This window comes from Rhodothermus profundi (genome assembly GCF_900142415.1).
Lineage (GTDB): Bacteria > Bacteroidota > Rhodothermia > Rhodothermales > Rhodothermaceae > Rhodothermus > Rhodothermus profundi.
In genome coordinates, this window is record NZ_FRAU01000002.1 from 1 (window position 1) to 114250 (window position 114250).

95 protein-coding genes, 3 tRNA genes and 1 pseudogene (1 of these 99 cut by a window edge) are annotated in these 114250 nt (G+C 59.5%); 46 read left to right on the forward strand and 53 right to left on the reverse strand.

All coding sequences use genetic code 11. The features are described 5' to 3' along the window. Positions 1–420 (forward strand): hypothetical protein (locus tag BUA15_RS13785; protein WP_218587560.1); only part of this gene is annotated, 420 nt, incomplete at its 5' end. 472 nt (positions 421–892) lie between these two features. Then, positions 893–1345 (forward strand): LTA synthase family protein, encoded by a 453-nt coding sequence (locus BUA15_RS03500; protein WP_143149560.1) that lies wholly within the window; start codon positions 893–895, stop codon positions 1343–1345. Positions 1346–1397: 52 nt separating this feature from the next. On the opposite strand, the gene coaBC is transcribed toward BUA15_RS03500, so the two are convergent. The 10 genes from coaBC to rplM form a co-directional block, all read right to left on the reverse strand. Then, positions 1398–2654, reverse strand: coding sequence for a bifunctional phosphopantothenoylcysteine decarboxylase/phosphopantothenate--cysteine ligase CoaBC (gene coaBC / locus BUA15_RS03505; RefSeq protein WP_072714606.1), 1257 nt, complete (start codon positions 2652–2654; stop codon positions 1398–1400). Between the two features lie 12 nt (positions 2655–2666). After that, entirely contained in the window at positions 2667–3236 is a 570-nt protein-coding gene (gmk, locus tag BUA15_RS03510; protein WP_072714607.1) for a guanylate kinase, read from the reverse strand. 3 nt (positions 3237–3239) lie between these two features. Continuing rightward, entirely contained in the window at positions 3240–4226 is a 987-nt protein-coding gene (locus tag BUA15_RS03515; protein ID WP_245771904.1) for a YicC/YloC family endoribonuclease, read from the reverse strand. Then, positions 4199–4289 (reverse strand) — tRNA-Ser (locus BUA15_RS03520). Before BUA15_RS03520 ends, BUA15_RS03515 begins: the two co-directional genes overlap by 28 nt. A 51-nt stretch (positions 4290–4340) precedes the next feature. Further along, positions 4341–4910, reverse strand: a complete 570-nt coding sequence (gene frr, locus BUA15_RS03525) for a ribosome recycling factor (RefSeq protein ID WP_178139382.1) — start codon at positions 4908–4910, stop codon at positions 4341–4343. Between the two features lie 37 nt (positions 4911–4947). After that, positions 4948–5733: a UMP kinase gene (gene pyrH, locus BUA15_RS03530; protein WP_072714609.1), complete on the reverse strand. Its 786-nt coding sequence runs from the start codon at positions 5731–5733 to the stop codon at positions 4948–4950. 132 nt (positions 5734–5865) lie between these two features. After that, positions 5866–6696, reverse strand: coding sequence for a translation elongation factor Ts (gene tsf / locus BUA15_RS03535; RefSeq protein ID WP_072714610.1), 831 nt, complete (start codon positions 6694–6696; stop codon positions 5866–5868). Positions 6697–6725: 29 nt separating this feature from the next. Then, positions 6726–7625 (reverse strand): 30S ribosomal protein S2, encoded by a 900-nt coding sequence (gene rpsB, locus BUA15_RS03540; RefSeq protein WP_072714611.1) that lies wholly within the window; start codon positions 7623–7625, stop codon positions 6726–6728. A 114-nt stretch (positions 7626–7739) separates the two neighbouring features. Then, on the reverse strand, positions 7740–8141 hold the full coding sequence (gene rpsI / locus BUA15_RS03545) for a 30S ribosomal protein S9 (RefSeq protein WP_072714889.1): 402 nt from the start codon (positions 8139–8141) through the stop codon (positions 7740–7742). Positions 8142–8161: 20 nt separating this feature from the next. Further along, on the reverse strand, positions 8162–8605 hold the full coding sequence (rplM, locus tag BUA15_RS03550) for a 50S ribosomal protein L13 (RefSeq protein ID WP_072714612.1): 444 nt from the start codon (positions 8603–8605) through the stop codon (positions 8162–8164). Between the two features lie 235 nt (positions 8606–8840). Between rplM and BUA15_RS03555 the strand changes: the two genes are divergently transcribed. Beyond that, positions 8841–9473, forward strand: coding sequence for an RNA polymerase sigma factor (locus BUA15_RS03555; protein WP_072714613.1), 633 nt, complete (start codon positions 8841–8843; stop codon positions 9471–9473). A 74-nt stretch (positions 9474–9547) separates the two neighbouring features. Further along, on the forward strand, positions 9548–10546 hold the full coding sequence (locus tag BUA15_RS03560; protein ID WP_072714614.1) for a tetratricopeptide repeat protein: 999 nt from the start codon (positions 9548–9550) through the stop codon (positions 10544–10546). Between the two features lie 2 nt (positions 10547–10548). Here the strand turns inward: BUA15_RS03560 and dnaN are convergent, their stop codons facing one another. Together dnaN and dnaA are read right to left on the reverse strand one after the other, a co-directional pair. Next, positions 10549–11688, reverse strand: a complete 1140-nt coding sequence (gene dnaN / locus BUA15_RS03565) for a DNA polymerase III subunit beta (protein WP_072714615.1) — start codon at positions 11686–11688, stop codon at positions 10549–10551. A gap of 59 nt (positions 11689–11747) precedes the next feature. After that, positions 11748–13250 (reverse strand): chromosomal replication initiator protein DnaA, encoded by a 1503-nt coding sequence (dnaA, locus tag BUA15_RS03570; protein WP_072714616.1) that lies wholly within the window; start codon positions 13248–13250, stop codon positions 11748–11750. Between the two features lie 513 nt (positions 13251–13763). Between dnaA and BUA15_RS13580 the strand changes: the two genes are divergently transcribed. The 10 genes from BUA15_RS13580 (at position 13764) to BUA15_RS03620 (ending at position 22009) form a co-directional block, all read left to right on the forward strand. Continuing rightward, the gene (locus BUA15_RS13580; protein WP_072714617.1) at positions 13764–13940 is read left to right on the forward strand and encodes a zinc ribbon domain-containing protein; all 177 of its coding nucleotides are present in this window, start codon (positions 13764–13766) and stop codon (positions 13938–13940) included. A gap of 81 nt (positions 13941–14021) precedes the next feature. After that, positions 14022–14510, forward strand: a complete 489-nt coding sequence (locus BUA15_RS03580; RefSeq protein WP_072714890.1) for a YceD family protein — start codon at positions 14022–14024, stop codon at positions 14508–14510. A gap of 24 nt (positions 14511–14534) precedes the next feature. Further along, positions 14535–14732: a 50S ribosomal protein L32 gene (rpmF, locus tag BUA15_RS03585; protein ID WP_072714618.1), complete on the forward strand. Its 198-nt coding sequence runs from the start codon at positions 14535–14537 to the stop codon at positions 14730–14732. A 106-nt stretch (positions 14733–14838) separates the two neighbouring features. Further along, positions 14839–15846 (forward strand): phosphate acyltransferase PlsX, encoded by a 1008-nt coding sequence (gene plsX / locus BUA15_RS03590; RefSeq protein WP_072714619.1) that lies wholly within the window; start codon positions 14839–14841, stop codon positions 15844–15846. A gap of 24 nt (positions 15847–15870) precedes the next feature. Continuing rightward, the gene (locus BUA15_RS03595; protein ID WP_072714620.1) at positions 15871–16911 is read left to right on the forward strand and encodes a beta-ketoacyl-ACP synthase III; all 1041 of its coding nucleotides are present in this window, start codon (positions 15871–15873) and stop codon (positions 16909–16911) included. A gap of 5 nt (positions 16912–16916) precedes the next feature. Further along, positions 16917–17876, forward strand: a complete 960-nt coding sequence (fabD, locus tag BUA15_RS03600) for an ACP S-malonyltransferase (protein WP_072714621.1) — start codon at positions 16917–16919, stop codon at positions 17874–17876. A gap of 3 nt (positions 17877–17879) precedes the next feature. Further along, complete coding sequence (gene fabG, locus BUA15_RS03605; protein ID WP_072714622.1) at positions 17880–18629, forward strand: 3-oxoacyl-[acyl-carrier-protein] reductase; 750 nt, start codon at positions 17880–17882, stop codon at positions 18627–18629. Positions 18630–18722: 93 nt separating this feature from the next. Continuing rightward, a complete protein-coding gene (locus tag BUA15_RS03610; protein WP_072714623.1) occupies positions 18723–20237 on the forward strand; it encodes a DEAD/DEAH box helicase in 1515 nt (504 codons plus the stop codon). Beyond that, positions 20234–21136 carry a ChaN family lipoprotein gene (locus BUA15_RS03615; RefSeq protein ID WP_072714624.1) on the forward strand — a complete coding sequence of 301 codons (903 nt, stop codon included), beginning with the start codon at positions 20234–20236 and terminating at the stop codon, positions 21134–21136. Before BUA15_RS03610 ends, BUA15_RS03615 begins: the two co-directional genes overlap by 4 nt. Before the next feature lie 162 nt (positions 21137–21298). Next, positions 21299–22009: a type 1 glutamine amidotransferase gene (locus BUA15_RS03620; protein WP_072714625.1), complete on the forward strand. Its 711-nt coding sequence runs from the start codon at positions 21299–21301 to the stop codon at positions 22007–22009. Here the strand turns inward: BUA15_RS03620 and BUA15_RS03625 are convergent. The 3 genes from BUA15_RS03625 to BUA15_RS03635 all read right to left on the reverse strand — a co-directional run bounded on the left by BUA15_RS03625 (position 22003) and on the right by BUA15_RS03635 (position 29488). Beyond that, positions 22003–24588, reverse strand: coding sequence for a family 20 glycosylhydrolase (locus tag BUA15_RS03625; RefSeq protein WP_072714891.1), 2586 nt, complete (start codon positions 24586–24588; stop codon positions 22003–22005). The two genes, BUA15_RS03620 and BUA15_RS03625, sit on opposite strands and share 7 nt — an antisense overlap. Positions 24589–24721: 133 nt before the next feature. Then, on the reverse strand, positions 24722–26347 hold the full coding sequence (locus BUA15_RS03630; protein ID WP_072714626.1) for a SusD/RagB family nutrient-binding outer membrane lipoprotein: 1626 nt from the start codon (positions 26345–26347) through the stop codon (positions 24722–24724). A 24-nt stretch (positions 26348–26371) separates the two neighbouring features. Further along, positions 26372–29488, reverse strand: coding sequence for a SusC/RagA family TonB-linked outer membrane protein (locus tag BUA15_RS03635; protein ID WP_072714627.1), 3117 nt, complete (start codon positions 29486–29488; stop codon positions 26372–26374). 305 nt (positions 29489–29793) lie between these two features. Here BUA15_RS03635 and BUA15_RS03640 point away from each other — a divergent pair, with 305 nt between their 5' ends. Beyond that, entirely contained in the window at positions 29794–30747 is a 954-nt protein-coding gene (locus BUA15_RS03640; protein WP_072714628.1) for an N-acetylglucosamine kinase, read from the forward strand. Here the strand turns inward: BUA15_RS03640 and BUA15_RS03645 are convergent. Genes BUA15_RS03645 through nagB form a run of 3 tightly spaced genes read right to left on the reverse strand, consistent with a single transcriptional unit; the run spans position 30744 to position 34865 of the window. Continuing rightward, a complete protein-coding gene (locus BUA15_RS03645; protein ID WP_072714629.1) occupies positions 30744–31817 on the reverse strand; it encodes a glycoside hydrolase family protein in 1074 nt (357 codons plus the stop codon). The genes BUA15_RS03640 and BUA15_RS03645 overlap by 4 nt on opposite strands. Next, entirely contained in the window at positions 31814–32953 is a 1140-nt protein-coding gene (locus BUA15_RS03650) for a carbohydrate-binding family 9-like protein (protein ID WP_072714630.1), read from the reverse strand. Before BUA15_RS03650 ends, BUA15_RS03645 begins: the two co-directional genes overlap by 4 nt. Then, positions 32940–34865: a glucosamine-6-phosphate deaminase gene (nagB, locus tag BUA15_RS03655; protein ID WP_072714631.1), complete on the reverse strand. Its 1926-nt coding sequence runs from the start codon at positions 34863–34865 to the stop codon at positions 32940–32942. The genes BUA15_RS03650 and nagB overlap by 14 nt, the downstream gene beginning before the upstream one ends. A gap of 189 nt (positions 34866–35054) precedes the next feature. On the opposite strand from nagB, the gene BUA15_RS03660 reads away from it, so the two are divergent. From BUA15_RS03660 to BUA15_RS03675, 4 genes are all read left to right on the forward strand, one after another. Then, positions 35055–36791, forward strand: a complete 1737-nt coding sequence (locus BUA15_RS03660) for a GMC family oxidoreductase (RefSeq protein ID WP_072714892.1) — start codon at positions 35055–35057, stop codon at positions 36789–36791. Then, complete coding sequence (locus tag BUA15_RS03665) at positions 36788–37396, forward strand: gluconate 2-dehydrogenase subunit 3 family protein (protein WP_072714632.1); 609 nt, start codon at positions 36788–36790, stop codon at positions 37394–37396. Before BUA15_RS03660 ends, BUA15_RS03665 begins: the two co-directional genes overlap by 4 nt. A gap of 29 nt (positions 37397–37425) precedes the next feature. After that, complete coding sequence (locus BUA15_RS03670; protein ID WP_072714633.1) at positions 37426–38445, forward strand: LacI family DNA-binding transcriptional regulator; 1020 nt, start codon at positions 37426–37428, stop codon at positions 38443–38445. Positions 38446–38522: 77 nt separating this feature from the next. After that, positions 38523–39419: a tetratricopeptide repeat protein gene (locus BUA15_RS03675; protein ID WP_245771906.1), complete on the forward strand. Its 897-nt coding sequence runs from the start codon at positions 38523–38525 to the stop codon at positions 39417–39419. Here the strand turns inward: BUA15_RS03675 and mgtE are convergent. Further along, positions 39416–40801, reverse strand: a complete 1386-nt coding sequence (gene mgtE / locus BUA15_RS03680; protein ID WP_178139376.1) for a magnesium transporter — start codon at positions 40799–40801, stop codon at positions 39416–39418. The two genes, BUA15_RS03675 and mgtE, sit on opposite strands and share 4 nt — an antisense overlap. Positions 40802–41211: 410 nt before the next feature. Between mgtE and BUA15_RS03685 the strand changes: the two genes are divergently transcribed. Next, positions 41212–42102 carry a manganese catalase family protein gene (locus BUA15_RS03685; RefSeq protein WP_072714635.1) on the forward strand — a complete coding sequence of 297 codons (891 nt, stop codon included), beginning with the start codon at positions 41212–41214 and terminating at the stop codon, positions 42100–42102. Positions 42103–42171: 69 nt separating this feature from the next. Here BUA15_RS03685 and BUA15_RS03690 read toward each other — a convergent pair whose 3' ends face one another. The 3 genes from BUA15_RS03690 to BUA15_RS03700 form a co-directional block, all read right to left on the reverse strand. After that, entirely contained in the window at positions 42172–43986 is a 1815-nt protein-coding gene (locus tag BUA15_RS03690; protein ID WP_072714636.1) for a methyl-accepting chemotaxis protein, read from the reverse strand. 13 nt (positions 43987–43999) lie between these two features. Further along, the gene (locus BUA15_RS03695; protein WP_084660509.1) at positions 44000–44614 is read right to left on the reverse strand and encodes a hypothetical protein; all 615 of its coding nucleotides are present in this window, start codon (positions 44612–44614) and stop codon (positions 44000–44002) included. Positions 44615–44696: 82 nt separating this feature from the next. Then, complete coding sequence (locus BUA15_RS03700; RefSeq protein WP_072714637.1) at positions 44697–45635, reverse strand: hydrogen peroxide-inducible genes activator; 939 nt, start codon at positions 45633–45635, stop codon at positions 44697–44699. 333 nt (positions 45636–45968) lie between these two features. On the opposite strand from BUA15_RS03700, the gene BUA15_RS03705 reads away from it, so the two are divergent. After that, a complete protein-coding gene (locus BUA15_RS03705) occupies positions 45969–46190 on the forward strand; it encodes a hypothetical protein (RefSeq protein ID WP_072714638.1) in 222 nt (73 codons plus the stop codon). Here BUA15_RS03705 and BUA15_RS03710 read toward each other — a convergent pair. The 5 genes from BUA15_RS03710 to BUA15_RS03730 are packed head-to-tail and all read right to left on the reverse strand — an operon-like array spanning position 46149 to position 54726. Continuing rightward, positions 46149–49661, reverse strand: a complete 3513-nt coding sequence (locus tag BUA15_RS03710) for a nitrate reductase (protein ID WP_072714639.1) — start codon at positions 49659–49661, stop codon at positions 46149–46151. The two genes, BUA15_RS03705 and BUA15_RS03710, sit on opposite strands and share 42 nt — an antisense overlap. Positions 49662–49667: 6 nt before the next feature. Then, a complete protein-coding gene (locus BUA15_RS03715) occupies positions 49668–50966 on the reverse strand; it encodes a sulfite reductase subunit alpha (protein WP_178139377.1) in 1299 nt (432 codons plus the stop codon). Positions 50967–50973: 7 nt separating this feature from the next. Next, a complete protein-coding gene (locus BUA15_RS03720) occupies positions 50974–51594 on the reverse strand; it encodes a flavodoxin domain-containing protein (RefSeq protein WP_084660510.1) in 621 nt (206 codons plus the stop codon). Beyond that, positions 51591–53393: a NirA family protein gene (locus BUA15_RS03725; protein ID WP_072714895.1), complete on the reverse strand. Its 1803-nt coding sequence runs from the start codon at positions 53391–53393 to the stop codon at positions 51591–51593. The genes BUA15_RS03720 and BUA15_RS03725 overlap by 4 nt, the downstream gene beginning before the upstream one ends. A gap of 22 nt (positions 53394–53415) precedes the next feature. Beyond that, positions 53416–54726, reverse strand: a complete 1311-nt coding sequence (locus BUA15_RS03730) for an MFS transporter (RefSeq protein ID WP_072714642.1) — start codon at positions 54724–54726, stop codon at positions 53416–53418. A 273-nt stretch (positions 54727–54999) separates the two neighbouring features. Between BUA15_RS03730 and BUA15_RS03735 the strand changes: the two genes are divergently transcribed. Further along, entirely contained in the window at positions 55000–56187 is a 1188-nt protein-coding gene (locus tag BUA15_RS03735) for an XdhC family protein (RefSeq protein WP_072714643.1), read from the forward strand. On the opposite strand, the gene BUA15_RS03740 is transcribed toward BUA15_RS03735, so the two are convergent. The 10 genes and pseudogenes from BUA15_RS03740 to BUA15_RS03785 all read right to left on the reverse strand — a co-directional run bounded on the left by BUA15_RS03740 (position 56171) and on the right by BUA15_RS03785 (position 64685). Further along, positions 56171–56785, reverse strand: coding sequence for a nucleotidyltransferase family protein (locus tag BUA15_RS03740; RefSeq protein WP_072714644.1), 615 nt, complete (start codon positions 56783–56785; stop codon positions 56171–56173). The two genes, BUA15_RS03735 and BUA15_RS03740, sit on opposite strands and share 17 nt — an antisense overlap. Beyond that, positions 56782–57819 carry an XdhC family protein gene (locus tag BUA15_RS03745; protein ID WP_072714645.1) on the reverse strand — a complete coding sequence of 346 codons (1038 nt, stop codon included), beginning with the start codon at positions 57817–57819 and terminating at the stop codon, positions 56782–56784. The genes BUA15_RS03740 and BUA15_RS03745 overlap by 4 nt, the downstream gene beginning before the upstream one ends. Next, on the reverse strand, positions 57812–58975 hold the full coding sequence (locus BUA15_RS03750) for a vWA domain-containing protein (protein ID WP_072714646.1): 1164 nt from the start codon (positions 58973–58975) through the stop codon (positions 57812–57814). The genes BUA15_RS03745 and BUA15_RS03750 overlap by 8 nt, the downstream gene beginning before the upstream one ends. A 3-nt stretch (positions 58976–58978) precedes the next feature. Continuing rightward, positions 58979–59872 (reverse strand): AAA family ATPase, encoded by an 894-nt coding sequence (locus BUA15_RS03755; RefSeq protein ID WP_072714647.1) that lies wholly within the window; start codon positions 59870–59872, stop codon positions 58979–58981. Beyond that, positions 59869–60426: an SRPBCC family protein gene (locus BUA15_RS03760; RefSeq protein ID WP_072714648.1), complete on the reverse strand. Its 558-nt coding sequence runs from the start codon at positions 60424–60426 to the stop codon at positions 59869–59871. The genes BUA15_RS03755 and BUA15_RS03760 overlap by 4 nt, the downstream gene beginning before the upstream one ends. A 63-nt stretch (positions 60427–60489) precedes the next feature. Continuing rightward, the gene (locus BUA15_RS03765; protein WP_072714649.1) at positions 60490–62856 is read right to left on the reverse strand and encodes an aerobic carbon-monoxide dehydrogenase large subunit; all 2367 of its coding nucleotides are present in this window, start codon (positions 62854–62856) and stop codon (positions 60490–60492) included. 34 nt (positions 62857–62890) lie between these two features. Continuing rightward, positions 62891–63394, reverse strand: coding sequence for a (2Fe-2S)-binding protein (locus BUA15_RS03770; RefSeq protein ID WP_072714650.1), 504 nt, complete (start codon positions 63392–63394; stop codon positions 62891–62893). A 3-nt stretch (positions 63395–63397) separates the two neighbouring features. Further along, positions 63398–64272: pseudogene (locus tag BUA15_RS03775) on the reverse strand (FAD binding domain-containing protein). 205 nt (positions 64273–64477) lie between these two features. Further along, positions 64478–64552, reverse strand: a tRNA-Val gene (locus tag BUA15_RS03780). A gap of 60 nt (positions 64553–64612) precedes the next feature. Continuing rightward, a tRNA-Gly gene (locus BUA15_RS03785) sits at positions 64613–64685 on the reverse strand. A gap of 224 nt (positions 64686–64909) precedes the next feature. On the opposite strand from BUA15_RS03785, the gene rpmH reads away from it, so the two are divergent. The 4 genes from rpmH (at position 64910) to mnmE (ending at position 68849) form a co-directional block, all read left to right on the forward strand. Further along, positions 64910–65068, forward strand: a complete 159-nt coding sequence (gene rpmH, locus BUA15_RS03790) for a 50S ribosomal protein L34 (protein ID WP_012845243.1) — start codon at positions 64910–64912, stop codon at positions 65066–65068. Positions 65069–65081: 13 nt separating this feature from the next. Beyond that, complete coding sequence (locus tag BUA15_RS03795) at positions 65082–65543, forward strand: ribonuclease P protein component (RefSeq protein WP_084660511.1); 462 nt, start codon at positions 65082–65084, stop codon at positions 65541–65543. A 75-nt stretch (positions 65544–65618) separates the two neighbouring features. Continuing rightward, positions 65619–67442: a membrane protein insertase YidC gene (gene yidC / locus BUA15_RS03800; RefSeq protein WP_072714651.1), complete on the forward strand. Its 1824-nt coding sequence runs from the start codon at positions 65619–65621 to the stop codon at positions 67440–67442. Positions 67443–67463: 21 nt separating this feature from the next. Then, a complete protein-coding gene (gene mnmE, locus BUA15_RS03805) occupies positions 67464–68849 on the forward strand; it encodes a tRNA uridine-5-carboxymethylaminomethyl(34) synthesis GTPase MnmE (protein ID WP_178139383.1) in 1386 nt (461 codons plus the stop codon). A gap of 4 nt (positions 68850–68853) precedes the next feature. Here mnmE and BUA15_RS03810 read toward each other — a convergent pair whose 3' ends face one another. After that, the gene (locus BUA15_RS03810) at positions 68854–71193 is read right to left on the reverse strand and encodes a PAS domain S-box protein (RefSeq protein ID WP_072714653.1); all 2340 of its coding nucleotides are present in this window, start codon (positions 71191–71193) and stop codon (positions 68854–68856) included. After that, a complete protein-coding gene (locus BUA15_RS03815) occupies positions 71190–73757 on the reverse strand; it encodes a PAS domain S-box protein (protein ID WP_072714654.1) in 2568 nt (855 codons plus the stop codon). Before BUA15_RS03815 ends, BUA15_RS03810 begins: the two co-directional genes overlap by 4 nt. Before the next feature lie 165 nt (positions 73758–73922). Between BUA15_RS03815 and mnmG the strand changes: the two genes are divergently transcribed. The 3 genes from mnmG to BUA15_RS03830 are packed head-to-tail and all read left to right on the forward strand — an operon-like array spanning position 73923 to position 77590. Beyond that, a complete protein-coding gene (mnmG, locus tag BUA15_RS03820; RefSeq protein ID WP_072714655.1) occupies positions 73923–75824 on the forward strand; it encodes a tRNA uridine-5-carboxymethylaminomethyl(34) synthesis enzyme MnmG in 1902 nt (633 codons plus the stop codon). A 31-nt stretch (positions 75825–75855) separates the two neighbouring features. Next, positions 75856–76542: a 16S rRNA (guanine(527)-N(7))-methyltransferase RsmG gene (locus BUA15_RS03825; protein ID WP_072714656.1), complete on the forward strand. Its 687-nt coding sequence runs from the start codon at positions 75856–75858 to the stop codon at positions 76540–76542. A 34-nt stretch (positions 76543–76576) separates the two neighbouring features. After that, positions 76577–77590: a helix-turn-helix transcriptional regulator gene (locus BUA15_RS03830; RefSeq protein WP_072714657.1), complete on the forward strand. Its 1014-nt coding sequence runs from the start codon at positions 76577–76579 to the stop codon at positions 77588–77590. On the opposite strand, the gene mfd is transcribed toward BUA15_RS03830, so the two are convergent. From mfd to BUA15_RS03845, 3 genes are all read right to left on the reverse strand, one after another. Then, positions 77560–80901 carry a transcription-repair coupling factor gene (mfd, locus tag BUA15_RS03835; protein WP_072714658.1) on the reverse strand — a complete coding sequence of 1114 codons (3342 nt, stop codon included), beginning with the start codon at positions 80899–80901 and terminating at the stop codon, positions 77560–77562. The two genes, BUA15_RS03830 and mfd, sit on opposite strands and share 31 nt — an antisense overlap. A gap of 190 nt (positions 80902–81091) precedes the next feature. Then, positions 81092–82024, reverse strand: coding sequence for an N-acetylmuramic acid 6-phosphate etherase (gene murQ / locus BUA15_RS03840; RefSeq protein ID WP_072714659.1), 933 nt, complete (start codon positions 82022–82024; stop codon positions 81092–81094). Then, positions 82002–84692: a CHAT domain-containing protein gene (locus BUA15_RS03845; RefSeq protein WP_072714660.1), complete on the reverse strand. Its 2691-nt coding sequence runs from the start codon at positions 84690–84692 to the stop codon at positions 82002–82004. The genes murQ and BUA15_RS03845 overlap by 23 nt, the downstream gene beginning before the upstream one ends. 113 nt (positions 84693–84805) lie before the next feature. Between BUA15_RS03845 and BUA15_RS13920 the strand changes: the two genes are divergently transcribed. The 3 genes from BUA15_RS13920 (at position 84806) to BUA15_RS03860 (ending at position 87667) form a co-directional block, all read left to right on the forward strand. Further along, on the forward strand, positions 84806–84937 hold the full coding sequence (locus tag BUA15_RS13920) for a hypothetical protein (protein ID WP_262501652.1): 132 nt from the start codon (positions 84806–84808) through the stop codon (positions 84935–84937). A gap of 61 nt (positions 84938–84998) precedes the next feature. Further along, on the forward strand, positions 84999–86156 hold the full coding sequence (recF, locus tag BUA15_RS03855) for a DNA replication/repair protein RecF (RefSeq protein ID WP_072714662.1): 1158 nt from the start codon (positions 84999–85001) through the stop codon (positions 86154–86156). Positions 86157–86185: 29 nt separating this feature from the next. After that, a complete protein-coding gene (locus BUA15_RS03860) occupies positions 86186–87667 on the forward strand; it encodes a M48 family metalloprotease (RefSeq protein ID WP_084660513.1) in 1482 nt (493 codons plus the stop codon). Positions 87668–87678: 11 nt separating this feature from the next. Here the strand turns inward: BUA15_RS03860 and BUA15_RS03865 are convergent, their stop codons facing one another. Then, positions 87679–88101: a MaoC family dehydratase gene (locus tag BUA15_RS03865; protein ID WP_072714663.1), complete on the reverse strand. Its 423-nt coding sequence runs from the start codon at positions 88099–88101 to the stop codon at positions 87679–87681. A 147-nt stretch (positions 88102–88248) separates the two neighbouring features. Between BUA15_RS03865 and BUA15_RS03870 the strand changes: the two genes are divergently transcribed. Beyond that, positions 88249–89082, forward strand: coding sequence for a glycosyltransferase family A protein (locus tag BUA15_RS03870; RefSeq protein ID WP_072714664.1), 834 nt, complete (start codon positions 88249–88251; stop codon positions 89080–89082). Here BUA15_RS03870 and BUA15_RS03875 read toward each other — a convergent pair. The 4 genes from BUA15_RS03875 to BUA15_RS03890 are packed head-to-tail and all read right to left on the reverse strand — an operon-like array spanning position 89064 to position 93113. Next, entirely contained in the window at positions 89064–89969 is a 906-nt protein-coding gene (locus BUA15_RS03875) for a hypothetical protein (protein ID WP_072714665.1), read from the reverse strand. The genes BUA15_RS03870 and BUA15_RS03875 overlap by 19 nt on opposite strands. Then, entirely contained in the window at positions 89966–91528 is a 1563-nt protein-coding gene (locus BUA15_RS03880) for an HTTM domain-containing protein (RefSeq protein WP_072714666.1), read from the reverse strand. Before BUA15_RS03880 ends, BUA15_RS03875 begins: the two co-directional genes overlap by 4 nt. Continuing rightward, a complete protein-coding gene (locus tag BUA15_RS03885; protein WP_072714667.1) occupies positions 91525–92013 on the reverse strand; it encodes a hypothetical protein in 489 nt (162 codons plus the stop codon). The genes BUA15_RS03880 and BUA15_RS03885 overlap by 4 nt, the downstream gene beginning before the upstream one ends. Beyond that, positions 92010–93113, reverse strand: a complete 1104-nt coding sequence (locus BUA15_RS03890) for a glycosyltransferase (protein ID WP_072714668.1) — start codon at positions 93111–93113, stop codon at positions 92010–92012. The genes BUA15_RS03885 and BUA15_RS03890 overlap by 4 nt, the downstream gene beginning before the upstream one ends. A gap of 50 nt (positions 93114–93163) precedes the next feature. Between BUA15_RS03890 and BUA15_RS03895 the strand changes: the two genes are divergently transcribed. The 4 genes from BUA15_RS03895 to BUA15_RS03910 are packed head-to-tail and all read left to right on the forward strand — an operon-like array spanning position 93164 to position 98009. After that, positions 93164–93730, forward strand: coding sequence for a hypothetical protein (locus tag BUA15_RS03895; protein ID WP_245771909.1), 567 nt, complete (start codon positions 93164–93166; stop codon positions 93728–93730). Positions 93731–93763: 33 nt separating this feature from the next. Beyond that, positions 93764–94750, forward strand: a complete 987-nt coding sequence (locus tag BUA15_RS03900; protein ID WP_245771910.1) for a hypothetical protein — start codon at positions 93764–93766, stop codon at positions 94748–94750. Position 94751: 1 nt separating this feature from the next. Then, entirely contained in the window at positions 94752–95474 is a 723-nt protein-coding gene (locus tag BUA15_RS03905) for a DUF3047 domain-containing protein (protein ID WP_072714670.1), read from the forward strand. A 3-nt stretch (positions 95475–95477) separates the two neighbouring features. Beyond that, positions 95478–98009: an efflux RND transporter permease subunit gene (locus BUA15_RS03910; RefSeq protein WP_245771911.1), complete on the forward strand. Its 2532-nt coding sequence runs from the start codon at positions 95478–95480 to the stop codon at positions 98007–98009. Here the strand turns inward: BUA15_RS03910 and BUA15_RS03915 are convergent. From BUA15_RS03915 to msrA, 3 genes are all read right to left on the reverse strand, one after another. Further along, a complete protein-coding gene (locus BUA15_RS03915) occupies positions 97933–99138 on the reverse strand; it encodes a glycosyltransferase family 4 protein (RefSeq protein WP_072714671.1) in 1206 nt (401 codons plus the stop codon). The two genes, BUA15_RS03910 and BUA15_RS03915, sit on opposite strands and share 77 nt — an antisense overlap. 10 nt (positions 99139–99148) lie before the next feature. Continuing rightward, positions 99149–100399, reverse strand: a complete 1251-nt coding sequence (locus BUA15_RS03920; protein WP_072714672.1) for a glycosyltransferase family 4 protein — start codon at positions 100397–100399, stop codon at positions 99149–99151. Between the two features lie 207 nt (positions 100400–100606). Then, a complete protein-coding gene (gene msrA, locus BUA15_RS03925) occupies positions 100607–101158 on the reverse strand; it encodes a peptide-methionine (S)-S-oxide reductase MsrA (RefSeq protein WP_072714673.1) in 552 nt (183 codons plus the stop codon). Positions 101159–101213: 55 nt separating this feature from the next. Here msrA and BUA15_RS03930 point away from each other — a divergent pair, with 55 nt between their 5' ends. After that, complete coding sequence (locus BUA15_RS03930; protein WP_072714674.1) at positions 101214–101795, forward strand: thioredoxin family protein; 582 nt, start codon at positions 101214–101216, stop codon at positions 101793–101795. 38 nt (positions 101796–101833) lie between these two features. Then, positions 101834–102352 (forward strand): LA_3696 family protein, encoded by a 519-nt coding sequence (locus BUA15_RS03935; protein WP_072714675.1) that lies wholly within the window; start codon positions 101834–101836, stop codon positions 102350–102352. Between the two features lie 26 nt (positions 102353–102378). Here BUA15_RS03935 and uvrA read toward each other — a convergent pair whose 3' ends face one another. Both uvrA and BUA15_RS03945 read right to left on the reverse strand, forming a co-directional pair. Next, positions 102379–105264 (reverse strand): excinuclease ABC subunit UvrA, encoded by a 2886-nt coding sequence (uvrA, locus tag BUA15_RS03940; protein ID WP_072714676.1) that lies wholly within the window; start codon positions 105262–105264, stop codon positions 102379–102381. Between the two features lie 183 nt (positions 105265–105447). Beyond that, on the reverse strand, positions 105448–105831 hold the full coding sequence (locus BUA15_RS03945; RefSeq protein WP_072714677.1) for a DoxX family membrane protein: 384 nt from the start codon (positions 105829–105831) through the stop codon (positions 105448–105450). 75 nt (positions 105832–105906) lie between these two features. Between BUA15_RS03945 and BUA15_RS03950 the strand changes: the two genes are divergently transcribed. After that, the gene (locus tag BUA15_RS03950) at positions 105907–106323 is read left to right on the forward strand and encodes a hypothetical protein (protein WP_245771912.1); all 417 of its coding nucleotides are present in this window, start codon (positions 105907–105909) and stop codon (positions 106321–106323) included. On the opposite strand, the gene BUA15_RS03955 is transcribed toward BUA15_RS03950, so the two are convergent. Then, positions 106294–107160 carry an endonuclease/exonuclease/phosphatase family protein gene (locus BUA15_RS03955; RefSeq protein WP_218587561.1) on the reverse strand — a complete coding sequence of 289 codons (867 nt, stop codon included), beginning with the start codon at positions 107158–107160 and terminating at the stop codon, positions 106294–106296. The genes BUA15_RS03950 and BUA15_RS03955 overlap by 30 nt on opposite strands. Before the next feature lie 427 nt (positions 107161–107587). Here BUA15_RS03955 and BUA15_RS03960 point away from each other — a divergent pair, with 427 nt between their 5' ends. From BUA15_RS03960 to BUA15_RS03985, 6 genes are all read left to right on the forward strand, one after another. Beyond that, positions 107588–108481 carry an HDOD domain-containing protein gene (locus tag BUA15_RS03960; protein ID WP_072714678.1) on the forward strand — a complete coding sequence of 298 codons (894 nt, stop codon included), beginning with the start codon at positions 107588–107590 and terminating at the stop codon, positions 108479–108481. A gap of 51 nt (positions 108482–108532) precedes the next feature. Next, the gene (locus BUA15_RS03965) at positions 108533–109336 is read left to right on the forward strand and encodes a methyltransferase domain-containing protein (RefSeq protein ID WP_072714679.1); all 804 of its coding nucleotides are present in this window, start codon (positions 108533–108535) and stop codon (positions 109334–109336) included. Between the two features lie 63 nt (positions 109337–109399). Next, the gene (locus tag BUA15_RS03970) at positions 109400–111532 is read left to right on the forward strand and encodes a BatA domain-containing protein (protein WP_072714680.1); all 2133 of its coding nucleotides are present in this window, start codon (positions 109400–109402) and stop codon (positions 111530–111532) included. 39 nt (positions 111533–111571) lie between these two features. Continuing rightward, on the forward strand, positions 111572–112141 hold the full coding sequence (locus tag BUA15_RS03975) for a hypothetical protein (protein WP_072714681.1): 570 nt from the start codon (positions 111572–111574) through the stop codon (positions 112139–112141). Positions 112142–112222: 81 nt separating this feature from the next. Then, on the forward strand, positions 112223–113551 hold the full coding sequence (gene hflX / locus BUA15_RS03980) for a GTPase HflX (protein WP_072714682.1): 1329 nt from the start codon (positions 112223–112225) through the stop codon (positions 113549–113551). A 206-nt stretch (positions 113552–113757) separates the two neighbouring features. After that, positions 113758–114250, forward strand: partial view of a CBS domain-containing protein gene (locus BUA15_RS03985; protein WP_072714683.1) — the 5' portion only. It continues 170 nt past the right edge of the window; 493 of the gene's 663 nt are visible here — the first part of the coding sequence; the start codon lies at positions 113758–113760; its stop codon lies beyond the right edge, outside the window.

The window sequence follows — 114250 nt, forward strand, 5'->3', positions numbered from 1 at the left end:
GTTTTCTCCAATAGATATGTGCTTCGCATTACTCTGGTATTTATTCTCATTGCAGGAATCTATGGAATGCTTAATGGTTTATTGTATGAGGATAGAAGAGATATTATGCATATTCTAATCCGTCCATTATACACAGCAAGAATCGTTTCTTTCTTTATATCATTTGAATTATTAATTATAGCTGCACTTACAAAAAAGATTGATTTAGCTTTAAATTCAAACAAAGATGTTTTATTCTGGTCTACCATAACCACTTATTATTTTTGGAGTATTTTGTTTTTTATTATTCGAATCACACATATATTGTCTGCAGATTATACAATTATATCAATTACACTTTTTGCCATAATATTTATTATGTTTTTCTTGGCATTTTGTCTTGTTTATCGAATACAAAAACGGATGGAATCAGCACATTAAAAGAGCCTGAGGTGCAGTGCATGGGTAGAGGCGTTTGGGTCGGTGGTTCGGGCGTTATTGAACGAGGCGGGTTGTAGCGGGGGCATGGCGTGTTGGGGTATGCTGGGTGGAAGCGGTTGGCTTCGGCTGGCGCAGCAGAATGCGACGTGTGAGCTCAACAGCATGCCGCAGATTGGAGATGATCGGACCGTGGAAGGGGCGCTCGAGAGCATGCTTGAGGGAGCTGTAGAGGGTTGCGGTATTGGAGCGGCACTTTTGAGTGGACTTACAGGTCCTGTTGCGGGCTGTCTCATTGGTATTGCGCCGGGAATGTCACTGGGCGTTGTGCTCTGGCTTTTAGATACTGCAAACGAGTACCGGGTAGACTTTAGCCGTTGGTGTCGCGAAAATTATACTAATTGTAGGGGAAATGAATATTACGCTCGTGCCTGCCAGGATTTGATAGAGATCCAATAAAATGGAGAAACAAGCTATGATCAGAGTAAAACAGAACATTGTTGAGGTACCACCTTCTTGGTTTATTTCTGCATGGATTAAGATGATTTTGATTTTGACTTTGATAAGAACAATGTTTTCCTACCTGTCGGAAGGGATAGATCTATCTGAGATTATCAGAGTAATTTTTTCTTCCATAGAAACATCAACTTTTCTGCTCATTGGCTTTTTAGCGGTAAAGGCTTATTTAGAAGCACTTTGGAAAGAGATAAAAAGAGAAAGAGCGGTCTATGTATACCCTCATCTTTTATTTATTACATTTATGATTCTAATTGCGTTATTTTATCTAATATTTGGAGATCTGGAGAACATCGCTGAAGTAGTTAAGATTGGAGAAGATCTTATTCTTTTGACAATCGCTTTCGCTATATTGTCAGGGTCATCTTATATGATTGTTTATCTTTTATGGAAGGGGGTAAGCAAGGAGTAACATAATTTCCTGTTTCGACGGGGCTGGTGCAAAAGATGTGAGCTGGTGTGCGTCAGACAGATTGGGTGGCGGCTTTTTCGGCATTCGAGTCGGCATACCGGGTCAGCACGCGGTCCAGCAGGACTTCGGCGGCTTCGTCTTTGGGCAAGAGCGGCAGTTCTTCCTGGTGGCCGCTTCGATGGAGTAGCGTCAGACGATTGGTGCCGGTGCCAAAGCCGGCGCCGGGCTCATTCAGGCGATTCAGGGCGATCCAGTCCAGGTTTTTGTGGCGGAGTTTGTTGCGGGCATTGGCCAGGGCATTGTCGGTTTCCAGAGCGAAGCCCACGAGCACCTGATCGGGGCGGCGGCGACGGCCCAGCTCCGCCAGAATGTCGGGCGTGCGGCGCAGCCGCAGCACCAGTTCGTCGTCGGTTTTTTTAAGCTTGGATGGGGCGGTTTCCACCGGCGTATAGTCGGCCACGGCGGCAGCCATAAAGATAAAGTCGGCCGTCGGGGCGTGCTGGAGCGTGGCCTCATACATTTCCTGCGCCGAGGTAACGTCGATGCGCGTGACGCCGGGGGGGGTGGGGAGCCATGTAGGGCCACTGATGAGCGTCACCTGGGCTCCCCGTCGAGCAGCCGCCCGAGCCAGCGCAAAGCCCATCGTACCGGTGGCGGGATTCGTCAGGCAGCGCACGGGATCGATCATCTCCCGGGTGGGACCGGCCGTGACCAGCACATGCTTGCCTGTCAGGGAAGCCTGTCGTCGAAGCAGGGCCGCGATGTGGGCGACGATGCGCTCGGGATCGGGCAGGCGGCCGTCGCCTACCAGGCCGCTGGCCAGCGCTCCAAATTCGGGCGGCAGAATCTCGTAGCCATAGCGGCGCAGTTGCTCCAGATTTTGCTGAGTAGCGGGGTGGTGGTACATGTCATGGTCCATAGCCGGGCAGAGCAGCACCGGGCACCGCGCCGAAAGCAACGTGGCGCTCAGCATTGTGTCACAGAATCCGTGGGCCAGCCGGGCCAGAGTCTGGGCTGTAGCCGGAGCGACGATGGCCAGGTCGGCCCAGCGGCCCAGGTGCACGTGTTTGGTCCAGGAGCCGGGTTCGTTTTCTGGAAAAAGATCGATGAGCACTTCGCGTTCGGAGAGGGTGCCGAGCGTCAGCGGCGTGATGAACCGGGTAGCATCGGGGGTCATGATAATCTGCACTTCGGCACCGGCTTTTTTGAGGAGCCGGACCAGCTCGGCCGCTTTATAGGCCGCAATGCTTCCGGTCACGCCCAGTAGCAGGTGGCGGCTTTCGAGCGAAACGTGGGTCTCCAGGGCCATGGGAATGGGGGGTTAGGGCCGTTCGAGAAACGAGCGCACCAGATGGAGGGTTTCGGTTGCGGCGCGTTCCAGGTCGTCATTGACGACCACGGCGTCGAAGCGGTCGGCCAGCGCAAGCTCCATGCGGGCGCGTTCCAGCCGCTGGCGCAGCGTGGTTTCGTCTTCGGTGCCTCGGTTGCGCAGGCGTTCGGCCAGCGTTTCCAGGGAAGGAGGCCGCACGAAGATGGCGAAGGCTTCGTCGCCAAACTGCTGCTTGACGCGCAGCGCCCCTTTGACGTCAATGTCGAGCAGCACCGGATGGGTGCGGCTGGCCGTCTCGATTTCTCGGCGGAGGGTGCCGTAAAAACGGCCAGGATATACTTCTTCGTACTCGATCAGCGCATCCTGTTCGATCAGCTTGCGGAAAGCCTCCTCAGACAGAAAGTAGTAATCGATGCCATGTCGCTCGCCGGGTCGGGGCGGGCGGGTCGTAGCCGACACGGAGAAGCGAAGCTGGGGCAGCGCTTCCTGCAGGCGACGGGCCAGCGTGGTTTTGCCGGCCCCGCTGGGTGCGGTCAGGATGACGATTCGGGGTTCCGGCATGGGCTACTCAATGTTCTGAATCTGCTCGCGGATTTTTTCGACTTCTTCTTTGATCTGGACAGCCAGCAGCGCGATGGTGGCGTCGTTGGCTTTAGCGCTGATGGTGTTGGCCTCCCGGTGCAGCTCCTGGGTCAGAAAGTTCAGACGCCGGCCGCTGGGTTCCTGGGCCTGAAGGGCTTCGCGGAAATGTTGCAGGTGAGCCCGTAGACGGACACATTCTTCGGTGATGTCGAGTCGGTCGGCCAGCAGCACGATTTCGAGTTCGAGCCGATCCGGGTCGATCTGGTCATCCCGAAGCAGCTCCTGCACGCGGGCGCGCAGTTTTTCGCGGGCTTCGACCAGACGTTGGGGAGCGCGGGCTTCGATGGCTTCCAGGTGGCGGGCGATGGTTTCCAGGCGGGCTTCCAGATCGGCCTGGAGCAAAGCTCCTTCCTGGCGACGCGTAGCCTGCAGGGCTTCAATAGCTTGCTGAAGCGCTGTCATGAGTACCTGGCGAATGCGGTCGTCCTCTTCGGGCAGGTCTGGCTTTTCAAACAGATCGGGTAGCGCCAGCAGGTGTTCGAGACGAATGGGATCGTGCAGGCCGGTTTCTGCGCGCAACGCCTCCAATTGGGTCAGATACTGCCGGGCGACCTGGAGGTTCAGGCGGGGAAGCAGGCCTGCTTCCGGAGGCAATCTCAGATCGACCTGTGCCGTGATGCGGCCGCGGCTGAAGGCCTGGCGAATAGCGGCCAGAACGTCGGGTTCGTAGAGCGTGGCAAGACGCGGGAGACGTACTGAGACGTCCAGATAGCGGTTGTTGACCGAGCGTAGCTCGACGGTGGCGCTGAAGCCATCCTGTTCCGCCTGGCCGCGCCCGAAGCCCGTCATACTGGTGATCATAGCAGCAAAGGTCGATTGCGTTTCATGCGTTTCAAAGAAAAAAGCCGGATTGCCTTGCGTGATGGGCAACCCGGCCTGCGTGGCGGAGAGGGTGGGATTCGAACCCACGGTACCGGTGAACGGTACACACGCTCTCCAGGCGTGCCCCTTCGACCGCTCGGGCACCTCTCCGCAAGCGTTTTACTTTATGGCCTCGGTCGGCCGGGAGTTCCGGGCCAACCGTCAGACTTCCATGATTTCGGCTTCCTTACGCTCCAGCAGTTGATTGACTTTTCCAATGTAGGTATCGGTTAGCTTTTGCAGTTCTTCTTCCGCCGTGTGGCACAGGTCTTCGGGCAGGTGCTCTTCTTCTTTGGCTTTCTTGATGTGATCTTTGGCGTGGCGTCGGATATTTCGAATGGCCACCCGGGCTTCTTCAGCTCGAATTCGGGCAGCACGGACCAGTTCTTTGCGCCGCTCTTCAGAGAGGGGGGGAATGGGAATGCGGATGATGTTGCCGTCGTTCGAGGGGTTCAGGCCCAGGTTTGCATTGATAATAGCTCGTTCGATAGCACCCAGTGCCGAGCGATCCCAGGGTTGCACAATGAGCAAGTCAGGCTGGGGGGCCGTAATGCTGGCCAGTTGCAGTAGCGGCGTCATTGTGCCGTAGTACTCGACGCGTACGTCTTCGAGCATGGCCGGCGAGGCGCGTCCGGCCCGGAGAGCGGCCAGCTCCGTGCGCAGATGCGCGAGCGATTTTTCCATATGCTCGCGCGCGTCGTCCAGAATCAGTTGCAGGTGTTCGTTTGGTATGGCCACCATGGTACCGCTCTCGGGTTGGTTGTCGCGATTAAGTGGGAGCTGTTTCGGTCAGCGAAGGCGGGGTTTCAGTCCAGTAGACCAGCGTACCGACCGGCTCGCCGCAGACCACGCGTAGCAGGTTGCCAGGTTTGTTCATGTTAAACACGATAATGGGGAGCCCTGCTTCCCGGCATAGCGTGAAAGCCGTCATATCCATCACGCGGAGATCCCGCTGGATTACTTCCCGTCCATGGATGGAAGTAAACAGGCGGGCGTTGGGGTCGCGTTCCGGGTCTGCCGAATAGACGCCATCGACCCGGGTGCCCTTGAGCAGCACATCCGCCTCGATTTCCAGCGCGCGGAGGGCGGCCGCCGTATCGGTGGTGAAGTACGGGTTGCCTGTGCCGGCTCCAAAGATAACCACCCGGCCTTTTTCCAGGTGCCGGATAGCCCGGCGGCGGATAAACGGCTCTGCGATTTGCTCCATCTTGATGCTGGATTGCAGGCGCGTGTCGAGGCCGGCCTGTTCCAGGGCATCCTGCAGCGCCATGGCATTGATCATGGTGGCCAGCATGCCCATGTAGTCGGCATGGGCGCGTTTCATTCCACGCGAGGCGTTCTGCACCCCCCGAAAGATATTGCCACCACCGATCACAATGCCTACGGAGACGCCCAGGGCAACTACCTGGCGGATTTCCTGCGCGTAGGTTTCCAACACGTGCCAGTCGATGCCGTAGGGTTTCTGGCCCATCAGGGCCTCGCCGCTCAATTTGAGCAGAATGCGCCGGTAGCGGGGGCGCCGTCCATTATTCGATGTGTCCGATTCGCCTGCCATGATTCGGAGGGTCTTGCTTGTGAAAAGTAGGCCCTTTCAGGCAGGGTTTCAACGCCCTAATGGAAGAAAAGGAGCCGTCCGGTTACAAAAAAGCCCGAACCGTAAGGCTCGGGCTTGCCGTGCTGCTACGTATTATTCGCCCAGGGCATACCGAATGAAGCACCGCACGTCAATGCCGGCCTGCTGGAGACGTTCCTGCACCGTGATAGCCGCATCCTTGATGAAGGCCTGCTCCAGCAGCACATGATCTTTATAGAAGCGCTCCAGCTTGCCCTGGGCAATGCGGTCGATAATATGATCCGGTTTCCCCTCACTGCGGGCGGCCTCACGGGCGATTTCCAGCTCTTTCTGGCGCACTTCCTCGGGCACTTCTTCGCGGCGCACCGCAATGGGGTTCATGGCCGCCACCTGCATGGCCACGTCCCGGCCGGCTGTTTCGAGCTGACCATCCCCGACAACTTCGACCAGCACAGCCAGCCGGGAGCCCGGGTGAACGTAGGAAATGATCTGGCCGCTGTCGGTCGTCAGCACCTCAAAACGTCGGATGACAATTTTTTCGCCAATTTTGCCGGTCAGGTCAATAAGGGCTTCTTCGACGGTGCGCCCGTCGGGTAGCTTCAGCTTCAGCAGCGTTTCCAGATCTGCCGGTTGGACGTCCAGAATCAATTGGGCTACCTGCTTCGCAAACGAGGCAAATTCCTCGTTGCGAGCTACGAAATCGGTTTCGCAGTTGACCTCCACGATGGCCCCAGCGCGGCCGTCTTCCCGGACGGCGGTAATAACAAGACCTTCTTTGGCTTCGCGGTGTGCGCGTTTGGCGGCAACTTTCTGCCCTTTTTTGCGCAGGATTTCAATCGCGGCCTCGAAGTCGCCGCCCGCTTCTTCCAGCGCCCGTTTACAGTCCATCATCCCGACTCCGGTCATTTCCCGGAGTCGTTTTACATCCTGAGCAGAGATGGCCATGGTTTATGTCGATCTTTTATGTTCAGTAATCAGGAGCCCTTTTTGCGACGTCTGCTGCGTGTTTCCTTGGTTTCTGCATCGGCCGTCCGCTTTTCTCGCGCGGCCTTACGGGCCGCCTCTTCCTGTTCACGCTGTTTGATGCCTTCCGTGATGGCGTTGGCGATCACCGAGGTGATCAGCTCAATAGAGCGGACGGCGTCGTCGTTGGCCGGGATCGGGTAGTCGATCAGTTCTGGGTCGGCGTTGGTATCGACGATTGCAATAATAGGAATGCCCAGCTTGCGCGCTTCACTGACGGCGATATGCTCGCGCACCACATCGACAATGAACAGCGCGCCTGGGAGCTTTGCCATCTGCGCAATACCGCCGAGCGTTCGCTCCAGCTTTTCTCGCTCGCGGCGTTTCATCAGCCGCTCTTTTTTCTTGAGCTGGTCCAGAATGCCCTCTTCTTCCATTCGGGCCAGCTCCTCCATGCGGCGAATGCTCAGGCGGATGGTCTGGAAATTGGTCAGCGTCCCGCCCAGCCAGCGTTCGACGACGTAGGGTTGCCCGCAGGCCTCCGCGTATTTGCGGACGATGTCGCGCGCCTGCTTCTTAGTGCCGACAAACAGGATCTTTTTGCCCTGCCGGGCAAAGCGGGAAGCTGCAGCAGCCGCGCGGTCGAGGAGCTGCTGCGTCTGCACCAGGTCAATGATGTGGATTCCGTTGCGCTCCATGAAAATAAAGGGGCGCATCTTAGGGTTCCACCGACTGGTCAGGTGGCCAAAATGGGCCCCTGCCTTGAGCAGCTCCTCGATAGAGACGCGGTGTGCGGGTTGGGTTTCGGTGGAGGCCGGCGTTTCGGCCGGGACTTCGGAGGCTTCAGCGGTTGTTTCGCTGGCCGTCGATGCTTCGGTTTCAGAAACCGGCTGCGTTTCGTGTTCACTCATGGCTGGATTCGGGTTAGGCCGCTACCTCCGTCTTCTGTCCGGCTTAGCCGCCTTGCGGCGACCACCCGACCGGACATCGGGAGGTATGGGTGATGGAACGTATAATGAAACGTATTACCGCTTCGAGAACTGGAACCGTTTGCGGGCTTTCGGCTGGCCGTACTTCTTGCGCTCGACCATCCGCGGGTCCCGCGTCAGGTAGCCAGCATCACGCAGCGGCTTGCGAAATTCTGGATTATAGGCAACAAGCGCCCGGGCAATGCCGTGGCGGATCGCCTCCGCCTGTCCGGTCAGGCCGCCGCCCTTCACGTTAACGAGCACGTCAAATTGTCCCATCGTTCCCGTCACTTCAAAGGGCGCCAGGATCACTTTGCGGCGCCACTCCAGCGGGAAGTATTCTTCAAAGGGGCGGCGGTTCACGGTGATCTGACCGCTGCCTGGACGCAAGTAAACCCGCGCAACGGCCGTCTTTCGGCGACCAACCGCAATCCACTGGGTTAAGGTTGCTGTAGCCATCATGCGCGCACAGGCCTCAATTACAACGTGAGTTCAATAGGTTTCTGGGCTCCATGGGGGTGGGAAGGACCGGCGTACACCTTCAGTTTGCGCAGCATGCGCCGCCCGAGCGGTCCTTTGGGGAGCATGCCCTTGACCGCATGCTCAATCAGAAATTCCGGGCGACGCTTGCGCATGTCGGCCGGCGTGCGCAAACGCACGCCACCGGGATACCCAGAGTGGTGGAAGTACTGTTTCTGCAATTCCTTTTTACCGGTCAGGCGCACCTTCTCGGCATTAATGACAATCACGAAGTCCCCCATGTCCACGTGCGGCGTGTATGTGGGCTTATGCTTGCCTCGCAGGATGGTAGCAATCCGCGAAGCCAACCGGCCCAGCACCTGACCTTCGGCATCAATTATGTACCAGGTGCGCCTGACTTCTCCAGGCTTGGCGCTGTACGTTTTGTAGCTGTTGACATCCATGGCGCTTTCGGGCAAAAGCCAATAAAAACGTCCGGTTTTTCCCGGACGTCTATGCTCAAGAAACGTAGCCGCCAAATTTAGGGTTTCAGAGCGCGTGTGTCAAGTAGCGTGCTTGTGCCTCAAGGCACGGCCTCTCACGCCTATGGAGCCAAATGGTTTTGGGGGGTAATGATTCTTCCTTTATTCTTGACGGAACAATGCTTAGCTTTTACATAGAGCAGGCAGCAAGGTTAAGATGGCCGTCTATTCTGACTTAGGGGGGCTGGATGCGCTGGCGGCACGGTTGCCCTTTCATATAGACGATCAAGCCGCAGTGCTGGCCCTGTATGAGCGCTGGCGGGCGTTTCGTCAGGCGGCGGATTATGCGCAGTTAGAGCTGTGGCTTTACTGTTTTGTAGGGCGATACTTTTTTATCCGAGCGATCCGGGAGCCTCATCTATCGGAGGTAGAGCTGGAGCAGCTTATTGGTGACACGTTTTTGCGGCTTCGCAGCCAGCTCGACTCGGTGCGTGAGCCGGAGCGTTTTGTGAGTTGGGTAGGGACGTCGTGCCGCAACGCTTTTTTGAATTACCTGCGGAGCGTGCGGCGACGGCCCCAGCCTATGCCAGACGATTCGCCTTTTGAGGAACCGGAAGTAGAAGCGCATCTGGAACGCCACGATCTGGCGCGGCTGCTCCCGCTGGTTGCAGCCGCTATTGAGCGCCTTCCCGAATTTTTGCGTGAGGTGGCCCGTCTGGCTTTGCTGCAAGGGCTTTCTTACACCGAGATCAGCCAGCGACTCAACAGATCGCCAGGTACGGTGCGGGTGTATCTGAGCCGGGCTTTTCGACGCCTGCGAGAAGATCCGAGGTTACAAGAGTTTCTTTAGAATTGCAGAGGTAACAAAACACTCCTTTTGGGTTCTTAATAATAAAAAGCAGAGAACCAGCATCATTTAGGGGAATGAACCAGACCTTAGGGGATAAAATTTTGCGTTTTCCGTGGCTTTCTGCGGAGGAGCAGCAACAGGTGCTCGAGGAAGCGCGTCGCGCTCCCGAATGGAGGGAGTTGCTAGACGCTGTGCAATCCATTGCACCGCTTCTGCAATCGGTGCGTGTTACGCCGGAGGATCCCATGTCAAAAGAATTATTGGCGTTCTATCTGATTACCCGTCGACTGTCTCCGCACCCGCTTCCTTCAGCGCTGGCCACCTTTTTTGCGCAGCTAGAGGCGCAACTTGAGGCCGACGCCGCCCTTCGCCAGCGCTGTGAGGAAGTCGCCCAACAGGTAGAAGCGCTTGCCCGCACGTTCGATGCCCGGGTGCACTTTGAACAGCTTACCGGACGTACGTTGTCAGAAGAAGCCTCAGTGGAGGCGGTTGAGGAGGCCACCGGCGCACGCGTTTTGCGCCCGCCAGCGTCAAGGTGCACCGGAGCAGGAGACCGGTCAGCTCGGCCATTGCGGCGCCAGACTATCTGGCGCTGGGTGGAGCGCGGCGCCTTTGTCGTCGTGGTGCTCTCGGTGATCTATGGAGGGCTGTTCTGGTGGAGCCGGGTCTCTCGCTCTGAGCTGGAGCAGCTAGGGTTTATCGCGCCGGCACACCTTGCCGTGGAGCACTACCGGGGCGAGGCGCTTTCGGCCCAGACAGAAACCTATCAGGAGGCACTTCAGCAGATCCGGGCAGCCTACTCTTCTTTTCTGGGACTGTTTCCCCGCTACGACGCAGCACGGTTAGCCCGCGCTGAGTCGTTGCTGGTAGCCGTTGTGGAAGCTGAGCCGCCCTCTTCACCCCTTCGCCAGGAAGCACACTTTCTGTTGGCCAAGGTTCGCATGCTCCAGCATAACGTAGAGGGGGCACGCGAAGTGCTGCAAAAGATAGCTGCCGCTGAAGGACCGTATACCGAAGAGGCTCAGCGTCTGCTGACGCGTCTTCAGTGTCTGGAGACGCCGGCTCGTTGCTAGAATCAGGCATAGGTGTTCAACATCACCGGCATAATCAGCATAAGCAGGTCTTCTCCTTCTGCCTGTTCGTGCGGCATGACTACACCGGCGCGATTGGGCGAGCTGAACTCCAGCACTACCTCGTCGGAGTCCACATTGCCCAATACCTCTGTCAGATAGCCTGCGTTGAAGCCGATCACCATCGGTTCCCCATCGTAAGCGCAGGGCACGCGCTCATACGCCTCACTGGCCCGTTCGATATCTTCCGCGGCAATTTCCACATGATCCGGCTCCAGCGTCAGCCGCACCTGGTTGGTGGTGCTGGAGGCATAAAGGCCTACGCGTTTAACAGCCGACAGAAAGGCGTCACGGTCTACTACCAGACGTCGGTCATTTTCAACCGGAATGACGGCTTCGTAATTGGGATACACTTCGTCGATCAATCGGCTAATGATGCGGGCAGGACCCATCTCAAAGGCGACGTGGCGCTCGTCCACGCGAATTGTGCAGGTGCCATCGAGCTGCGCAGCCAGCTTGGCTACCAGTGCCGTAGCCTTTTCCGGAACGATGAACTCCAGAGGCGTTTCGCTGACAAGCTCGCGCAACCGAAGCCGGACCAGCCGGTGGCCGTCGGTGGCAACAACCCGTCCTTCTTCGGGCAGCACCTGGAAGAAGATGCCCATCATAGCCGGGCGCAAGGTATCCTTGCTGACGGCAAAGGCTGTCTTCTGAATGGCGCGGCGCAGCAGCGCCGCATCGACAGGCAGGCTGTGGGCCTCTGCCAGTTCTGGGAGCGCAGGATAGTCGGCCCCATCAAAGCCAACCATCTTGTAGTGCCCCTGGTCGGTAGTCAGCGTTACGTTGAACGATTCGTCGGCGCTGAACTGGACCGGCAAATCAGGCAGCGCCCGAAGCGTCTCCAGCAGACGCCGGGCCGGAACGGCCACACGACGCGCCCCCTCCTTTCCGTTTTGAAGCTCTAGCTGGATCGGAAGGCGCTCGACAATGGAGATCTCCAGGTCGGTTGCGCTCAGGCGCAGCGCCTGGTCTTCCGCCTCAAATAAGATGCACTCCAAGATAGGCATGGTGGCCTTGGAAGGGACAACGCCCGCAACGGCCGTAAGAGCTTTCAGCAGGTCCGTGCTCGATACGGTAAAACGCATGGCTTCCTTTCAACCGGATTGTCAGGGGAGTGCTGGAATATAGGAAAGATAGCGATGCTTCAGCGACTGTAAAGCGAAATTTTGTGCCGGAGCTCTTCTATTATTTCCCGAAACTTTGGATCGGTTTCCATCAGGTTCTCCACGCTCTGGCAGGCATGAATGACTGTGGAATGGTCGCGCCCGCCAAAGTGCAGTCCGATAGACTTCAGGGAGTGCTGCGTGAACTGCTTGCAGAAGTACATCGCTACCTGGCGCGCCTGGACGATTTCACGCTTCCGGGTTTTGGAACGGACCAGATCAGGGTCCACGTCGAAGTATTCGCAGACGATTTGCTGAATCTGTTCGATGGTCAGCGTTACCCGATTTTCTTTGATCAAGTCGCGCAGCGCTTCGCGCGCAAGCGCCAGATCAATTTCTCGGCGATGGTAGGCTGCATGGGCTACCAGTCGGAGCAGGGCGCCTTCCAGTTCCCGGAAGTTGCTTTTAACGTGATGGGCAATGAACTCAATGACATCGTCGCTCAGGGCAATACCTTCATCTTCAGCTTTGCGACGTAGAATAGCTATGCGCGTTTCCAGATCTGGTGGTTGAACGTCCGCCATCAATCCCCACTGAAAGCGAGACAGCAGCCGCTCTTCGATCCCCGGAATATCTCGGGGCGGACGGTCGGCGGAGAGGACAATCTGCTTGCCGCCCTGATGCAGCGCATTGAAAATGTGAAAGAATTCTTCCTGCGTTTTTTCTTTGCCGCCGAAGAACTGAATATCGTCGACAATCAGCAGATCAATGTGTCGGTAAAAAAGCGAGAACTCATTGATGCGGTTGTGCTGGATGGCCTGCACAAACTCGTTGGTAAACTGCTCGCTGGAGACGTACCGGATGGTTTCAGCCGTGTGGTGCTGGCGGGCGTAGTTGCCAATGGCCTGAATCAGGTGCGTTTTCCCCAGCCCGACGCCTCCATAGACCAGAAATGGATTGAAGCTCGTGGCACCTGGCTGTTGGGCAATGGCCAGCGCCGCGCTACGGGCCAGACGGTTGCAGTCTCCTTCGATGAAGCGTTCGAAGGTATACTTTGGATCTAACTGGCTGTCAACCTGGATTTTGCGAATAATCCCGGGAATGGCAAACGGATTGGCCGGTACCGGCGGTTCCTGTTCGGTGTTTTCTACAGAAGACTCGGAAGCCGGAGGAGGGGTGGCCGTCGGGCGCGGGCGCGGAGGCGGGGGGGGCGCTGTCTCCGGAGGATGTGCGGGCATCTTAACGGAGAGGCCTTCAAAGCCACTCTGCGGATCTTCTTTCTCAATAACAATCTTATAGAAAAGCCGACCCTTCGGGCCCAGGACTTTTGTGATGGTTTTCCGCAGCAGGCTATAGTAGTGCTCTTCCAGCCACTCGTAGTAGAAGCGGCTTGGCAGTTCAACGGTCAACTTGACCTGATCCTCTTCTTCGGTCAGGCTGACCGGCTTGATCGGCTCAAACCAGGTTTTATAACTCTGTCGATTGACGTTGTCCCGGATGATCTCAAGACAGGCCTGCCAGACCGCCTCCGGTGTTCGTTCCATAATGGGTTGTCGGCGTTTCGGTGGCCGGGTTGGTGCAGGCGGGTTGGGGATACGTCCGCCGAAATTATGCACAGGTTATGCACAACCCGTGCATTCCACGTCGATTAAACAGCAGGGTTCAGGTCAGACACCTCGCTGTTTTCCACAGGTTATCCACAAAGCGCTTTTTGTGTAAAGCTATAATTTTCAATTGTTTGTTGTTTTATCTTTTGGTTAAAATGCACAGAGTGCACCCCTGTCGGTGCATTTTGGTGCGCGAAGCAAGGCGTCGGGGAGCCAGGGTGAAGGTTTTCCACAGGTTATCCACACTTCCGGTGGGTATCAGGGCTCGCCCGTTACCACAACGAAAACTCCGCTCAAATGCTACGGCATGTTGCGCTGAACTTCAAGATGTCCGGGACATTTTCACGATGCTGAACCTTTCTGTCTAGGGTCTGAAAATCTTGAACCCTGTCCTCGCTTTCGAGTTGGTGGACAAAAACGAAGATCGCCTAAAACCGAACGCGAGCAGCCATGCGGGAGTGTCCTGCCTGTGCGTTGCCGGTAGCAGACGAAAAGGCCTCGGTCTGCCCCTATTGTGGCTATGAGTTCCCGACAGCTGCTCCCGGACAGCGGGTCGTGGCCTGGCTTATGATCTTGCTGCTGCTGAGCTCCGGGCTCTATGCGCTACTGGCCTGGCTCCTTCGGTGAGAAGCGGCAAAGCCGGAACTCCCTCGGGCTCGTCTCGTTGATTTGCGGCTGTTGCCAGGACGAATGGGAGCCGAACGGAGCATGGTGCGGATTGAACTAGCCGCCCTGCGCGAAGGATTTCAGCGGCTGGAGCTGACGCCCTCGGCGGAGGCGCTGGACCTGGACCCTCAAGTGTTTGAGGATATTCGCGTAGAGCTACAGCTTACCTACGAAGACGGTCGGCTGCTGGTGCAGCTCTGGGCAGGGGCTACAGCCACGCTGGAGTGCGACCGCACCCTGGAGCTGTTCAAGCAGTCCATTGAAGGCGCTTACTCACTATTCTATGCGCCTCCCGGGGCAACGGTGCGGCGAGATGATGTGGAGGAATTTCGCGAGCTGCGCGCCTCGGATCGGTTCGTGGATCTGACCGACGTGGTGCGGGATACGCTGCTGCTGGCGATTCCCATGCGTAAGGTAAAACCAGGCGCTGAATCCATACCGATTCCTACCCAGTTTGGCGCGCCGGCAGCGCCCGAAGATGCTCCCGTAGATCCTCGCTGGGAAGCTCTGAGAAAACTCCGAAATCTTTGAAAACCCAAACCATTCGTTTGCGTCATGGCTAACCCGAAACGGAGACATTCAAAGTCGCGCACGCGGAAACGTCGGGCTGTCTATTATCGGCGGTTGGTGGAGGCGCCCTTGCCGCTCATGGAGTGCCCCAACTGTGGCAACATGAAATTGCGGCACCACGCCTGCCCTTCGTGTGGCTACTACCGGGGGCGCAAAGTGGTCGATGTGGAGGAGTTTGCCTGAACCAGAAGGGCCGCCCGGGGAGATTTTCGGGCGGCCGCTTGTTTTTTTCCTTTCTCAAGACGTAGACTTCCTGTAGTGCCTTAAAGAAAGCCGGCAATTAGCGCTCATGGCCCTACGCGTTGCCGTCGATGCGATGGGAGGCGACGCCGCGCCTGCGGTGGTCGTGGAAGGGGCGCTGCAAGCGCTTGATGCAGCGCCCGAGCGTCTGGAAGTGCAACTCTACGGTCCCCGGGCTATCGTGGAGGCCGAACTGGAAAAGCGCCGGGCACTGGGACGGGAAGGCTTGCTGCTCAGCGATGCGCCGGATGTTATTGGCATGGCCGAGTCGCCTGCGACGGCTGTTAAAACCAAATTGCGCTCTTCGATTCATTTAGGATTACAGGCAGTTGCCCGGGGCGAGGCAGATGCCTTCGCCAGCGCCGGAAACACTGGGGCCGTTATGGCGGCTGCGCTTTTCATTCTCGGACGACTGCCTGAAGTAGCCCGCCCCTCGGTGGTCGGCTTTTTCCCTACGACACGCGGGCGCTGTCTGGTGCTCGACATCGGGACAAACGTTGACTGCAAGCCAGAGCATCTGTTGCAATTTGCCCGAATGGGCGTAGTATTCGTCGAGCGAGTCTGGCAGGTCGAGCGGCCAGTTGTCGGACTGTTGAACGTTGGCGAGGAGCCAGGCAAGGGCAACGCGCTTACCAAGGCAGCCTATGAACTGCTGCAGGCGGCGCCCGATCTGAACTTTCGGGGTAATGTAGAAGGCCGGGACCTGATGCACCACGCGGCCGATGTGGTTGTGTGTGACGGCTTTGTGGGCAATGTGATGTTGAAGGTGGGTGAAAGTATGGTAACGGCTTTTGTAGAAATGCTGCGCCAGGAAATGCAGGCGCGGGGCATAGATGCCGTCCAGCAGCGACAGGTCCTGGGATTACTTCGGGGCGTGCTGCGCCGATTTGATTACGAAGAGTACGGTGGAGCGCCTCTGCTGGGAGTCAATGGGGCGGTCGTGATCGGGCATGGCAGTTCTTCGGCCCGGGCGATAGCCCGCATGATTCTGGCTGCGGCCGAACTGGTTGAGCAGGACGTTGTACGCTCCATTGCCGAGGCCTTTCATCCCGCCTGAAATCAGAAGCAACGTGTAATAACGATGCCGTATGCAGCCATTACCGCTGTTGGCCATTTCCTGCCGGAAGATCGGCTGACCAATGCCGACTTGGAGCAAATGGTTGACACAAGCGACGAATGGATCCGCGCGCGTACCGGAATCCGGGAACGGCGTATCCTGCGGGATCCCACAAAGGCCACTTCCTACATGGCAACAGCGGCAGCCCGCGAGTGCCTGCAAAAGCGGGGGATGGATCCAGAAGAGGTTGAGTTGATCATCGTGGCGACCGTCACGCCCGACATGTTCTTCCCGGCAACGGCCTGTCTGGTGCAGGCCAACCTGGGCGCACGAAACGCCTGGGGGTTCGATTTTTCGGCCGCGTGTAGTGGGTTTCTGTTCGCCCTGTCGACAGCCGCTCGTTTTATCGAAAGTGGAAAGCATGAGCGGGTATTGGTGATCGGGGCCGACAAGATGAGTACAATCACCGATTATACGGACCGCAACAACTGTATTCTGTTTGGCGATGCTGCTGCTGCAGTGCTGCTGGAGCCTGACCCCGAGTGTGGCCTGATCGATTCGGTCGAATATTGCGACGGCCGAAACTGGGAATTGCTCTGCATGCTGGGAGGCGGTAGCTTAAATCCGCCTACTCATGAGACGGTGGACCGAAAGATGCATTATCTCCATCAGGAGGGACGGTCGGTCTTCAAGCTGGCCGTCGAAGGCATGGCGCAGGTGGCCGTCGAAATTATGCAGCGCAATAACCTGACGGCCGACGACGTCCGCTATCTGGTGCCCCACCAGGCTAACTTCCGCATCATTGATGCAACAGCCCGCCGCATGGGCCTTTCGGCCGATAAGGTTATGGTCAACATCGACCGCTATGGCAACACGACCGCAGCTACTATTCCGCTCTGCTTGTATGACTGGGAGCGGCAATTGCGGCGCGGCGACAATCTGATCCTGGCTGCTTTCGGCGGCGGCTTTACCTGGGGCGCCATCTATTTGAAATGGGCCTATGACGGGGATCAGGTGGCAGTAGCCGCTGAGACCACCACGGAAACATCTGTCGTAAACGCTTGAGCGCAATGGCACAGGCCTGGCTGTTCCCCGGACAGGGATCCCAGCGGGTGGGGATGGCGCAAGACCTGCTGGAGCGGTTCCCAGAAGCACGGGCACGTCTGGAAGCGGCCGATCGGTTGCTGGGGTTTTCGTTGACGGCGTACATGTTTGGCGCGCGCGCAGAGGATCCCCAGGCGGCTACAGCAGCGCTGGCGCAGACAGATATCACGCAGCCCGCGCTTTTTGTGCATAGCCTGGCTGCTGTGGCCGTCCTTGAGGCGGCCGGTCAGCGTCCCGAGGCAGTAGCCGGCCACAGCCTGGGCGAGTACAGCGCTCTGGCAGCGGCTGGCGTCCTGTCGTTTGAAGACGGATTGCGACTGGTGCGCTTGCGGGGACAGCTCATGGCTGAAGCGGGCCGAAAGCAGCCCGGCACCATGGCGGCCATTCTGGGACTGGACGATGAGGAGGTCGAAGCCGTGTGCCGTGATGTAGAGGCCGAAGGAGGCGGCCTGGTGCAGCCGGCTAACTACAATGCGCCGGGCCAGGTAGTTATCTCAGGCGAGGTGGCGGCGGTCGAACGCGCAGCCGAGAAGGCGCGGGCGCGAGGGGCTCGGCGGGTCGTGATGCTGCCGGTCAGCGGGGCCTTTCACTCTCCACTCATGGAGGAGGCCAGCCGACGGCTGGCCGAGGCGATTGCTAAAGTGCCAATGCAGGCGCCGCGTTGTCCTGTCTACTTGAACGTAACGGCAGCAGCTACTACCGATCCCGAAGAGATTCGCGCCCGGCTTGCTGAGCAAATGCTGGCACCGGTACGGTTTACGCAAATCCTGCATCGCATGCAGGCGGACGGCATCACGGCATTTCTGGAGGTCGGGCCCGGCAATGTGCTGACAGGCCTGGTGCGACGCACACTGGGACGCAACGTGCAGGTAGGCACTGCGGGAACGGCCGAGGAACTGGAAACCCTGCTGCAGCAAACATCTTGAGCTATGACATTTGACTTTTCCGGGCAATCCGTGCTGGTTACGGGCGGCACGCGCGGCATTGGCCGTGCTATCGTGGAGGCTTTTGCGCAGGCAGGAGCGCGCGTTGCTTTCACCTATCGCAGCGCCGGGCACGTAGCGGAGGCGCTTAGAGCACAGCTTGCGCAAAACGGTACCGACGTGCTGGATTTCCAGGCCGACGCTGCCGACTTTGAGGCCGCTGGACGCGTGGTGGCCGCTGTGCTGGAGGCATGGGGCCGAATTGATGTGCTTGTAAACAACGCAGGCATCACGCGCGACAACCTCCTGCTCCGCATGAGTGAGGCCGATTGGGATGCGGTGCTGGCAGCTAACCTGAAAAGCGTGTTCAACTTCTGCAAGCAGGTCTACCGCCCCATGATGCGCCAGCGTAGCGGCCGCATCATCAACATCTCATCCGTAGTCGGCGTTGTCGGTAATCCTGGCCAGACGAACTATGCAGCTTCTAAAGCGGGCATTATAGGCTTTTCGAAAAGTCTGGCGCGGGAGCTCGGGAGTCGGGGCATTACGGTGAACGTGGTGGCGCCCGGCTATATTGAGACCGATATGACGGCTGCTCTGCCCGAGCAGGCCCGGGAGGCTATGCTGCGCAGTATTCCACTGGGGCGGCCGGGCACACCTGAAGATGTGGCGCAGGCCGTGCTGTTTCTGGCCTCGCCAGCCGCCCGCTACATTACGGGACAGGTGCTGCACGTGGACGGCGGAATGGCCATGTAAACGGTACCGGATCGAACCGGCACCCTTCGGCGTTGGGAACACAACGGCGGCCTCGGGCCGCCGCATCTGTTTTGTTCATTATGGACCAGGAAAATGGCCGAAGAACCGGTTCGCTCGTCTTACACCACGGTTATCGACTTAACCCGACGCGCCCAGCAGAAAAAGCAAGAAGCTGCTGCGCGGGCAAGGGAGGAACCACTACCCGAAGTCTCGCTGGCGGAATTGCCGGAGCGGATGCAGCAGGCTGCTCGGGCGATGGGGTGGACCGAACTGATGCCGGTGCAGCGCCGAACGCTTCCCTTTCTGCTGGCGGGACGCGATGTGATTGTTCAGTCACAGACCGGTTCCGGCAAGACAGGCGCTTTTCTACTGCCCTTATTTGAACGGCTGGATGTTGCTCTGGCGCAGGTGCAGGCGCTGATCCTGACGCCGACGCGCGAACTGGCCAGGCAGATTTTTGAAACCTTCGAGCGGATGAAGGCGGGCGTGCAGGAGGCCCAATCGCTTCGTGCCGTGCCTGTCTATGGGGGCGTGCGGTATGGGCCTCAGCTTAAAGCGCTGGCGCAGGGGGCCCAGGTGGTGGTCGGCACGCCCGGACGCGTGCTGGATCTCATCGAGCAGGGAGCGATCCGACTAGCGGCTTTGAAGGTGCTTGTCTTCGATGAAGCTGATGAAATGCTTTCGATGGGATTTTATCCGGCTATGCGTCAGCTCAAGCGGTACCTGCCGCCCACGCGCAGCACCTCAATGTTCAGCGCCACCATCCCCCCGCGCGTACAGGCGCTGGCGCGCGAGTTTCTAAAAGAGCCTGCTTTTGTCTCGCTCAGCGCAGACCAGATCACGGCCGAGACCATCGAACATCGCTATTTTATTGTGCCGCCCATGGCAAAGGACCGGGCACTTGTGCAACTTATTGAACTGGAAAATCCAGAATCGGCGATCATTTTTGCCAATACGAAGCGGGACGTCGAGTATCTGGGGCAGTTTCTCAAGAACTACGGCTACAACGCAGATGCCATTACAGGCGATCTGCCCCAGAAACAGCGAGAGCGCATCATGGATCAGCTCCGGAAAGGAAAGCTTCGGCTCCTGATAGCCACGGACGTGGCGGCACGCGGCATTGATATTTCGGATCTGAGTCATGTATTCATGTACGACGTCCCGCAGGACCCGGAGTATTACGTGCACCGGTCGGGCCGCACAGGGCGAGTAGGAAAGACAGGCATCACGATTGTGCTGGTAACGCCGCTGGAAGAAGCACGGCTTCAGGCCATTGCGCGCCAGTACGACATTCCACTCGAAAGGAGAACGTTGCCGACTCCTGAGACTGTGGCAGAACGGGTGGCCGAACGCGCCGTTGCCCTGTTAGAAGATCGCTACCGGGAAAGAACCAGTCTGGACCGAGAACGGCTGGCGCGTTTTGTCCCGCTCGTTACTCAGTTGGCCCAGGAAGAACCTGAGCTGTTGGCTATGCTGGTTGATGAGTTATATGTGCAGGAGGGGTACCGTGCAGGCGTTCGCCCTCAGCCGGAACTCATGCAGGCTGCGAGGGAAAAAGACACCACGTTTCAGAAAAAGCGCCGGCGTTCCCGGCGAAAAAAGTCATGAAGCGTTGTATTCTTTTCATCACGGGTTTCCTGTTCGTCGCAGGAATAGCAGCGGCGCAGACGCAAGAGGCTGAGCCCGGACTGTTTACCGCCGATGGTCAACCGGTTTCATGGGATCGGTTGCTGGAAGCGGCTGGCGCTGTCGAGGTAGTTTTCCTGGGCGAACAGCATGACGATACGGTGGCGCATCGGCGGCAACTGCGCGTGCTTGAGGCGCTTCAAGAACGCTATGGCCAGCAGCGGCCGCTAGTGCTTTCCCTGGAGATGTTTGAGCGCGACGTGCAGCTCGTGCTGGACGAATACCGACAAGGGCTGATCCCGGAGACGCAGTTTTTAAATGCAGCCCGACCCTGGCCAAACTATAAGCGGGACTATCGGCCGCTGGTGGAGTTTGCCCGAGCGCACGGATGGGTAATCCTGGCAGCCAATGCGCCCCGCCGCTACGTGAACCGCGTGCGCCGTCTGGGACGTGAGGCGCTGGAAGCTCTCTCGCCGCAGGCACGGGGCTATCTGCCACCGCTGCCTTATCCTGAGCCGTCGGATTTGTATCGGCGCCGCTTTGTGGCCTTGATGCGGGGCGTTTCGCATGGCAGCATGCAGGTTGACGTAGAACACTTGCTCCAGGCTCAGGCGCTCTGGGATGCTACGATGGCCTATTCGCTGGCCGAGCATCTCATGCGACAGCCCGAGGCACTTATCGTGCACGTAACAGGAGCCTTTCATGTCGAAGGGCGAATGGGTACGCCCGAAATGTTGCAGCGCTACCGACCGGGTACGCGGATGCTGGTGGTCGTGCTTCGGCCCGCTGCCGATCCCTTGCGCTTTGATCCGGCCCAACATATGGGGCTGGGTGACTTTATCTGGCTGACGCCGGCTCCAAAGAGCTCGGCTCGCCCGTAACTTGGCAGGTAGCAGGGATCCTGACGCTGCGTACTATCCCTCATGGCGTGCAGCGCAGGATGCAGAGGGCAGTTAAAGCAAGCAGGTCTGCGGCGCAGAGAACTACTGCAGCCAAATGAACTACTGCAGCCAAATGTTTGACTGTAAAAGGAGGCTTAAGGGATGCATCTGCACGTACTGCAACACGTTCCCTTTGAAGGACCTGCGCACATTGCCCATTGGGCGCAGCAGCGGGGGCATCGCCTGTCGTTTACGCGCTTCTACGCAGATGAAACGCTGCCTGCCCCAGAGGCGGTCGAAGGCGTAGTGGTGATGGGAGGACCGATGGGCGTGTATGAGGAGGATCGGTATCCGTGGCTTCGTGATGAAAAGGCATTTTTGCAGGCTGTACTTCAGGCCGGCCGACCGGTGGTAGGGGTATGCCTGGGAGCGCAACTGCTAGCTGAAGTGCTGGGCGGGCGCGTCTATCCCGGACCGCAACCTGAGATCGGGTGGTTTCCGGTGCGGCTTACGCCGCAGGGGCGCCGCCATCGGCTGATGAGAGAGGTGCCTGATGAGCTTATCGTGTTTCACTGGCACGGCGATACGTTCGAGCTACCACCGGGTGCCGTGCACCTTATGGAAAGCGCGGCCTGTGCGCACCAGGCCTTTGTCTGGAACGACCAGGCGCTCGGGCTCCAGTTTCATCTGGAAATGACGCCAGCAAGCGTGCGTGCGCTCGTGCAGGCCGGGCAGGCAGAGCTCGAAGCGGCCCGGAGTCGCTCGGCTTTTGTGCAAACGCCGGAGGAGCTCCTGCAGCACCCGGCCGAAGCGTACCGACCACTGCACGAAGTGCTGGAACGGCTGCTCGACCGGGTGCTGGGAGCTCAGTAGACGAGGCGTGTCGTGCGGCTTCCGCGGCCGGTTGTGTCGAAAGTGCGCAGGCGAACTTCGCCGTGGCCTTTAAGGAGTACCGGTCCGGTATATAGCGGAGAAGTTGCTGTGGGATCACTTCCGTCCAGCGTGTAGCGAATCGTCAGGCCTGGAAGCGCAGCGTTGGCCTTTAGATATCCATTTTCAATCACGGCCCCCGGAGGAGGCAGGCGGTAAGGCACAGTGCCCTGATATAGCGCATCCAGGCGAGGCAGCTCGCGCTGCCCCAGTCGGTTCGCAAATTCATTCCAGGCGTTCTGCAACGCTCGCTGTCGGGGTTCTGGATCGGCTATCTGACTCCAGGCCGGACGTTTGGCCCAAGCGCGTTCGGCCAGCGCGAGCATTCGGGGCACAGCCATGTAGAAGACGCGGGCTGGTGTGCGGAGCGTCTCGCCCCAGAGTTGCCCCTGCAGGCCTACAATGTGGGATTGGCCCTGGAGCGTCAGACGTTCGTGACGGGCAAACGCTTCAGGGGGTAAGGGGCGGCCGAGCCAGTGTTGGATTGGCCCCTGAAACAGGTGGAAAGGCTCCATCCGATAGGGGGCGTCTGTGCTCACGAACCCGGCCCAGTAGAGACCGCCTTCTTCAGGATGCTTGGAATAAGCCAGATCAAAATAGAGGTTGGAGGCCAGCGAAAGCACCACATCATAGCCCGCGTTGGCGAGTCGGTAAGCGTGATCTTCGGCCCCACTGCCCCAGATGTTGTTCCAGGCATAGATCAGAAAACCTCGATCGCGAAAGCGCGGATGGGGGCGGTGCACGCGCCGACCGTTTTCGTCGACGGCCGTTAGCCCGACTTCTTCCCAGCCGGCCAGACGCAATCCTTTGCGGGTGAGCATCTGGTGGAGACGTTCCAGAAAGTAGTCCTGCAGTGCGGCTGGATCTTCGATGTTTTCGGCCTGCATCAGAGCCTGGCAGGCAGGGGAGCCGGTCCAGACGCCGCGGGGCACCTCGTCGCCGCCTGTATGCACCACGCGGAGCGGAGCGCCTGCCTCCTGGTAGAGCTGTTGTAGCTCGCTGATTACCTTTTCTAGGAAACGGTAGGTAGACGGCAGGCAGACATTGATTACGTTATCGTTCCACCCCTGCACAGAGCGATAAGTAGAAGTGTCGGCCGGGTCGACCAGTCGGTAGGCAGCTGCTTCGGATTCAGGGCGGCCTGCTTCCTTTAGCCGCGCGTAGCGTGCTTCCATGGCTTTAATGGCTGCGCGGGCGTGGCCGGGCACGTCGATTTCCGGGATGACTTCGATATGCCGGCTGGTGGCGTAGCGCAAGATTTCGAGGAAGTCTTCTCGGCTATAGAAGCCGCTTCCCGGGGGCTGGCCGGCAACAGGTCCAGAGCCGTGCGAGGGTACCAGGCAATCCTGTTCCGTTTCAGTATGGCCGCGGCAGCCACCTATTTCGGTTAGCTCTGGCAGGCCCCTGATTTCCAGGCGCCAGCCCTCATCGTCGGTCAGATGGAAGTGAAAACGATTCAGCTTGTAGAGCGCCATCAGATCGAGAAGCCGAAGCACCACCTCTTTAGGTTGAAAGTTACGGGCCACATCAAGATGCAGACCGCGGTAGCTAAACCGAGGGGCGTCGCGGATTTCCAGAGCAGGAATTGGGATGGTATCAGCAGATTGTCTGTAGAAGACCGGATCGATGAGCTGGCGCAGCGTCTGGATGCCGTAGAAGACGCCGGCCGCATCGGCACCGGTAATCGTGATGCCGGTGTTGGGGTCTACTTTCAAATGGTAGGCCTCAGCATGGGTGGACCCCTCCGGTAGTAGCACGGCGCCAAGGCGTAGACGGATCGTAGCGGTTGAGAAGCCGCCTTCCTCTAAACGAAGTCGCGTGCCCAGCAGCGGTGCTAGTGCATCGGCCAGGAAGGTGGCTTCTTGGATCAGTGTCGGCTCGTAGGCAATGGTTGCTGAGCGATCGAGCGTCCAGTGTCCTGGCTGGTGCACCAGAAGGCGGGGGGTAGGGACGACGGGAATCAGGCTGTCTGGGGGCAGCAGGTGAAGTGAAGCGTTCTGGTAATAGCGCCAGGCCGGTGTGGGTACGGGAACGCGGTCCGCAGGATGTCGCCGCGTTTGAAACTCTGACGCAAAGGGAAGCGCGCGCACGTCTCGGACCGATACAGGCGGCAGCGGGGTTCCCGCGGAGTCCCGAAAGACAAAGTAGAAGCCAGAGGGAGCGTCCATCACTTTAATCAGCGGTCCTCGCGATGCAAACGACAGCGTGCGACGCGCGCCTGGCAGCAGTGGCGTGAACGCCTCGGTGGGGTCGAGACGGTAGAAGTCTCCGTTGAGGTGCGTAAGCTGCACGGAAGGGGGCGCGCTTTCGGGGAGAATTGGACGCATAAAATTGAAGTAGAGCGTCCAACCTGAAGCGGGGAGCGCTACGGTGTCTTGGTTGACCAGCGTTAGTTCCCACAGGGCCTGGCCATTGTCTTGATTGGTCAGCACGCTCCAGTAGATGGTAAAGCGTGAGGGATGCTGAGCGAGCACCAGCGCGGGCAGTAGGCCAGTCAGCAGCAGACTCCGAAGGATATCCATGGGGCCCATTCATGCGTTATGGGTTACAGAAAGAAACATCGTCTAACAGAAAAAAGCTGCGGGCTATTGGATGGAAGCGTAAAAAGGCCCGCCGCTCAGCGCGTGCGGGCCTTTGGGGCCGGCCGGGGGAGGGTTACGGTCGATCCCACCAGACGGGCACAGCCATGTCGCTAGGGTCGCCCCGGAGTCCCTGGCGACTGAGGGCCTCCTGATAGTTAGCAGCATTCAGGACGCCTTCGACGACGGGGTACGTCAGTCGCCGGGGAATCTGCCCATTGGTTACGTTGCCCGGATACGGGTTGGGATCATCAACAGGGGCCGGCTCCAGTACCGGATAGCCGCTGCGGCGCCAGTTGGCCCAGGCCTCGATGCCGTCGAGAAACGTAGCGGCCCAGTATTGTTCATTGATCTGCTGCAGCGCCTCGTTGGGATCACTGCTGAGCGGGTTGGCTGCCAGGTAGGCATCGATGGCGGCGTCGCTGATGTCGGCGGCGCCCCCTGCATCATAGAGCGACAGTTGTTTCATGGCAGCTCGGACGCCTTCGGCATACAATGCTGCGGCATTTTCGCTGGTCCAGCCGCGGACCGCCGCCTCAGCCCGCAGCAGGGCTGTCTGCGCATAAGTCACAAAGAAGATAGGGTCGTCCAGGTCAGTCAGCAGGGGATTGACCCGCGAATAGTCCTCCAGCTTGCCGGTCCAGCTCGGATGGTTCTGGATTGTGTTGGCGTCGTAGCCGCTGGGCATTCCTTTCTGGACGGCCGGATCGGTAATGACCTGGCCATCTTTGATCACTGCCCCGATAATGGGGAGCCGCGGGTCGTTATGGGCCTTCATCCAGTCGACGAACGTCTGGGCCAGCTTGGCATTGTCGACAGAGAGCACCTCGCTGTTGGCGTTTGTGTTGAGCCCTGCCGGACCACCCCAGGGACCGGTCTGATGCTGGATGTAAGCGATGTCGTCATTGCTTTCCATCACGCCCCCGTTAAGGGCCTTGAGTGCCCATTGCTGGGCAGTGGAGGGATCGACCTTCACCAGCCGCATGGCCAGCCGCAGCATAAGCGAGTGGGCGAGCTTCTTCCATTTGGTAATGTCGCCGCCGTAGAACAGGTCAGCGCTTCCGTAGGTGGGCTGGTTGGGATCGAACTGGGCAACAGCTTCTTCCAGTTCTTTCAGCATGTCCATGTAGATTTCCTGCTGTGGGTCGTAACGGGGCGTGTAGTTTCCTTCTAAGAAGCCTTTGCCCGCTTCGAAGTAAGGTGTGTCGCCGTAGGTGTCGGTGACGCGATGGTAAATGTAGACCCGCAGAATACGGGTGGCTGCAATCTTGTTGTCTACCGGTTCACCTTCTTCTTTCATTTGGCGGAGGCGGGCCAGCAGATCTTCGAGGTTTTTAACGTCGGCGCGCCAGGTTACGCCCAGGGCGCCGCCGTAGGTTTTGCGCCAGAAGGAGGTGGCCCAGTCTTCATTGAAGGTGTATTTGTCGCCGGCCCACCAGGTCTGAGTCAGATGTTGGACGATCCCGGAGGCGTAAATCAGGTTAACCCGCCAGGTTTCGTAGCGCGTTCCGGCAGCGGATAACTGGAGGGTTGTGAACTGCATGCCGGGGTCGATGGTGGAAGCCTGCGTGGGATCGACGTTCATGTTGCCGAAGTCGCTCAGCGCATCGCACGAGGCAACGAGCGCGGCAACGAGCAGGAAAAGCAGGCTTTCCTGCCATCTCAGCAGGCGCGTGCGGTTCATGGCTTTATTGCGATACATGGTTTGCTCTACCGGTTGGTGAACTTAGAAGCGGACGTTGATGCTGAGACCCAGGCTGCGCGTTTGCGGCACGCCAGCCAGTTCCAGTCCCTGGGCATTGCCGTTGTTGTAGCTGGATTCCGGGTCCACGTTGGGAACCGTGTTGTAGAGGTAGGCCAGGTTGCGGCCTACAAGGGCAATGGTTACGGCGCGCATGGGCGTGCGCACCAGCCAGCGGTCAGGGAGGCGGTACGCGACGCGGAGTTCGCGCAGTTTGATGAAGTTGGCGTCGTAGACGAACTCCTCAGCGATCTGACTGCCGATGCGGCCGTAGTAGGCTTCGGGCAATACCTTTACATTGTTAGGCTGGCCGCTCTGGTTAACGCCTTTTCCGACCATGCAGCCGGTTACCGGGTAGCCGGCTGCATCGCATTCGGCCCGCCCCTTCAGCGTGTTTTTATGCAGGCCATAGATGTAAGCGTAGGCGTTGGTCCCTGAGAAGAGTTGGCCTCCCCATTTTGCGTCGAGGAGGATGCTGACGGTCAGGTTCTTATAGCCCACCTCGGAGGAGAGCGCTGCGGTCCAGTCGGGCGTGCCCCGGCCCAGCACGACCCGTTCGGGGTCACGCATGGGCAGTCCGCTGTCGTCGTGCACGATGCGTCCCTGGTCGTCGCGCAGGTAGCGGTAGCCCCAGATCGTGCCGTAGGGTTTGCCCACTTCGGCTGTAATCCAGGCGGTCTGCAACCGGCTCTGGTCCAGCACCAGTACGGTTTGATCGCCGGCCAGGGAGAGCACCTTGCTGAGATTCCGGGCGTAGTTGAAGCTTACGTTCCAGAAGAGCTGGGGCGTGCGAATGGGCGAGCCCGTAATCAGCAGTTCAATGCCCTGGTTTTGCAGGGCTCCGGCGTTGATGACGCGTTCGCCAAAGCCTGACGCCTCAGAGATGGTGGTAGAAAGGATCTGATCCGTGGTCTTGCGGCGATACCAGGTCAGATCCAGTCCTAGCCGGCGATCCAGAAACTCCAGATTGATGCCCAGTTCTGTTTCCGTAGTTGTGGTCGGCTTCAGGTTAGAAAGCGGAATGGAGTTTTGCGCAATAAAGCCCAGCGGTTGTCCCTGGTGGGTTGCGTCGGCGATTCGATAGGTCAGGTTAAGCATATACGGGTCGGTGTCACTTCCCACCTGGGCCCAGGCTGCGCGCAGTTTTCCGAAGCTCAGCCAGGCGGGCACGGGCAGCACATCGCTGAAGACGAAACTGGCGCTCACCGAAGGATAAAAGTACCCGTTTCTGTCGGGGGGTAGTGTAGAGGACCAGTCGTTGCGGGCGGTCAGGTTCAGAAACAGATAGTCCTTGTAGGAGAATTCAGCCGCTGCGTAGAGCGAGTTGATTTGCTTTTCCTCGAAGTCGTATCGCGGTGCCAGGTCTTTCGTGTTGGCAATTGTGACCAGACCGGGTAGCTTAAACCGAGCGCCATAGACGCCCACCTGTTCTACCTGGCGCCAGCGGACGCTTCCGCCTGCGTAGGCATTTACGCTCAGGGATGGCGTAAGCGGATACTGAGCTTTCAGCAGCAGGTCCGTATTGCTTTCCAGCACGCGCCATTCATTTTCCGACATGTCGCCGTCTGGTCGGTAGGCCGTTCCCCACGGCGTGACGGTGCGACGACGGAGCGTGTACCAGTCCAGGCCGGTGCGGCCTTGCAGGGTCAGCCAGTCGGTAAGGCGAAATTGCAGGTCGATGGTACCGATCAGGCGGTCTTTGTCGTCGTCGGCCTGGAATCGATTGACAACCCACCAGGGGTTGGTTGTATAGACGTCGCTGACGAGTTGTAATTCGCGTCCTTCGTCTGTGTAGCCGGGCTTAAGCGTTCGAGGATCAACGTTAGGGGGCAGGAAGGCAATGGAGAAGTTGGGATTGCCCGGACGGTCGGAGAGGTTCGTGCGGTCGTCAGCCAACTCATTGATGTAATTGGCCTTTACGTCGGCGGTCAGGCGGCCGAACGTAGCGGTGCCGCGCAAGGTCAGCGACGTGCGCTGCAGTCCCGAGCCCGGCACAATGCTCTGGGCATTGAACTGCGTGACCGAGAAGTAGACGGACGCGTTTTCGCTTCCGCCATAAAGCGTCAGCGTGTTGCGGGCCGAGAGGCCGGTGCGGTAGAAGTCTTCCAGCCGCCGATTGACGGCTTTGTAGGGCCGTGCTACGCCGTCGAACTGAATAACGGGCGAACCATCCAGTTTGGCCCCCCAGCTCGACAGGCCGGTCTGGAGCGCTTCTTCCTGCGTGGCGGGCTTTTGACCTCGCTGCCCCTGACCGTACACGTTCTGGTAGTCGGCAAAGCCTACCAGGGCTTCTTCGGCCGTAAACGTGGAGCTGAACTCAACATTCAGGCCGCGTCGCCCTTTGCCCGAGCGCGTGTTGATCAGGATGACCCCGTTGCGGGCGCGTGTGCCGTAAAGCGCGGCAGCCGCTGCCCCCTTAAGTACCGAGATGCTTTCGATGTCTTCGGGATTCAGGCTGGAGATGCCATCACCGCCGTCGAAGCCACCCCACATGCCGGCCGATCCGATGGTTGAGTTATCGATGGGCACGCCGTCAACGACAATCAAGGGCTGGTTGTCGCCGGTGAGTGAAGAGACGCCGCGAATCACAATCCGCGTTGACGATCCGGGGCCTCCGGCTGTTGGACTGATCTGGAGGCCAGCCACCTTGCCCTGAAGCAGGTTTCCGAAATTGGTTTCGGTGCCCACTACCAGGTCCTGGGCATTTACCTGGCTGACGGCATAGCCTACGGCTCGCGCTTCGCGCTCGATGCCCAGGGCAGTTACCACGACTTCGCCCAGTTGGGCCACTGTCGGCTGGAGCAGCACTTCAAGGTACGAGCGCCCGTTCAGAGGGATATCTACAGTTTCATAGCCCACAAACGAGAATCGGAGTGTGGCCTGGGGGCTACCGACCACCAGCACGAAGTTGCCATCGGCGTCGGTAGTGGTCCCGTTCATGGTGCCCACCTCCAGAATGTTGACTCCTGGCAGGGGGCTGTTGTCGTCGGCTGAGCGCACGACGCCGCGCACCTCAAACTGGGCGTGGGCTGCTGAAGCGCTCAGCAGCAGCACGCTCAGCAGCAACAGACGTCTGCGGAATCCGTGGTAGTGGTTCTTCATGGCTTCTGACAGATGGTTTAGAAAAAGCCCGGCATGTTTGCGTGCGTCTTGATGCAGTTTTCATGATAGAGCGGGGCCTGTCGGTCGGCAAGGCAGCCCTTCATTTTGGGATCGGTCCCAGAGCAGAGGGGCCTCATTTTGGGACCGATCCCACATTGCGCCAAAAGGGAGTCCACGTGTTACTTGGCCTGGCAAGCTTTTCAATCTTCCTTTTTGATGAATTCGTTAATTGTCGGGTGCCGGCCTGGAAGCGAGGAGAGGGGTTTGGAGGTAAAAGGCGCCGGCTGATGCTAAGCGCTTAAAACATGGACCATTCCGTGCAGTCTTTGCTGATTGGTCTGGATGTGGGTGGCTCGTCAACCGAGCTGCTTGCGGTGGAGCACCATCCTCAGCGTTCACCTGTTCGGCTGGTGGGGCCAGGGGCTAATCTGCAGCGGGTTGGTTTTGAGCAGACCGTGGCCGTTTTGCAGGAAGTAATTGAGCGGGCCCTGCGTCATTTCCCCGAAGCGTCGGTGCTTTCGGTGTGTGCCGGGATTGCAGGCTGCGGCCGTCCGAAAGACCAGGAATTGCTGGCCCGCCGGTTGCAGCAGGTGCTTGGCGATGGGGGACGGTCTGTTCAGGTGCGGGTGGTGCATGATGCTGAGATTGCGCTGGAAGCCGCTTTCAAGGGCGACAGTGGGGTCGTGGTCGTGGCGGGCACGGGATCGGTCATTCTGGCCCGTACGCGTCAGGGACAGATTGAAGTGGTCGGAGGCTGGGGATACCTGCTGGGGGATGAGGGAAGCGGCTTTGCGATTGCTCGGGCAGGGCTGCAAGCAGTAACCCATGCGATGGATGGAGGGCCGCCCACGCGCCTGCGTGAGCTGCTGGCTGAGCGGTTTTTGCTCAGCGAGCGCGACGCACTTATTCACCGCGTCTATCAGGAGCACTGGCCTTTGCAGGAGTTTGCGCCGGTCGTGCTGGAAGCTGCGCGCGACGGCGATCCGATTGCGCAGCAGATTGTGGAAGATCAAGTGGCGCGCCTGGTAGAACAGGTAAGCTGGCTGCTGGGCCGGTTGAAGGGCGAAGTGGCTCCCCGTATGGCACTGGCCGGAGGGTTGATGAACGAACCGTTTTATGTGAGCTGTTTGCGCGAGCAGTTGGTTCGGCGGTGGCCTGGCTGGTCTATTGAAGTGCAGCAGCAGCGACCCGTCGAAGGCGCCCTGCGCCTGGCGCGACGCCTGCTGAAGGCCAATGTTGGATCAGAGTGCGACGATTAAGTCCGCAGGCGCGCTTTCAATACCTTCCAGTGGGCGTCCGTCAGCGATTCGACATTGAACAGCGAGACGCCTGCGGCGCCTCCTGCCAGGGCATAATCGATGGCTTGATCCAGTTCTGCAGGCGTGAGGGCCGGTATAAAAAGCCCGCTGTAGAGTGGTATGCGACCATCCAGCGCTTTGACGCCCTCTCGGGTGGCCGTTTCAATCCAGGCGACCGGTTTGTCGTAGAAGTTGTGGTAAATCATGGGCATAACTGCATCGAGAGGCCAGCGAGGCCAATCCTGACGGACCAGCGTGCGGGCGATCTCCGGGGTAGGGAAGACTGCGGCTGTGAGGGGTTTACCGCGCGCATGAACGCGCGCTGCAATCTGCCGCACAACTGTGGTGATCTGGTCATACCGAAACTGTCGCCATGCCGCATGGGTCGAAGGATCTTCTAGTTGGAGCGGATCCAGGCCGGTCTGCGCCTTAAACTGTGATCGGCATTCGGGGTGGTAGCCATAGTCGAAGGGAGGATATTCCCGATCCTGCACCAGGCCGTATTTCGGCTGGAGCGTGATGGGCAGGATGACGTCAGGGAAGCGGATGTAGTCCAGATGCAGGCCGGCCAGTCCCTCAATCTGCGCCATGCGGTCGTAATAGTTGGCCAGATAAGTGCGCACGCCTGGGACGCAGGGCGAAAGAAACCGGTAGTAGTCCACGTAGGGCGGTTGCTGCGCAGTCGAGACACCTTCGCGGTTGACCGCATACCAGTCCGGGTGGTCTTCGAGCAGTTCGGCCCGCATCATGGTAGGGATCCAGGCGTGTAGCTCAAGTCCTTCCGCCTGAGCGAGGGGGATCAGACGTTCATAGAAGGCAGGCCCTTCTGCGCGGTTTTCATGCAGCAGCAGGGCGTCGATGCCGCTGGCTCTCAGACGGGCAAAGGTGCGGCGGGCCGCTTCCTCGCTGCCCACGTTGGCGCCCATCCAGGCCCAGTGTTTGCGGCGCGAAGCGGAGGGGCTCGGGCGGCATCCGGTCACAAAAGCCGCCAGTCCGAGCCCTGTCAGCCGGAGAAATTCCTTGCGCGTCATGGGTTATCGGGGAAGGTTTTCCAGATGCGTCCATCTTCGCGAATATGCAGGCGCGTGCCGTCGGGGAGGCGGGCCGTAATCTCGTAAAGGCTTTCTGTGGTCTGGAGGGTAAGGTGGTAGCGGCGGCGCCAGTTGGCCGGGACGTTCAGCTCATCAAACGTCCGGGCGTAACGACCATGCTGCTCCCGGAATAGACGCTGGCGGTAGTAGAGCTGGCGGAGTTGCCAGCGCAGTGGCTCCTCAGGGGCCGGTTGGAAGGGTTCCGTGCCCTCTCCCGCTACTATGGCCGAGAACTGCACATAGCCCCAGCGTTCGGGCAGGTGCATATTGATGACGCCCTGCGGCGACCAGACCCAGTTTGACTCGGGCAAAAGACGGCCGGTCGCCGGGTCGCGGCGCTTCCGGTAGCGGCCTTCGATTACCTCCAGTGGCCACTGGACGCGCGAGAAGTTCATGCGCCACTGTTCGCCTGGACGGGGAGGACGTCCTTCTGGGGCAGCTTCTGCAAGAACCGTCCAGGGTAAGGCCAGCTCGACGGTCCAGCCACGGTCGATGTCGGACGGATCATTCAGCGTTCCGTCGAGGGCCACAGCCGCCTTGAGATCTCGGATGTCCCAGGCGTTCAGCGCCGGGCCTCCATCTCGATACGGTTTGAGCAGAAGCAGGTCCCATACGGTTCCCAGCGCATTAATTTCCAGCTCGTAATAGGTGTGCGTGTCGCTGTCGGGGTCAATAAATACTTCAAAGTCATTGTCATAAAAGATGATGGTATCACGCCGGGTGAGCGTGGCCCACAGGTGCGGTTCTTCCAGTTCGGCGCCGATATACAGGTAGGTGTCGTCCCACAGGAGTTTGATGCGGGTATGGTAGGGGGGAGGTGGCCGGTGCGGGCCTTCGATGTCAACAAACGGCTCGCTCCAGGGGGCGGCCTGCCAGGCGGGTTCGTCGAGGCGACCGTCGATGCGGAGCGGGTGGTCGCTGCGGTAGCAGACGTAGGTGCGAGGAGCGAATGGAAGCAGAGAATCCGGAGCCATGACCGGCTGCCCGACCGCCAAAGCAGCATCCAGAAGCAGCCGGAGGAAGCCCAGACAGACGGTCAGCCAGCCGGTCTGGCTCCAGAACTCAGGGCATTTCATAGCAGGTCACGAAGGCTTCGGCCGCGTAGAATTCAGGCAGGCCGAGGCGGTTTAGCGTTTCGGCAGTACCCCGGTTACGGTCACGGGCGCGTTGCCAGAATTCCCGGTCGTCGTAGGCGCCCGGAAACATAGCTCGATCTTTCTGGCTTTCGTGTTTGAAGATGGCCTCGATCTTGCGATCAAGGTCTGCTTTGGACATCGGGAGAAACACATCGGCCTGATGGACTTCCCATTCTTGCCAGGCGCCCCGGTAGAGCCATACCAGGGGCCACTCGTCGCGTGGGTGGGCTCGGTGGTATCGCTGGAGGGCTTGCTGAATGGCCGTATAGCACATGCGGTGCGTGCCGTGTGGGTCCGACAGGTCGCCGGCCACAAAGATATGCTGCGGCCGAATTTCTTCGAGCAATTCCTGGACAATGCGGATGTCGGCTTCGCTGATGGGGTCCTTTCGGACAGTGCCCGTCTTGTAGAAGGGCATGTCCAGGAAGCGGGCATGCTCGGCTGATAAGCCCACCACTTCAATAGCAGCTACGGCTTCGGCATACCGGATGTGGGCTTTGAGCTTCTGAATCACCTCCAGGTCCACTTCACCCGGCTGTTTACGTGCAAAGAAGTCCAGGATTTCCTGCTGGCGCTGGCGAAAACGTTGGAGGGCGTTATCTTCCAATCCCAAGATGTCGTGGCTCAATTCGACAAAGCGCAGGTAGCGCCGCACGTCAGCGTCGAAGACGGCTACTGAGCCGTTAGTCATATAGGCGACGGTAATTTCGTTCTGGTTGGCTACCAGTTTGTCCAGCATGCCGCCCATGGAAATTACGTCGTCGTCCGGGTGAGGGCTAAAGACAATGACGCGCTGGTGTTTGAAGAGCTGGTGGGGGTAAACAATCCGCTGGCGCAGGTCTTCAAAAATTTCCAGGCAGAGTGCGTCAACGTCAGGGTAGGCGTGAATGAGACTGTGCAGATGATTCCGATAAAAGTCAGCGGCTTCCAGCTTCAGAATGGCCTTGCCGAGTTTTTCGGAAAGCCAGATGATGGCCCGGCGCGCCATGGGTTTGTCCCAGACGACTTCCCGTACGAGCCAGGGGGTTTTTTCGCGCGTCAACTCACTGGCAGCGGCACGGTCGAGGTAGAAGGTAGCATTGGGATGCGTTTGCAGAAAGCTGGCGGGCACCTGCCGGTCGGGGGGCTCCTCGACAGCTCGCCGCACAATGGGCGCTTTGTGCTCGCCGGTAGCCATCAGGATGATTTCACGGGCTTCCAGAATGGTCCCTATGCCCATGGTAATGGCATGGCGCGGCACGTTTTCTTCCCCGAAGAAATCGCTGGCGGCATCTTTTCGGGTGATTTCGTCCAGCACCACCAGCCGCGTGCGCGTTTCGGGGCCAGAGCCGGGCTCGTTGAAGCCGATGTGGCCGCTGCGTCCGATGCCCAGCAGCACCAGGTCCAGGCCACCGGCCCTGCGGATTTCTGCTTCATAGGCCTGACAATGAGCTTCGATTTCTTCTGGCGGCAGATCTCCGCGTGGGATGTGAATATTTTCAGCCGGGATGTTGATATGATCAAACAGGTTTTCCCGCATGAACCGGTGATAGCTCTGCAGGCTATCCGGTTGCATGGGATAGTATTCATCAAGGTTGAAGGTAATCACATTGGAAAAATCTAGCCCTTCCTGTCGGTGCAGGCGCACCAGCTCCTGGTAGACGCCGATAGGGGTGGAGCCAGTAGGCAGCCCCAGCACCACTGGGCGCCCTTCAGCCTGGCGTTTGCGAATTAAGGTGGCAATGCGTCGGGCTACTTCGCGAGCAAGCTGGGCCGGATTATCAAAAATGCGCACGGGAACTCGTTCGCGTTGGGTCCCTTCGCTCGGGCTGGAGACGATGACAGACGGTTGCATCGTTGCGTTCACCGACATCGTTCTGACGGCTCATTTGGTTGCCCTTTCAATGATCCGGCGCTAAAGCCGCCGTGCGCAAGGGGTTTTGCATTTGGGGACCGGTTCCAAAATGCAGGGAGGCAGGATGCGGCCTTGAGTCTGAAAGCGCTCTCGCCTATACTTCACAGAGCGTTAACTGTTTGGCCGAAACGTAGCCGGAGGATGCCCATGCTTCAGGTGCTTAAGCGGGCTCCGGAGTATGACGTGTGCATTGTGGGTTCAGGAGCGGGCGGGGGCATGGCAGCCTATGTGCTGACCCGGGCCGGTGCCAACGTAGTAATGCTGGAAGCGGGGCCCATGTGGGACGTGGCCCGGGATGGAGCCATGTTCACGTGGAATTATGAATCGCCGCGGCGCGGGGCATCGACTGTCGAACGGCCGTTCGGAGAATTTGACGCGTGCTACGGAGGCTGGGAAATCCCGGGCGAGCCCTACCTGAGAGCAGAAGGAACCGACTGGATGTGGTTTCGAGCCCGCATGCTGGGCGGGCGTACTAACCACTGGGGGCGCATCTCCCTGCGCTTCGGGCCCGACGACTTCAAAGGGAAAAGCCGTGATGGCTACGGCGATGATTGGCCGATCTCGTACGAGGACCTCGCCCCCTACTATGACAAAGTCGATCGTCTGATTGGCGTTTTTGGCTCGAGAGACAATTTTTACAACGAACCAGATGGCATTTTTCTGCCGCCTCCTAAGCCGCGATGCTACGAGTTGCTGGTAGCAAGAGCCTGTGAGAAACTGGGAATCCCCGTACTGGCCTCTCGCCTGTCTATTTTAACGCGACCACTCAACGGACGACCGGCTTGCCATTACTGCTCGCAGTGTAACCGAGGATGCACGGTGCGGGCAAACTTCGCTTCAAGCTACGTGCTACTCCCTCCAGCTCTGGAGACAGGGCGCCTCACGATCATCCCCAACGCCATGGCCCGAGAGATTCTGGTGGACGAGCACTTGCGCGCTCGCGGGGTCTCCTACGTTGACAAAGAAACCATGCAGGAGCGGCAGGTGCGGGCCCGCATTGTCGTGCTCGGGGCCAGTGCTTGTGAAACCGCCCGGCTGCTTCTTAACTCGCGCGGCCCTCGTTATGAGAATGGACTGGCAAATTCAAGCGGGTTGGTGGGCCGCTACCTGATGGACTCGACAGGTACCAGCGTGGCCGGCTTCATCCCTGCACTGGTCAAAAATCTGCCGCACAATGAGGATGGCGTGGGCGGCATGCATATCTACATTCCCTGGTGGGCCTACAATCAGAAGCTGGACTTTCCGCGCGGGTATCATCTGGAGGTCTGGGGTGGGCGTCGCATGCCAGGCTATGGTTTTGGCGCGGGTATTCACCGGCTCAATGGGCGCTTGCCCGGGCCTGATGGCCGGCCGCGCCCCAGAGGAGGGGGAGGGTATGGCCTGCAGCTCAAGGAAGACTATCGCCAGCTCTATGGTGCCATCGTAGGTTTCTCAGGACGGGGAGAAATGATTGCCCGCTATGAGAACTATTGCACGGTGGATCCAAACGTAGTGGACCGCTACGGCATTCCGGTTCTTCGGTTTCACGTGAAGTGGAGCGAGGAGGAGATTCGCCAGGTGCGGCATATGCAAGAAACAGCGCGAGAGATCATTCGGGCCATGGGCGGGGAACCCCTTGATGAGATGCCCGGACCAGAGCGCGGCTATGGCATTACAAAACCCGGAGAAATTATTCATGAGGCTGGCACGACGCGCATGGGCCACGACCCCAGGACCTCAGTGCTTAATCCGTTCTGCCAGGCGCACGACGTACCGAACCTGTTCGTGGTCGATGCCGGACCGTTCGTGTCGATGCCTCATAAAAATCCCACCTGGACGATTCTGGCCCTGGCCTGGCGCACGTCGGAATACATCACTGAACAACGCAAACAGGGCAACCTATGAGCGACGTTACCCGACGCGATGCGCTCAAGCTGTTGGCACTGATCGCAGCGGCACCGACGTTCAGTTTCGGATGCCGCCCGGAAGAAATGCGGCAGGCGCAGCAGCGACAGGGCCAGACGCAACCGGGCCCTGACTACCGGCCGCAGTTTTTCACCGAGCACGAGTATCAGACGGTTACAGTACTGGCCGACTGGGTCATTCCAGCCGACGAGCGTTCTGGCAGTGCGAGTGATGCGGGCGTGCCGGCCTTTATCGACTTTATTATGAGCGACCCGCTTATTCCGGGATTGGGACAACGGCAGACGGCTATCCGAGGCGGTCTGGCCTGGCTTGATTACCAGTGTCTGCAACGCTACGGCAGGCCGTTCATTGCGTGCAGTCAAGAGCAGCAGCAGGAATTGCTTGATTTGATTGCCTATCCTGAGGTAGCGCCCCCTGAAATGGCCCCGGGCGTAGCCTTTTTCAACAGTTTCCGGGATCTGGTGGCTTCGGGTTTCTGGTCGAGCAAAATGGGGATGGAAGATCTGCAATACATGGGCAACACTGCAGTAGCTGAATGGAAAGGTTGCCCGGACGAGGTGCTTGAACATCTGGGGTTGAAATAATCCCGGGAGACGTCCCGGAGGAGGGGATTATGGAGAAGCTGACGATTGACCAGGTCGCAAGCCTGGCTTGCGTATCCCGTTCGGTAGTGTCGCGCGTGCTCAATAATCATCCGAACGTGAGCGAAGAGGCGCGGCGGCGCGTGCTGGAAGTTATTAAAAAGTATAACTATCGTCCCAGTTCGGTCGCGCGGAGCCTGGCAACCCGACGCACCTACGAAATCTGCATTCTGACGCCGCGTCGGGGGAATGAAGCGCTGGCAAACGGCTTCTGGACATTGCTGCACCTGGGCATTTTTGAGCAGTGCATCCAGCGCGGCTACTTTGTGTCGCTTTCCATGCTATCGGGGGATGCCGAAGCAGAGCTGGAAGATCGCCTGCTGCACGAGCACAGCTTTGACGGCTTTGTGCTGCTTACTTCAGAGGTAGCCGAACGCGTCATTGAGTCGTTGCGGGAGCGAGACATTCCCGCGGTGCTGGTCGGGCATGACCGGGCCTATCCAGATATTAGCTCGGTCGATGTGGACAACTTTGGTGGAGCGTATCGGGCAGTTCGACATCTGTGTCGGCTGGGACACCGGCGGGTGGCCGCTATTCTGGGCAATCTAGAGCTGCAAGAGACGCGCGACCGCCAGGCAGGTTATCTGCAGGCGCTGCGAGATGCCCACGCTGAAATGCAGGAGCTGTTAATTGAAATTGGGGACTACTCGCAGCGTTCAGGCTATGAGATTATGCGCCGCTGGCTGGAGCGGGGGCCAGACTTTTCGGCCGTTTTCTGCGCCAGCGATACGATGGCTATCGGAGCGCTGCTGGCGCTTTACGAAGCCGGTGTGCGGGTGCCGGAGCAGATGGCGGTAGTAGGCTTTGACGATCTGCCTGTGTCTCAATACACCTGTCCGCCGTTGACCACTGTACGTCAGCCGATTTACGAGAAAGGTCGGTGGGCTGCCAACATTCTTATCGATCAGATCGAAGGCCGCAAACGGCTGGCCGTGCATGCCAATTTGCAGGCCGAGCTTGTGGTGCGGCGCAGTTGTGGGGCGGTGGCTTAGCGCTGCTTCTGCTGCTGGCAGGCTGTCGGGCAGAGCTGCCGACGCCTGACGCGTCGGCGACAGCGCTTCTGAGACAGTTGCAGCAGGCCTACCAGGCAGGCGAGCGGGCGGCAGCGCTGGCGCTGGCCGATAGCGTGATCCAACAGGCGCCAAGGTGGCCGGAAGGCTATGTATGGAAAGGGGTATTGCTCCGCGATCTGGGGCAGCTCCGGGCGGCCGAGACTGTGCTGCGCCAGGCGTTGCAGCTGCGTGCCGACCATGTGGAAGCCCGGCTTCTGCTGGCACGGGTGATGCAGCAGCAGGGCCAGTTGCACGAGGCGCTCCGGCAGTACCGCCAGGCGCTGCACCAGGCCAGTGGGGTGCTTCGCGCGGCTGCCTGGGTGCAGCTTGGCCACGTCTATCGCGAACTGGGACAGCTCGACCAGGCCGCGCTCAGCTTTCAGGAAGCCCTGCAACTCGACAGTACGCTGGCTGAAGCGTGGGATGGTCTGCGGCATGTGCATGAACTGAAAGGGCAGCTTCCAGAGGCCCTGGCGGCTGCCCGTAAAGCGCAGCAACAGGCCCCCTACCATCCGGACTATCAGCTTGCCCTCGGAGCCCTGTTGATGCGGATGGGCCAGCCGAGCGCGGCTGCTCGGTGGCTGAAGAACGTGCTTGCCGCGCGTCCCTGGCAGCCAATTGCCCACTACCATCTGGGCCGCGCGCTGCTTGCTCTGGGCGACACAGTTGCCGGCCAGCAGCACCTGAGGCGGGCGGATCAGCTCCGCCGGCTAGAGCCGCTTTTGACGCAGGCCGAAGTAGCCGTGGCACAACACGCCGATGCGCTGGCGCTGCTCAAGCTGGCGCGGCGATTATTGCAGGAAGGCTTCGCCACGCAGACCCGCCAGGCAGTCGAAGCTGCCCATGCCTTACAACCCCGGCATCCAGCGTTGGAGCAACTCCTCCAGGAAATGACACGTCTGGAAGCACCCTAAAGCAACGTGCCAGTCAGCAGGAGCCGTGCCGTGCCGAAGTAGATCAACAAGCCTGTCACGTCTACCAACGTGGCCACGAACGGCGCCGAAGAGACTGCCGGATCCAGTCCCAGGCGGCGCAGCAGGAACGGCAGCATAGAGCCCACCAGCGTGCCCCAGAGCACCACCCCTACCAGGGCTAAACCTACCGTAAGGGCAATCGGTAGCCAGTACTCTCCGTACGATCCACTGAGGTGCTGTCCCAGTGCCACCCGCAATACGCCAATAACACCCAGCAGGCCTCCCAGCGCCAGTCCGGAAAGAAATTCGCGACGAATCACGTGCCACCAGTCGCGCAGCGTGATTTCTCCCACCGCCATGGCACGAATGATCAAGGTGGCCGCCTGAGAACCGCTGTTGCCGCCGCTGGAGATAATCAATGGGACAAACAGAGCCAGCACTACGGCCCGGGCGATTTCTTCTTCGAAGTGTCCCATGGCCGTGGTTGTGAACATTTCCCCCAGAAATAGCACCGTCAGCCACCGCGCGCGCTTTTTGACGAGCGTGCCCAGTGAAGCCGTAATGTACGGCTCTTCGAGCGCTTCCATACCACCGATTTTCTGAATGTCCTCGGTGGCTTCCTCTTCGGCCACATCGAGCACGTCGTCGATAGTGACAATGCCCAGCAGCACGCCTTCGGAATCCGTTACAGGCAGCGCCACCCGGTCGTAGTCGCGAAAGACCTGCACCGCCGTTTCTTGATCGTCCGTGGCTTTGAGCGCCACGAAGCGGCCGTCCATGAGCTCTTCGATCTTTGTGTCTGGATCGGCCAGGAGCAGCTCGCGAATGCGCAGGTCGTCGAGCAACCGCCAGTTATCATCAACGACGTAGATAACGTTGAGCGTTTCGCTGTCTTTGCCAAAACGACGGATATGCTCAAGGGCCTGCTGGACGGTCCAGTGGGGCCGGACAGCCACGTATTCGGTGGTCATCAGCCGCCCGACACTGTCTTCGGGATAACCCAGCAGTTTGATGGCTACCTCGCGCTCTTCGGGCGCGAGCATGTTCAGCAGCCGCTGGGCAACCGGTCCGGGCAGCTCCTCCAGCAGAGCAGTGCGGTCGTCATCAGAAAGTTCATTGAGTAGCTGGGCCAGCCACTCTTTCTCGCGGGCCAGCGCTTCGATAAGCTCTTCCTGTTTTTCGGTGCGCAGGTACTCGAAGACTTCCGTGGCCAGATCACGCGGCAGCAGTCGAAAGACGGCTACGTCGTCCGGCGAAGGAAGCTGATCAATGAGTCCGGCAATTTCGGGCGGCTCCCACTCGACCAGCACGTCGCGCAACGCGCGCAGGTTGCGCGTGCGAATAAGTTCCTGCACCTCAGGTTGAAGCAACTGGGCCAGCATGCGAACCCGCCATTACAATGAGTCGAAGACAAACCCCAAAGTACGGGTACGCAACAGAAGTTTCCACGGGGGCTTTGTAAAAAGGAAAGACGGGTAGCAAGGCAACCCTGCTTCCATAGCCTCGAGCCCCTCGACACTATCCATGAGGCGCCACCAGCGTTGCGGTGCTGCTTAAATGCCAAGGCCGCTCCCTTCCAGCAGTATGCTGGATTCCGTAGCTGTGCAGATCGGGTAAGGAGAGATCGGCTTTGATTCTGCAGGTGCCCGACCAAAGAGGAGCCGACCGGCGTCGTGGCTTCACATTGGCAGCCTCTATTTTATAGATAGAAATTATTGATTAGACAACATGATAGCCAAAATATATATTGGCAATCGGTCGTATCCGGTAACCTGAATCTGAGGAGGGCGTCATGATTCTCAGAATTGACAAATTGCAGATTGAACTGCCTATGCCTGAGGAGCCGGATCCCGATTCGGCTGCTGTAGTGCAGGAACTGTTAGGGGGGCGTTTCGGGGAGATGTCTACGCTGATGAATTACACGTTTCAGTCTTTCAATTTTCGAGGCAAAAAAGAGCTAAAGCCGTTTTATGACCTGATTGCGAACATCGGGGCTGAGGAGTACGGTCATGTAGAACTGGTAGCTGCTACGGTCAACGCGCTGCTTAATGGGGCTTCGCGCAAGGAGGATCCGAGTCAGACCCCGTTGGCGTCAGGGTTGAAGGGGCGCAACCCCCATCACTTCATTGTGACGGGCCAGGGCGCTCTGGTGGCCAACTCCATGAACGCTCCCTGGCAGGGCGACTACGTGTTCAACAGCGGGGATCTGGTGCTGGATTTGCTCCACAATTTCTTCCTGGAGTGTGGTGCGCGGCTGCACAAGATTCGCGTTTATGAGATGACCAGCAATCCGGTAGCTCGTGAGATGATTGGCTACCTGCTGGTGCGTGGCGGTGTGCATGCGACAGCCTACGCCAGAGCTCTTGAATTGCTGACCGGGGTCGATGTGACCCGAATGCTGCCTATTCCGAAGATTGAGAATCGTCGTTTTCCGGAGGCGCGGAAATACGAGGAGGCCGGGCAGCACCGCAAGCTATATCGTTTCAGTCTGGAGGACTACAGAGATATTGCTAAGATCTGGAAAGGAGTGCATCCGCAGGATGGGCAGCCGTTAGAGGTGGTGGATGGGCCGCCGCCAGGAGGTCCTCAGCTTGATCTGGACGAAGCCCCGGAGGCATCGATTCCGGGATTTGCTCCGGAGGAACTGCATGAAGTGGCGCAGCGGTTGTTAAAAGAGCTGTAATCGGAAATATAGAAAGCAAAAAAGCGGCCGGCTGCCTACCGGCCGCTTTTTGTTCGGGTTAGGTGTGGCTTATGGGAAGGTGGGGGAAGGTGGATGGCCGTTGGCGCTGGCCTGGAGCGTTTCTGCTGCTTCACCGGTGCGGAATTGCTCCATGAGCCCTTGCAGGCGCTGGGTCAGGTGGGCCAGCTCTTCGGTCGTCCGGGCAATGGTAGCCACGTTGCGGGCCGCTTCAGCCGCCAGCGACGAGATAGTTTCCACGTTTCGAGAGATTTCTTCGCTGGTGGTTGACTGTTCTTCGGTGGCTGCGGCAATCTGCGTTACGGTGTCGATAGCCTGATCGACGCCTTCAACGATTCGTTCGAGTGCCTGGCCTGCCTGGTCAGCCAGTCGAATACTTTCTTCAACTTCTTGCGTACCCCGTTCCATGGCCGCGACGGCCGCCCGCGTATCCGATTGGATCGTTGTGATCATGTCGGCGATCTGGCGCGTAGCCTGCGAGGTTCGTTCGGCCAGCTTCCGCACCTCGTCGGCGACCACCGCAAAGCCCCGTCCCTGTTCGCCTGCGCGGGCTGCTTCGATGGCCGCGTTCAGCGCCAGCAGGTTCGTCTGGTCGGCAATTTCGTTAATGACCGAGACGATTTCTCCAATTTCTTCGCTGGAGGCGCCCAGCTTCTGAATCGTCTGGCTAGAGCTTTGGACAACGTCGGCCAGTTCACGAATTTTGTGGACAGTCTGTTCGACGATGGTGCGACCGTCTTGCGCCAGCCGTCCGGCCGTTTCCGCCACTTCGGCGGTTTTGGAAGCATGGCGGGCGCTTTCGATGATGGTGCGCGTCATTTCTTCAATAGCGGCGGCTACATCGTGCGTCTGCGTCGACTGTTGTTGCGAGCCGGCGGCCAGTTCATCGGTCGCGTTGCTGATCTGCGCGGAGAGCGCAGCGGTTTGCGAGGCAATCTCGCGGGCTTCCTGGATCATCTGCTGCACGCGGCCCAGTGCCTGGTTGAAGCCCCGGAATAGCCGTCCCAGGTCTCCCTCGTGGTCCTCGGGCAGCCGCACGCGCAGATCGCCGGCTGCGAAGCGGTCCATGGCTTCCAGCATCGCTTCTACGCCGCTGCGCAGCGCGGTGCGCTCCGCTTCCAGGGCGGCCATGGTCTGTTCCAGCTCGTTCTGCTGTTTATTCAGGAGGGCTTCCTGCTCTTGCGACTGTTCTAGCAGCGCCTGGTTCGAGGCGTTAATCGCTTCAATTTCCGCCTGCTGCTGCGCCATGCGCTTGACCTCCGCGATGGTGTTCGCGTAGTTCTTCAGCAGGAAGGCGACCATGAACACCACCCACCAGGCGTGCTCAGCCACGCGCCAGAGGTCAGCGGTCAGGATGCCAAAGACCGACTGCGGATAATAGATGCCCCGGAACAGATGGTCGACGGCGACGACCACCGTTGCGATCAGAAAGACCTTCCAGTCGCGATAGCCGGCCAGGATGCCCAGGGAGGCAAACACGTGGAAGTGCGTTTCGATGCGGCCGCCTGTCAGGTGAATGAGCAGCGCAGAGGTGAGCATCTGGCCGACCGCAATAGCATAGCGCGTTGCAGCGCGGCCTGGTCGCCGAAAGGCAAGATAAGCGGGCACAAGCATCACCAGGGCGCCCAGGATAACCGCTGCGTACACGTGGAGATGCACCTTACCGGTGTCTCCGATCCATGTGCGAGGAGAGACGATCAGCGCCAGCGCAATGCCGGCAATGTACTGGGCTATCAGCAACCAACCGAAAAGTCGGTCGGTCTGCACATAGGTCTGGTGCTGAAACTGCTGATACAGCTCGCGCGGTCGTTCCGAGAGTTCTTCGGCGCGGTCCAGTTTGCCCCATTGAAACAGCGTGCGCAGCATGGCTTCCAGAAGGCTAAGGGGTTGTGGTTTGGGTTTCCTGAATCAGACAGCCCCAGACGGCCGTGTGCGCGGCGGTACCGACGCCCTCACGCACCAGATGCAGCACCTGACGGCGGCCGGGATTAGGGCCTTCGTGGCCGCGTCCGGCCGTAATGCCCCCGTAGAACACGCGGCGACCGTCGGGGCGAAAGAGCACAACCTGTCCGGAGGCCAGTGCACCGAAGCGTTCCGCCAGCCGTCCGTCCAGGTCGCGGTGTACCGTAGTAAAGGGAATGGTCTGCGCGTAATGCCAGAGATCCGTTTCGATCCAGGCAGCCGGTTTATGAGCGGGTTGGTAGAAGAAAATGTGGGCCGTCAGATTGCGCCGGGCGCGTGCCATGATATAAGCCAATTCGCGAAGACTGGCGCGGCTGCAGGAGCAGCGCGGATGCACAAACATGACCAGGGTCATGCGCGTTGAGTCGGGCCCGAACGGCACATCGACCGGCCACACTTCGGGTACATCCCCCACCGGCGCCGGCCGACTACTGTAGTCGGTAACGATGACCCAGCCTGCGCCGATTAATCCCAGCCAGAGCGCTCCGCCCAGCCACGGAAGCCAGCGACGAAAATGGATACAAGGGAGCACGGCGCAGTTCGATCGTTGGTTGATCCGAAGCGCCTGTTGTATCGGCTGGCCTGGAGGGTAGTTAAGTACGTGGTCTCACGTATTACGTGAGCAGACGTTGGCCGGTGTAGGTGGGCGGAGGCAGAATTGCGCGGATGCTTTGCTGCAGCACGCTCACGTAGGCGTCCAACAGCCTGCGCTTCAGATGGGTCCGGACATAAATCAAGTAAATTGTGCGGTGGGGGACCGGTTCGCGAAAATATCGCACGCGCGCGCGAGCTTCCGGGGACAGATAGTGCGTGGCCAGTAGGGGAAGCAGGGTGACACCTCCCAGTTGGTCTACCAGCAGCCGAAGTGTTTCCAGATTGCCGCTTTCGAAGCGAAGCTGGGGAACGGGACCGGCCTCTTCGCGCCGGCTGCATACCTGGAGCACCTGATCCCGAAAGCAATGCCCTTCTTTAAGTAGCCAGATGTCTTCCAGGCGGAGCTGAGCCGGATCAAGTTGTGAGTTGGCCAGGAGGGGGTGTCCTGCTCCCAGGTACGCGACAAATGGCTCGCGAAAGAGGGCCTTTCGCCGCAGCCCTGGACGATCTTCTTCGGTGGCAATCAGACCGGCGTCAATTCGATCGGTAATCAGGGCCTCTAGAATCTGTTCTGTGGTCAATTCGTCAACCTGAACGGTAAGCTCCGGATACTGATCTTGCAGCAGAGGGGTTACCAGCGGCATGAGGTAAGGAGACAGCGTAGGAATCACGCCCAACTTCAGCGTGCCCTGGACGGTCTCCTGGTTTTCGCGCACCAGTTCGTACAGCCGCTCGCATTCCCGTAGAATCACCCGGGCCTGGGCCAGGACGCGCTCTCCGATGGGAGTGGGCAGGATAGGCTTGCGGCTGCGGTCAAAGAGCTGCACGCCCAGCTCTTCTTCCAGCTTTTGAAGCTGCATGCTCAGCGTTGGCTGGGAGACGTGGCAGTGCTCGGCCGCCCGGCCAAAGTGCCGGTACGTGTCAACGGCTACCGCGTAAGCCAACTGAGTAAGCGTCATGACTGAATACCTTTGGTGAAACCATAGAATATAGCTTGAAACCATAGAATATAGCTTGATTGATCCGACTGGGAATACGTTGGCAGCTCACCGAGCCGTTGCTGAAAGAGCTGGCCCGGCACTTGTACAACCGACTCCGCCTGTCAGGCTTTCAGGGCTCCGTGCTGCACGGAAGCAGAGAGCCGTTACATGGGCGGCATGGACTGCTTGGCGGGAGGGCGAACATGGATTTTAGCAGGAGTCTCTGGTGTTTCCGTAAGGTGGAGGAGCTTCGGGTTTTCTTTAATGATGAATTTTTCTTATACTTTGTCCGAAGCAAACCCTGCAGGCCCGATGCTTTGGATCTACGGACCGGCATTGCTGCTGGTAGTAGGCGGTTTTGGGGTAGTCGTCTGGCTTATTCGATATGCCAACCGGCAGGCCAACGCCGGGGGCCGAGGATTTCGGCGGCCGGGCGTGCATGGGTCAACAGGACCGCGTAAAGGAGGACGTCGGGCTCGGCCGCGTCGACCTTCAAGCCGCGACCGGCGTCCTGTGCCGCCTCGCTTCCAGTAGCATTTGCAATTCTGGACGGCAGCTTCCGCAGCCTGTGCCCGCGCGCGTGCGGCGGCACAGGTCATCCAGCTCGGTGCATCCTTCGGCTATGGCGCGCTCCAGGTTGCCCCGTCCCACGTTATAACAACTGCAAACGATCGGTCCTTCGGGAGGCTCGGCTGTTTCGGAGCCCTGCAGGAGGCGGTGGGGAGGAGCGTCTAGCTCCAGGCCTTCGGCAATCAGCCGTTGAAACTGCGCGAAGGCGCTTCGGTCGCCCAGCAGAATAGCGCCCACAAGTCGGTTATGACGTACCACGACTTTCTGGTAAATGCGGCGCTTGCGGTCGAGCAGAACGACTTCTTCGTAGGCTGGTGCGTCTGGAGGGACTACCGATTGACCCAGGGCGCACAGGTCAAAATCTGGGATTTTTAGAATGTTAAAGGGCACCGAACCGGAGTAGCGAGCCCAGACATCGCCTGCAATATGGGCGGCTGCCACGCGCGCTTGCTCTTCGGCTGCGGGGGTGGTACCGTAAAGCTGGCCGCGGTGTTCGGCTACTTCGCCAATCGCATAGATTGCGGGATCGCTGGTTTGCAGGTGATCGTTGACGCAGACGCCTCGGTGAACGTTGAGCCCGATTCGGGTGGCCAGCCGCGTTTCCGGGCGCGTTCCTACAGCCACAAGCAGTAGGTCGGCGGTCAGCGTGCGGCCGGTGCGCGTGCGGACGCCTTCGAAGCAGTCGGTGCCCAGGAAAGTTTCGGGCGCGTCGTTGCAGTAAATGCGAATGCCTCGGGCTTCCAGCTCCTCTCGCAGCAGCGCAGCGGCTGTCTCGTCAAGCTGGCGGGCCATGAGCCGGTCTGCCAGTTCCAGAATTGTGCAGGTATAGCCAGCTTCATGCAGCGCCGCAGCCACTTCCAGGCCCAGCAGGCCACCTCCGAGAATCAGCACGCGCTGGCTGCCAGCGAGCCTGGTGCGGATAGCGTCGGCATCGGCCAGCGTGCGCAGGGTAAACACGTTGGGCCAGGTAATCGGAATGCCGGGGGGAATGAAGGGGCGACTTCCCGTTGCCAGCACCAGTCGGTCGTAGGGCAGGCTGACGCCATTGCTTCCGTGCACAACGCGGGCCGTGCGATCTACGTTGATGACTTCGACTCCCCGGAAGAAGTGAACCCGCAGCGCGTTTAGCTGCGCGTCGGCCAGCGTGCGCAGTTGGGCAACGGTGCGTTGTCCCGAGAGGTATTCGGGCAGTTGGACCCGGTTGTAGAATCCGTGGGGTTCGCGGCCAAACAGATACAGTTCGTCGGTGTCGTTGTGCTTTCGGTAGGCTTCCAGAAAAGCGCGTGCTGCAGCGCCTGCTCCGATGATCACGATACGCTGGCGCTGACGTCGGAGCGGGGCCACTTGTACCCGGGCAAACTTGAGGGCAGGTTGACGCGAAATTGGATCGATGCGACAGGGAATAAGCACATTGACCCGTCCGTCGGCTGTTTCGGCTTCCTGGCCCCAGTGCATGGGCAGGAAGACGACGCCCCGTTTGATAGTGGGAGTCAGGTGCACGCGCACCGTCAGTTTTCCGGTGCGGCCGGTAACTTCAGCCAGCGCGCCTTCCGACAGACCACAGGCGGCTGCATCGTCTGGATGCATTTCAAGGAAAGGCTCGGGGGCATGCTGGTTAAGGCGGGCTACTTTGCCCGTTTTGGTGCGCGTGTGCCACTGGTCGCGGACGCGGCCGGTGGTCAGGATGAAGGGAAACTCCGGCGAGGGCGGCTCAGGCGGTGCAGGCTCGGGTACTGGATGCAGGCGCGCGCGTCCCGAGGGTGTGAGGAATCGGTGGTTGGTAAAAAGGCGCGGTGTACCGGGGTGATCGGGGGCCGGGCAGGGCCATTGGATGGACCGCTCGCGTTGGAGTCGTTCGTAACTGACGCCTGAGATGTCTATCGGGGTACCCCGCGTCAGACGGGCATATTCGTTGAAGATTTCTGATTCGTCCTGATAGCTAAACGCGTGTCCCCAACCCATGCGGCGTGCAAAGTCGCAGAGGATCCAGACGTCTGGTCGGGCTTCGCCGGGAGGGTCTAGGAGCCGGGGCAGGTAGGTAATGCGGCGTTCCGAATTGGTCATAGTCCCCTGCTTTTCCAGCCAGGAGGCGGCTGGCAGCACGACATCAGCCCATTGCAGCGTAGCGGCCCGTGTGGAAATTTCCTGCACCACCACGAGTTCGGCTCGGGCGAAGGCTCGTTCAAGTCGGGCGAGTTCCGGTTGGCTGAGTGCCGGGTTGGTGCCGATAATCCAGATGGCCTTCAGGCGTCCCTTTTCGAGGGCATCAATCATTTCCGTGGCGGTCAGGCCGGGTCGGTCCGAAAGGGACGGAACACCCCAGAACGCGGCGACTTCGGCCCGGTGGTCAGGATTGTTCAGGTCTCGATGGGCAGGGAGCAGGTTGGCCATAGCGCCTACTTCTCGACCGCCCATCGCGTTGGGCTGGCCGGTTAGCGAGAATGGCCCCATGCCGGGTCGACCGATCTGGCCCTTGAGCAGCGACAGATTGATCAGGGCCAGGTTGTTAGCTACGCCTGCTGTGCTCTGGTTCAGGCCCATGGCCCAGAGCGTTAGCAGAGCTGGACTCTGGCCGATCCATTCGGCCGCCTGCTGAAGATCCTCCAGGGGAACGTCGCAGAGGCGGGCAGCTCGTTCCAGGGAGGCGTTTTTCAGGTGGTTGCAGAGCGCTTCGAATCCTTCGGTGTGGTTAGTGATGAAATCAAAGTCGACGTACCCGTGGTGAATGAGGTAAGCGGCCAGTGCATTGTAGAGCACGATGTCGGTGCCTGGTCGAATTTGAAGATGCAGATCGGCGACGGCGGCGCTTTGCGTGCGTCGGGGGTCGACCACAATGAGCCGCACGTCGGGGTTAGCTGCGCGGTGTGCTTCGATGCGACGAAACAGAATGGGGTGGCACCAGGCCGGGTTGGCGCCCGCAATAAGAATGCACTGGCTGTGTTCAATGTCGTCGTAGCAGATGGGTGGTGCGTCGTCGCCCAGCGTTAGCTTATATCCCGCTACGGCCGAGCTCATGCACAGCCGGGAGTTTGAGTCAATGTTGTGCGTGCCGAGGAAGCCTTTGACCAGCTTGGTGGCCACATAGTATTCCTCGGTCAGGAGCTGTCCCGACACGTAGAAGCCGATCGCATCGGGCCCATGGCGCTCGATGATTCGGCGAAATGTGGCAGCTATGTGGTCGAGCGCCGCGTCCCAGTTGGTGCGGGTCAGGGGAGCGTTGCGATGAGGGCGTACCATCGGGTATAGCAGGCGGTCGTCGTGGTCCAGGGCCACCTGCAGCAGGTAGCGTCCTTTGCTGCAGAGCTGACCGCGGTTGGCGGGATGATCGGGGTCGCCGCTGAGCGTCAGGTGCCCTTGCCGATCGCGCCGAATTTCAATGCCGCAACCAACGCCGCAGTAGCAGCAGGTGGTTTTGATAGAAGCAGGGGTTGCCATAGCTCGTCAGTACACGTCGCGCTGATAACGACGGGATTTTTTGAGGTCGGCCAGATAAGCGCGGGCGGCCTCTTCCGAATGGCCGCCTTCCTGTTGGATGATGGTTAGCAGAGCCGCTTCGACGTCGCGCGCCATGCGCGTTGCGTCGCCACAGACGTACACGCAGGCGCCCTCTTCAAGCCAGGCGTAGAACGTTCGCGCCTGCGCCAGCATGCGGTGTTGGACATAGCATTTTTGCGCCTGGTCGCGCGAGAAGGCGGTATCGAGCCGCGTGAGCACACCTCGCTTGCACCATCGTTCCAATTCATCGCGATAGAGAAAGTCCGTGGCCCGGTTGCGTTCACCAAAGAAGAGCCAGTTGGGCCCGCGTGCGCCGGTGACTTCTCGCTCCTCTAAGAAAGCGCGAAACGGCGCGATGCCAGTGCCGGCGCCGATCATGATGATCGGCGTATCGGGATCGTCGGGCAGGCGGAAGTTTGGGTTGGAGTGAATAAAGACGGGCACTGGCTGGTCCAGCGCTGCACGTTCGGCCAGAAACGTCGAGCAGACGCCTTTGCGCAGGCGGCCATGCGCGTTGTAGCGTACAACTCCCACCGTCAGGTGCACGGCTTCGGGATGTACGCGGGGGCTGGACGAGATAGAGTACAGGCGGGGAGCCAGGGGCCGTAGCAGCTTGATCAGCGTGGTTGGATCCGGGCGAAAGGCTGGGGCTTCATGCAGCAGGTCAAGCAGGTCGCGCCCGGCGAGGTAGTCCTGCAGGGCGGCTGAGTCGTCCAGCAGTCTGGGCAGGAGTTCGTGGCTGGGGGCGGCAGCTTCAAGCAGGGGACGGGGCAACGTGCCTAGCTCATAGTGACGAAGCAGGGCTTCGCGGATGGGCAGTTCGGATCCACTGGAAAGCTGCACCGGCTCCTCGCCTGTGTAGCCAAGCGTTGTGAGCAGGGCTGCCACAAGCTCCGGATCGTTCTCCGGATATACGCCCAGCGCATCGCCCACCTCATATGAGAGACCGGATCCTTCCAGCGAAAAGATGACGTGACGGATGTCTTTGGTCGAGCCTTCGCCGGTGAGTCGTTTGCTCTGGAGCAGGTGAGCAGGAAACGGATGTTTGCGGTCGTAACGCGGCGGTGCAGATGGTTCAGTGCTCGCCTGGTCATCACCGCCTGGCAGGGATGGCTGGGCCTCCGCCGTTAGCGAGTCAGAGACCCGTTCCAGCGAACGAAGGGCAAGCTGCAGGAAAAAGTCGTTGAGCCAGGCCCGTTGTTCGGGGGTGAACGGCGCAGTTTCGGGAAGGTACGGCACCTGCATGGCCATTTCAGGCAGTTTGTTGCAGGGAAGATTCGGCGGCCGTGGCTGTTTTGAGGGCTTTTAAGATACCCTCGAACCACTGCTCGAAGGGGGCTTCCACGTCCACGTCGCAATCGATGCGGGGATGCAGGCGATGGGCCCCCAGGGCGTCAAGACGGGCATCGAACGCCTTACCGGCAGCGCAGAAGTTGGGATAGCTGGAGTCGCCCAGCGCCAGCACGCTAAATTGTACGTGGCTAAGCGATGGAGCTTGGTCGCTGGACAGAAAATCCCAGAACGTCTGGGCATTGTCGGGCATATCGCCGTCCCCGTACGTGCTGGTGATAACGAGCAGGAAGCGTTCCTCGGCCAGTCGGGCGGGATCGTAGGCATCCATGCCGACCACCGTGGCTGAGAAGCCCTGCTGGTTTAGCCGACGGCCAGCTTCCTGGGCTAGCCCTTCGGCAGTCCCGGTCTGAGATCCAAACAGAATGGTTACGGCAGGGCGGGAGGAAGAGGTTGCCGAGGTGGCTGTCGCTTGCTGGACAGGTCGTGAGGAGAACAGCCCTGCCAGAAACCCGTTGAGCCAGGCCCGTTGGCTGGGCGTAAACGGTGCATTTTCTGGGATGTATGGGACCGTGTCCATCATGGCGTCTGGCTTGGTTTGCTATCCGTGATCAAGGCTTCCAGTGCAGCGGGATCCAGCCGGCGGGTGAAAGCTGCAAACGATTCGTTTTCCTGACGCTGTTGGAGATACGTGTGGAGCAGATGAGCCAGAAGCGGCGGCACCTCTTCAAAGGGCACGCCGCGAGCCACGACGCGTGCCAGTCCCTGGTCTGCCTCCAGGCCTCCGCCCAAGACAATGTCGTAGCCCTCTACGGTTTCACCCGCGCTGGTTTTCACTTTGACGCCCAGCAGACCGATATCTCCGCAGTAGTGCTGGGCGCATGAGTGCGGACAGCCGGTCAGGTGAATGTTGAGCGGTTGATCTATATCTATGCCGGCTTCTTCTTCCAGATAGCGCACCAGCGCCAGGGCATGGGCTTTCGTGTTGGTGCGTGCGTAGGGGCAGCCAGCGTTTCCGGTGCAGGCTACCAGTCCCTGGCGCAGGGACGTGCTTTCGGGCGAGAGCCCGAGCTGGCGCAGGGCGGCGCACAGCGGCTCCAGGTTTTCTTCGGCTACTCCGGGAATCAGCAAATTCTGAAAGACCGTTAGCCGCAGCTCGCCGGTGCCGTAGCGTTCGGCCAGGTCGGCCAGTGCGTGGAGTTGGCTGGCCTGAAGGCGGCCTACCGGTACGTCAATGCCCACGTAGTAATGCCCTTCCGGGCGCTGGGGGTGAATGCCGATATGGGCGCCCGGTATCCGGGGTGGACGTGGGGCGCAGGATGCTCGTGGAAAGCGGATGAGAGGAAAGGCCAGACGTTCTTGGACGGCTTCCATGAAACGCTCGACGCCCCAGCGCTCCAGCAGGTACTTTAGCCGCGCCTTTTTGCGGTTTGTGCGGTCACCGTGCTCCAGGTAGACGCGAATAATGGCTGCGGCGGTAGCAATGCAGGCTTCGGGCGGGACCATGAAGCCCGTATCCTGGGCAAAAGAACCGTGGCCGGTAATGCCTCCCAGTTCGATGCGAAAATAGACGCCAGGGGGAACGTCATGTCCTTCCTCGACGCGCACGGCCACAAAGGCCAGATCGTTTGTGTCGGCGGCCGCTGTAATGACCCCGCCGCTGTCGAAGGCTACGTTGAACTTGCGAGGCAGATTGTACAGGTCGCGGCTGTGCAGGATGTAGTAGTAGAGCGAGCGAACGAGCGGCCGCACGTCATAGAGTTCCTGCAGATCGAAGCCGGTGGTCGGCGTAGCGGTGATGTTGCGGATATTGTCAGCTCCGGCGCCGCGCGAGGTCAGGCCCAGGTCAGCCAGCGCCATCAGCACATTGGCCGCATCCCGAGCGCCGATTTCCCGGATCTGGATGTTAGCGCGGGTGGTGAGGTCCAGGTAGCCGGCGCCGTAGCGTTCGGCCAGGTCGGCCAGGCCGTGTGCCTGGCGACTGGAGAGGAAGCCGCCCGCAATCCGACAGCGCAGCATGAAGGCATTCTGGGCAGGGGCGACGTAGAAGAGCCCTAGCGCTTTGTAGCGGAAAACGTCGTCTCCTTCTGGGAATCGACCAGCTGCCGCGTTTTCCAGCACCCGATCCCAGATGTCGAGCGGGTGCTGCGCCAGCTTGATGCGCTCCTGTTTGCACAGACGGTCAACAGGCGTGCCGTAGAGCGTTTCGGCAGGCGGTGGAGTTGCCAGGTCGCGCACCGCCTGCTCTGGTTCGTGCGTAAGACGGCCGTCGGCGGTCTGCCCTACGAAGGTCAGTCCGCCGCGTTGCAGCACGCCGGCCATGAAACCTTGCAGGTACTGCTTCTGCTCTTCGCTGAAGGGTAAGTCAGGCATGTGCGGCATGGCTTGCATACAGGCTGAAAGGTTACCGTACCGATGTAGGGGCCAGCAAACGAGCCATTTCTGCCTCCACGGCGCGTTCGTCAGCTTCCGAAAAGCGCACCGCAAAGGCCAGGAAGGCCATGGCGACGATAAGGAGTCCCAGGAGCAAGAGCGCCTGATTCCAGGGCAGAGCGCCCTTGAAGAGAAAGCCCGCCATGATAGCCCCCGCATTGCCACCTGCTCCAATGATGCCCGTTACAGAGCCCAGCGCTTTTCGGTTGATAAAGGGCACCACGGCATAGGTGGCTCCTTCTGCCATCTGAACGAACAGGCTAAACAACACCAGCGTAACGACAGCCAATGCGAGCAATTGCATTTGCGAGAAAAGGATCAGCGCAAGGCCTTCGCCGAGCGTTGCCAGAAACAGCCAGCGCACGCGGCCGGCCAGGCCCCAGCGACGACCAAAAAGGTCGCCGACTACGCCCCCCAGCGTTCTCGCAAAAATGTTGGTCAGCCCGAAAAGGGCGGCAACTGTGCCGGCGGTCTTCAGGTCAAGCGAGAAATAGTCGGCAAAGTAGAGAGCTGCGATGTTGTTGATGGTGAGCTCAATGCCAAAGCAGGCTGCATAGAGTACAAACAGCACCCAAACGCGATAGTCGCGCGCAGCCTGTCGAAAGCTCCCTCGGCTGGTCAGGCGCGGATGATTCGGAAGGTCTTCAAAGTTACCTGCCGGGGTATCCTGTGTCAGGAAATAATAGGCGATGCCCGTACCCAGGCAGATCAACCCGGCAACCAGCATGGCGAGCCGCCAGCTCAGGGCTTCTGTGAAGCCCAGCCCCATAAAACCTGTAAAGACCAGAGGCATGACCATCTGAGTAACGCCACCGCCGAGGTTGCCCCATCCGGCGGTTGTGGCGTTCGCTGTGCCTACAATGTTCGGGGCGAACATAAGCGACGTGTGATACTGGGTAATCACAAAGCTCGCCCCTATGACCCCTATCACCAGTCGAAAAAGCAGAAAGGCTTCGTAGGAGTTGGCCAGGCCAATTGCCATTACCGGCAGGCTGCCCAGTATCAAGAGTCCGGCATAGGTGCGACGGGGACCGAATCGGTCGCAGAGCCGGCCAATAACCATGCGGGCCAGAACGGTGGCGGCTACAGAGGCAATGATGGTATTTCCTACCTGGGCTGGAGTCAGCCCGAGCTCCTCCCGCACCACTTTCATGAGCGGTGCAATGCCGAACCAGGCGAAAAAACACACAAAGAAGGCAAACCAGGCCATGTGGAACGCCCGCATCTGCGGGGTCCGGAAGTTGAAAAGCTCAATGCGGGTAGCTTTCTGAAGAGACTGCATGGGTGCGATAGGGTTGGTAGCAGAGAAAGTTTTATATAAAACGGCCGTTTGTTTAACTTTTTTAAGAGAAGTTGAAGACTATGTATTAAATACACAGGAAATGGTAACAATTTGCTTTTCTTGTGTAAACCGGTATCGTGTAAAAATTCTTATAAGAGGAGCGCTTCCGCCCTGCCTGAAAACAGAACCCCGTGGGAAACCTGGGGACAAAAAGGGGTTTGCCTCAAAGAGAAATTTTTGCTTTTTTGTGTAGAAAGCGCTTTGGGATAACTCATGCGCGAGCTACGAGACCTGCTGGAAGAGGCTGAACGGCTGACCGCAGGGAAAACGCCGCATGTGATTGCTACGGTCGTGCGCATTGGGGGCTCTACCTATCGCCGACCCGGTGCTCGCATGATCGTGGAAGCAGACGGGACAAACCGAGGCACGATCAGTGGGGGCTGCCTGGAAGGCGAGGTAACCCGTCAGGCCCTTCAGCTCCTGGCCGATCAGGTGCCTGCGCGCCTGCTTCCTTTTGACCTGGCCGATGACGACTTGATTTACGGGTTTGGTACCGGTTGCGATGGAGTAGCCCATGTGCTGCTGGAGCGGGTTCCGGTACCCGGGCGTTGCAACCCACTGGCATTGCTAAGCCAGTGCCTGAAACGTAGGCGACAGGCTGTGCTGGCCACTGTGATCGAGACAACCGAGGACCCATCGGACTGGCTGGGACGGCACCTGCTGCTTCGGGAAGACGGCCAGACGGAAGGCGACCTGCCGGAAGGTGTCGTGGCCTCAAAAATCCAGGAGGCAGCTCGTCAGATGCTGGAGCGGCTGCGCGCAGGCCGTGAGGAGCGAGGCTGGACCGTGCAGCGCTATACTGAAGGAGCAACGCAGATGGAAGTGCTCCTGGAAGCTGTGCAACTCCCCGTGCGCCTGCTCGTCTTCGGTGAAGGGCACGACGTATTTCCAGTGGTGCGTTTTGCCCGGGGACTGGGCTGGGAGGTGGAAGTTATTGGCCGCCGGCCACCGGCAGAACTCGCCCAACGCTTCCCAGAGGCGGACGTCTGTCGTTTCCTGATGCATCCGGAGCAACTCACGCAGCATGTAGCGATTGACCGACGCACGGCCGCGCTGGTTATGAATCATACCTACCTGCGCGACCGCCAGATTCTGGAAACATTGTTGTTTGAAAGTGCCATCCCGTATATCGGGATGCTGGGGCCCCGGGAACGAACCGAGCGCATGCTAAACGAACTGACCCGCACGCGCGGCGAACGGCTGGAGGCTGAGCGGCATCGCATTTATGGACCTGTTGGGCTGGATATCGGCACCGAGACGGCTGAAGAGATCGCGCTAGCGGCCCTGGCCGAAATTCAGGCGGTGTTGCATGGCCGCTCAGCCCGTCCACTTCGGGAGCGTAAGACGCCGATTCACGGCGAACGACCGCCGCTGCCACGGCCGCTCAATGTATCCTCCTGAGCGCTTCAAAGGCTTCCGGCGTATCAAGGTCCTGCAAAATGTGGTCGGTAGCCATGGCCACACGCACCACATGCTCAGGATGGCGTTGCACCAGGCCTCGGCAGCCGGTCAGTCGCTGCTCGGAGAGAATAGCTTTTCGATAGTAGGCCGCAAACAGGACGGGATTGCCGCGTTGTCCGTTGAACTCGGGTACAATGATGCAGGCCGGATCCCGGACATAAGCGCGCTGGAACGCCTCTATGAGCTGGTCATATTCGGAAGCTTCGATCAGCGGCAGGTCTGACAGGCAAATCATGTAGCCGTGCGCGTCGGCGGGCGCCGCCGCCACGCCTGCCTGAATGGAAGTGGTCATGCCTTCGGCATAACGTGGGTTGTAGACAAACGCGACCGGCAGATTGGCCAGGGCCTCACGCACGGCAGCAGCTTCATAACCCAGCACGACCACCACCGGAGCGGCCTGGCTGTCCAGAATCGTGGTAACCACGTGACGCACCAGGGGTTGGTCTCCAAAAGGCAGCAAGAGCTTGTTCCGGCCACCCATGCGCCGAGAAGATCCGGCGGCCAGCACAATGGCGACCACGCGACCGGTTGCATTCATGGCTCGGCTACGGTGTCGGTGCGCAGATGATAGCCGCGGGCTTTGAGAGCTTCGGCCAGGACGCTTAGCGTCACCCGGGCGGGATCATAGGCGACCCGGGCATGGCCGAGCTCCACGGCATGCACGACCACGCCAGGGAGGGCCTGGAGCGTTTGTTCGACGGTGTGAAGGCAGTGGGCGCAGCTCATGCCTTCAATGTGCAGGGTAATTTCGATCAAGCCTTCAAGGGAGGGCAGCTTGTCTGGAAGCGCCGGGGATGGATTCTGGTGGCGTTCCTGCACGATTTCGGCCAGGATGCTCAGGGCAATTTCTTCCGGCGTGCGGGCACCGAGATCCAGTCCAGCCGGGGCGCGGACAGCCGCCAGCCGGTCCCGAGGCACGCCTTGTTCGGCCAGCAGCTCGCGCAGGCGCGCTGCTTTGCGACGGCTGGCCACCAGGGCGACGTACCGGAACGGTTGGGATAGCGCAGCTTTCAGGGCTTCTTCGTCCCTTTCGCCCTGGGTAGCCACGACCGCAAACGCTCCGGGTTTCAGGGGTAGATTTCTCAAGGAGAACGAAGGCTCGCACTGGTCGGCTTCCGGGAACAGCTCGGAGGATGCCTCAGGATCAGCAACCAGCACGTGGTAGCGCAGCGTTCGCCCAAGCTGTACCAGGGCCTGGGCGACGGCCGAGTGTCCGAGCACCAGCAGTTGAGGAGGGGGCAGAAGCGGTTCAATATACACGTCGAGCGTGCCGCCGCTGTAGCAGGTCATTGCATAGGCGACAATGCCTTCTACTTCAACTTCGGTCGTTTCGGGCGTGATGCGTACCAGGCGAGGACGCCCGTCGCGCATGGCGCGCAGCGCTTCCCGGATAACGACCGGACGCGTGCACCCACCACCTATCCATCCATGAAGCGTGCCGTCGGGCAAGATCAACGCCTTGTCTCCGGGCTTTCCGGAGATCGGAGCCTCGTAGCGGACGACGATGGCCAGGGCGCAGGGTTCACCCCGCGCTGTCTGTTCTCGAGCCTGTTCCAGAATAGGATCAAGCATGACGCAGGTGCTGCTCCAGCCGAAGCAGACTGTCGAGGTTGTGGGCCGGGTGAAATACGTCGAGGTAAGGAAGCGCTGCCTGCATTCCACGTGCTATGGGCGCATAGCCTTCCATTCCCATCAGCGGGTTCAGCCAGATGATCCGGCGACAGCGGGCGCGGATCGCTTGCAGGGCGTGGGCCAGCAGCGCAGGGTCGCCGGTGTCGAGGCCATCACTCAGAATCAGCACAAGTGTGCGGCGCGAAAGCAGCCGGCGGCCGTAATGCTCCAGAAACGTCATCAGGCAGGCGCCAATGCGGGTACCGCTGGACCAGGGCGTGGGCGTCTCGGCCAGTTGACGTAGGCTTTCAGGGAGCGATGGTTGGCGCAGAAGCTCCGTGATGCAGATCAGCTCGGTGCTGAAGACGAACGAGTCGATCCGCCGGAAGTGTTGCTGCAGTGCATGGAGAAAACGGAGCAGGAAATAGCTGTAGCGGTCCATAGAGCCGCTTACGTCAAGCAGGGCCACCAGGCGGGGGCGGTCTGGACGGCGTTGACGGTAGCGGAGCGTCACTAGCTCGCCTCCTCGGTCCAGGTTACGGCGGATGGTGCGGCGCAGATCCACGTAGCGGCCTTGCCACGCAGTTTTCTGGCGTCGTGAGAGGCGCACGTGCAGTTGGCGGAAAAGTTGGGCCGCCAGCGCCTCGAGCTGTTCCTGGTCAGACGCCGGCACCCGGGCAAAATCTACCTGGCGCAAGCGGTGGGCCGTGCTAGCCCCTGCTGTTGTGTTGCCCTCTTCTTCAGGCGGGGCCGTGGCATGTTGCAGCGTCATGAGCAGCGGAGCGGTCCGTTGTTCTGTAGCGGGAGGGCGAGCGCGTTGCGGGCGCGGGCTGGGCGGTGCGTTGCCGTCCGGTGAACGGCCCAGCCAGTAGGCATCGAAGAGCGCGTCAAAGCGCTGGTATTCATCGGGCGAGATGCATAGCAGTGCCCGCAGGGCTGCCCGGAAGCGATTGGGCCGGTGCAGCAGTTCGCTGCGGGCTATCCGTAGCGCATCGAGCGTCTCGGCAACGCCGACGGTGAAGCCGTGCGCTCTCAGGAGCGCGCAGAAGCGCCGCACAGCCCCTGTGAAATCGGTAGACGCCGCAGGAGCAGGCGGTGTGGCATCTGGAGCAGCCATGGTTCAGGCTTCGAGGGTAGCCAGCAGATCTTCGAGCGTGTGGTTACGCAGGCGCTCAAGGTCTTCGGCCGATTTGAGCAGGCAGCCCGCGGTGCGCGTCACAACGGTTGTGTTGAGGCGCTGCACGCCCAGCGCTACCAGGGCCCGGGCCCAGTCGAGCGTTTCGGCAATGCCGGGAATTTTGTGCAAGCGTTCTTTGCGCAGGGCCTGCACGAAGCGCACTACCTGTTGTGCCAGCTCGGTCTCAATATCAGGGAGGCGCTTCTGAATAATGCGCAGTTCTTTGGCTTCGGTAGGATAGTCGAGCCAGTAGTAGAGGCAACGGCGTTTGAGGGCATCGCTCAGTTCACGCGTGCGGTTAGAGGTGAGGATGACATGCGGGACATGGCGCGCGCGAATGGTGCCCAGCTCCGGAATGGAGATCTGGAAAGCCGACAGTAGTTCGAGGAGAAACGCCTCAAATTCCTCATCGGCTCGGTCGATCTCATCAATGAGGAGCACTGGCGCTTTTGTTTCGGCCTGAATAGCTTTCAGCAGCGGTCGCGCTAGCAGGTAGCTTTCACTGAACAGGTGCTGTTCCCGCTCTTCCAGGGGGATGTCGCTCTGCTCCCAGAGCTTGATGGCCAGGAGTTGGCGGGGATAGTTCCATTCATAGACGGCTGAATGGACGTCGAGCCCCTCGTAGCATTGCAGGCGGATCAGCTCCGTGTCAAGGTAACCAGCCAGTGCGTAGGCAATCTCGGTTTTGCCTACGCCTGCGTCGCCCTCCACGAGCAGGGGCCGGCGCAGCGTTAGGACGAGATACAGGACGGTAGCCAGCGCCTCATCCGCCACGTACCCCTGCTGCTCCAAACCATCCATCAACCCCGCAATGCGGGCGGCGGCCTCACGGGTCATTCTCCTTCTTTTTTCCCAAAGAACCGACCGGCAACCGACTTGATGCCTTCCTTGATCAGCGAGCCAGCGCGGAGCGCCTGACCGGCCTCTTCGGGGGCTTCTCCTGCCAGCAGCGATTCAAAACATTCCGTGAACTGGTCAAAGAGGCGACTGGACACATCCTCAATCAGGCGCGAGCCGAATTGCGCCAGCATCCCGGTTACAGAGATTTCGATTTGATTGGTAATTTCGGTGGCCCCGTCGTCCAGCGCCCGGGCGCGGCCCCGCATGGTCATGGAAGCGCTCCCCTTGCCTCGCGCATCAAGTCCTCGGCCTACCAGTTCAATGGTATGCGTCTCGTGATCGAGCGTGTTGATGGTGATTTCTCCTTTGTAACTGGCACTGATGGGGCCTACCTTCAGGCTGACGGTTCCCCGGTAGTGGCGCTCGTCAATCTGCTCGGTGAGCTGAGCACCAGGCACGCAGGGGACCACCTTGGCCGGATCGCTCAGGTAACTCCAGACCTTCTCCAGCGGCTGATGAACGGTAAAGGTCTTTTCGATCGTGGTTTTCATGGCGCTTTGTAACGGATAGCAGCAGCTTCTGTATCAGACGGCCAGGTCTCCTGAAAGTTCGCTTCACACCACCCCCTTCTCATGGAGGATTTTCCAGACCTTATAGGGCGTAATAGGAATATCAATGTGGGTGACGCCATAGGGCGAGAGGGCATCGACCACCGCGTTGACAATGGCGGCCGGGGCCCCGACCGTGGCCGACTCGCCTACGCCTTTGGCGCCCAGCGGATGATGCGGCGAAGGCGTAACGGTACGGGCTGTTTCCCAGCGTGGCGTTTCGACGGCCGTTGGCAGCAGGTAGTCCATGAACGATCCGCTCAGGATATTGCCTTCTTCATCATAAACCAGCTCCTCCATCATGGCCGGCGCGAAGCCCATGGTAAGCCCGCCATGAATCTGCCCCTCGACGATCATGGGATTAATCACGTGCCCGCAGTCGTCTACGGCCACAAACCGCCGGATTTTCACCTGTCCGGTGCCTTTGTCGATATCCACCACGCAGATGTACGAGCCAAAGGGGAAGGTCAAATTGGGCGGGTCATAGTAGTGGACGGCTTCCAGGCCAGCTTCCATGCCCGGCGGATGGTTGGTGTAGGCCGCCATGGCAATGTCCTGGATGGTCACGGACTTGTCCGGTGCTCCCTTGACGCGGAAGACGCCCGGTTCCCATTCCAGATCTTCTTCACTGACCTCCAGGAGATAGGCGGCGATTTTTCGGGCTTTCTCGCGCACCTTCCGAGCGGCCATGGCAGCAGCGGCTCCCGCTGTTGGGGTAGAGCGGCTGGCATACGTGCCCAGTCCGTAAGGAGCGGTATCGGTGTCGCCTTCTTCGATCTGGACGTGCTCGGCCGGGATGCCTAGCTCCTCGGCAATGATTTGCGCGTAGGTAGTTTCATGGCCCTGCCCCTGCGACTTGGTTCCAAAGCGCGCAATGGCTTTGCCGGTGGGGTGGATGCGCAGCTCGCAGCTCTCGAACATTTTAATGCCGAGGATGTCGAAGTGGCGCGACGGGCCTGCTCCGACAATCTCCGTAAAGCTGCTGATGCCAATGCCCATCAGTTCGCCCCGCGCGCGCCGCTCGGCCTGTTCGCGCCGCAGCGCTTCGTAGCCGATAAGGTCCATGGCCTTGCGCAGGGCGGCAGGATAGTTGCCACTGTCGTACTCCCAGCCAAGCGCTGACTTGTAGGGAAATTGGTCCGGCTGAATAAAATTCTTGAAACGGAGTTCGGCTGGATCCATGCCCAGTTTCTGGGCCAGCACGTCTACCAGACGCTCAATGGTATGAACCGCTTCGGTTACGCGGAACGAGCAGCGGTAGGCAATGCCGCCTGGCGGTTTGTTCGTGTAGACAGCGTCGACCTCGACAAAGGCATGCTTGATATCGTACGAGCCTGTGCAGATGGAAAACAAACCGGCTGGAAACTTGGAAGGATTAGCAGCGGCATCTGTGTAGCCGTGGTCCGCAAGCGTTTTAATCCGAAGCGCCGTGATCTTGCCGTCTTTGGTGGCAGCCAGTTCGGCCGTAATGTGATAATCGCGCGCGAATGAGTCGGCCTGGAGATTTTCAGACCGGTCTTCGATCCACTTGACCGGCTTACCCAGCAGCACGGAAGCCGCGATCGCGATGACATAGCCGGGATAGATGGGCACCTTGCCGCCGAAGCCTCCTCCGATGTCGGGGGCAATAACCCGAATTTTTTCTTCCGACAGACCTACGTGGCCAGCAACCAGAGCAAGGGCCGTGCGCACCACATGCGGCGCCTGGGTGGTCATGTAAACGGTGAGCTTGCCCTCGACGGGGTCATAGTCGGCCACGCAGCCGCACGTTTCGATGGAGGCTACATGAATGCGTGGGATGTAAAGCTGTTGTTTGACTACAACATCCGCTTCCTGAAATGCGCGTTCGGTAGCCTCCCGGTCCCCGATTTCCCAGTGCCAGATGTGATTGTCCGTTTTTCCCTTGTCGGTGCGGAGCACAGGCGCATCGGGCTCTAGTGCCCGGAACGGATCAATAACCGGCTCCAGGGGCTCATATTCAACTTCGATAGCTTCGACAGCGTCGGCGGCTATGTAACGGTCTGTAGCGATGACGGCGGCCACTTCTTGCGCCTGGTACATGACGCGGTCGGTGGGCAGGACCATCTGCGTGTCGCCCATCAGGGTGGGCATCCAGTGCAGGTTGTATTTTTCCAAGTCTTTGCCCGTAATGACCGCCACAACGCCCTCCATGGCCAGCGCCCGCTCTGCATTGATGTTTTTGATGCGGGCATGGGCAAAGGGGCTACGGACAATGTCCATGTAGAGCATGCCAGGCAGCTTGATGTCGTCCACGTAGCGCCCTTTACCGAACAGAAAGCGGGCATCTTCCTTACGCTTCATGCGATGCCCCATGCCGCAGATTGTAGGGGGCGTCCGGACTTCGGTTTCCATGGTTGTTCAGCGGTTGGGTGGTTGGCAGGAGGGTTCAGGAGCTGGCCGTGGTCTGCTCGCGCTCGCGCAGTTTGCGCGCCGCATACTGGATGGCCTTTACGATGTTGACGTAGCCGGTGCAGCGGCACAGGTTGCCCGAAATACCCCAGCGGATTTCATCTTCGGTGGGGTCGGGGTTTTTAGCCAGCAACTCGGCGGCACGCATGATCATACCCGGGGTGCAATAGCCGCACTGCAGTCCATGCTCCACATGAAACCCTTCTTGGAGAGGATGCATCTGGCCGTTTTCGGCCATGCCTTCGATGGTCTTGATGGTAGCGCCGTCGGCCTGCACGGTCAGCACCGTGCAGGATTTGACAGCCCGGCCGTTCATCAGCACGGTGCAGGCGCCGCAGTGCGTCGTGTCGCAGCCAATATGCGTGCCGGTCAGGTTCAGATGCTCTCGTAGAAAGTGCACCAGCAACAGCCGGGGCTCTACTTCGGCCGTATGCGTTGTGCCGTTGACCGTGAGGGTTACTGTTACGGTTTGCTTTGCCATGGCTTATTGACCTCCCTGGGCTCGCTCAAGGGCTCGACGAAAAGCGCGGCGGGTAAGCTCCCGCACCATTGCGCGTTTATATTCGGCCGAACCGCGCAGGTCCGACCGGGGGTTGCAATCTTCTGCGGCCATTTGTGCCGCTTCGTCGATGCGCTCTGGCGTAGGATGCTGACCCTTCAGGTGGGCGCAGGAGCGGGCGGCAAAAAGGGGCACGTGGGCGACGTTTGTCAGGCCGATTCCTACGTAGCTCAGCGTGCCGTCTTCGGCCAGCGAAAGCTGCACGGCCACGGCCGCTGTGGCATAGTCGCCCACTTTTCGTTCCAGCTTCTCATAGGCGCCCCCGCTTCGTGGCGGGGCGTCGGGATACGGATGGCCGTGAGGATTTCGTCCGGTTCCAGCGCCGTGGTGTAGAAGTCCAGGAAGAACTCCCGGGCCGGGATGGTGCGCTCGCCACGTGGCCCGACCACGACAAGCTGTGCGTCATAGGCCATCATGGTGGCGGGGTGGTCGTTGCCGGGGTCGCCATGGGCCAGGTTGCCACCGACTGTGCCCATGTTGCGCACCTGCGGATCAGCAATCCAGCGCGTCGTCTCGTAGAGGAGCGGGTACTTTTCGCGGATCAGCGGATGCTCTTCGAGCACGACTTCCCGGACCATGGCCCCGATATGCAGATATCCGTCTTCTTCCCGAATATCGTCCAGGCCGGGTATGCGCCGCAGGTCGATGAGCACTTCAGGCTCCAGGAGACGAAGCTTCATCATGGGCAGCAGGCTGTGGCCTCCGGCCAGTATCTTGGCAGTCGGGCCATGTTGCTGCAGGAGTGCAAGCGCTTCCTCCAGGCTGGTGGGAGCTGCATACGTGAATGGTGGCGGAATCATTGCTTCCCGGGGCTGGTGAGCACAAACGTTGAAGCCTTATTCAAGAAATTATAAATAATCGATTGGCTATGCTTGTTGCAACAGAAGAGAAAAGGGTGGGCTGGACGGAATTGTAACGATCTCGTAACGTGATCAGGGGATCTGACGGGCCACAAAAAAACCCGTGCCGAGGCACGGGGCAGCAAGGAGGGCACCATGAAACGGGTGGGCGGTACTGGACTCGAACCAGTGACCTCCTGCTTGTAAGGCAGGCGCTCTAAACCTGCTGAGCTAACCGCCCGGCATGAAAAAAGCGATTGCCGCGCCCGGCGTTCGGGTGGCAATCGCCGCTTTTTTGCAGAGCGGAAGACGGGACTCGAACCCGCGACCCTCAGCTTGGGAAGCTGATGCTCTACCAACTGAGCTACTTCCGCTCATTCATTGCCGGCTCTTCGGGCACAGGCAATTTTTATTTTAACATCGACCATCGGCGCTGTCAAGAGCTCCTGTACCCTGAGTTGCCGGCGCCGCAACACATCCAGCCTCTTCTATCGCTCAATCCCTTGTCTAGGTTCCACGCAACCTGACTGGCGGGTGGGCGTTTCAGCAGCCGTTTTTGAGGGAAAAGAGCTTTTGCAGCAATAGACTCGAACGAGCTATGCCCAAGCGTACGTATCAGCCAAGCCGCCGCAAACGCCTGAACACGCACGGATTCCGGGCTCGGATGAAAACCAAAGATGGGCGCAAAATCCTGGCGCGCCGTCGCAAGAAAGGTCGCAAGAGCTTAACGGTCAGCGACCGGATGTCGGGCAAGTGAGCCAGTTATCAGGGTGGCGGCACTGCAGGAGCAGGCACTTTCCGGAGGCGGACCGCGAGGCACGAACCGATTGCCGCGGGCTTTCCGATTGCGGCGTCAGCGGCTCATTCGGCCGTTGTTCGACCGCTCGCGGACTGATGTCGGAACGATAGCTAAAGGATGCGTGCGGTTGCTCTACCGCATTGTGCCGCGATGCGAGGTGGGGGTTAACGTGCCCGTGCAGGTGGGCTTTTCGGCTGGCCGACAGGCCCGGCGCGCGGTCGTGCGCAATCGTATCCGTCGTCTGCTCCGGGAAACCTATCGCCTGCACCAACATCCCCTGGTGGCCTTGTTTCGCAATCGGTCCGACACGCTTACGCTGATGATTCTTTACCGAGCCGATCCGGCCGCTGCACGCGAGTGCATTCGACGCGACCTCCCCAGAGCGCTGCAACGCCTTACGGAACAGCTCAAAAACACGTTACTTGAAGGCTGAACGGAGGCGGAACAGCACTCCGTCCGGTCCGTATCCTGCTCCGTTTTGACCAGGAGGATTAGCTGGAGCCCTACCGTGGATCGCAACGTTGTCATTGCTACGATTCTGACGGCGCTGATCATGTTCGTCTGGCTGTGGTGGCTGGCGCCGCCGCCTCCACCGCCGACAACCGCAGCGCTTGACACCTTGCAGGAGGAAGCAGGACCGCAGGAAGTGCTGGCAGGAGAGGACGCTTCACCTGCTACGCAGGAGCCGCTGCTGGCTGGACCGTTGCATGACACGTTGTTCGCTGCTGCCCAGAACGGACAGGCGCGCATTATTACCATAGAGACCAATCTCTACGAGGCGCAGCTTTCCACGAAGGGCGCTACGCTCACCTCTCTGCGGCTCAAAAAGTATCGGCAGTATGACTTTGAGACGCCCGTTCAGCTTATTGATACTACCAAGCCAGGTGCGCTAAGCCTCGTCTTTACAACACCTGCCAACCATCTGGTCGATACGCGGGCGTTGTATTTCCAGACCAATGTCGCGGCAGATACGCTTCGCGTAACGGAGAGCCCGGTTGAGGTGGCCTTCGAAGTACCTGTAGGGGCTGGTCGCATTCGTCAGGTTTACACCTTTGCGCCGGATGATTATGAGGTGAAACTCCGCGTCGAGCAGGTCGGGGCCGCTACGTTTAGCACCATTGAAGGGTACGAGCTGGTCTGGAACGGAGGGGTACCGTTTGCTGAGCGCGATCGCGACGATGAGGCGCGGCACAGTGGGGCTTTTGCGCGTAGCGGAGGCGAACTGGAAAAGATCACCCTGGATCGGCATCGCACAGAGGAAAAACGTCTGGCCGGGCAGGTCGACTGGGTAGCCGTCAAAAACAAGTTCTTTACGGCTGTAATAATTCCCTCCGGAGAAACACGGGGAGCAGAGCTGGTCGGCGAGCGGCTGGGCGATCCGGAAGAACCTTTCTACTGGGAGGATTATGCAGCCCGGCTCCTGATGCCCCGGCCCGAGGACGGGCAGGTGGATGAATTCCGGCTCTACTTGGGGCCCATGGAATACTTCCGGCTGGCTCGCTATGATCTGGGCCTGTACGACATGGTCGATTACGGTTGGGATGCCTTTGAGTGGATGACCCGGCCGCTGGCCAAGTTTGTTTTTATTCCGCTTTTTACCCTGCTGGGTCGCCTGCTGGGCAACTATGGGCTGGCCATCATTCTCTTTGCCCTGCTTGTCAAGATTGCGCTCTATCCGCTTACGCGCGCATCCTTCCGCAACATGGCACGGATGCGGGAGCTGCAGCCTGAGCTGGAAGCGATCCGCGAAAAGTACGCGGACAATCCGCAAAAGCAGCAGGAAGCCATGATGAAGCTCTATCGGGAGAAAAAGATCAATCCGCTGGGCGGATGTCTCCCGATGCTGCTGCAGTGGCCCGTGCTGATTGCGCTCTGGCAGTACTTTCAGCAGTCCCTTATCGTGCGCCAGCAGGCGTTCCTCTGGGCTCAGGACCTCTCGGCTCCTGACCCCATTTTGCACCTTCCCTTCAAGATTCCGCTGTATGGGGATTTTGTGGCCGGATTCACGTTGCTGATGGGCCTTTCCATGATTATTCAGATGCGGATTCAATCGGCCTCAGCACCGTCGAATCCACAAACGAAGATCCTGACCTATATCTTTCCCATTTTCATCTTTGCGATTTTCAATCGGCTTTCCTCGGCCCTGAACCTTTACTATCTCTGCTACAACATCTTTTCGGCTATTCAGCAGTTCTTTATCAATCGCGCCTTAGAGAAAGAAAAGGCCCGGGCTGCAGTCGATGGCCAGGGAGACCGCCGGGCTGCCCAGAAAGTAACGCGTAAGGCAACCAAAAAGCAGGGCCACAAGAAAAAAGTGCGTAGCCGTCGGTAGCCTGCGGTAGGTGGGGTGATGATGCGGCGAGGCGACACGATTGCAGCTATTGCTACCGCCCGCGGACGGGCTGCTCTGGCGATCGTGCGCCTGTCCGGTCCGGATGCCTGCCGGATTGCGGCTGCCTGCTTTCAGGGAGCTGATCTCCAGACCGTGCCTTCGCATACGGCGCACTTCGGGTATGTGGTAGGTCCGGAGGGCACACCTATCGATCAAGTGGTAGCTACCGTCTTTCGGGCACCGCGCTCCTACACGGGCGAAGACATCGTAGAACTGACCTGTCATGGAGGAGACCTGGCGCCTCAGCTCATTTTAGAAACGCTCCTGCATCACGGCGCGCGGCTGGCCGAACCCGGTGAGTTTACGCTCCGGGCCTTTCTGAATGGCAAGCTTGACCTGGCGCAGGCTGAGGCGGTAGCCGACTTGATTCACGCCGGTTCAACGCGAGCGCATCGCGTATCGCTGGCCCATCTTCAGGGACGGTATTCAGAGCAGTTGCAGCGCCTGCGTAGCGACCTGCTGGAACTGTGCGCCTATGTGGAGCTGGAGCTGGATTTCTCCGAGGAAGATGTGGAGTTTGCCGACCGTGCCCAGCTTGAAGCCTTGCTGGATCGCACGGAGCGCCTGCTTGATGAGCTGTTGCGTTCCTACCGGTTGGGCGAGCTCCTCCGTGATGGCGTGCGCGTGGTGATTGGCGGACGACCGAACGCGGGCAAATCGACGCTGCTCAACGCACTACTGGGACAAGACCGCGCCATCGTTAGTCCCCTGCCCGGTACCACGCGCGACCAGATCGAAGCCGAAGCGGAAATCGAAGGGCTGCGCTTTCGGTTTGTCGACACCGCCGGACTCCGCACCACGGCCGATCAAATCGAAGCAGAAGGCGTGCGCCGGGCCCAGCAGGCTATTTCAAACGCCGATGTCCTTGTGTATGTGTTTGATCTGACAGTGGGGTTGGATCCTGAAGAAACAGCTTACCTGAAGCAGTTGCAGGCGGAGCAGCCAACCCTTCCGGTTATCGTGGTGGGCAACAAGCGGGATCTCTTGGAAGAGGAGCCGGCGCTACCGGCGCTGGACGGACCGGCACTGACGCTTTCGGCCCGGCAGGCACGCGCAGACGCTACCCAACTGCAACCGCTTATTCAGGCGTTGGTGACGGCTGTAACGGCTGACCTGGCCAGCATGGAAGACTCAGCCGTTGTAATGAACCAGCGACACCGCCAGCATCTGGCCCGTGCGCGCGAGGCGGTGCAGGCGGCTCGTGCTGCGCTGAATCAGGGCGTCGGGGGGGATTTGCTGGCACTGGAGCTCCGCCGGGCGCTCCACGAACTGGGAGCCATCACCGGCGAGATCACCACGGAGGATGTGCTTGATCAGATCTTCTCCCGTTTCTGCATCGGCAAATAGGAGGCTACAGCGCAGGAAACGTGACCGTGAACGTAGTGCCTCGACCGGGGGCTGAGTCTACTGTGATGTGGCCATGCATCTGCTCAACAAGCCGTTTGGTAATGGCAAGACCTAGGCCACTGCCTTCGCTACGGTCCTGTTCGGAAGGGGCGCGCTGGAACGGTTCAAACAGGTGCGGCAGAAAGGCGGGGTCAATCCCCGGCCCCGTGTCTGTCACACGCAGCACCACGCGGCGGCTCTGGTCGGTCGTCTCAACCTGCAGGTCAACGCGCACTTCTCCCTGGGTGGTATACTTGAGGGCGTTGGCTACCAGATTGGTTACAATCTGATGCAGCCGCCGCGGATCGCCCAGCACCGGGGGGACCTGCCGAGTGTGGACAATAAGCGCCAGGTTTTTCTGTTCAGCCAGCGGTTGTAGTTCTGCGACAGCTTCTTCAACGATCGTATGCAGCGCGCAGGGTTCGGTCTGGAGCACGAGCCGCTCCGCTTCCAGGCGGCTCAGTTCCAGGATGTCGTTTATCAAGCGGAGCAGCCGGCGGCCTGAGCGTTGAATAATTCCTGTAAATTCCCGTAGCGGTTCTAAGGCGTGCACCGCGAGCTGTTCGTCGAGCAGTTCTGCAAAACCCAGGATGCTGTTAAGGGGGGTGCGAATTTCGTGACTCATGTTGGCCAGGAAGGCTGCCTTCAAGCGAGCGGCTGCTTCGGCTTCGGCGCGGGCACGTTTCAGTTCCTGTTCGTATTTGACCAGCTCCGTAATGTCATGGTTGAGACCCATGAGGCCGATCAGGCGGCCTTCCGCATCGCGGAGCGGTTCAATGCGCAGCTCGTCCCAGAATCCCGTTCCGTCTTTCCGGTAGAAGTAGATGCGGGTGTGGACCGGAAGGCCTTCGCGCAGGCATTGCTCGATCGTTTCCAGCGTTTTCTGATCGGTCTGGGGGCCTGCCAGGAATTCCATTGGGCGACGGCCGTAGACATCTTTCAGCGTGTAACCGGTCAGACGCGTAAAGCCTTCGTTGAGCCACTGCACGCGGCGTTCGGGGTCCGTGATGACCACGCCGGAGGAAGTCTGACGGGCTACTTCGGCTAGACGGGCGTTTTCAGCCTGCAGGCGCTGGGTTTCCAGAATGAGGGTGGCCAGCGCAGCGCCTCGGGCCAGCACATCCTTTTCGGCGACTTCGGGTGCCCGGACTGTAGGAAAGTACACGGCGATCGTCCCGAGCACTTCACCACGAGCATTCTGAATAGGGTAGGACCAGCAGGCGCGGAAATTAAAACGTTCGGCCAGCTCCCGATAGGGCGTCCAGCGCGGATCTGCATGAACGTCGGCTACCCAGACAGGAGCACGGGTAAAAGCTGCTGTCCCACAGGAACCGACTTCGGGGCCGATGGCCAGTCCTTCAATGGCTGCATCGTATTCGGGGGGCATGTGCGAAGCGCCGCGGTAGAGACGACCTTCGCAGAGCAGTTGGATGGTACAGGTGCTGTCGGAAAGGCGCTGTTCAAGAGCCGTGCACAGGGCGTCGAGCAGAGCTTCCTGAGGGGTGCCTCGAAGAAGATGCTGCAGGATGCGGCTTTCGGCTTCGTAGAAGCGTGCCTGCCGTCGCACCTCGCTCGTGTGTAGCATGACGCCCAGAATGGCCGGGCGCCCTCGATAGGTAGTAGCTGAGCCAATTACCTCAATGTCTACGACATGTCCTTGGCGATGATAAGCCCGCAGGGCATAATGGACGGTTTTGACTTCTCCCGAAAGCCGACGGCGGATTTGCTCTTCAATGAGCGGCAGATCTTCGGGATAAGCCAGTTCAGCAATGGTGCGACCGATCAGCTCTTCAGGATGCTCATAGCCCAGGAAGTTGGCAATGTACCGATTTACGTAGACAAAACGGTTGTCTTGAATCAGATAGACACCGATCAGATCCTGCTCGGCCAGAATGCGGTAGTGACTTTCTCTTTCCTGGAGGACTTGCTCCAGTTCATAGCGGGGACGGAGGTCACGGAAGATGCCAATCAGGGTCGGGCGGCCGTCAAGCGTGATGCGGGAAGCGCTGATTTCGACAGGGATGCGGGTGCCATTGCGATGTAAAACTTCAACTTCTTCGATAGCCTGGCCTGTTTCAGCATGGCGTTGAAAGATAGTCTGATAGCGTTCCCGTTTTTCCGGGGGGTGTAGTTCGAGATGGTGCATGCCTCGAATCTCATCGCGCGTGTAGCCGATGAGTTCGCAGGCCCGTGGATTAGCATCCAGCAGGCGGCCTGTTTCAACATCGGCCAGAAAGATGGCGTCGTTGGCCGCCTCAAAAAGAACGCGGTAGAAGTCTGGCTGCTTTTCTAAAGGAGAACTCATGAGGGAGTGGGCTGCGTCAGCAGACGGTCCAGTTCGCGATAGAGCGTCAGGCGGTCAATGGGTTTGATGAGAAAGCCGTCAAACCCTTCGGCCAGAAAGTCTTCTGGGCGAAAGGGTTCGGCATAGGCGGTTTGGGCCACAATGGGTACGTGATGGTAGGCAGACCGTCGCCGTATTTCGTGAAGAAGCGCCTGCCCGCTGAATCCGCCGGGCAGGTTCAGGTCCAGCAGAATCAGATCAAAAATTTGATTGCGCACCAGGTTTGCTTCAATCAACTGGAGCGCTTCGCGTGCATCGGAAGCCCGGGTAACCTGGGCCACTTCCTGGAGGGCCAGTTCTAGAAACCGAGCGTTTTCGGGGTTGTCTTCGACGATCAGGATATGGGGGTTGCGTTCTCGAAGGCGTTGCTGGAGCCGGTGCAGGTCGCGGGCTTCTGGATGCAATGCCGAAGGTGTAGAAGACGGTTGCATGGTAAGCAGCGGCAGGTACACTGTAACGGTGGTGCCGCGGCCGGGCGCGGTGTCCACGTTGATGCGACCTTGCATCGCTTTAATAAAGCGATAGGCTACAGCCATACCCAGCCCGGCGCCTTCGTGGCGTCGGTTTAAGCCCTCGGATTCCTGGCGAAAGGGTTCAAACAGGCCCGTGCGGGCAAACTCGGGATTCATGCCGGGGCCGGTGTCGATGACCTGCACCCACCCTTCGTGGCTGTTTCGACCAATTCGCACCCGAACCTCGCCCGTTTCGGTAAACTTGACGGCGTTGTGCACAATGTTGGCGAGCGTTCGGTAAAGCGCCTCTTCGTCGGCGACGACCCGTATGGGGCGTTCCGGGATTTCTGTTTTCAGGGCGAGCCCCTTCTCGCGGGCCATGGGAGCGAAGTCGGTTTGCAGGCGATGAACCAGTTCGTTCAGGCTGACGGCTTCTGTTTCCAGCCGGCGTCGCTGCGTTTCGAGCAGGCTCAGGTCCAGCACATCGGAGAGCAATCCTAGCAGGCGGCGACCGCTGTCGCGAATGACTTCGAGAAACTGCAGGAGTTCTGGAGGGATTCGGTCAGCAAGCTCATCGCGAAGCAGTTCGGCGTAGCCCAGAATAGTGCTGAGAGGGGTGCGGACCTCATGGGTCATCAGTTCCAGGAATTTGTGTTTGAGCTGGCTGGCTTCTTCGGCTTTCTGACGGGCCTGTTTAAGATACGTCTCCGCTTCGCGCTGGGCGCTGATGTCTCGAAAGAAACCCAGCACGGCAGGCTGCCCTTCCCAGAGGATGTTGATGGAAGTGGCTTCAACAAGAATTTCTTTGCCATCTTTGCGTTGAAGCCAGAGCTCGTAGCAGGGGGGAACGGGGAGTCCCTGAGCTCGGCGGGCCAGACGTTCCTGAACGACCGGGATACTCTGGGGAGCTACGAGCCGCAGGGCATCGAAGCCTGGTGCGGTTAATTCTTCGGCGGTGTAGCCGGTCAGGCGGGCAAAGGCCGGGTTAACCAGCAGGAATTGTCGGTTGCGGCGGACGTACATAGGGGCGGGTGCGTTTTCAAAGAGGGCCTGGTACTGGGCTTCGCGTTCGGCTAGACGGCGGGCGGTACGTAGCTGCTCACTTACATCCCACATAAAAAACAGCACGGCCGGTTCGCCCTCCCAGGTGATGGGGACGCCCCGGAAGTCTACAATGGCAGGCTGACCGTCTAGGCGCTGAACGCGGCCTCGGCCGTGGACGGGCTCGCGCTGCTTGATGACGCGCCGGAGGTATTCCAGCGCAGCTTCCAGGTTGTCCGGATAGATCAGATCGGCAGCCGTTTTGCCCAGCAAGTCTCCCGGTTTTCTGGCGCCGAAGAGCCGGGCCATGGCAGGGTTCGCATAGACGACCTGGTTGCGGCCGTAGACCCCTGTCGCGATGGGGTTGTTTGTGACAAGGTCTTCGTAGCGTTGCCGGGCTAATTCCAGTTCCTGGCGCGTCTCCTGCTCTTCGGTTACGTCGAGTAGAAGGCCACGCAGGCGATAGGGGCGTCCCTGGGCATCGGGCACGACCGTGATGATATCCCGGATCCAGACCACGCGGCCGTTGGCGTGGATCATGCGGTACGTGATGTCATGATCTTCGCCGCGGTCGGTTGTTTCGCGGCAGTAGGCAACCGTTTGCGCGCGGTCTTCCGGGTGGATATGAGCGATCCAGAAATCCGGCTCTTTCAGCCAGCGGGTGGTGGGATAGCCCAACAGCTCTTCGGCCTGGGGGCTGACATAGGTAAAGCGGAAGGTCTGGGCATCGGCTTCCCAGAACACCGCCCGGAGGCTTTGCACCAGCGTGCGGAAAAAGGTATCGGATACAGGGAAAACTGTACCCACGTCCAGCGCAGCCAGTAGCAGCGGAGGATCCGACGGGTAGGGAAGCGCCAGCAGCAGAAGGGAACCGGTAGGTGGGGCTACGAGGTACGCCTGGGGCGCCGGCGGAGGGTGCTGGCGCACATCTTCGAGCCACCGTTTGGCTTCCGGTGGCAGCCGATTGGCCAGTTCCGCCGGCAACGGCGTTTCCGGCGTCGGTGTCCAGCAGATAACCGATACTGTCTCCATGACCGGGGAGGTCCTGAGCACACCGGCTGGCTGAACAAAAAGCATACCTGGGGCATCTGTGAATCTTTACATTCAAGAAACGATGAGGACGCCCCGCGGATCAAGAGAAACTGTCGTCCCCTTAGACGTTTAAACTTTTTGTGCGGCAACAAACAGGAAGATGGGATGGAGATCTGGTCCGACGAACGGTATGATGTGATCGTCGTGGGAGGAGGGCATGCCGGGGCCGAGGCGGCGGCAGCAGCGGCCCGAATGGGGGCGCGCACCCTGCTGATCACCATGAGCCTGGAGGCGATTGGTCGCATGTCTTGCAATCCGGCTATTGGAGGGATTGGCAAAGGACATCTGGTGCGTGAGATTGATGCGCTGGGGGGGATCATGGGGCGCATGGCCGATCTGACCGGCATTCAGTTCCGGATGCTGAATCGCAGTAAGGGGCCGGCCGTCTGGGGGCCTCGGGCGCAGTGCGACCGCAAGCGCTATGCGGAGGCGGTGCGTCGTGAGCTGGAGTCGATCCCGAACCTGTGGATGCGGGCCGATACGGTCACGGAAGTGCTGGTGGAGGATCGGCGGGTAAGAGGGGTGCGCACCCAGCTCGGTAAGGTGTTCTATGCGCCGTGCGTTATCCTGACGAACGGTACCTTTCTGAACGGAGTCATTCATGTGGGAGAGCGTCAGCTTGGGGGCGGCCGCATGGGCGAGCGGGCAGCCACAGGCCTGACGGCCTGCCTGGAACGCCTGGGATTTGAGAGCGGTCGGTTGAAGACGGGGACGCCGCCGCGCATTGATGGTCGTACCATTGACTACCGGCAGCTTCAAGAGCAGCCAGGGGATTCAGAGCCCCTGCCGTTTTCCTACATGACTGACAGGCTGCCAGACCAGCAGCTCAGTTGCTGGCTTACCTATACGACGCCGGAGGTGCACGCCATTCTGCGGACGGGTTTTGACCGCAGTCCAATGTTTAGCGGGCGCATCAAGGGGCGGGGACCCCGTTACTGCCCATCCATTGAGGACAAAATTGAACGCTTTGCAGAACGCGACCGCCATCCCATTTTTCTGGAGCCAGAGGGCTGGGATACCTATGAGGTGTACGTGAACGGTTTTTCGACCAGTTTGCCAGAAGAGGTGCAGGTTGCCGCGCTTCGAAAGATTCCGGGACTGGAGCGCGTGCATGTATTGCGGCCGGGGTACGCCATTGAGTACGACTACTTTCCGCCCTATCAGATTCGATACAGTCTGGAGACAAAGTACATTGAAGGGCTCTTTTTTGCGGGGCAGATCAACGGTACGACTGGTTATGAGGAGGCGGCGGCGCAGGGACTCATGGCCGGGATTAATGCGGTGCAGAAGCTTCGAGGCAAGGAGCCGGTGGTGTTGCGGCGCAGTGAGGCGTACATTGGCGTGCTGATTGATGATCTGGTGGCAAAGGGGACGGACGAGCCGTATCGGATGTTCACTTCGCGGGCAGAGCACCGAATTCTACTGCGACAGGACAATGCGGATTTGCGGCTGACGGAACTGGGGTACCGGTTGGGCCTGGCCACGCGCGAACGTTATGAGCGGATGCGACAAAAAAAGGAGGCCATTGCGCGGACGCGCCGGGCGCTGGAGGAGACTACGGTGCGTCCGGAGCAGGTGAATGGTTATCTGGAGCGGGTAGGTACCTCGCCTATTGAGCGACCGGAGCGATTGGTGCGGTTGGCCCTTCGGCCGCAGGTCAATTTACGCGAGCTGCTGGAGGCTACCGGATTGCGTGCGCAGGTCGTGGTGCCGGCGCCGGGTATGGAGCCTGTTGAGCTGCTTGTCGAGATTGAGTTAAAGTATGAGGGCTACATGGACCGGGAGCGAGAGCTGGTCGAGAAGATGCGGGAGCTGGAAGACTGGCGCATTCCGCCAGATTTTGACTACGAGGCGGTCGCGACGATTTCCAAGGAAGCCCGTGAGAAGCTCAGCAAGATTCGCCCGGAAAATCTGGGACAGGCCTCCCGCATCAGCGGGGTGCGGCCGGCCGACATTTCTGTGCTGATGGTGCTGCTGCGTCGCTATCGCCGCCCACAGGCAGCCTGAACGTTTCACGTGAAACAGTTTTCCACATCCCATGCGCGTTTCACGTGAAACACCGCCAGCGGGATGGAGCCCCTGGGCGCAGCTCACTCCGGCGCAGCAAAAGCAGCTTGAACGCTACGCGCAACTCCTCCAACAACTGGGACGCCGGCACAATCTGGTTTCACGTGAAACACTTTCGGACGTGCACCGCCGCCATCTGTTGCACTGTCTCGCGCTGATGTGGCGGCCGCTACCACCTGGAAGTGTGGTTGTCGATTGGGGAACGGGGGGCGGATTGCCGGCAATACCACTGGCTATCGCCTTTCCTGAAATTGTCGTGCACGCTGTGGATGCAGTGCAAAAGAAAGTGCTCGCCGTTCGTACCATGGCCCGACGCCTGGGGCTGACGCATCTACAGGTCCATCACACCCGAGCCGAATGCTGGAAAGGCGCGGCGCACTACAGCGTCTCGCGCGCCACCGCATCCCTGGCCACGCTCTGGGCATGGCATCGGCGGGTCGCCCGCCCCCTTATAACACCGTCCGACGCCTGGAAACCAGGCCTGCTGGTCCTTAAAGGCGGTGATCTGTCGGAAGAGCTGGCAGCCCTCGAACAACTGGATCCGACCGTGCACGTAACGCTCCTGCCACTGGACCGACTGCTGGACGATCCATTCTTTACCGCAAAGTATCTGGTGCACATTGCGACGGAACCGGAACCCGACGGCCCGGTTCGGTAACACCAGACCCCCAGGAACTACAGATGGCCGTTCCATGAAGCTGGCCGAACGCAGCCGCAATCGCACCGAACGCCTCTTCGCCCTGATTCTGCTGCTGCAAACGCGGCCTGGCCTGACAGCCCAACAACTGGCCGAGCACTTTGGCGTAAGCCGCCGCACCATCTTCCGAGACCTGCGAGCCCTCAGCGAAGCCAACGTGCCGCTGACCTATGCGGAAGGCGGGGGCTACGAAATCCTCGAAGGCTACCAGCTTCCACCGCTCATGTTCACAGCCCGTGAGGCGGCTACGCTCCTCATCGGAACCGCCTTCATCAAACGCCAGCCCGACGCGTCACTCCGCGCAGATGCCGACGCCGTCGCCCTCAAGATTCGCTCTGTACTCCCGCAGCCTATCCGTGAATATATCGACCGGCTTCAGGAACGCATTGTCATTGATCCCTACTGGCTGCAAACGATGCAAGGCTCCGGCGAAGAGACAGGCTACTGGTACGAACTGAGCGAAGCGATTGCCCGCCAGCAGTCCGTCCATCTGGCATATTACGTGCCCAGCCGAGATGAGCTAACGCAGCGCAAGGTGGATCCGCTCGGACTGGTCTACTACACCGACCACTGGAACCTGATCGCTTACGATCATCTCCGAAAAGACATCCGAAACTTCCGGCTCGATCGCATCCAGCGCCTGGCCGTACTTTCTGAACGGTTTACACCACCACGCGATTTCGACCTGAACGCCTACCTGGAGGCGCAGGGCGCCCCGAGCGAAGCGTATCGCATTCGCCTGCGCTTTGCGCCAGCCACCTATCGCTGGGCCCGACGCAGCATTCCTGCCCGCATTGAGTCGGAGCAGGAGACGCCGGAAGGCATTGAGGTAACCTTTGCCTTTGAGAACCTGGAGTACCTGGCGCGCTGGCTGTTGCGCTACGGCACAGAGGTCGAAGTGCTGGCGCCCGAGGCGCTTCGAGCGCAGCTCCGAGCCCAGGCGCGGGCAGTGCTGGCCCGCTACGAGCCCGCGCCTCCTCACGAAGAGACCGGCACCTCTGTAGGTTGAAGCTGCCGAAGCACCTGATAGGCGGTTTCCAGATCGGGCACGTCCTGCACGATGGCCCGCAGCTTCCGCTGCTGATCTTTCAGAACATAGCGCCGGTCAAGCTGGCTCAAACGCTCCAGCAATGGCATAAAATGGTGCGCGTAGAAGTGCGGATCCCCGTCCTGAGAGGGAAATTCCAAAAAGAGGCGGTGGTTTTTGAAAAGCACCCGGGGCAGACGCAGCACCTGTCCCAGCAGCTTGAGCCGGGCAGCCCAGAGCAAGTTGTCTACCTCAGGAGGGACGGGACCGAATCGGTCCACCAGTTCTTCTCGAAACGCATCGATGGTCGCCTCGTCGGTTGCCTCGCTTAGCCGTCGATACAGAGTTAGCCGCTCGACATGACTCCGAACGTACGTGTCCGGGATGAATGCATCGGCTTCGACGTCGACGCTTGTTTCAGGTGGTTTGGGAGGCGGTGCTCCCAGTACGTCGGCAAATTCTTCTTCGCGCAGCTCCCGAATTGCCTCGTCCAGGATCTGCTGGTAGGTTTCGAACCCGATCTCTTCAATGAAACCGCTCTGCTCAGCGCCCAGCAGGTTCCCTGCGCCGCGGATGTCTAGGTCGCGCATAGCAATGGAAAAGCCGCTGCCCAGCTCGCTGAACTCTTCAATTGCCTGCAGGCGCTGGCGCGCTTCCCGCGTAAGCCCGTGAATGGACGGCACCAGCAGGTAGCAGAAGGCTTTGCGGTCGGAGCGTCCAACGCGGCCGCGAAGCTGGTGCAGATCGGCCAGTCCAAACTGTTCGGCGTGGTTGATGATGATGGTGTTGGCGTTGGGGATATCCAGGCCACTTTCGATGATGTTGGTGGAGACCAGCACGTCGTATTTGCGCGCCATGAAGTCGTGCATAACGCGCTCCAGCTCCCGGGCCTTCATCTGGCCATGAGCCACGGCAATGCGCACGTCTGGTACGATCGCCTGCAGGCGGGCGGCCATTTCATAAATAGACTGCACGCGGTTGTGGATGAAAAAGACCTGTCCGCCGCGGCTGACTTCATAGCGAATGGCGTCACGAATGAGCGTTTCGTCAAATGTGTGGATCTCGGTAACGATGGGTTGACGATTAGGAGGTGGGGTGGAAATAATGGACAGGTCGCGCGCTCCCATCAGGGCAAACTGGAGCGTGCGGGGGATAGGGGTGGCGGTCAGCGTGAGCGTGTCGACTTCGACGCGGAGCTGACGCAGGCGTTCTTTTGCAGCTACGCCAAAGCGCTGCTCTTCGTCAATGATAAGCAGCCCCAGATCTTTAAACTGGACGTCTTTCGAAAGTAACCGGTGCGTGCCGATGATAATATCTACCTTGCCTGCAGCCAGATCGCGCAGCACCGTCCGTTGCTGAGCTGGCGAGCGAAAGCGCGAGAGCACTTCAATGCGCACCGGATAGGGGGCCAGCCGGCGCGTGAACGTTTCATAGTGCTGGTCGGCCAGGATGGTGGTGGGCACCAGCACGGCTACCTGTTTGCCATCCTGCACGGCTTTAAAGGCTGCGCGGATGGCGATTTCGGTCTTGCCAAAGCCTACGTCGCCGCATACAAGCCGGTCCATGGGGATCGGCTGTTCCATGTCGCGCTTGACAGCTTCGGCCGCAGCCGCCTGGTCCGGGGTGTCTTCATACTCAAAGGCCGCTTCCATTTCACGCTGCCAAACCGTGTCGGGTGAAAAAGCAAAGCCCCGGGAAGCTTTCCGCTTTGCATAGAGCCGGATCAGGTCGCGCGCAATATCCTTGATGCGTTTTTTGGTGCGTGCTTTGACTTTTTCCCACTGGCCCGAGCCCAACTTGGTCAGCCGTGGTTGGTGGCCTTCCCGGCCGGTGTAGCGATGCAATTTGTGGAGCGCGTTGACGCTCACGTAGAGCACGTCTCCATCGGCGTAGCGCAGCCGCACCACTTCCTGTTGTTTGCCGCGGATGGTGATGCGCTGGAGGCCGGCAAACTGACCAATGCCGAAATCGACGTGGACGACGTAGTCGCCAGGCTGCAGATTTTGCAGCGCGCGAAGGGAGAGGCCACCCAGGAGCCGGCGGCGCTTGCGGGTGGTGGGACGGTGGTAGCGGCCAAAGATCTGATGGTCGGTGTAAACAGCCAGTTGGGCGTCGGGTATTTCGAAGCCCTCGTGGAGCGATTCAACAAGCAAGCGCACGCTGCCTGCTTCAATTTCTTCCTGAAGCAGGTCGTGCAAGCGGGCTTCCTGGCTTCGGCTGTCGCAGAGAATGAAAGTGCGCCAGCCTCGTTGGGCGTTTGCCTGGAGACGCTTGCGCAGCAGGTTCAGGTTGCCGTGAAAAGCGGGTTGGGGATGGGTATCCCAGGTGAGCGTTGATTCGGCCTCGGCCAGTGCTCCGAAAAGCAGGATAGGGTAGCGGTCCAGACAGGCAGCCAGTTCGGTTGCGGGCAGGTAGCGGGCGGCAGGGGGCGGCTGATCGTTGGTCTGTTCGAGGCGGGCGTAGGCTTGTTCCGCTTCGGCGAAGCGGGTCTGCACGGCATCGAAGAGGGCGCCTTCCTCAAAGCATACGATCAGCGTTGAGGGAGGCAGATGGTCAAAAAGTGAATGGGCTGCTGCTTTTGGGGTGGTCGTCGACAGGTTCGGGACAATGTAGGCTGTAGTGAGTCGGCTGATGGAGCGTTGCGTGCGGGGGTCGAATTCGCGAATGGTATCGATTTCGTCTCCGAAGAACTCAAGGCGCAGGGGATAGGTGCCGGTGAAGGGGTACACGTCGAGGATGCCGCCTCGAAGGGCTACTTCGCCGGGGGCTTCGACGAATTCTACCCGTTCGAATCCCTGGGCAATGAGGCGGGCCAGTAACTGGTTGGGGTCATAGACCATGCCAGGCGTAAGTACCAGCGTCTCCTGGCGCACCTCGTCGGGTGGAGGAACGCGTTCCGCAATGGCTTCGGCGCTGGTTACCATCAGGCCGCTAAACCCTTCGGAGAGGCGGCGCAGCACGTCTGTGCGTTCAATAAGCGGAGCCGTGTCGGGAATCTGCTCCAGGTCATAGGGTTTCTGTCCGGTAGCGGGGAAGCGCAGCAGTTGGTCGGAGACGCCCATCAGTTGCTCCAGGTCACTGAGAAGATAGGCGGCCTGGTCTTCGTCGGGTGTCAGGCACAGTATGGGGTGTGGAAAGTGTCGATGGAGTTCGTAGAGAACAAAAGCGGGCAGCGATCCGGCCAGTCCGCGCAGATGCAGGCGGATGGGTGCGCTCAGGTTTTGCAGGTGCTCGTGTAGCGGCTCGAAGAAAGCCGCTGCTTCCAGACGACGATGCAGATCGGTCAGCTTCACGGGAGGTAGGGCGTAAGGCTTGTGTGAGGTTACGTTAACGGTATTGCGCGCGGTAGAACGAGCAAGGGGGAGCTGGGTTCACGACTACGGTTTCACGTGAAACATAGTAGCAGACAGGCTTGGGCCGCGAGCACAATGTTTCACGTGAAACAAGAGAAGGGGTGTCAGGCGCCGTGTTTCACGTGAAACATCAGGCCGGAGGCGGCCCTTCGTCCGCAATGGCGGCGCGCACAAACCCATCAGCCCGGGCCAACCGCTGCCGGGCTTCCTGGGCCGAAACGCCGGCCAGGGCCATTACGATGGCCGTCTTGACGTGGCCCCCCGCTTCCTCAAGCAGACGAGAAGCGTCCTCATAGTCAAGTCCGGTTACAATCATAACGGTACGCTTGGCGCGCTCCCGCAGCTTCTGGTTGGTCATCTGGAGGTCTACCATCATGTTTTCGTAGACCTTCCCCAGACGAATCATGGCGGCCGTGGAGAGCATGTTGAGCACCAGCTTCTGAGCGGTACCACTTTTCATGCGCGTAGACCCCATGATGACCTCTGGACCAACTACCGGGCAGATGGCTACGTCCACCTCCAGCGGAAATTCCTCACGAGGAGTACAGGTAATAAAAATTGTGCGGCAGCCCAGCGCGCGCGCGTAGCGAATCGCACCGACAACATAGGGGGTGCGTCGGCTGGCAGCTAAACCGCAGACCACGTCGCGTGGCGTAACACCAGCCCGCTGCAAGTCGCGCGCACCATCTTCTTCCCGATCTTCGGCCCCTTCCTGCGCCCGAAAGACCGCCTGCGGGCCTCCTGCAATCAGGCCTTGCACCATCTCGGGAGGCGTGCCAAACGTAGGTGGACATTCCGCCGCGTCCAGAATACCCAGCCGGCCGCTGGTACCGGCCCCTACGTAGAAAAGGCGGCCCCCTCGCTTGAACGCCTCAACAATCAGGTGCACAGCCTGCTCGATATAAGGTATTTCACGCCGGACTGCAATGGGTACCAGGTGATCCTCGGTATTGATAATCTCCAGGATTTCGCGCACCGGAGCCGTATCGATGCGCATGGAATGGGGATTTCGCTGCTCCGTGGCCAGCGCTTTGAGCTCTTCAAACAGCGAGGGACGATCCATAGGTGCGACGGCGTTGCCTGTACCACCAGAATAACACGCCCATGCCAACCCCGAGGAGCAGCAACAGGATCCAGGCCCAGGGCAATGGGGGACGGGTACGTGGAGTTAGCGGCAACACGCGCGGAACGCCAAAAAAGGCCGGGGCTGCCCAGTAAAAAGGACTCCGCTGCTCGTCTGAAGCAGCCGCCAGAAAATCTAGCCGGGCCTGCTGAAGCGCTCGGTCCAACGGCAAACCCGCAGCGAGATGGGCATAGAACCGATCCATTAGAGTGGCCATGGAACGATCTTCTACCAGCCAACGCGTGGCGACGACACCACGAGCGCCCGCCGCCAGAATTGCATATTGCAGCCCTTCCAGACCCTCCCCAGGAAGCACCTCGCCAGCAGCCGTGTTGCAGCCGCTGAGCACAACCAGCTCAGCCGAAAGGGGGGACCACAACAGCTCGTGGAGAAAAAGGATTCCGTCATCCCCGGGAGCGGGCGACAGCACAATGGCATGGTAGGCCGAACTGGTCGGGTGCAACAAGACATGCGAGGCCAGATGCAACACGCGGCTTTGCTGAGCTGCCTGACGAAAGCGCGGCTCCGTAGCCCACTGGTTTTCCCAGCGCTGCGTGCGCGCAAAGTGTTGCGTTACCCGTTCCAACTCCTCATGCACGCCTGGCAAATCAGGCAGCGGCTGCCGGCGAAAAACAACAGGCAACGCTGCCTGCAGGCGAGGATCGTTGGAAAAACGGGAGCGCCCCAGGCTGCTAATGTCTATCTGGGCCGTAGATGCCTTTGTGCTATCCAGCAGTAACCTGAGCGCCGGCAAAATACTGATAGGATGACGTTCCGTCAGGTAGGTGGCCTGGTCGTATTCATAGGGACCGTTTAAATCAAGCACCAGCGCAGCAAACGGCAGTTGAAAAAGGAGTCCATCGGGGATAATAAACAGGGGCGTCTCAGGTGGGATATGCGGAAGCGCCGGGGCAACAAGCTGCTGAAAAAGCTGATGGAGGACACGCAGGTTAAAATAACGAGCCGCCCGTACGGAGCGCATGCGCTGCGGGGCAAACACCGGACTGACGCGTTGCAGCAGATGCTCCAGACTGTCTGGCGTGAGGGCTAACGGAAAGAAGCGTAACGTGTCGGGCGTCAGCAAAAAGAGTCCGCTAATGGTATCAATGAAGTAGATCAGGGCAACCGCCTGAACCTGCGCCAGCCGTTGCTGCAGACGCGCAAGCGGGGTTTCCGGATGCAGCAGCGGCAGCGTCAGCAAATTGCGCAACCGAAGTTCAAGAGTCGCCTCGTGGCTTTTCAAAGCCAACATTTCCTGGGCCGGTAAACTGGAGTCGCTCAAACGGGCGCGGAGTTGGTTCAGGGCGTAAACAAGACTGTCGCGCAGCCGCTGCTTTGCCAGCGGCATCTGACGGGTCCACGCATGGTACGTACGAAACGCCTGAAGATTCTGAGCCCGGCTGCGCTCCAGCCATTGCAGCGCCTCGGCATAACGCGCCTGGTGCAGCAAGACGCGGGTCAGTCCTCGATAAGGCTCATACCAGTTAGCAGTCGACAGAATCGCCCATTGCGTAGTCTGGAGACGGCTCAGGTAGGTTTCTGTGTAAGGAATCGCCGCTCGAAAGAAATGCTCAGCCTCTGACAGCCGATGTTGCTCCTCGTACAACTGAGCCAGCCGGGTCAGCGTCCGCCGGCGCGCATCATCGTGAAGCGCCTCGTCAGCATGCGACAGGGCTTCGCGAAAGGCCTGTTCAGCCTGGCGCAACCGCCTGGCATGCCAGAGCGCCATGGCCCGGTGGTAGAGAATTTCAAAGTGCCAGTGGGGCTCGGCAAGCTGCCGGGCCAGGGACGGAAGCGTATCCAGGATTTGAAGCGCACGCTCCGGACGCCTCAACGTATAGGCCAGGTTGGCTTCCGTAAGACCCAGTTGTAGCTGCTGGCGTAAATAAAGACGGGAAGGGAGCCCGGAGACTTGAGGCAATGCTTGCTTCGCTTCTGCAATAAGCCGGGCAGCTTCTGCAAGCCCCGCTTCGCGAGAGCGCCCGCCAATCGTTGGATAGCTTACCAGGAGACTGGCAAAGCCAAGAAACACGTCGTTAACGAGAGCCCACATGCGCAGAGAATCACTGGCAGGAATCCGATCCCATAGCTGCTGCGCCTGGTTATAATACTGGTAAGCTGTTTCGTAATCGCGCATTCGCGTATAAATGGCCCCTAAATCAGCAAGTCGGCTCACCCGTGCCCGAATTTCGTTAGATGGCAAATAGCGCAGCGCCTGACTGTAGGCAACGGCTGCAGCGGGTAGATCGCCAAGGATATAGTACTCATAACCTCGCCAGCGGTACATCTGGTAGAACATCAGCGAATCTGGCTGGCGGGCGAATCGGGTCAGGAAGGTGTCAACCAACGCCAGTACCTCGGCATAGCGATGCAGCGCATGCAGATAGCTGAGCTCCCTGCGGTAGAGATGCATGAGCTCCGAGATCGTAAGGCCCGGACATTGCCGGTACCGACGCAGCGACTGAACGGCATGGGGAAGCACTTCCTCTGGCGCCACCCGAGCATCCTGTGGAAGCTGCGCCACAAATTGGCGCAGCGAATCACACAGGTTTTCGGATGGTGATTCGACCGAAACGGGTAGCCAGAAAATTAATGCTAAAAGCCACATCGATGACGTTTTCGTGGGGCATTCTGCCTAAAAGATGTAGAATGATATTGGAAGATGCAATAAGCCTTTGTATTTTCTATAAGCAATACCTCAATCAAACCATGTACGCCGCCATGATAAAAGAATGGGACATTGCGCGCCTCTGGATGCAGAGGCAGGGCGACGACCAGGATCCTCCGGGAGGAGACGGGGGCAGTGACCCAGATCATCCGGATGATCCAAACGCAGCCGGAAACCCGCAGTAAAGAACGAATCGAACAGGCATGCGTACAGGCAGGGCGTTAAAGATGCTCTGCCTGTACGCCTATGCTGTTGCAGTCACTCCGGTTACGGAATTTCCGGGCGCACGAGGAAACGCAGGTGGCCTTTGGGCCGCGCATTAACCTGATTGGCGGACCCAATGGCGCTGGTAAGACCAATCTGCTGGAAGCCATTCATTATCTCTGTCTTTCCAAAAGTTTTCTGACCTCGCAAGATGCGTACGCTCTGCGACAGGGTGCCGCTTTCTTTGAACTAGAGGGCGTTTTTTCCGGAAAGCGTCGTTCCGAGCTGGTGGTGCGGCTGGTCTATGTGCCAGGAGAGGGAAAACGAATTTTTTTCAACGGGGCGCCACTGGAGCGGCTGTCCGATCTGGTGGGTGAGTTGCCGGTTGTGGTACTTTCTCCTGCCGACCAGGCGCTGACCGGAGGACCGCCCGAAGCACGACGACGCTTTCTTGACAACCTGCTCAGTCAGGCGTATCCAGCCTATCTCCAGGATCTGTTGCAGTATCGGCGAGCGCTCCGACAGCGTAACGAGCTCCTGGCGCACCTGCGGCGCCATCCGGCTGCCGTGCAACCCTCTCTGCTGGAGTCCTGGCAGGAAGAACTGGTAACGCTGGGCAGCCGTCTTATCCTACGTCGGCTACGGTTCGTGCAGGAATTTGCCGCCTTTGTGGCGGAAGCGCATGCCCAGCTCGGCCTGACTGCAGAAATTCCGCGCATTGAATACATTACGGTGGCTCCGCTCCAGCCCGACGTCGATCTGGACGCAGTGGCCGAAGCCTTTCGCAACCGGCTCCATCGCCTGGCCTCTCGCGAGCGAGAACAGGGGCGTACGCTGGCCGGACCACACCGCGATGAACTGATGCTCCGTCTGAACGGTCTGGAAGTGCGTCGCTATGCTTCCCAGGGCCAACATCGCATCATGGGACTGGCCCTTAAGCTGGCCAAATTCCTCTACTTGCGCGCACGACGAGAAGAAACGCCGCTGCTGCTGCTGGACGACGTGTTTGACGGCCTGGATCGCTTTCGTACGCAGCGCATTCTGGAGCTGCTGCAGCACGCCGACCAGATCGCGCAGAGCTTCGTAACATCGGCTCGGCTCGATTTACTCCAGGAATTGCAGGTGCTTTCAGGCTCAACGCATCGTATCTTCTGGGTAGAAGCCGGCCAGGTGCAGGCATACGCTTCCACGGAGTCCTAACACCTCGTGCCTAAAGGCGCAAAAGGGTTATGATGGGCAGGTACTATCTCGTCCTTATTGCTATTCTCGTGGTTTTTGCAGAAGGTTGTGCTGTCTCGACCAATCCGGTCAGCGGTCGACGGCGACTGTACGGGTATACCTGGGCCGAAGAGCGACGTATTGGGCGAGAGGCCGATCAGATTATTGTAGCGCAATATGGGCTTTACGAGGACTCAACGCTGACCGCTTACGTAGACAGCCTGGGACAGGTTATTTTAGCCCATAGCCATCTCCGGCGACCGAACACGCCGAAGGCATTTCGGGAAACGCCTTTTGTCTTTCGGGTGCTCGATAGTCCGGTAGTCAACGCGTTTGCGTTGCCGGGAGGCTACATCTACGTCACGCGCGGATTGCTGGCGCATCTGAACAGTGAAGCCCAACTGGCTGTCGTGCTGGGACATGAGATTGCGCATGTGGCAGCGCGGCATGCCTCGCAGCGTGCTTTTGAATTGCAGCTTGGACAGATTGCCCTGCTTGGCGGGGCGATGCTGGGCCAGGAAGTGCTGGGCGTGTCTGCTGAGAACGTGCTGCAACTGGGAGGAATTGTAGCCCAGCTTCTGTTTCTGAAGTACAGTCGGGACGACGAGCGGGAGTCGGATCGCCTGGGCGTTGAGTATGCCGTGCGGGCTGGCTATGATGCGGCCGAAGCGGCTGCGTTTTTCCATTCGCTGAAACGCCTTAGCGAACAACACGGCGCGCGCCTGCCTTCGTTTCTGTCAACGCATCCGGATCCCGGCGAGCGGGAACAGACTATCCGAATGCTGGCAGCGCGCTGGAAGCAACAGGTGGGTTCAGCTAATCAGGTGAACCAGGCAACTTACTACGCTCGCATTGAAGGTCTCGTGCTCGGAGACGATCCCCGACAGGGCTACGTGGCCGATGGTGCCTTCTACCATCCAACGCTGCGCTTCTGGTTTCCGGTACCTGCAGACTATCGGGTCGTCAATCAGCCGAGCCAGGTCGTGTTGGTTGACAGGGAGCAGCAGGCCATGCTTGTGCTCACGCTGGCCACGCAACCATCGGCTACGGAAGCAGCCCAGGCATGGGCTGCCCAGGAGGCATTGACCATCCTCAACCAGGGCAACGATCACGTCAACGGTCTGCCAGCAGTCTATGTACTGGCCGAGAAACAGGCCTCTGAGAACCAGACCGTGCGCGTGCTCCAGTACTTTATTGAGCACGAAGAACGCGTCTATAGTCTGGCTGGTTTTACGCAGGCGGCGCTTTACGCACGCTATGAGCCGGTGTTTTTGCAGGTTATGCGTGGTTTTGCGCCGCTTCAGGATCCTGAGCGGCTGAACGTGCAGCCTGTCCGCCTAAAAATCCAACCGGCTACGCGCACGGCACCATTGCACGCGCTTCTACCAGCACTTCCCGAGGCGTTCACGCCAGAAGCGGTTGCCATCATGAACCAAATGGACCTGGAGGCCACGGTGCAGGTCGGTACCCTGTTGAAACTGCCGCGCCCATGAATGCAGTTGGCTTACGGCGCAGTCTCTGGAGCGGGAGGAATCAGGGTGGCCTCCCCACCTACCGCCATCTTGCCGTCGAGATAGATGTATACCTTTGCACGAATATGTTTATGTTTTTCAATTTTTTCGGCAATTTTGACTTCAACGGTGATTTCTGAGTCGACTGGCACCGGACGCAGAAAGCGGCAGGAGAGCGCTACGGCAATGCTTCCATGGCCGGGAAAATCACGCCCCAACACTTTGGAAATAATGCCCAGCAGCAGGACGCCGTGAACGATAGGCCGACCAAAGCGGGTTTTCTGGGCGTATTCGGGATCAAGATGAATCGGATTGTCGTCGCCGGTGAGTTCAGCAAACCGGCGCACGTCCTCGGCGGTAATGCGGCGCGTGGTTGTAAAATGGTCGCCTACCTGCAACGTCTCATAGGTGTACATAGGGCATTGTCGGCTGTTTTCAGGGACCGGCAGCGTAACAGAATTAACAAAGCCCTGGCGAAAAACGAAACGTTCGGCAACGGCTTCATCCTTTTCGCAAGGAACGCGTTGAAGCAGCCGGACGTGGGATAAGGAAAAGCGGGAACAATGGCACAGGAATCCTGGGAGCGCCGGCACTGGCCCAAGGTTAGCTGTCTCATGGTAACGGCCGATCGGCCCCATCTGGTGCGACGCGCCATTCGGTCCTATCTTCACCAGACCTATCCCAACCGAGAGCTTGTGGTGCTCGACAACGGGCAACAACCGCTTGACGAAGCGCTACTGGCTGAAATCCCGTCGAATGAGCTGATCTACGCGCGCGTCAAACCGCGGCCGGGTTTAGTGATCGGTACGCTACGCAATCAGGCGCTGGAGCTGGCACGAGGGGACTACATTGCCCCGCAATGGGATGACGACGACTGGTCGCATCCTGAGCGACTCATGCGTCAGATGCACGTGCTTCTTACAGCCGATTGCGATGCCTGCACGCTGGCCGGCACGCTCATGCATGTCAATCATCCTACCTATTTTTTCCATCCGTTCATCGGGCTGCTGCGCCATGGCGTACCGCCCACTATTGTGCATCGCCGGAGCGCAACCATCCGGTATCCTGACCTGCGACGCACCAGCGACACGCACTATGCCGAAGCATGGCGGCGTACTGGCCGCTACGTAATATTGCCGCCTTCTGAATCCTACCTCTATCTGCGCTATTTTCATGGCAGCAATCTGTGGGAACAGGAGCACTTCCTGCGCCGCATGCGCAACACGCCGAAGGACTTTCTCGCTTATCTCTGGTATCGGTATGTCCGTGGCAACGAATTCGCCCATCCGCGTTTTCGGCTGACGCCGGCCATGCAAGAGGCCTTCGCACGCTACCTGCGCGACTCCATTGAAACGGGCGTATTTCAACCGGAACTGCTTCAGGAATTGCACCACTGAGTCCGACGAGCCAGCACCCAACGTATCCGGGAGGCCCAGCGCGTTTGCAGCAGCCGATCCAGCCATCGGCTCCAGGGCAGCGCGAGAAGCAGCAATTCCGCAGCCGCAAAGTGAAAAGAAATGGTCAGCGTCGCGTAGATACCCGCATGCATGCCTACCAGCGCCAGCAGCACAGGGAAGCGGAACGGACGCCACCAGACGGTAAAAGCCAGCAGCTCAAGAAGCAACGCACTGGTAAGTAGCAGGGTGCTCAGGGAAGGATGGGCCAGGAGCAGTTGCTGCAGAAAGCTCGGTTCCCAGGCTCCGGTCCGGGCTGTAAGATCAACGCCCTTTTCCAGAATCCAGAGGGTGAGATGGCTTCCGTCTACCCAGCCTGGACCGGTGGCCACAAGCTTGCTGAGTCCGGCCAGCGTATAGCTCAGGCCTACAAAGAAATAGGTGAAGCCCAGCGCAGCGCGACGGCGATAGGAGGCTGAGCGAAACAGCAGCGCGCCCAACGCCAGGCTCAGCAACGTCAGCCCAAGTAGATGAGTACCGTGCGGTGTCTTACCCAGCGAAAATCGGCTCACGTACAGCAAGTGTAGCCCTACCAGCGCCAGCAGGTACGCCAACCGCCATCGATGCGTCAGGCCCAGCAGCAAAAGGACTGTAACCGTGGCTGCCAGACCTAACGCTACGCTGGGCTGCATGAACCAGGACACGTCCAGATAGTGCGCCAGGCCCGTCGGATACAGAGGAGTTTCCAGGCGACCCAGATAAAGCGCCCAGCTCCAGGCATGGCCGCTCAGGGTGAACACCACAAATCCTTCAAACAGGGCGAAAAACAGTCGTTCGCCCGCTGTTTCTGGACGCTCGAAGTCGAATAGATCGCGAAGGAAGAATTTCATGGCTGCCATCGGGGATGGATCTGGACCGTATCAGCCGTCAACGCAATGATAGGGAGGTAATAAAGCCGCACTCCGTCTGGGGTGGGCATGCCACGTACCTGTAAGATGAGGAGCCGGCGGTCTTCTAATTCCGGGCCAAACAGCCGCAGCAGTGTCTGGCGACGCTGCGCATGCCAGCGATCCGGCTGGGTGACAAAGTTGATCAGGTCAACCGGGTCGAGCGTGGTGCTGCCTAGCGGAAATGGACGGCCAGGAAGCGACGTTGGTGCCCACAGCGTATCCCAGCGCACCGGCTCTTCAGGGCTCAGCTCGCGCACCACAGCGCGCGTCCAGGGCTGCCCGGCCTGCGAGAACATGGGAAACACGCTCATGGGCCAGAACTCACCAGCATGGGTAGCTATTAACGCTCCATACACCCCCAGCACGAGCGCCAGCGTTCGACCCACCCGCCGATAGGCACCTGCAACCGTCGGAGTAAGGGACAAGAGGTGGCCTGACTGATGTCGCAACCGAGCGATTCCATTCCCGATTACAATCAGCGCGGCAATGACGTTAACCAGCAGCTCCGTGAGCGACAGATCGGACGAGAAATTGGCGAGAGCATCCAAACGGCGTAGTGGCGAGCCAAAAAGGTAACAGGCTATAGCCACCAGTGGAATTGCTGGCAGGATAAGACGGGGCGGCAGTCGGAACCGGGGAACGTGCGTGGCAAGTTGATTCCAGTTCAAAAAAGCTGCATAAACAATCAGATTTTGCACGAAGGTAATGTTGAACAGCAGAGCCGTGCTCAAATGAAACAGGACCATCAAGCTTAGAAATACCCGAAACAGACGCGGTGCAAATGCAGCGGGTAGAAAGCCCATTTCCAGCACCACGGTGCCCCAGTCCATCAGCTCCCAGAGACCGGAGGGCAGCGGTGCGGTAACCAGATCAGCCAGCAGATCCTGCCGACCAATGATAAAGTACTGTTTGAGCCAGTGGCCCCGGGCGGCATGAGTGGAGGGGTCCAGCCAGCCGCCCAGCAGCTTGGTAAAACCGGCAGTGAACAGGGCAAAGCCAATCAGTAGCGCGAGTAGAGATAGCGGCCATCCCGCGACCGTTGCGCGCGTTCGGCCCAGCCAGGCATCCAGTGACCAGGTGGCGCCCCAGTTGCTAAAGCTCATTACCCAGGGCAGCAGAACAAACAGCAGCACGTGGTTGATCTTGCCGGCTGAGAACAAAAAGCCAAAGCCGATGAGCAGGAGCAGGCCGGTCAGCCAGGAAGCCAGGCGGGTGCGATAGCCGAAAAGCAGGGCAACCAGGCTCAGGTCAAGCAGGAAGTGCAGGCCTGCAAAAAACCAGCGGGGCGGAAAGCCGCCAAAAAGCTGCATGGGGCCAGGCGGCGGCAGAAAGAAGCTGTCGGGCAGTTCGCCGATTGGGTGGAAATTGAAATAAGGGCTGTGGCCGGGATCCAGAATGAACAAGACAAACAGCGCAAAGGCTATCCGGTAGGCAGCCAGCCCCTCGGCTGTTGGTTGGAAAGCGTTGAAGAGCCAGTGGTCGAGGCGTCTGGCGTTCATGGCTGGCGTATGGTCAGGGTGTCAAGTGGAAAGACCTGTAAGGTGCCGGTGTGGGGCGTGAAACGAAGCTGTTCCCAGACGATGTCCACTTGCACAGGCGTATCTCCCGTCAGGGCTTGCATTCGGTTCCACAGCCAGCGGATAGCGTCCGGCCGGCGAATGCGCTCGGTCTCAGGAGTGCCGCTCAGCGAAGCCGGTTGAAAGAAAGCCTCCAGCATGGCCCGGTGGTGAGAGTATGGCAGGGAAGCCAGCACAGCGTCGGCGGGAAGCGGCTGCATGGTTCCGTCGGCCTGATGGACGACAAACGTCACGCGTCTGGACAGCAACGGGCTGTCTGCCTGCCAGGTGGCTTTGAAACCGGGCATGACCAGGAGTGGCCAGGGCTCGTGGCCACCCTGAAGCTGCACCAGTCCTACAAGGGCATACTGAATCGGCAGCAGTATGGCCAGCCCCCAGAAAAGCCGGCGCACATGGGTTCGCTTCATAGGGCGTGACGCGCTGCGTCGTAAACAGCTTCGGTGTCGCGCACCATGCGGGTCAGGCTGTGCTGCGCTTCGACAGCTGCTCGTCCGGCCCGGCTGAGATGTTCGACCAACGCAGGCGTCTCCAGCAATCGCTTTATCGCGACCGCCAGCGCCTCGGCATCTCGCTCCGCCACCAATAGCCCCGTTTTTTCCGGTACGATCAGCTCGGGAATGCCTGCATGCTGCGTGGCAACCACGGGAATCCCACTGGCCAGCCCCTCGATCAGCACATTGGGCAGGCCTTCCTGATCTCCGTCAGTTGCCGTCTGGCTCGGGACGAGCAGTACGTCGTGGGTGTAATACGCCTGGCGGGCCACCTCGTTTGTGACAGCTCCATGAAATGAGAGGAAAGCGCTGATGCCTAGCCGATGTGCCTCAGCCTGCAGAAAAGTTCGTAGCGGCCCGTCTCCATAGCAGTGCAGTTCGACGGCGTAGCCGCTTGCCCGCAAGCGGGCAACGGCTTTGAGCGCGGTGTGGTGCCCTTTTTTTTCGACCAGCCGTCCTACCATCAGCAAGCGGAAACCGGCCCGCGTGCGCAGCCGAAAGGGAAAGGCAGACAGGTCGATGCCAAAGCGTACCACTGCGATTTTCTCTTCCGGGAAGCCCAGCGTGATCAATTGCTGTTTCATAAAGTTTGTGGCGGCAATAAAACAGGTACCCTGGCGGGCCAGTCGCTGGTAGCGGCGGCGCCAACCCGGTTCTGCCGGAAGACGGGAGACGTCGTGTCCATAGAAGCTCACCACGAGAGGAAGCCGGGTGTGTCGGCTGAGGTCCAATAGTCGATAGCCGTCCAATCCGAAATGGGCATGCAGCACCACTGGATGCACCTGGCGGCAGACCTGGTAAAGAAAGCGAGGGGAACGGTTGAGCTGTTGCAGCAAGCGATCGCGCCAGGCTTCCCAGCCGCTCGGGGTATAGACGGAAAGGCCATCCAGATAGTAGCGAGGGTGCAGGGTCCCGATTACCGGCCGGTAGCGCTCGTGATGGCGCACAAGCCGGTCGATGAAGGTTTCGGAAAGATTGAGATAGACTGATTTAAAATGCAGAGCGATAGGCCGCATGTGTATTTTTCGATTATTGAAAGCGCTCACCGGGCATTCTGACAGTGATCATGCGCATCAACCGGATCTGCTGGGAGAAGGTTCTAGCAGGTCTGCTCATGGGGATAGGGCTACTGCGTGCAGCAATCGCTCAGGAGAAGGCGCTACATAATTATGGAAAGAGAGAGGAGCACGCGAGTGGCCGCACGGTCGGTTCGCCGCTAATGTTTGCGTTTGAAGATCGGAAGCAACGGTTAATCGGAGGCGTCGAGAACAACCGCGTAGTGGCGCACCATCTGGGATTGGCCGGGCGACTGGGGCAAGCATTCCGTTATCGATTAGTAGCGACGTACTCGCGCAACTACGGCACCTACAACGGACGGGATGTGCTGCAACAGCCGGGCGCAACGTATCGGTTTGAGCCGCCACCGGAGCAGTTGTCGTGGCTGGTTGTGCTGGACTGGGAGCCTGTAGGACAACGGCTGGCTGTGCAGGTAGCCGTAGGCGGAGACGTTGGGGAGCTGTATTCCAACAATCTGGGGATTGGACTGGGCGTGCGCTATCGTCCCTATGCGATGACGTCTTCGGCGAAAAGTTTGCACCTCAGGCGGCAACATGAAGCCGGTAGCTGCCGTTAGCAGGGCTGATTTACCAGACCAGCAACGCGCGGCATGTCCCTTAAAGCGTGGGCACAGGCAGTACGCACGTGGCTGCAAACGCCGGTCGGGCGGCGCATGCAGCGGTATGGCCGCGCACTTTTTGTAGCCGGGGTAGTAGGATGGCTGCTCTACCGGCTGACCCAGATTGGCTGGCAGGAGGTTTATGAAGGGTTGCCGCGCACGCCCTGGTTCTATGTGCTCTGGCTCGGGCTGTATTTCCTGTTGCCAGCTACCGAAGCCGGTATCTACCGGATGCTCTGGAAGATTCGATGGGGGCGTGTGTTTCCGGTGCTGGTGCGCAAGCGGGTGCTGAACACGGACGTATTGGGCTATTCCGGAGAATTCTACCTGTACCTGTGGGCGCGGCGCCATACCGATTGCTCGGATGGGCATTTGCTGCGCACAATCAAGGACAACACGATTCTTTCGTCGGTGGCCTCGACCGTGGCCGTGGTGGTGCTGGTGAGTGGGACGGTACTGGGCGGGCAGTTTGCGCTGGTAGATTTAATCGGACCAGCAGCCGATCCGGTGTACCTGGTGGCCGGAGCTCTCGCGTTAGGGGTGCTGGGCGCGTTGGCCGTGCGGTTTCGGCGCGCCATTTTTTACGTGCCGGGGAGGATGGCCGGGATGTTGCTGGGGGTGCACGTGCTTCGGTTTTTTGCCATGTACGCGCTGCAGGTGCTCCAGTGGTGGGTCGTGTTGCCGGAAGCGCCGTTGCGCGTCTGGGCGACCATCCTGGTGGTAGGCACGGCTACCAACCGTATCCCGTTTCTGCCGGCTACAGATCTGTTAGCATTAGGTGCTGTGCTGGGCATGACCCATCTATTGGAAGCTTCGGCTGCGGTGCTGGCCGGCATGCTTGTTGTCCGTAGCGTAATGGATCGCACGGCCAATGCGGTCCTCTTTGTGCTTACAAGCTGGCTAGAGCGACGAAGACGGGTCCTGCCAGTATCGACGCCTGCCGAAGCCGAATGTCCTCTGAGTAGTCCGACCGAGTGAGATGCTGCGCCGTTTGATGCTGCTATGGATTGGCCTGCTGTTGCAGGGCGTGGTGCTCGGACCTGCATCCGACTCGCAACGCATACGCGTAGAAGATTTTGAAACCTATCCGGTGGGGTCCTACCCGTCCCGCTGGAAGTTCCTGACCAGCAAACGGGAGTTCCGCCCGCTCGAAGCGGTCATGAATGAGCGGGAAGAGTGCCGCGTGCAGGCTGAGGCAAACAATCAGTTTCTGCGCTGCACCACGCAGGGCGAGGCCCAGCGCATCACGCTGGCAAACCGTGACGATTTTGGACTGAACTGGGACTTGCGCACGCATCCCACGTTGCGATGGCGCTGGCGAGCCGTTCATTTGCCGGCCAATGCTCGGGAGGATCGTCGGCGGTGGAACGACAGTGGCGGAGCGGTCTATGTAACCTTTGGCTTCGACTGGCTGGGCCGTCCGATCAGCATCAAATATACCTACAGTTCGCTGCTTCCCCGGGAGACCGTCGTTGACTTCGGCCCCTTGAAGGTCATTGTAGCCTCGTCTGGGCGAGAGGGGTTTGGACGCTGGATTACGGTCGAGCGCGACGTCGCAGCCGACTATCGGCGCGTCTTCGGCAAAGAGCCGCCCGCCCGTCCGCTTTCCATCACGATCTGGAGTGATTCGGACAATACCCGAGACTACGCCATTGTTGATTTTGATGATTTTGAACTCCTGCCTGCTGCTACAGTCCGATAGCCTATGATGGAACGAGTGTTTCAGCGGTTGCGCCCGGTTATTCGCTGGGCAGTTCGTCGTCCCGGTCTGGTGCTGGCGCTGGCCCTGGCACTTTCGGTAGTCGGGGTATTCCTCGCGATGCAACTGCGCATTGACACGGACTTTTCCAAACTCATTCCTAAATCCTATCCCAGCGTCCAGGCGCTTGAGCGGCTGCGCGAGATGGTAGGGGGCGAAAGTACCGTCGATGTTGCAATTGTCAGTCCGTCGTTTGAGGCCAATCGACGTTTTGCCGAAGATCTGATCCCGAAGGCACTGGCGCTTACGGGAGAAGGCTATACCGAACCCTATCTGAGGCGCGTTGAGTACCGGCGAGAGACTGCCTTTCTGCGCCGCAACGCGCTTTATTTTGCCACCGACGAGGAACTGGATGAGCTGGAGCAGTTCCTGCAGGACAAGATTGAAGAAGCCCGGCTGAAAGCAAACCCTTTCTTTTTCGAGCTGGAGGAAGAAGAGGCGGAAGAAGACACGACCGTTGAAGCGCTGCAGATCGTCTATGAAGAGCTGATCGGGAAGGAATATCCGATTTCAGAGGATAGCACGACGCTGGTGCTGCGCTTCTATCCGACCAACTCGCAGACGAACATTGGCTATATCGAAGATCTGTACCGCGATCTGCAGCAACTGGTCGATCAAATGCAGCCGGTCCGTTATCATCCGGAAATGCAGGTCGTACTGGCAGGTCGGCTGCTGCGCCAGCTCGTTGAGGTGCGGGCTATCACCGACGATGTGTTCAGTTCGTTTGGAGCAGGGGTAACAGCCGTGCTGCTGCTGGTGGTGGGCTATTTCACCTACAAGTCCTATCGGGCTCGAGTGGGACGCCGCCTGGACCGCCGCGTGCTACTGGCCGAACTGGGACGCATGCCGGTAATGGCGGTGTTGATTGGTCTGCCCCTGCTCATGAGCCTGTCCTGGTCGTTTGGACTTGCTTACGTGGCGTTTGAGACGCTGAATCTGATGACATCAACGCTGGGATTGGTGCTCTTTGGATTGGGCATTGACTATGGCATTCACTTTTACGCACGGTATGCCGAGGAGCGTGCCGAAGGACACGGGGTAGCCGAAGCCGCTGAGATCACCTTTTTGAGCACGGGGCAGGCGATTACAATTGGCGCGCTGACGACGGCGGTTTCGCTCTATATGCTTATGATCGCAGATTTTAAAGGGTTTAGTGAATTTGGGTTCATTGCAGGAAGTGGGATTCTGTTCGCGCTGGTGGCCATGCTTGTCATAATGCCTGCCCTGCTTTCGCTGGCCGAGCGCTTTCGTCTGTTGAATCTGGAGGCTGGCCATACCGCACCGGTACATCGGGTGGGGCGGGGACGCTTCCCGGCCGCCCGGGGCGTGGTGCTAGCCAGCGGCGCTGCGGTCGCATTGGCGCTTCTGTGGCTACCACGCGTGTCATTTGAATGGGACTTCGGCAAGCTGGAGCCGCGTTACGAAGACTATGAGGCGCGGCAGGACTATGTGGAGCGGGTATATCAGACCCGTGGGCGGCGTAACCCGGCCTATATCGTGGTAGACGATCCTGCTGAGGTGCCGGCGGTTGTGGCGGCGCTGAGAGCACGCGCTGCTGCCGACACGCTTTCGCCCACCATTCTGGATGTAGAAAGCTTGCAGGAGCGTTTTCCAATGACACCTGAGGCGCAGCAAGCCCGGTTGGAACGAATTGCCCGCATTCGCGCCCTGCTTGATGATCCATTTCTGCGGTCCGACACGTCGGTCTGGATGCAGCGCCTGCGTGAGGCAGCGCAAACGCAACGGCCCATCTCGCTGGAGGAGGTCCCTGCATTTCTGAAGGCCCGCTTTACCTCAAAAACTGGTGAGATCGGCAACTTTGTGTTGATCTATCCCTCCGTGCGACTGGCGGATGGGCGCAATTCGATGGCTTTTGCCGAAGACGTGGGGCGGGTAGAGGTAAACGGCAAGGTGTACTATGCAGGCTCCACGTCCCTGGTGGCCGCCGACATGCTGCGGCTCATGCTTAAGGAAGCTCCCTGGATGGTGCTCCTCACGTTCATAGCAGTCACGCTGCTCATGTGGCTCAACTTCCGCACGCTACGCTGGACGTTGCTGGCGCTCCTTCCGTTGGTGGTGGGCGTGCTCTGGATGCTGCTGGTGATGGAGCTGCTTGGCATGAAGCTCAACTTTTATAACATGGTAGTCCTGCCGGCTGTGCTGGGAATTGGCAACGATGCCGGTGCGCATCTGGTGCACCGCTATCGGGAGCAGGGCGTGGGTAGCATCCTGCAAGTGCTACGTTCGACCGGTGAGCACGTGACGATGGCATCGCTGACCACCATGATGGGGTTTGCCGGACTGCTGCTCAGCTTTCATCCCGGATTGCGTTCTATTGGTGAACTGGCTGTGGTGGGGATTGGCACCACCTTGCTAGCGGCCCTGGTTTTCCTGCCTGCGCTCATTCAGTGGCTGGAAGACCGGAAGCAGCGTCCAGAGCCTGCAGCGCCGGTTCCGGCTGCTTCGCCAAGCAGATAGTTCGCAGGGTCTGCACGTACCGATTGGCTACAACGTCCCAGCTAAAGTACGTGCGCACGTAAGTAGCGGCCCGTTTTGAAAGTGCCTGCAGGGCGGTCCGGTCTCGGTCGTAGCGCAGAATCCAGTGCACGAATCCGTCTGCATCACCGCTTTCGATGAGGTGTCCGTTTTCGCCTTCGGCCACCACATCCTGAATGCCTTCGAGGCGGGCAGCCAGTACGGGGGCACCACACAGGGCCGCTTCGAGCATGACGACGCCAAAGCCTTCCATGTCGCCCGGTACCGGTCGATTGGGCATGATAAACAGATCAGCGGCCCGGTAGAGCTGGTGCAATACGTTGTCCGGCACGCGGCCCAGTCGGCGCACGCGCTTCTCCAGACGATGGCGTGCGATAGCCCTCTCAATGGCTGCGGCTTCAGGGCCGTCGCCTGCCAGCCAGTAGTGCACGTGGGCCGGTAGCCGGGGCATCACCGTATCCACAAACCAGGCGAAGCCTTTGCGGGGCACCTGACGGCCAACGCTGCAGAGTAACAGGCCCTGTTCGGGGAAAGGCAACTGGAACCGCTGGCGCAGCGCGTGGCGGGCTGCCTGGCGATCAAGCAAGGGGGTAAAACGAGCAGGATTGATGCCGTTGGGGATAACGTGCACCCGTTCGGGGGGCAATCCCCGAGCCTGACACGCATCGGCCGTAGCGCGGCTGACAGCCAGCACACCGTCGAGGTGGGCGAACACGTAAGGGAGCAGGCGCTGGTAGGGAGCTACAGGCAGCGTTACGTCGCGTCCATGGGCGATAGCGACCAGCCGTGTGTTCCGGGCAGCCAGCTTGCGGTAAAGTAGCGGCGCCAGCGAAGCGGTTACCATAGATGAAAACAACACCACGTCGATTTCGTGGCGCGTGACCCATTGCGGGATTTGAGACAGCAGGCGAAAGAGAAAAGGCACCACGCGCACGTGGGTCCAGCGCCAGGACGTGCGCAGTACAAGATGGTGATAGGCTACCTCTGGATGGCGGGCCAGCGCCGCGTCGAGCTCGGTTGCCACGCGCTGCATGCCTCCTATGTTGGCCAGGGGACGGCCAGAAGGTGGAAACGAATGCGAGACAAACAGCAACCGGAGCGGCGAGGCCATGCTGCTGAGGTTAAGCTGCCGTGGCTGTTAGCTCGGGCAGTTCGGTAGCGGCTCCGTCGCCTGCCGGTTGCAGTGCCGGAGCGAGCACATCCAGATAGTAGCCGTAGAGACGGTTTAAAACAGCCTCCCAGTCAAAATGCCGGGCTCGCTGCAGGGCGTAGCGACCCATAGTGCGACGCAGGTCCACGCTAAGGATCAAGCGGCGGAGGTACCCTGCAAATTCCTCGACGTGGCCCGGCGTGGCCAGAAAGCCTGTGCGTCCATGCTCGATTAACATATTGCTACCCGGCGCGTCGGCACAAACGGCCGGCAGACCCGAGGCCATGGCTTCGAGCGTAACGTTGCCAAACGTCTCCGTTTCACTGGGAAAGAAAAACACGTCTGCCGAGGCATACGCCCGCGCTAGCTCCCGACCTTCCAGATAGCCCGTAAAAATGGCTGTAGGCAGGCGTGCTTCCAACTCACGCCGGGCAGGTCCCTCGCCTACGATCAGACACCGAAAAGGCACGTGGGCCTGCCGTAGCCGGTCGATGGTGGCTGCCAGTACATTCAGCCCTTTTTCCCAGACCAGACGCCCCACATAGGCTACGATGACTTCGTGGTCGGCAACGCCCAGTACGTTGCGACGCCAGGCATAGGAGCGTTGCGCCGGATTAAACAGGTTGGTGTCGACGCCACGCTCCCAGAGATAGAGGTTATGGCGGATGCCGTGCGCTCGCAAAATGTCAATCATGGAAGTAGAGGGAACGTAGATCTGCTGACACTGGCCATAGAACCAGCGCAGGTAGCTCCAGAGAAGACGCTCTGACCATTGCAGGTGATAGTACTTCAGATACGCGCTAAAATGGGTGTGATACGAAGCCACCACCGGAATTCCTTGCCGTCGCGCCAGGCGCAGCGCCTGAAAGCCCAGTAAATCTGGGGTGGCAATGTGAATTAAATCCGGCTCAAAGGTGGCCAGCAATCGACGATGGCGGCGCGTGAGTCCCAGACTGATGCGGTACTCAGGACGACCTGGCACCGGAATAGAAGGGACCGGAACCAGCGTGCCCTCGTGTCGGACCGGTGGATTGGGGACGGTGGGCGCAAACACAAGGACGGAGGCGCCCCGCTGCTCCAGATAGCCCACCAGCCGATTCAGGGTACGCGAGACGCCGTCTGCAATGTGGTTGTAGGCGCCCGTGAAAAGCGCAATGCGAGGCGCTACCAGCCGAGGGCCTGCGGGAGCCTTGCTGCAGTCAATAATGGCGGGTGTTTGCATGCCGGCCGTCCGGCTTGGTTTTTTTGGATGCGTCAGGGGCAGGACGGATTGCACAACATCGGCACAAACGGATCCGCCCTCTGCTTGGATTCGCCGGTAGGGGGCTTCTTTATAGCCGCACTCCACGAATTCACCGGAACATCATGGGAGCTTGCGCCCTCCGGCCTGTAAAAAAGCCGCCGTTGAGAAGGGGAAAGTAACAGAGGCCTAGGAATTCGGAGCTACCAGCCGATCGGCAAACTGCTGGCGGAGTTTGCTGAGTTTGGGAGCAATGACGAACCGACAGTAAGGTTGCCAGGGATGGCGTTGATAATAGCGGTGATGGTAAGGTTCAGCCGGATAGAAGGCCTTAAGAGGAACCACTTCCGTGACAATAGGCGCCTCGTAACGGCCGGATGCCTCCAGCTCGCGAATGACGGCTTCGGCCGCCTGGCGCTGCGCTTCGTCATGATAGAGAATAATGGAGCGGTACTGAGGACCTACGTCGTTGCCCTGCCGATCGGGCGTGGTGGGATCATGAATCGTAAAAAAGACCTGGAGCAAGTCCCGATAAGAAAGCACGGTGGGATCAAAGGTCACCTGAACGACTTCAGCATGACCGGTCGTGCCCGTGCAGACCTGCTCATAAGTAGGATGAGGCACGTGGCCACCGGCGTACCCCGGAACCACATCGGTTACGCCTCGCAACTCCAGGAAGGCAGCTTCCAGGCACCAGAAGCATCCGCCGCCCAGCGTCGCTTTTTCTCGCCTGCGCGTCATATTTTTGGGGACAACAGTAAGACCTCTATCTTCGGACTGTCCAGCCTAAACTCTTATGAATGCATCCCTGCTCTGGTTGCATGATCTGGATGCAGCGCTGGCCGAGGCGCGTCGAACACGCCGGCCGGTGTGGTTGATGTTTGAACGGGAGGGATGTGCCGGGTGTGCTAAGATGGAGGCAAATACCTATCGCGATCCACAGGTGCGGGCTGAGTTGACCGAAGCGTTTGTGCTACTGCGCCAGAACATTCGGCGCGACCGGCTGGTCCGGTCGCGCTATGCAGCGGTCTGGACGCCTTCCTTTTATGTGCTGGACGCGCGTGGCACTGCCCATCACGTCGAGCTGGGCTATCTTCCGCCTGAGGATCTACGGTTGGTGTTGCGGCTAGGGCGTGCCAAAGAGCTGGTGCCGCGCGGTCGGTACACGGAGGCGATTGCGCTGCTGGAGGACGCGCTGACGCGCTTCCCAACGCATCCCATGGCGGCGCAGGTCATGCTCTGGTGGGCTATGGCCCGCTACTTGACGTCCGGAGACGGTCGGCAGCTCCGGGAAGATCTGGCAGCACTGCGCCGGCGCTATCCAGACAGCGCCGAAGCGCGCCGCTGGCCCTGGAACGACCTGCCAACCACGGCATAGTTTCTGAACAGCTTATTCTCATCAGAATCAGAGAGAGTATGGCTATTCTTACCATTCCTCGCATACTTCGGGAAAGACTGGGAGAAGAAGGAGCTGAGGCCCTTGTTGAACTGCTCAACATACTGGGGCGTCAGGAACGAGAGCATTTAATAGAGCTTGTCGAAGAGCGATTTGTCCGTCGGGTACGTGAGGAATCGGTCTCCCTGAAAGGTCACATTTCAGAAGTAAAGTCCATGTTGGAAGAACAAACTCGGGAGGTGGAGTCGAAACTGGGGCAGCAAATTGCGGAAGTGGAATCGAAGTTGGAGAAGCGGATTGTGGAGGTGGAGTCGAAGCTGGAGAAGCAAATTGCGGAAGTGGAATCGAAGTTGGAAAAGCAAATTGCGGAGGTGGAGTCGAAACTGGGGCAGCGAATTGCAGAAGTAGAATCCAAATTCGAGGTGCGGTTGGCTCAGCTCAGGGCCGATCTGATTCGGTGGATGTTTATTTTCTGGGCAGGACAAATCGGTGTGCTGGTGGCCTTGTTTGCCCTGTTTTTCCGGATGTTCCAGGGATAAACCCTGGTCTTAGACGCAGGGGCACGTTACAGCACCTGGCGCAGAAAACGACCTGTGTGGCTTTCTGGATGCGCCGCGATTTGCTCCGGCGTGCCTTCCGCTACAATAAAGCCTCCTCGATGCCCTCCTTCAGGGCCCAGGTCGATGATCCAGTCGGCGCACTTGATCACGTCCAGGTTGTGTTCGACGACGATCACCGAGTGGCCGGCGTCAACCAGCCGGTTCAGCGCATCGATCAGCTTGCGCACGTCGTCGAAATGCAGGCCGGTGGTTGGCTCATCCAGGATGTAGAGTACCCGTTCGTGGTTGCTGCGGCCCAGATGAGCGGCCAGTTTGAGGCGCTGGGCTTCGCCTCCTGACAGCGTCGTAGAAGGCTGGCCCAGTTTCAGATAACCGAGCCCGATCTCCTGCAGCACGCGCAGCCGGTCAACGATGGCGGGCACGTCCGCAAAGAATTCCAGCGCTTCGTCTACGGTCATATTCAGAATTTCATGTACGTTTTTGCCGCGGTAGCGGATTTCCAGCACGTCCTGTTTATAGCGCGTGCCGCGACAGGCTTCACATTCCAGATACAGGTCGGCCAGAAACTGCATCTCTACGCGCACGAATCCTTCCCCCTGGCAGACCTCGCACCGGCCACCGGGCACATTGAAGGAAAAGTATCCCGGCTTCAACCCGCGCACGCGGGCCTGGGGAGTGCTGGCCAGCAGTTCCCGAATCGGATCAAACACCTTGGTGTAGGTGGCCGGATTAGAGCGTGGCGTGCGGCCAATCGGGCTCTGATCAACCATTTCCACGCGGTCAATCAGGTGATGACCACGGATGGCATCGTGCGCGCCCACTTTTGCTTCGCCGTCGTAGGTGCCTTTCAGACGGGCCAGCCCCAGGTACAGCGTATCATGAACAAGCGTTGACTTACCCGAGCCAGAGACGCCTGTGACGCATACGAGCACGCCTAGTGGAAAACGCACGGTCAGCCATTTCAGGTTGTGCTGCCGGGCATTCTCTACCACGATCATGTCTTCTTCTCGCACCGGACGACGCCGGCGAGGCACGTCAATGCGTCGGCGTCCGCTCAGATAGGCGCCGGTAAGGGAACGCTCGCATTGAAGCAAATCCGGGAAGGTTCCCTGAAACACGACTTCTCCACCGCGCCAGCCGCTGCCCGGACCAAGGTCCACGATATGGTCCGCGCGGCGGATCGTCTCGGCGTCGTGCTCAACGACGATTACCGTATTGCCCAGGTCGCGCAGCCGCTCCAGAATGCGCAGCAAGCGGTCCGTATCGCGAGGATGCAGGCCGATAGAGGGTTCGTCGAGTACGTACAGGGCGCCTACCAGCGCCGACCCCAGTGAAGTAGCCAGATGGATGCGCTGCGCTTCTCCACCGGACAGCGTGTGGCTGAGCCGGTCCAGCGTCAGGTAATCGAGTCCGACTTCATCCAGATAGCGCAGCCGGCGACGGATTTCTTCCAGCAGCTCGCCAGCTACCTGCTGCTCGAAGGGGGTTAGCTCCAGCGCGTCAAAGAACTCCCGAGCAGCTCGGATTGTCATTTCGCACACCTCGCCGATGTGGAGTCCCCCTACTTTCACGTAAAGCGCTTCTTTGCGGAGCCGATAGCCGTCGCAGTCCGGGCAGCGGGTGTAGCCTCGAAAGCGGGCATGAAAGATACGGTAGTGCGGCTTGTAGCTGTGCTTTTCCAGAAAGCGGAAAAATCCGTAAATGCCAATGTAGTCGCCTTTGCCTTCCCAGATCAGGCGTTTTTCGCGTTCGGAAAGTAGTCGGTACGGTTTGTCAATGTCGATGCGTTCTTCCAGTGCCAGGCGCAGGAGCTGGCGATAGTGCTGGCTCCACTTTTCGGTGCGGAACGGGGCAATGGCGCCCTGCCGGATCGACAGGTCCGGGTTGGGAATGATCAGGTCGGGATCCAGCCCGGGCACTCGTCCGAAGCCCTGGCAGGTAGGGCAGGCGCCCACCGGACTATTGAATGAGAACAGCAGCGGGGTCGGCTCCTCGAACACGATGCCGTCGCGTTCGAAGTGCTCGCTGAAATGCAGCAGGTCGTCTTGGGGGTTGAAGCATTGGCCGCGAGGGACGCGCACGACCACGCAACGGCCACCCCCTTCCCGAAACGCCTGCTCTACGGAGTCGGCAATGCGCGAGCGATTGGCTTCATCGCCTGGCCGGATCACCAGGCGATCCACCAGTACCAGCAGGCGGTCGCGCGCCACCCGCACTGTGGCTGGATCGCGTTCGCTCAGGTCTAATACGTCAGGGCTGGCGCCGCCTGCTGCCTGCTTTTCGGTAGGCAGTACGATCAGGCGGGAAAAGCCGCGCTGGCGCAGCGCAACTAGTTCGTCGCGCAGGGTGCGTTTCTTATGGGAAGGGCAGGGAAATCCCAGATAGCAGCGGGTGCCCTCTGGAAAGCGCTCGTGCAGCGCCTGGGCGACCGTGGTGGGCGTGTCGCGCCGCACTTCCTCGCCACTGATCGGTGAGTAGGTGCGCCCAATGCGCGCGTAAAGCAGACGCAGGTAGTCGTACAGCTCCGTCTGGGTGGCGACGGTCGAGCGGGGATTGCGCGCGCCGGCCTTCTGTTCGATGGCAATAGCAGGAGCTAGACCCAGAATCAGGTCTGCATCGGGCCGGCTCATTCGTTCCAGAAACTGCCGCGCGTACGCCGAGAGGCTCTCTACGTAGCGCCGTTGACCTTCGGCATAGATGGTGTCGAAGGCCAGGCTCGATTTTCCTGAGCCGCTCGGTCCAGTGAAAACAATAAATTTCCGTTTCGGCAGATCGAGGTCAATGTTCTTCAGGTTGTGCTGGCGCACGCCACGCAGGACGATGTGCGTGCGCGCTTTCTGGCGCAGCGCATCAGAAGCGGCCAGCGAAGCGATCGGAGGGGTAAGTTCCATAGACTTCCAACCCAGTTACTCGGCGCGTTCCGTTAACGCGCAGCTCGTTTGATAGATGCGTTGCCGTACGATACGGCTGAAACGCGAGGCGTCTGTGACTGGTGCTCCTGTCCGGAGAAACGGACGGCATAAAAAAAAGGCCGGTCTGGAAGGCCGGCCTTTTTGAAAAGAAACGCTTTCGCGTTAGCTGGCCGCTTCTGTCTGCTGGGGCTGCTCGGCATAGGTTTCCGCGATGACCCAGGCCGCGCCACCAAGTGCGAGGTCCTTCAAGAAGTTGGTCAGGCCGGCCATGATGCCCTGGTTAATCATGGTGGGCAGGTGAATCGTCAGCACAAAGATAAACAGCAGAATCCCCAGAAGCTGGCAGGCCAGCCGGGCCTGTTTACCCGTCAGGATCGCGATGGCCGCGGCCAGCATCGCCAGGCCCGTTACATACACCCAGAAAACACCACCTGGAATGGGCACAATATTGCTTAACGTGGAGGCATTAATAAAATGGTTCACTCCAAAGATGACAAAAGTGATCCCGTAAAGTATGCGGCCGATTTTAAGCGTCGAGAATTTCATGGCGCACAAGGGTTTGGTGGGGGAGGTTACGAACGGTTTAAACATAAATTCGTTGAATCTTTAAATCAAGAGTTGATGAAGTTGAAAGGAGAACCAGCTTTTTCTGACCTGCCAATGAAGACCTTAATAGGCTGGGGCTTGCTCTTGCTGGGAGTAGGTGGATGCAAGCTTATCGGAGTGGCGGAAGAAAGAGCGGTAATTTTGACCGCCGGACCGGCTCAGATTCTTGTCGAAAATCGGACAGGTTGGCCGCTCTGCGTGTGGATGCTGGACGAGCAGACGGCTAGTGTCATAGATATTGGGTTTGAGCCATGTACAGCGCCAAACGTAGCCACTGGTGAGACGAAAATTTTTCCGGTTTATATACCGGAAGGCGAGCCGGGCATTCGTATGATCGTTTTCTGGGCGCCGTTTCAGCAAAATACCTGGCGGTGGCAGCGTATCTGGGTGCCGGCCAGCAAATTAGGGCTGCAGGCTATTTTCGGGCAATAATACGTCGGCTAGCACCGGCAGGTGGTCGGAAGCGAAGCGGCCCTGTTCGTCCAGATCGACCAGAATAGCATGGCGCAGCACGCGCACGTTGGCGCTGACAAAGATAAAATCGATGCGTTGGTCGGGAATCAGCGTTTCGAAGCCATTCCAGGTAGTGTGGGGGCCGTAGTGGCCATTTTCGGTGCGATGCAGGGCGTCGTGCAGCAGCCCATCGGCCGTCAGTGCTGCATAAGGAGGAGTATTTTCGGTAGTATTAAAGTCGCCGGTGAGGAGGACAGGCGCCTGCTGGGCCTTCTGGGCGATGACGCGATGGAGGAGGCGAGCGCTTTCCAGGCGAGCACGCGTCCCTTCGTGGTCAAGGTGCGTGTTGAAAACAAAAAACGTCTGGCCGGTTCGGCGGTCTCGGAAATGAGCCCAGGTGCAGATGCGTTCAAGTGCGGCATCCCAGCCTTTGCTGCCGGGCACTTCTGGAGTAGGGGAAAGCCAGAACGTCTGGCTTTCGAGCAGTTCGAGCCGATCGGTGCGGTAAAAAATCGCGCTAAACTCCCCGCCGTCGCGGCCGTCGGCGCGCCCTACGCCTACCCAGCGATAAGCGGGAAGCCGGGTCTGGAGACTGTCAAGCATGGCGCGGAGGGCTTCCTGGACGCCCAGCACGTCTGGCTCGTAGAAGCGCACAAAGGCTACAATGCGGTCCATGCGATGCGGCCAGGCATTGGGGCCGTCGGCGGGGTTGTCGTACCGCAGGTTATAGCTGACCACGCGCAGCGAAAGGGTGTCGGGCATGGAGGACAGATTGATCAACATTGTGAGGCTGAGTAGCAAGATTAGCATTAGCATAGGTCGTAGCGGAAAAATGCTCATAAGGGAAGCAAAACGCAGGCGCCGGAAAAAAGGGAGCCGGCGGGCCATTTTGCCTGCGGTTGTTAAAGATCGAAATTTTGGGAGAAATTATAACGCATGGTAGGGCACCGTCGCCTGGTCTGCAGGAGGGCAGAGGGCGTTTGCTTGCGGGCTCGGGGAAAAAGGTTCCGTTTCTCTATGCAAAGCGTGCAGGGAGAGTGGGGGGATGGGGGAGGAATTTGAACCTTTAGTAAAAGAAAAAGGCTTTTGATTATTTCTTGGCACAAAATTAGAAAGTGGAAGGGCTTGCGTCTGGTATCGCTTCTTGATTAAGCGGTCCACGTGGATTTGGAGAGGTTCTGGTTACGTAAACGCGAAGTTAAGAAGTGATCTTGGAGCATTATTGTTACGGTCTATTCCACTGATGACGTTGACTTCGCTGACGCCTTCGGAACATATCCCTACCCTGACAGATCTGGAGCTGGAATGCCCGCCGCTTCCACAGACACTGCTGGAAGCCATACAGCTCATGGAGCGGCCGGAGCCTCCTGAGCCGGACGAAGTGGAGGCTATGCTGCGGCATGACCCGGCCGCCGTGGTGCGTCTGCTGCGGGTGGCCAATTCGGCTTACTATGGGCTTCGAGGCCGTATTGGTGATGTGCGGCATGCAATTGTGGTGTTGGGGCCGCCGGCTGTGGTCGGGATGATCATGAGTATGGGAATGCTCTCCATGAAAAGCGCTTTTGATGCCCGGACGGCCGCGCCTTTTCTCAACCTGGTGCGTCACTGCGCCGCTACCGCGTATCTGGCTCGGCTGCTCATTCAGCAGGCACCCCGGCGTGGCGACTGGCGGCCGGAATCGGCCTACACGGTAGGGCTGCTTCACGACTTTGGTAAGATTCTGCTGCTCTACAACAAACCGGATCAAGCGCTTGCTGCTTTTCAGCCAGGAAGGGGACCTCGCACCCCGGAAGAAGAAGAGGCCGTTTTTGGATACAGTTTACAGACCATTACGCAAGCGCTCGCGCTGCACATGAAGCTCCCGGAGCCTCTGTTTCGGGCGTTGATGGATCTGTACGGTGAGGGGCGGGGAGATGGCGTGGCCGCTACCCCGGGCGCGCTGCTGCGTGTGGCCAGCCTGGGGGCCACCTGGCTGGACTACAGCTTTGATGAGGCGATTCGCCGGGAAGACGAGCCCCTGGATGCAGACTGGGAATTAACGGCACAGCTCTTCAACTATTCGAATGCCGAGGCTGTCTGGCAGACTATCGCGCAGGCCCGCGAAATCCTGAAGAACTATGTCGATGCCTACTTCTGATCGGCCTACAGATTGTCTATTTTGACTGAGGCGGATCCAGAGGCAAGGGCGATGGACATCCTCAACGTTCTGCCCGAGGCGACGTTTGCGGCGCTGGATGATCTGCTGGCCTTTATCAGCATCTACGACGATCAGGTTCGCACGCGGGCCTATTTGCGATTGCTGCGGGCGCACCGCCATGCCATTGCAGGGGCCGTGTGTGTGGATGCAGGCTGTGGGATGGGCTACTTTGCCGAGGCGATGGTTCGGCTGGGAGCGCGGCGTGTCTATGCGGTCGAGGCCAACCCCCATCTGTATGCGCTGGCTGCAGAACGACTGGCCGCTTATCCGCAAGTAATTTGCGTGCACCAGCCCGTTCAGCACTTCGAACCCGAAGAGTCGGTGGACGTGCTGGTACATGAGTTTTTTGGACCGTTGCTGTATGACGAAGATGTGCACGTGCTGGAGCAACTACGCTTCCAACCGCGGCTGGTGTTGCCTGATCGGGCGGTGCTCATGGGAGGACTGACCTGGATGGAGCAGGTGGCGGATGAGACGGTCACGCCGGCCGTTGTGCAGCGGCTTGAAGGGGCGCTGGTATCGGGGCTCTTTGATGAAGGGCGCCTGCCCTTGCAGTTTCCGGTTATTCAATGGGCCTGGGGGCAGGCTGAGCGTGAAGCTGTGTGTGACCTGAGCGGACGCGAGGGGGATCTCCTGTACTTAGGGCTGCAGATCTACCATGGCGACCGGCTGATCTGTCAGGCCGGACGTTGCGAGAACTGGCCGTATGTGTGGACGCCGCGCGCAGGGGATCGCTTTCGATTGTGTTTTGTGCCTGCTGAACGAGGGGCGGAGGTGCATTTTACCTGGGAGTAGGCGGAACGTAACAGGGAAGTTGCGGTTCGCTGCCTCAAGGTGCGACAGCGGCAGGCTAACCTTATGACGTTTTTGAATCCGCTGGCGTTGCTAGCCCTGGTGGCAGCGGCCATTCCTATTCTGGTGCATCTGTTTCACTTTCGGCGGCCCCAGCGGGTGGCTTTCAGCTCTCTGGTTTTCCTGAAGGAATTGCAGCAAACGGCGCTGCAGCGGCTTCGCATTCGCCAGTGGCTATTGCTACTGCTGCGTACGTTAGCGCTGGTGTGTCTGGTACTGGCCTTTGCCCGGCCGGTGCTGCGGGGACCGTTGGCTTCCTGGGTAGGAGGAGGAAAGGCTTCCGTAGTTGGGCTGGTGCTTGATAATTCGCCTTCAATGGCCGTGCGGGATGCCGGGGGGGCTTATTTTACGCAGGCGCGGGTTATTGCGGCAGGTATCCTGGCCCAGCTTGATCCCGACACGCGCGTTTGTCTGGTACCGGTTGCCGGGAACGCGATAGCGCCAGAGCCAGTGCCGCGTAGCGTTGCTGAAGAACAACTGCGCCTGCTTGCGATTCAGCACGGGGCGCGGACGCTTTCGGCTGCCCTGCGTAGCGCCAGCGCTTGCGTGCAACAGGTGCAGGCGCCGGCTGTGCTCTACGTCATCAGCGACTTGCAGGCGTCGATGTTGGTTGATTCTCTGGAGCAGTTCGTTCCAGAGCCGCTGCCGACCCTGCTGATTCCTGTTGGCGGTCAGACCCCTGCCAATCTCGCCATTACAGCGGTTCGGATTGCTAACCGCATCATCGAACAGGGACAGCCGGTACAGATTGAGGCGACGCTGGCCAACTTTGGCACGGCGGCCGCCAACGGAGTCGTCGCAACGCTTGCGCTCGACGAGCAGCGGGTGGCGCAGGCGTCGGTCGATTTGCCACCGGGTGGGAGCGCTCGCGTTACCTTTTCCACCACGCCGATGCGACGGGGGTGGCTGCCAGGCATTGTAGAGTTGCTGCAACCCGACGCGTTGCTTGAAGACAACACGCACTATCTGGTGCTGCACGTGCCTGAAGTGCGGCGGTTGTTGGTGGTGGCGGGAGCGCAGGCCCGTACGGACTACCTGGAGTTAGCCTTTGCACCGGAGATCCGACAGGATCGCGTGCGCTTTGAGATAACGCGAATTGACGAAACGGCGCTGCCGGCGACAGATCTGGAAGAATACGACGTAGTTGTGCTGGTGGGCGTGCACGATCTGTCGAGTGGGGAAGTGGCAGTCCTGATGCGCTATGTCGCCGAAGGAGGGGGCGTGCTGTTTTTTCCGGGGGCTGATGGTCGGCTGGCAGACTACCAGCAACTGCTAACAGCACTGGGAGCTGGTCAGATTCGAGGCTTTGTGGGAAACTGGAGGGGAGCGACGCCAATCGCGACGTTTGGACGGATGGACTTAGCGCATCCCCTCTTTGAGGGACTGTTTGTGCGATTGCCCGGTCAACGAGAGGTGCAGGCAGAGCGACCGGCCGTTTATTTTGCGCTGAACTACGCGCCCGGTCAGGGTGTGGAGCAGACGTTGATCCATATGAGTAATGGGTTGCCGCTTCTGCAGGAGGTGCGGCATGGCCAGGGACGGGCTCTGCTGTGGACGGTCGCTCCTGATCCGGCCTGGACCGAGTGGCCTCTGCGAGGCCTCTTTGTGCCTCTGTTATATCGGGCCGTGTTTTACCTGGCAGGTGGGGAAGAGGCGCTGCAGCGCACGCTGGAAGCGGGCAAGCCCGCACGCGTGCGTCTTCAGTCGTTTCCAGCCGCAGCCATTCCGGAACTGGTCGGACCGGACGGACAGGTTTACCGGGCCGACCCGGAGCGTCGAGGAAGTGTGCGGTGGGCTCGCTTTGAGCCGGGCCCAGCACGGCCGGGCATTTACGAGCTGCGGGCTGGCGATCAGGTAGTGCAGCGGGTGGCTGTCAACTTCGACGTGGCTGAGTCAGACCTGCGGCCGGAATCTCCCGAAGTAGCAGTGCGTCAGCTACAAGCTCAGACGGGCCTGTCGGTTACGTTGTTGGAGATCCCCGAGGCGTCCCCTCCCGTTGTTGCGGAGGCGCTCCGTAAGGCGCAGGTAGGCGTCGCACTCTGGAACGTCTTTTTAGGGCTGGCGTTGGGCTTTCTGGTACTGGAAATGCTGGTAGGCCTTCGGGCTCGCGTCGAAACCGTGACGACCGGCAACGCGTAGCCTTCCTCCACTTGCGCGTTTCTCTGGCGGAGCAGCACCATGAATGCGATGGCCGAACTTTTGCGCACGCTGCACGGCGTTTTGCCGGTCTGCTTTTTCGGAGTAACGCTGCTTTTTCTCGTTGTTACACTCTTCCATTTCCAGCAAATCAAACAGGTGCATCTACGCTGGCTTCGGCGGTGGCCATTGCTGCCCACAGGCTTTCTACTGCTGGTTATCGCCCTGGGCCTGTACGCTATGCTCCACGAGCAACCTGTACCGATCTCGCGGTTGAGTTTATACTTTGCCGGAGGACTTTGCTGGCTGGGGGCTGCTCTTGTGTCGGAGCAAGTGCTGGTTACGGATTGTGGCATAATTGATGGGCTGAATCGAGCGGATCGTTACGTCGGCTGGGGACAGATTCTGGATTATTTTCCCTGGCAGGACCTGAACGGCCGGACACGTGGCTTTGCCTTTCTGTTTGTTGATGCGCGGGGGCGCCGGCGCCGTCTCAATCTGGCGGTTCCACCTTCCCGACAGCCGGCTTTCCGACAGCTACTGACCCACTACCTGGACGCTCGTTTTGAACTGACCGTGCAGCAATGTTACGGGAAGACGCTGGAAGGATAGCCTGGCACTTTGTCTACCAGATGGCGTTGAACTGCTTGGAAATAAAAGGAAAACGGTAAAAAACCAATCCTGCAAACGGCGTTGTACACGGCCACAGCTCCTCGTCCGGAGACGGCGATTCTGGTAGGCGTTGTAACGCCTGACACGACGCGCTGGGACGTCGAAGATTCGCTGGAAGAGTTGGCCCAGCTTGCACGTACAGCCGGAGCGGAGGTAACAGATCGCGTGCTTCAGGTGCTTCGGCGTATCCATGCGGCCACGTATATTGGTCGGGGAAAAGTTGAGGAGCTTCGACGTCTGGTAGCCGCCCGTCGCAGCGACCTGGTTATCTTTGATGATGACCTGTCCCCAGCCCAGATGCGCAACCTGGAGCGAGCACTGGGCTGCAAACTGCTGGATCGCACAGGCTTGATCCTGGACATTTTTGCGCGGAGGGCTCGCACGGCTGTGGCTAAAGCGCAGGTCGAGTTGGCCCAACTGGAGTACATGCGCACCCGCCTGACGCGCCAGTGGACGCACCTGTCCCGCCAGAAAGGGGGAATTGGAACCAAGGGACCGGGCGAAACCCAGCTTGAGACCGACCGCCGACTGATCGCACGGCGCATAGCCGTGCTCCGTAAACGCCTGGAGCGGATTGATCGGCAACGGACCACCCAGCGTAAGCAGCGGCAACGCTATACCCGCGTCTCGCTGGTGGGCTACACAAATGCAGGCAAATCAACGCTCATGAATGTACTGGCCGGCACCAACGTGCTGGCTGAAGATCGCCTCTTTGCCACGTTGGATGCTACGACGCGATTGATCTATCTGCAACCGGGCAAGCCTGTACTGCTCTCCGACACCGTGGGATTTATTCGTAAGCTACCGCACCGCCTCATCGAAAGCTTCAAGAGTACGCTTGACGAGGTGCGCGAAAGTGATGTGCTGTTGCACCTGGTGGACGCCACGCATCCTCGCTTTGAGGATCATATCCAGGTGGTTCACGAGACGCTGGCCGAGCTGGGAGCGGCCGACAAGCCCATGCTGCTTGTGTTCAATAAAATAGACAGACTGGCCGATCTGGGACTGCTACAAGCCTTGCGGGCAACGTATCCGGAGGCTGTTTTCATCTCAGCGCTGCGCGGAATTGGGCTGGAAGAACTCAAACGGCGGCTGCAGGAACGCATTGAAGCCGAAGCGCTGGAGCTGGACATCTGCGTACCCCTGACGGAAGGACGTACGCTGGCTTATCTCTATCAGGTAGCCGACGTGCTGGAAGAAACCTATCTGTATGCCCGCAATGGCCACGATGCAACGCCCCTGCCGGCGGCGAAACTGCGCATTCGGGTGCCCATGCACCGGCAGGCGAGCGTTGAGCGCCTTCTTGTACGCTTTCGTGCCTGGCAGCCCCTGTCGGATGAGGCGTCGTAGGCGTCAGCAGGATGCGCCAGAAGCGTGGGGGTAGGGTACTAAAAAATCCCTTGCATCCAGACGATGCTTACTGTAAATCTTAAGTGAAGCGCCTGCTCGCAACGATACGGTAAGTTTTGCAGGGAGCGGCCGAGCAGTCGAAACGGTACAGGGGTTGCCCGGTATTGTCTGTAGGAAGCCGGGGCTCGGGAGTGTGAGGTACTGCTATGCGGATTGTACAACTGATTCAGGAAGAGCTGCAGCCCCTCAGACCCGACGACACTGTGCGTCGGGCTCGGGAGCAAATGGGGCAGCAGCGAGTGCGCCATCTTCCGATTGTTGACAGAGGAGGGACGTTACGGGGGGTGGTGTCTGATGAGCAGCTTCGGCTGGTAGATGATCTGGAGCAGCCGGTTGCGGCGCTGGTGCGCGGCGCGCCCATCAGTGTAACGCCCGATCTGCATGTGTTTGATGCGGCCCGTGTCGTGTTGCAGCATGGCTTGACCGTGCTACCCGTCGCCGAATCGAACCAGCATTATCAGGGGGCTGTGCTGAGCCAGCAATTGCTGGAGCAGCTCATTCGCATGCTTTCGCTGCATGAGTCCGGCGCTATTCTGGAGCTGGAGATTGAAGCGCGTGACTACGCGCTGTCCAACTTACTCTACTGCATAGAACAATGCGACGCGCGCGTGCGAACGCTGCTGGTGCAGCCGGTTGATG

What these genes read in the sequence shown, in the direction of transcription:
- BUA15_RS03500 (WP_143149560.1), top strand. Translation starts at nt 893, where the DNA reads ATGATCAGAGTAAAACAGAACATTGTTGAGGTACCACCTTCTTGGTTT.
- coaBC (WP_072714606.1), bottom strand. Translation starts at nt 2,654, where the DNA reads ATGGCCCTGGAGACCCACGTTTCGCTCGAAAGCCGCCACCTGCTACTG.
- gmk (WP_072714607.1), bottom strand. Translation starts at nt 3,236, where the DNA reads ATGCCGGAACCCCGAATCGTCATCCTGACCGCACCCAGCGGGGCCGGC.
- pyrH (WP_072714609.1), bottom strand. Translation starts at nt 5,733, where the DNA reads ATGGCAGGCGAATCGGACACATCGAATAATGGACGGCGCCCCCGCTAC.
- tsf (WP_072714610.1), bottom strand. Translation starts at nt 6,696, where the DNA reads ATGGCCATCTCTGCTCAGGATGTAAAACGACTCCGGGAAATGACCGGA.
- rpsB (WP_072714611.1), bottom strand. Translation starts at nt 7,625, where the DNA reads ATGAGTGAACACGAAACGCAGCCGGTTTCTGAAACCGAAGCATCGACG.
- rpsI (WP_072714889.1), bottom strand. Translation starts at nt 8,141, where the DNA reads ATGGCTACAGCAACCTTAACCCAGTGGATTGCGGTTGGTCGCCGAAAG.
- rplM (WP_072714612.1), bottom strand. Translation starts at nt 8,605, where the DNA reads ATGGATGTCAACAGCTACAAAACGTACAGCGCCAAGCCTGGAGAAGTC.
- BUA15_RS03555 (WP_072714613.1), top strand. Translation starts at nt 8,841, where the DNA reads ATGGCCGTCTATTCTGACTTAGGGGGGCTGGATGCGCTGGCGGCACGG.
- BUA15_RS03560 (WP_072714614.1), top strand. Translation starts at nt 9,548, where the DNA reads ATGAACCAGACCTTAGGGGATAAAATTTTGCGTTTTCCGTGGCTTTCT.
- dnaN (WP_072714615.1), bottom strand. Translation starts at nt 11,688, where the DNA reads ATGCGTTTTACCGTATCGAGCACGGACCTGCTGAAAGCTCTTACGGCC.
- dnaA (WP_072714616.1), bottom strand. Translation starts at nt 13,250, where the DNA reads ATGGAACGAACACCGGAGGCGGTCTGGCAGGCCTGTCTTGAGATCATC.
- BUA15_RS13580 (WP_072714617.1), top strand. Translation starts at nt 13,764, where the DNA reads ATGCGGGAGTGTCCTGCCTGTGCGTTGCCGGTAGCAGACGAAAAGGCC.
- BUA15_RS03580 (WP_072714890.1), top strand. Translation starts at nt 14,022, where the DNA reads ATGGTGCGGATTGAACTAGCCGCCCTGCGCGAAGGATTTCAGCGGCTG.
- rpmF (WP_072714618.1), top strand. Translation starts at nt 14,535, where the DNA reads ATGGCTAACCCGAAACGGAGACATTCAAAGTCGCGCACGCGGAAACGT.
- plsX (WP_072714619.1), top strand. Translation starts at nt 14,839, where the DNA reads ATGGCCCTACGCGTTGCCGTCGATGCGATGGGAGGCGACGCCGCGCCT.
- BUA15_RS03595 (WP_072714620.1), top strand. Translation starts at nt 15,871, where the DNA reads ATGCCGTATGCAGCCATTACCGCTGTTGGCCATTTCCTGCCGGAAGAT.
- fabD (WP_072714621.1), top strand. Translation starts at nt 16,917, where the DNA reads ATGGCACAGGCCTGGCTGTTCCCCGGACAGGGATCCCAGCGGGTGGGG.
- fabG (WP_072714622.1), top strand. Translation starts at nt 17,880, where the DNA reads ATGACATTTGACTTTTCCGGGCAATCCGTGCTGGTTACGGGCGGCACG.
- BUA15_RS03610 (WP_072714623.1), top strand. Translation starts at nt 18,723, where the DNA reads ATGGCCGAAGAACCGGTTCGCTCGTCTTACACCACGGTTATCGACTTA.
- BUA15_RS03615 (WP_072714624.1), top strand. Translation starts at nt 20,234, where the DNA reads ATGAAGCGTTGTATTCTTTTCATCACGGGTTTCCTGTTCGTCGCAGGA.
- BUA15_RS03620 (WP_072714625.1), top strand. Translation starts at nt 21,299, where the DNA reads ATGCATCTGCACGTACTGCAACACGTTCCCTTTGAAGGACCTGCGCAC.
- BUA15_RS03625 (WP_072714891.1), bottom strand. Translation starts at nt 24,588, where the DNA reads ATGGATATCCTTCGGAGTCTGCTGCTGACTGGCCTACTGCCCGCGCTG.
- BUA15_RS03630 (WP_072714626.1), bottom strand. Translation starts at nt 26,347, where the DNA reads ATGTATCGCAATAAAGCCATGAACCGCACGCGCCTGCTGAGATGGCAG.
- BUA15_RS03635 (WP_072714627.1), bottom strand. Translation starts at nt 29,488, where the DNA reads ATGAAGAACCACTACCACGGATTCCGCAGACGTCTGTTGCTGCTGAGC.
- BUA15_RS03640 (WP_072714628.1), top strand. Translation starts at nt 29,794, where the DNA reads ATGGACCATTCCGTGCAGTCTTTGCTGATTGGTCTGGATGTGGGTGGC.
- BUA15_RS03645 (WP_072714629.1), bottom strand. Translation starts at nt 31,817, where the DNA reads ATGACGCGCAAGGAATTTCTCCGGCTGACAGGGCTCGGACTGGCGGCT.
- BUA15_RS03650 (WP_072714630.1), bottom strand. Translation starts at nt 32,953, where the DNA reads ATGAAATGCCCTGAGTTCTGGAGCCAGACCGGCTGGCTGACCGTCTGT.
- nagB (WP_072714631.1), bottom strand. Translation starts at nt 34,865, where the DNA reads ATGTCGGTGAACGCAACGATGCAACCGTCTGTCATCGTCTCCAGCCCG.
- BUA15_RS03660 (WP_072714892.1), top strand. Translation starts at nt 35,055, where the DNA reads ATGCTTCAGGTGCTTAAGCGGGCTCCGGAGTATGACGTGTGCATTGTG.
- BUA15_RS03665 (WP_072714632.1), top strand. Translation starts at nt 36,788, where the DNA reads ATGAGCGACGTTACCCGACGCGATGCGCTCAAGCTGTTGGCACTGATC.
- BUA15_RS03670 (WP_072714633.1), top strand. Translation starts at nt 37,426, where the DNA reads ATGGAGAAGCTGACGATTGACCAGGTCGCAAGCCTGGCTTGCGTATCC.
- mgtE (WP_178139376.1), bottom strand. Translation starts at nt 40,801, where the DNA reads ATGCTGGCCCAGTTGCTTCAACCTGAGGTGCAGGAACTTATTCGCACG.
- BUA15_RS03685 (WP_072714635.1), top strand. Translation starts at nt 41,212, where the DNA reads ATGATTCTCAGAATTGACAAATTGCAGATTGAACTGCCTATGCCTGAG.
- BUA15_RS03690 (WP_072714636.1), bottom strand. Translation starts at nt 43,986, where the DNA reads ATGCTGCGCACGCTGTTTCAATGGGGCAAACTGGACCGCGCCGAAGAA.
- BUA15_RS03700 (WP_072714637.1), bottom strand. Translation starts at nt 45,635, where the DNA reads ATGACGCTTACTCAGTTGGCTTACGCGGTAGCCGTTGACACGTACCGG.
- BUA15_RS03705 (WP_072714638.1), top strand. Translation starts at nt 45,969, where the DNA reads ATGCTTTGGATCTACGGACCGGCATTGCTGCTGGTAGTAGGCGGTTTT.
- BUA15_RS03710 (WP_072714639.1), bottom strand. Translation starts at nt 49,661, where the DNA reads ATGGCAACCCCTGCTTCTATCAAAACCACCTGCTGCTACTGCGGCGTT.
- BUA15_RS03715 (WP_178139377.1), bottom strand. Translation starts at nt 50,966, where the DNA reads ATGCAGGTGCCGTACCTTCCCGAAACTGCGCCGTTCACCCCCGAACAA.
- BUA15_RS03720 (WP_084660510.1), bottom strand. Translation starts at nt 51,594, where the DNA reads ATGATGGACACGGTCCCATACATCCCAGAAAATGCACCGTTTACGCCC.
- BUA15_RS03725 (WP_072714895.1), bottom strand. Translation starts at nt 53,393, where the DNA reads ATGCCGCACATGCCTGACTTACCCTTCAGCGAAGAGCAGAAGCAGTAC.
- BUA15_RS03730 (WP_072714642.1), bottom strand. Translation starts at nt 54,726, where the DNA reads ATGCAGTCTCTTCAGAAAGCTACCCGCATTGAGCTTTTCAACTTCCGG.
- BUA15_RS03735 (WP_072714643.1), top strand. Translation starts at nt 55,000, where the DNA reads ATGCGCGAGCTACGAGACCTGCTGGAAGAGGCTGAACGGCTGACCGCA.
- BUA15_RS03740 (WP_072714644.1), bottom strand. Translation starts at nt 56,785, where the DNA reads ATGAATGCAACCGGTCGCGTGGTCGCCATTGTGCTGGCCGCCGGATCT.
- BUA15_RS03745 (WP_072714645.1), bottom strand. Translation starts at nt 57,819, where the DNA reads ATGCTTGATCCTATTCTGGAACAGGCTCGAGAACAGACAGCGCGGGGT.
- BUA15_RS03750 (WP_072714646.1), bottom strand. Translation starts at nt 58,975, where the DNA reads ATGGCTGCTCCAGATGCCACACCGCCTGCTCCTGCGGCGTCTACCGAT.
- BUA15_RS03755 (WP_072714647.1), bottom strand. Translation starts at nt 59,872, where the DNA reads ATGACCCGTGAGGCCGCCGCCCGCATTGCGGGGTTGATGGATGGTTTG.
- BUA15_RS03760 (WP_072714648.1), bottom strand. Translation starts at nt 60,426, where the DNA reads ATGAAAACCACGATCGAAAAGACCTTTACCGTTCATCAGCCGCTGGAG.
- BUA15_RS03765 (WP_072714649.1), bottom strand. Translation starts at nt 62,856, where the DNA reads ATGGAAACCGAAGTCCGGACGCCCCCTACAATCTGCGGCATGGGGCAT.
- BUA15_RS03770 (WP_072714650.1), bottom strand. Translation starts at nt 63,394, where the DNA reads ATGGCAAAGCAAACCGTAACAGTAACCCTCACGGTCAACGGCACAACG.
- rpmH (WP_012845243.1), top strand. Translation starts at nt 64,910, where the DNA reads ATGCCCAAGCGTACGTATCAGCCAAGCCGCCGCAAACGCCTGAACACG.
- mnmE (WP_178139383.1), top strand. Translation starts at nt 67,464, where the DNA reads ATGCGGCGAGGCGACACGATTGCAGCTATTGCTACCGCCCGCGGACGG.
- BUA15_RS03810 (WP_072714653.1), bottom strand. Translation starts at nt 71,193, where the DNA reads ATGAGTTCTCCTTTAGAAAAGCAGCCAGACTTCTACCGCGTTCTTTTT.
- BUA15_RS03815 (WP_072714654.1), bottom strand. Translation starts at nt 73,757, where the DNA reads ATGGAGACAGTATCGGTTATCTGCTGGACACCGACGCCGGAAACGCCG.
- mnmG (WP_072714655.1), top strand. Translation starts at nt 73,923, where the DNA reads ATGGAGATCTGGTCCGACGAACGGTATGATGTGATCGTCGTGGGAGGA.
- BUA15_RS03825 (WP_072714656.1), top strand. Translation starts at nt 75,856, where the DNA reads ATGCGCGTTTCACGTGAAACACCGCCAGCGGGATGGAGCCCCTGGGCG.
- BUA15_RS03830 (WP_072714657.1), top strand. Translation starts at nt 76,577, where the DNA reads ATGAAGCTGGCCGAACGCAGCCGCAATCGCACCGAACGCCTCTTCGCC.
- murQ (WP_072714659.1), bottom strand. Translation starts at nt 82,024, where the DNA reads ATGGATCGTCCCTCGCTGTTTGAAGAGCTCAAAGCGCTGGCCACGGAG.
- BUA15_RS03845 (WP_072714660.1), bottom strand. Translation starts at nt 84,692, where the DNA reads ATGTGGCTTTTAGCATTAATTTTCTGGCTACCCGTTTCGGTCGAATCA.
- BUA15_RS13920 (WP_262501652.1), top strand. Translation starts at nt 84,806, where the DNA reads ATGATAAAAGAATGGGACATTGCGCGCCTCTGGATGCAGAGGCAGGGC.
- recF (WP_072714662.1), top strand. Translation starts at nt 84,999, where the DNA reads ATGCTGTTGCAGTCACTCCGGTTACGGAATTTCCGGGCGCACGAGGAA.
- BUA15_RS03860 (WP_084660513.1), top strand. Translation starts at nt 86,186, where the DNA reads ATGATGGGCAGGTACTATCTCGTCCTTATTGCTATTCTCGTGGTTTTT.
- BUA15_RS03865 (WP_072714663.1), bottom strand. Translation starts at nt 88,101, where the DNA reads ATGTACACCTATGAGACGTTGCAGGTAGGCGACCATTTTACAACCACG.
- BUA15_RS03870 (WP_072714664.1), top strand. Translation starts at nt 88,249, where the DNA reads ATGGCACAGGAATCCTGGGAGCGCCGGCACTGGCCCAAGGTTAGCTGT.
- BUA15_RS03875 (WP_072714665.1), bottom strand. Translation starts at nt 89,969, where the DNA reads ATGAAATTCTTCCTTCGCGATCTATTCGACTTCGAGCGTCCAGAAACA.
- BUA15_RS03880 (WP_072714666.1), bottom strand. Translation starts at nt 91,528, where the DNA reads ATGAACGCCAGACGCCTCGACCACTGGCTCTTCAACGCTTTCCAACCA.
- BUA15_RS03885 (WP_072714667.1), bottom strand. Translation starts at nt 92,013, where the DNA reads ATGAAGCGAACCCATGTGCGCCGGCTTTTCTGGGGGCTGGCCATACTG.
- BUA15_RS03890 (WP_072714668.1), bottom strand. Translation starts at nt 93,113, where the DNA reads ATGCGGCCTATCGCTCTGCATTTTAAATCAGTCTATCTCAATCTTTCC.
- BUA15_RS03895 (WP_245771909.1), top strand. Translation starts at nt 93,164, where the DNA reads ATGCGCATCAACCGGATCTGCTGGGAGAAGGTTCTAGCAGGTCTGCTC.
- BUA15_RS03900 (WP_245771910.1), top strand. Translation starts at nt 93,764, where the DNA reads ATGTCCCTTAAAGCGTGGGCACAGGCAGTACGCACGTGGCTGCAAACG.
- BUA15_RS03905 (WP_072714670.1), top strand. Translation starts at nt 94,752, where the DNA reads ATGCTGCGCCGTTTGATGCTGCTATGGATTGGCCTGCTGTTGCAGGGC.
- BUA15_RS03910 (WP_245771911.1), top strand. Translation starts at nt 95,478, where the DNA reads ATGATGGAACGAGTGTTTCAGCGGTTGCGCCCGGTTATTCGCTGGGCA.
- BUA15_RS03915 (WP_072714671.1), bottom strand. Translation starts at nt 99,138, where the DNA reads ATGGCCTCGCCGCTCCGGTTGCTGTTTGTCTCGCATTCGTTTCCACCT.
- BUA15_RS03920 (WP_072714672.1), bottom strand. Translation starts at nt 100,399, where the DNA reads ATGCAAACACCCGCCATTATTGACTGCAGCAAGGCTCCCGCAGGCCCT.
- msrA (WP_072714673.1), bottom strand. Translation starts at nt 101,158, where the DNA reads ATGACGCGCAGGCGAGAAAAAGCGACGCTGGGCGGCGGATGCTTCTGG.
- BUA15_RS03930 (WP_072714674.1), top strand. Translation starts at nt 101,214, where the DNA reads ATGAATGCATCCCTGCTCTGGTTGCATGATCTGGATGCAGCGCTGGCC.
- BUA15_RS03935 (WP_072714675.1), top strand. Translation starts at nt 101,834, where the DNA reads ATGGCTATTCTTACCATTCCTCGCATACTTCGGGAAAGACTGGGAGAA.
- uvrA (WP_072714676.1), bottom strand. Translation starts at nt 105,264, where the DNA reads ATGGAACTTACCCCTCCGATCGCTTCGCTGGCCGCTTCTGATGCGCTG.
- BUA15_RS03945 (WP_072714677.1), bottom strand. Translation starts at nt 105,831, where the DNA reads ATGAAATTCTCGACGCTTAAAATCGGCCGCATACTTTACGGGATCACT.
- BUA15_RS03950 (WP_245771912.1), top strand. Translation starts at nt 105,907, where the DNA reads ATGAAGTTGAAAGGAGAACCAGCTTTTTCTGACCTGCCAATGAAGACC.
- BUA15_RS03955 (WP_218587561.1), bottom strand. Translation starts at nt 107,160, where the DNA reads ATGCTAATGCTAATCTTGCTACTCAGCCTCACAATGTTGATCAATCTG.
- BUA15_RS03960 (WP_072714678.1), top strand. Translation starts at nt 107,588, where the DNA reads ATGACGTTGACTTCGCTGACGCCTTCGGAACATATCCCTACCCTGACA.
- BUA15_RS03965 (WP_072714679.1), top strand. Translation starts at nt 108,533, where the DNA reads ATGGACATCCTCAACGTTCTGCCCGAGGCGACGTTTGCGGCGCTGGAT.
- BUA15_RS03970 (WP_072714680.1), top strand. Translation starts at nt 109,400, where the DNA reads ATGACGTTTTTGAATCCGCTGGCGTTGCTAGCCCTGGTGGCAGCGGCC.
- BUA15_RS03975 (WP_072714681.1), top strand. Translation starts at nt 111,572, where the DNA reads ATGAATGCGATGGCCGAACTTTTGCGCACGCTGCACGGCGTTTTGCCG.